95 protein-coding genes and 12 pseudogenes are annotated in these 111,300 nt (G+C 71.8%); 41 read left to right on the top strand and 66 right to left on the bottom strand.

What is annotated here, in order from left to right; all coding sequences use genetic code 11:
* Positions 1-343: pseudogene (locus ABZV31_RS18130) on the bottom strand (D-alanyl-D-alanine carboxypeptidase); the annotation flags it as partial.
* 250 nt (positions 344-593) lie between these two features.
* Between ABZV31_RS18130 and ABZV31_RS18125 the strand changes: the two are divergent.
* From ABZV31_RS18125 to ABZV31_RS18115, 3 genes are all read left to right on the top strand, one after another.
* Positions 594-1,346 (top strand): GPP34 family phosphoprotein, encoded by a 753-nt coding sequence (locus ABZV31_RS18125; protein WP_355894560.1) that lies wholly within the window; start codon positions 594-596, stop codon positions 1,344-1,346.
* Positions 1,347-1,824: 478 nt separating this feature from the next.
* Positions 1,825-2,682: a helix-turn-helix transcriptional regulator gene (locus ABZV31_RS18120; RefSeq protein ID WP_355894557.1), complete on the top strand. Its 858-nt coding sequence runs from the start codon at positions 1,825-1,827 to the stop codon at positions 2,680-2,682.
* 263 nt (positions 2,683-2,945) lie between these two features.
* Positions 2,946-3,137, top strand: coding sequence for a DUF397 domain-containing protein (locus tag ABZV31_RS18115; protein ID WP_355894554.1), 192 nt, complete (start codon positions 2,946-2,948; stop codon positions 3,135-3,137).
* A 130-nt stretch (positions 3,138-3,267) separates the two neighbouring features.
* Here the strand turns inward: ABZV31_RS18115 and ABZV31_RS18110 are convergent, their stop codons facing one another.
* Entirely contained in the window at positions 3,268-4,107 is an 840-nt protein-coding gene (locus ABZV31_RS18110) for a hypothetical protein (RefSeq protein ID WP_355894551.1), read from the bottom strand.
* Positions 4,108-4,205: 98 nt separating this feature from the next.
* On the opposite strand from ABZV31_RS18110, the gene ABZV31_RS18105 reads away from it, so the two are divergent.
* Together ABZV31_RS18105 and ABZV31_RS18100 are read left to right on the top strand one after the other, a co-directional pair.
* Complete coding sequence (locus ABZV31_RS18105) at positions 4,206-4,991, top strand: SDR family oxidoreductase (RefSeq protein ID WP_355894548.1); 786 nt, start codon at positions 4,206-4,208, stop codon at positions 4,989-4,991.
* Between the two features lie 217 nt (positions 4,992-5,208).
* Positions 5,209-6,816: a sodium:solute symporter family protein gene (locus ABZV31_RS18100; protein ID WP_355894546.1), complete on the top strand. Its 1,608-nt coding sequence runs from the start codon at positions 5,209-5,211 to the stop codon at positions 6,814-6,816.
* Positions 6,817-6,846: 30 nt separating this feature from the next.
* On the opposite strand, the gene ABZV31_RS18095 is transcribed toward ABZV31_RS18100, so the two are convergent.
* From ABZV31_RS18095 to ABZV31_RS18080, 4 genes are all read right to left on the bottom strand, one after another.
* On the bottom strand, positions 6,847-7,965 hold the full coding sequence (locus tag ABZV31_RS18095) for an ADP-ribosylglycohydrolase family protein (RefSeq protein WP_355894617.1): 1,119 nt from the start codon (positions 7,963-7,965) through the stop codon (positions 6,847-6,849).
* A gap of 38 nt (positions 7,966-8,003) precedes the next feature.
* Positions 8,004-8,468, bottom strand: coding sequence for a hypothetical protein (locus ABZV31_RS18090; RefSeq protein ID WP_355894543.1), 465 nt, complete (start codon positions 8,466-8,468; stop codon positions 8,004-8,006).
* Between the two features lie 70 nt (positions 8,469-8,538).
* On the bottom strand, positions 8,539-9,339 hold the full coding sequence (locus ABZV31_RS18085) for a helix-turn-helix domain-containing protein (RefSeq protein WP_355894540.1): 801 nt from the start codon (positions 9,337-9,339) through the stop codon (positions 8,539-8,541).
* A gap of 225 nt (positions 9,340-9,564) precedes the next feature.
* Positions 9,565-9,999, bottom strand: coding sequence for an ATP-binding protein (locus ABZV31_RS18080; protein ID WP_355894537.1), 435 nt, complete (start codon positions 9,997-9,999; stop codon positions 9,565-9,567).
* A 198-nt stretch (positions 10,000-10,197) separates the two neighbouring features.
* Between ABZV31_RS18080 and ABZV31_RS18075 the strand changes: the two are divergent.
* Positions 10,198-10,359 (top strand): annotated as a pseudogene (locus ABZV31_RS18075) (DUF2165 family protein); the annotation flags it as partial.
* On the opposite strand, the gene ABZV31_RS18070 reads toward ABZV31_RS18075, so the two are convergent.
* The 3 genes from ABZV31_RS18070 to ABZV31_RS18060 form a co-directional block, all read right to left on the bottom strand.
* Complete coding sequence (locus ABZV31_RS18070; protein WP_355894534.1) at positions 10,352-10,915, bottom strand: hypothetical protein; 564 nt, start codon at positions 10,913-10,915, stop codon at positions 10,352-10,354. The pseudogene ABZV31_RS18075 and the gene ABZV31_RS18070 overlap by 8 nt on opposite strands.
* Positions 10,916-10,999: 84 nt before the next feature.
* Positions 11,000-13,585, bottom strand: coding sequence for a bifunctional FO biosynthesis protein CofGH (locus ABZV31_RS18065; protein ID WP_355894531.1), 2,586 nt, complete (start codon positions 13,583-13,585; stop codon positions 11,000-11,002).
* Positions 13,586-13,653: 68 nt separating this feature from the next.
* Positions 13,654-14,520: an LLM class F420-dependent oxidoreductase gene (locus tag ABZV31_RS18060; protein WP_355894529.1), complete on the bottom strand. Its 867-nt coding sequence runs from the start codon at positions 14,518-14,520 to the stop codon at positions 13,654-13,656.
* A gap of 287 nt (positions 14,521-14,807) precedes the next feature.
* Between ABZV31_RS18060 and ABZV31_RS18055 the strand changes: the two genes are divergently transcribed.
* Positions 14,808-16,328 (top strand): CehA/McbA family metallohydrolase, encoded by a 1,521-nt coding sequence (locus ABZV31_RS18055; protein ID WP_355894526.1) that lies wholly within the window; start codon positions 14,808-14,810, stop codon positions 16,326-16,328.
* Between the two features lie 84 nt (positions 16,329-16,412).
* Here the strand turns inward: ABZV31_RS18055 and ABZV31_RS18050 are convergent, their stop codons facing one another.
* The 4 genes from ABZV31_RS18050 to ABZV31_RS18035 are packed head-to-tail and all read right to left on the bottom strand — an operon-like array spanning position 16,413 to position 19,222.
* A complete protein-coding gene (locus ABZV31_RS18050; protein WP_355894524.1) occupies positions 16,413-16,805 on the bottom strand; it encodes a hypothetical protein in 393 nt (130 codons plus the stop codon).
* A gap of 22 nt (positions 16,806-16,827) precedes the next feature.
* Positions 16,828-17,301: a protease inhibitor I42 family protein gene (locus ABZV31_RS18045; RefSeq protein WP_355894522.1), complete on the bottom strand. Its 474-nt coding sequence runs from the start codon at positions 17,299-17,301 to the stop codon at positions 16,828-16,830.
* Positions 17,273-18,838 (bottom strand): peptidoglycan-binding protein, encoded by a 1,566-nt coding sequence (locus ABZV31_RS18040; protein WP_355894520.1) that lies wholly within the window; start codon positions 18,836-18,838, stop codon positions 17,273-17,275. The genes ABZV31_RS18045 and ABZV31_RS18040 overlap by 29 nt, the downstream gene beginning before the upstream one ends.
* Positions 18,839-18,850: 12 nt before the next feature.
* Positions 18,851-19,222 carry a hypothetical protein gene (locus ABZV31_RS18035; protein ID WP_355894517.1) on the bottom strand — a complete coding sequence of 124 codons (372 nt, stop codon included), beginning with the start codon at positions 19,220-19,222 and terminating at the stop codon, positions 18,851-18,853.
* A gap of 282 nt (positions 19,223-19,504) precedes the next feature.
* Here ABZV31_RS18035 and ABZV31_RS18030 point away from each other — a divergent pair, with 282 nt between their 5' ends.
* Complete coding sequence (locus tag ABZV31_RS18030) at positions 19,505-19,900, top strand: nitroreductase/quinone reductase family protein (protein ID WP_355894514.1); 396 nt, start codon at positions 19,505-19,507, stop codon at positions 19,898-19,900.
* A gap of 23 nt (positions 19,901-19,923) precedes the next feature.
* On the opposite strand, the pseudogene ABZV31_RS18025 reads toward ABZV31_RS18030, so the two are convergent.
* Positions 19,924-21,230 (bottom strand): annotated as a pseudogene (locus ABZV31_RS18025) (aldehyde dehydrogenase family protein); the annotation flags it as partial.
* Between the two features lie 3 nt (positions 21,231-21,233).
* Positions 21,234-21,541: pseudogene (locus tag ABZV31_RS18020) on the bottom strand (amidohydrolase); the annotation flags it as partial.
* Between the two features lie 207 nt (positions 21,542-21,748).
* On the opposite strand from ABZV31_RS18020, the gene ABZV31_RS18015 reads away from it, so the two are divergent.
* The 4 genes from ABZV31_RS18015 to ABZV31_RS18000 all read left to right on the top strand — a co-directional run bounded on the left by ABZV31_RS18015 (position 21,749) and on the right by ABZV31_RS18000 (position 26,435).
* Positions 21,749-24,724, top strand: coding sequence for a BTAD domain-containing putative transcriptional regulator (locus ABZV31_RS18015; protein ID WP_355894511.1), 2,976 nt, complete (start codon positions 21,749-21,751; stop codon positions 24,722-24,724).
* 212 nt (positions 24,725-24,936) lie between these two features.
* Positions 24,937-25,107, top strand: coding sequence for a hypothetical protein (locus ABZV31_RS18010; RefSeq protein WP_355894508.1), 171 nt, complete (start codon positions 24,937-24,939; stop codon positions 25,105-25,107).
* Positions 25,108-25,332: 225 nt separating this feature from the next.
* Positions 25,333-25,659 carry an OB-fold domain-containing protein gene (locus tag ABZV31_RS18005; protein WP_355894505.1) on the top strand — a complete coding sequence of 109 codons (327 nt, stop codon included), beginning with the start codon at positions 25,333-25,335 and terminating at the stop codon, positions 25,657-25,659.
* Entirely contained in the window at positions 25,656-26,435 is a 780-nt protein-coding gene (locus ABZV31_RS18000; protein ID WP_355894503.1) for an enoyl-CoA hydratase/isomerase family protein, read from the top strand. The genes ABZV31_RS18005 and ABZV31_RS18000 overlap by 4 nt, the downstream gene beginning before the upstream one ends.
* A 4-nt stretch (positions 26,436-26,439) precedes the next feature.
* Here ABZV31_RS18000 and ABZV31_RS17995 read toward each other — a convergent pair whose 3' ends face one another.
* The 3 genes from ABZV31_RS17995 to ABZV31_RS17985 all read right to left on the bottom strand — a co-directional run bounded on the left by ABZV31_RS17995 (position 26,440) and on the right by ABZV31_RS17985 (position 30,443).
* Positions 26,440-27,018: a hypothetical protein gene (locus ABZV31_RS17995; RefSeq protein WP_355894500.1), complete on the bottom strand. Its 579-nt coding sequence runs from the start codon at positions 27,016-27,018 to the stop codon at positions 26,440-26,442.
* Between the two features lie 161 nt (positions 27,019-27,179).
* Positions 27,180-29,525 (bottom strand): PQQ-binding-like beta-propeller repeat protein, encoded by a 2,346-nt coding sequence (locus tag ABZV31_RS17990; RefSeq protein ID WP_355894498.1) that lies wholly within the window; start codon positions 29,523-29,525, stop codon positions 27,180-27,182.
* Between the two features lie 189 nt (positions 29,526-29,714).
* On the bottom strand, positions 29,715-30,443 hold the full coding sequence (locus tag ABZV31_RS17985; protein WP_355894495.1) for a VOC family protein: 729 nt from the start codon (positions 30,441-30,443) through the stop codon (positions 29,715-29,717).
* Between the two features lie 134 nt (positions 30,444-30,577).
* Here ABZV31_RS17985 and ABZV31_RS17980 point away from each other — a divergent pair, with 134 nt between their 5' ends.
* Positions 30,578-31,213 (top strand): TetR family transcriptional regulator, encoded by a 636-nt coding sequence (locus ABZV31_RS17980; protein WP_355894614.1) that lies wholly within the window; start codon positions 30,578-30,580, stop codon positions 31,211-31,213.
* Between the two features lie 105 nt (positions 31,214-31,318).
* Here ABZV31_RS17980 and ABZV31_RS17975 read toward each other — a convergent pair whose 3' ends face one another.
* Positions 31,319-31,771, bottom strand: a complete 453-nt coding sequence (locus ABZV31_RS17975) for an Lrp/AsnC family transcriptional regulator (protein WP_355894492.1) — start codon at positions 31,769-31,771, stop codon at positions 31,319-31,321.
* Positions 31,772-31,852: 81 nt separating this feature from the next.
* On the opposite strand from ABZV31_RS17975, the gene ABZV31_RS17970 reads away from it, so the two are divergent.
* Together ABZV31_RS17970 and ABZV31_RS17965 are read left to right on the top strand one after the other, a co-directional pair.
* Positions 31,853-32,209, top strand: a complete 357-nt coding sequence (locus ABZV31_RS17970; protein WP_355894489.1) for a LysE family transporter — start codon at positions 31,853-31,855, stop codon at positions 32,207-32,209.
* 77 nt (positions 32,210-32,286) lie between these two features.
* Positions 32,287-32,418: a hypothetical protein gene (locus tag ABZV31_RS17965; RefSeq protein ID WP_355894487.1), complete on the top strand. Its 132-nt coding sequence runs from the start codon at positions 32,287-32,289 to the stop codon at positions 32,416-32,418.
* A gap of 107 nt (positions 32,419-32,525) precedes the next feature.
* Here the strand turns inward: ABZV31_RS17965 and ABZV31_RS17960 are convergent, their stop codons facing one another.
* Positions 32,526-33,002, bottom strand: coding sequence for a nitroreductase family deazaflavin-dependent oxidoreductase (locus ABZV31_RS17960; RefSeq protein ID WP_355894484.1), 477 nt, complete (start codon positions 33,000-33,002; stop codon positions 32,526-32,528).
* A pseudogene (locus ABZV31_RS17955) lies at positions 33,002-34,239 on the bottom strand (acyl-CoA dehydrogenase family protein). The gene ABZV31_RS17960 and the pseudogene ABZV31_RS17955 overlap by 1 nt, the downstream one beginning before the upstream one ends.
* Positions 34,240-34,346: 107 nt before the next feature.
* Between ABZV31_RS17955 and ABZV31_RS17950 the strand changes: the two are divergent.
* Positions 34,347-35,516 (top strand): acetyl-CoA acetyltransferase, encoded by a 1,170-nt coding sequence (locus tag ABZV31_RS17950; RefSeq protein ID WP_355894482.1) that lies wholly within the window; start codon positions 34,347-34,349, stop codon positions 35,514-35,516.
* Here the strand turns inward: ABZV31_RS17950 and ABZV31_RS17945 are convergent.
* Together ABZV31_RS17945 and ABZV31_RS17940 are read right to left on the bottom strand one after the other, a co-directional pair.
* Positions 35,513-35,698: a DUF397 domain-containing protein gene (locus ABZV31_RS17945; protein WP_355894480.1), complete on the bottom strand. Its 186-nt coding sequence runs from the start codon at positions 35,696-35,698 to the stop codon at positions 35,513-35,515. The two genes, ABZV31_RS17950 and ABZV31_RS17945, sit on opposite strands and share 4 nt — an antisense overlap.
* Positions 35,695-36,510, bottom strand: coding sequence for a helix-turn-helix transcriptional regulator (locus tag ABZV31_RS17940; RefSeq protein WP_355894479.1), 816 nt, complete (start codon positions 36,508-36,510; stop codon positions 35,695-35,697). The genes ABZV31_RS17945 and ABZV31_RS17940 overlap by 4 nt, the downstream gene beginning before the upstream one ends.
* Positions 36,511-36,593: 83 nt before the next feature.
* On the opposite strand from ABZV31_RS17940, the gene ABZV31_RS17935 reads away from it, so the two are divergent.
* Together ABZV31_RS17935 and ABZV31_RS17930 are read left to right on the top strand one after the other, a co-directional pair.
* Positions 36,594-37,001 (top strand): hypothetical protein, encoded by a 408-nt coding sequence (locus ABZV31_RS17935; RefSeq protein WP_355894476.1) that lies wholly within the window; start codon positions 36,594-36,596, stop codon positions 36,999-37,001.
* Between the two features lie 10 nt (positions 37,002-37,011).
* A complete protein-coding gene (locus ABZV31_RS17930) occupies positions 37,012-37,677 on the top strand; it encodes a pyridoxal 5'-phosphate synthase (RefSeq protein WP_355894474.1) in 666 nt (221 codons plus the stop codon).
* 215 nt (positions 37,678-37,892) lie between these two features.
* Here the strand turns inward: ABZV31_RS17930 and ABZV31_RS17925 are convergent.
* From ABZV31_RS17925 to ABZV31_RS17915, 3 genes and pseudogenes are all read right to left on the bottom strand, one after another.
* A pseudogene (locus ABZV31_RS17925) lies at positions 37,893-38,542 on the bottom strand (GNAT family N-acetyltransferase).
* A 31-nt stretch (positions 38,543-38,573) separates the two neighbouring features.
* Positions 38,574-39,011, bottom strand: coding sequence for a Zn-ribbon domain-containing OB-fold protein (locus ABZV31_RS17920; protein WP_355894471.1), 438 nt, complete (start codon positions 39,009-39,011; stop codon positions 38,574-38,576).
* A 46-nt stretch (positions 39,012-39,057) separates the two neighbouring features.
* A pseudogene (locus tag ABZV31_RS17915) lies at positions 39,058-39,511 on the bottom strand (DoxX family protein).
* Between the two features lie 314 nt (positions 39,512-39,825).
* Between ABZV31_RS17915 and ABZV31_RS17910 the strand changes: the two are divergent.
* The 4 genes and pseudogenes from ABZV31_RS17910 to ABZV31_RS17895 all read left to right on the top strand — a co-directional run bounded on the left by ABZV31_RS17910 (position 39,826) and on the right by ABZV31_RS17895 (position 42,612).
* Positions 39,826-41,040, top strand: a complete 1,215-nt coding sequence (locus tag ABZV31_RS17910) for an NAD(P)/FAD-dependent oxidoreductase (RefSeq protein WP_355894468.1) — start codon at positions 39,826-39,828, stop codon at positions 41,038-41,040.
* 362 nt (positions 41,041-41,402) lie between these two features.
* Positions 41,403-41,792 (top strand): annotated as a pseudogene (locus ABZV31_RS17905) (CoA-binding protein); the annotation flags it as partial.
* A 14-nt stretch (positions 41,793-41,806) separates the two neighbouring features.
* Positions 41,807-41,956: pseudogene (locus tag ABZV31_RS17900) on the top strand (enoyl-CoA hydratase/isomerase family protein); the annotation flags it as partial.
* Positions 41,957-41,985: 29 nt separating this feature from the next.
* Positions 41,986-42,612, top strand: coding sequence for a flavin reductase family protein (locus tag ABZV31_RS17895; RefSeq protein ID WP_355894465.1), 627 nt, complete (start codon positions 41,986-41,988; stop codon positions 42,610-42,612).
* A gap of 249 nt (positions 42,613-42,861) precedes the next feature.
* Here the strand turns inward: ABZV31_RS17895 and ABZV31_RS17890 are convergent, their stop codons facing one another.
* Entirely contained in the window at positions 42,862-44,202 is a 1,341-nt protein-coding gene (locus tag ABZV31_RS17890; protein ID WP_355894462.1) for an MFS transporter, read from the bottom strand.
* Positions 44,203-44,273: 71 nt separating this feature from the next.
* Between ABZV31_RS17890 and ABZV31_RS17885 the strand changes: the two genes are divergently transcribed.
* The gene (locus ABZV31_RS17885) at positions 44,274-45,317 is read left to right on the top strand and encodes a helix-turn-helix domain-containing protein (RefSeq protein WP_355894459.1); all 1,044 of its coding nucleotides are present in this window, start codon (positions 44,274-44,276) and stop codon (positions 45,315-45,317) included.
* Between the two features lie 4 nt (positions 45,318-45,321).
* On the opposite strand, the gene ABZV31_RS17880 is transcribed toward ABZV31_RS17885, so the two are convergent.
* Entirely contained in the window at positions 45,322-46,182 is an 861-nt protein-coding gene (locus tag ABZV31_RS17880; RefSeq protein ID WP_355894456.1) for an SDR family NAD(P)-dependent oxidoreductase, read from the bottom strand.
* 86 nt (positions 46,183-46,268) lie between these two features.
* On the opposite strand from ABZV31_RS17880, the gene ABZV31_RS17875 reads away from it, so the two are divergent.
* The gene (locus ABZV31_RS17875; RefSeq protein ID WP_355894454.1) at positions 46,269-47,195 is read left to right on the top strand and encodes a cyclase family protein; all 927 of its coding nucleotides are present in this window, start codon (positions 46,269-46,271) and stop codon (positions 47,193-47,195) included.
* A 401-nt stretch (positions 47,196-47,596) separates the two neighbouring features.
* On the opposite strand, the gene ABZV31_RS17870 is transcribed toward ABZV31_RS17875, so the two are convergent.
* From ABZV31_RS17870 to ABZV31_RS17855, 4 genes are all read right to left on the bottom strand, one after another.
* Complete coding sequence (locus ABZV31_RS17870) at positions 47,597-48,064, bottom strand: ATP-binding protein (RefSeq protein ID WP_355894611.1); 468 nt, start codon at positions 48,062-48,064, stop codon at positions 47,597-47,599.
* A gap of 509 nt (positions 48,065-48,573) precedes the next feature.
* On the bottom strand, positions 48,574-49,446 hold the full coding sequence (locus ABZV31_RS17865; RefSeq protein WP_355894452.1) for an acyl-CoA dehydrogenase family protein: 873 nt from the start codon (positions 49,444-49,446) through the stop codon (positions 48,574-48,576).
* Between the two features lie 8 nt (positions 49,447-49,454).
* A complete protein-coding gene (locus ABZV31_RS17860) occupies positions 49,455-50,609 on the bottom strand; it encodes an acyl-CoA dehydrogenase (protein ID WP_355894449.1) in 1,155 nt (384 codons plus the stop codon).
* 8 nt (positions 50,610-50,617) lie between these two features.
* On the bottom strand, positions 50,618-51,823 hold the full coding sequence (locus tag ABZV31_RS17855) for an amidohydrolase family protein (protein ID WP_355894446.1): 1,206 nt from the start codon (positions 51,821-51,823) through the stop codon (positions 50,618-50,620).
* 146 nt (positions 51,824-51,969) lie between these two features.
* Here ABZV31_RS17855 and ABZV31_RS17850 point away from each other — a divergent pair, with 146 nt between their 5' ends.
* Positions 51,970-53,478 (top strand): AMP-binding protein, encoded by a 1,509-nt coding sequence (locus tag ABZV31_RS17850; RefSeq protein WP_355894443.1) that lies wholly within the window; start codon positions 51,970-51,972, stop codon positions 53,476-53,478.
* On the opposite strand, the gene ABZV31_RS17845 is transcribed toward ABZV31_RS17850, so the two are convergent.
* On the bottom strand, positions 53,457-53,969 hold the full coding sequence (locus ABZV31_RS17845) for an EF-hand domain-containing protein (protein ID WP_355894608.1): 513 nt from the start codon (positions 53,967-53,969) through the stop codon (positions 53,457-53,459). The genes ABZV31_RS17850 and ABZV31_RS17845 overlap by 22 nt on opposite strands.
* Before the next feature lie 197 nt (positions 53,970-54,166).
* Positions 54,167-54,535, bottom strand: a complete 369-nt coding sequence (locus ABZV31_RS17840) for an STAS domain-containing protein (protein ID WP_355894438.1) — start codon at positions 54,533-54,535, stop codon at positions 54,167-54,169.
* A gap of 419 nt (positions 54,536-54,954) precedes the next feature.
* Between ABZV31_RS17840 and ABZV31_RS17835 the strand changes: the two genes are divergently transcribed.
* Together ABZV31_RS17835 and ABZV31_RS17830 are read left to right on the top strand one after the other, a co-directional pair.
* A complete protein-coding gene (locus ABZV31_RS17835; protein WP_355894435.1) occupies positions 54,955-55,536 on the top strand; it encodes a sigma-70 family RNA polymerase sigma factor in 582 nt (193 codons plus the stop codon).
* A 368-nt stretch (positions 55,537-55,904) separates the two neighbouring features.
* Complete coding sequence (locus tag ABZV31_RS17830) at positions 55,905-57,128, top strand: zf-HC2 domain-containing protein (RefSeq protein WP_355894605.1); 1,224 nt, start codon at positions 55,905-55,907, stop codon at positions 57,126-57,128.
* Positions 57,129-57,208: 80 nt separating this feature from the next.
* On the opposite strand, the gene purU is transcribed toward ABZV31_RS17830, so the two are convergent.
* Positions 57,209-58,090, bottom strand: coding sequence for a formyltetrahydrofolate deformylase (gene purU / locus ABZV31_RS17825; protein ID WP_355894432.1), 882 nt, complete (start codon positions 58,088-58,090; stop codon positions 57,209-57,211).
* A gap of 69 nt (positions 58,091-58,159) precedes the next feature.
* Positions 58,160-58,660 carry a hypothetical protein gene (locus ABZV31_RS17820; RefSeq protein ID WP_355894429.1) on the bottom strand — a complete coding sequence of 167 codons (501 nt, stop codon included), beginning with the start codon at positions 58,658-58,660 and terminating at the stop codon, positions 58,160-58,162.
* Positions 58,661-58,777: 117 nt separating this feature from the next.
* Here ABZV31_RS17820 and ABZV31_RS17815 point away from each other — a divergent pair, with 117 nt between their 5' ends.
* Positions 58,778-60,085: an ABC transporter substrate-binding protein gene (locus ABZV31_RS17815; protein ID WP_355894426.1), complete on the top strand. Its 1,308-nt coding sequence runs from the start codon at positions 58,778-58,780 to the stop codon at positions 60,083-60,085.
* A 36-nt stretch (positions 60,086-60,121) separates the two neighbouring features.
* Here the strand turns inward: ABZV31_RS17815 and ABZV31_RS17810 are convergent, their stop codons facing one another.
* Entirely contained in the window at positions 60,122-61,759 is a 1,638-nt protein-coding gene (locus tag ABZV31_RS17810; RefSeq protein ID WP_355894423.1) for a hypothetical protein, read from the bottom strand.
* Positions 61,760-61,960: 201 nt separating this feature from the next.
* A complete protein-coding gene (locus ABZV31_RS17805; protein ID WP_355894421.1) occupies positions 61,961-63,346 on the bottom strand; it encodes a transcriptional regulator in 1,386 nt (461 codons plus the stop codon).
* 315 nt (positions 63,347-63,661) lie between these two features.
* Between ABZV31_RS17805 and ABZV31_RS17800 the strand changes: the two genes are divergently transcribed.
* The 3 genes from ABZV31_RS17800 to ABZV31_RS17790 all read left to right on the top strand — a co-directional run bounded on the left by ABZV31_RS17800 (position 63,662) and on the right by ABZV31_RS17790 (position 66,886).
* Positions 63,662-64,327, top strand: a complete 666-nt coding sequence (locus tag ABZV31_RS17800) for a bifunctional DNA primase/polymerase (RefSeq protein ID WP_355894419.1) — start codon at positions 63,662-63,664, stop codon at positions 64,325-64,327.
* Positions 64,328-64,466: 139 nt separating this feature from the next.
* Positions 64,467-65,258 carry an ABC transporter ATP-binding protein gene (locus ABZV31_RS17795; protein ID WP_355894417.1) on the top strand — a complete coding sequence of 264 codons (792 nt, stop codon included), beginning with the start codon at positions 64,467-64,469 and terminating at the stop codon, positions 65,256-65,258.
* A 23-nt stretch (positions 65,259-65,281) separates the two neighbouring features.
* The gene (locus ABZV31_RS17790) at positions 65,282-66,886 is read left to right on the top strand and encodes a transporter (protein ID WP_355894414.1); all 1,605 of its coding nucleotides are present in this window, start codon (positions 65,282-65,284) and stop codon (positions 66,884-66,886) included.
* Positions 66,887-66,929: 43 nt separating this feature from the next.
* Here ABZV31_RS17790 and ABZV31_RS17785 read toward each other — a convergent pair whose 3' ends face one another.
* From ABZV31_RS17785 to ABZV31_RS17775, 3 genes are all read right to left on the bottom strand, one after another.
* On the bottom strand, positions 66,930-67,082 hold the full coding sequence (locus tag ABZV31_RS17785; RefSeq protein ID WP_355894412.1) for a class I SAM-dependent methyltransferase: 153 nt from the start codon (positions 67,080-67,082) through the stop codon (positions 66,930-66,932).
* Positions 67,083-67,375: 293 nt separating this feature from the next.
* On the bottom strand, positions 67,376-68,326 hold the full coding sequence (locus tag ABZV31_RS17780) for an alpha/beta fold hydrolase (RefSeq protein WP_355894603.1): 951 nt from the start codon (positions 68,324-68,326) through the stop codon (positions 67,376-67,378).
* 628 nt (positions 68,327-68,954) lie between these two features.
* Entirely contained in the window at positions 68,955-69,647 is a 693-nt protein-coding gene (locus ABZV31_RS17775; protein ID WP_355894409.1) for a metal-dependent transcriptional regulator, read from the bottom strand.
* 602 nt (positions 69,648-70,249) lie between these two features.
* On the opposite strand from ABZV31_RS17775, the pseudogene ABZV31_RS17770 reads away from it, so the two are divergent.
* Positions 70,250-70,638 (top strand): annotated as a pseudogene (locus ABZV31_RS17770) (RidA family protein).
* Positions 70,639-70,642: 4 nt separating this feature from the next.
* On the opposite strand, the gene ABZV31_RS17765 reads toward ABZV31_RS17770, so the two are convergent.
* The 4 genes from ABZV31_RS17765 to pdxH form a co-directional block, all read right to left on the bottom strand.
* Positions 70,643-72,106: a PAS domain-containing protein gene (locus ABZV31_RS17765; protein WP_355894407.1), complete on the bottom strand. Its 1,464-nt coding sequence runs from the start codon at positions 72,104-72,106 to the stop codon at positions 70,643-70,645.
* Between the two features lie 145 nt (positions 72,107-72,251).
* Positions 72,252-72,374 carry a hypothetical protein gene (locus ABZV31_RS17760; RefSeq protein ID WP_355894404.1) on the bottom strand — a complete coding sequence of 41 codons (123 nt, stop codon included), beginning with the start codon at positions 72,372-72,374 and terminating at the stop codon, positions 72,252-72,254.
* A 24-nt stretch (positions 72,375-72,398) separates the two neighbouring features.
* Positions 72,399-73,154, bottom strand: coding sequence for an SIS domain-containing protein (locus tag ABZV31_RS17755; protein ID WP_355894401.1), 756 nt, complete (start codon positions 73,152-73,154; stop codon positions 72,399-72,401).
* Positions 73,155-73,534: 380 nt separating this feature from the next.
* Complete coding sequence (pdxH, locus tag ABZV31_RS17750) at positions 73,535-74,164, bottom strand: pyridoxamine 5'-phosphate oxidase (protein ID WP_355894600.1); 630 nt, start codon at positions 74,162-74,164, stop codon at positions 73,535-73,537.
* A gap of 453 nt (positions 74,165-74,617) precedes the next feature.
* Here pdxH and ABZV31_RS17745 point away from each other — a divergent pair, with 453 nt between their 5' ends.
* Positions 74,618-75,718: a citrate synthase 2 gene (locus tag ABZV31_RS17745; protein ID WP_355894399.1), complete on the top strand. Its 1,101-nt coding sequence runs from the start codon at positions 74,618-74,620 to the stop codon at positions 75,716-75,718.
* 22 nt (positions 75,719-75,740) lie between these two features.
* Here ABZV31_RS17745 and ABZV31_RS17740 read toward each other — a convergent pair whose 3' ends face one another.
* From ABZV31_RS17740 to ABZV31_RS17700, 9 genes are all read right to left on the bottom strand, one after another.
* Positions 75,741-76,793: a 2-oxoglutarate and iron-dependent oxygenase domain-containing protein gene (locus tag ABZV31_RS17740; RefSeq protein WP_355894396.1), complete on the bottom strand. Its 1,053-nt coding sequence runs from the start codon at positions 76,791-76,793 to the stop codon at positions 75,741-75,743.
* 242 nt (positions 76,794-77,035) lie between these two features.
* Complete coding sequence (locus ABZV31_RS17735) at positions 77,036-77,644, bottom strand: TetR/AcrR family transcriptional regulator (RefSeq protein WP_355894394.1); 609 nt, start codon at positions 77,642-77,644, stop codon at positions 77,036-77,038.
* Complete coding sequence (locus ABZV31_RS17730; protein ID WP_355894392.1) at positions 77,632-78,366, bottom strand: enoyl-CoA hydratase family protein; 735 nt, start codon at positions 78,364-78,366, stop codon at positions 77,632-77,634. The genes ABZV31_RS17735 and ABZV31_RS17730 overlap by 13 nt, the downstream gene beginning before the upstream one ends.
* Positions 78,363-79,964, bottom strand: a complete 1,602-nt coding sequence (locus ABZV31_RS17725) for a 4-coumarate--CoA ligase family protein (protein WP_355894389.1) — start codon at positions 79,962-79,964, stop codon at positions 78,363-78,365. Before ABZV31_RS17725 ends, ABZV31_RS17730 begins: the two co-directional genes overlap by 4 nt.
* Positions 79,965-80,000: 36 nt before the next feature.
* Positions 80,001-81,161, bottom strand: a complete 1,161-nt coding sequence (locus ABZV31_RS17720; RefSeq protein ID WP_355894387.1) for an acyl-CoA dehydrogenase family protein — start codon at positions 81,159-81,161, stop codon at positions 80,001-80,003.
* Positions 81,162-81,276: 115 nt separating this feature from the next.
* On the bottom strand, positions 81,277-83,133 hold the full coding sequence (locus ABZV31_RS17715) for a biotin carboxylase N-terminal domain-containing protein (RefSeq protein WP_355894385.1): 1,857 nt from the start codon (positions 83,131-83,133) through the stop codon (positions 81,277-81,279).
* A 10-nt stretch (positions 83,134-83,143) separates the two neighbouring features.
* Entirely contained in the window at positions 83,144-84,742 is a 1,599-nt protein-coding gene (locus tag ABZV31_RS17710) for a carboxyl transferase domain-containing protein (RefSeq protein ID WP_355894382.1), read from the bottom strand.
* The gene (locus ABZV31_RS17705; RefSeq protein ID WP_355894379.1) at positions 84,739-86,433 is read right to left on the bottom strand and encodes an acyclic terpene utilization AtuA family protein; all 1,695 of its coding nucleotides are present in this window, start codon (positions 86,431-86,433) and stop codon (positions 84,739-84,741) included. Before ABZV31_RS17705 ends, ABZV31_RS17710 begins: the two co-directional genes overlap by 4 nt.
* Positions 86,430-87,233 (bottom strand): TIGR03084 family metal-binding protein, encoded by an 804-nt coding sequence (locus tag ABZV31_RS17700; RefSeq protein WP_355894376.1) that lies wholly within the window; start codon positions 87,231-87,233, stop codon positions 86,430-86,432. Before ABZV31_RS17700 ends, ABZV31_RS17705 begins: the two co-directional genes overlap by 4 nt.
* A 123-nt stretch (positions 87,234-87,356) precedes the next feature.
* On the opposite strand from ABZV31_RS17700, the gene ABZV31_RS17695 reads away from it, so the two are divergent.
* Positions 87,357-87,575: a hypothetical protein gene (locus ABZV31_RS17695; protein ID WP_355894373.1), complete on the top strand. Its 219-nt coding sequence runs from the start codon at positions 87,357-87,359 to the stop codon at positions 87,573-87,575.
* Between the two features lie 81 nt (positions 87,576-87,656).
* Here the strand turns inward: ABZV31_RS17695 and ABZV31_RS17690 are convergent, their stop codons facing one another.
* From ABZV31_RS17690 to ABZV31_RS17680, 3 genes are all read right to left on the bottom strand, one after another.
* Positions 87,657-88,625, bottom strand: coding sequence for an EamA family transporter (locus ABZV31_RS17690; RefSeq protein WP_355894598.1), 969 nt, complete (start codon positions 88,623-88,625; stop codon positions 87,657-87,659).
* 146 nt (positions 88,626-88,771) lie between these two features.
* Positions 88,772-89,608 carry a metallophosphoesterase family protein gene (locus tag ABZV31_RS17685; protein WP_355894370.1) on the bottom strand — a complete coding sequence of 279 codons (837 nt, stop codon included), beginning with the start codon at positions 89,606-89,608 and terminating at the stop codon, positions 88,772-88,774.
* 64 nt (positions 89,609-89,672) lie between these two features.
* Positions 89,673-92,594: an FAD-binding and (Fe-S)-binding domain-containing protein gene (locus ABZV31_RS17680; RefSeq protein WP_355894367.1), complete on the bottom strand. Its 2,922-nt coding sequence runs from the start codon at positions 92,592-92,594 to the stop codon at positions 89,673-89,675.
* Between the two features lie 152 nt (positions 92,595-92,746).
* Between ABZV31_RS17680 and serC the strand changes: the two genes are divergently transcribed.
* Positions 92,747-93,865 (top strand): phosphoserine transaminase, encoded by a 1,119-nt coding sequence (serC, locus tag ABZV31_RS17675; RefSeq protein WP_355894365.1) that lies wholly within the window; start codon positions 92,747-92,749, stop codon positions 93,863-93,865.
* Positions 93,866-93,933: 68 nt separating this feature from the next.
* Here serC and ABZV31_RS17670 read toward each other — a convergent pair.
* Both ABZV31_RS17670 and ABZV31_RS17665 read right to left on the bottom strand, forming a co-directional pair.
* Positions 93,934-94,160, bottom strand: a pseudogene (locus tag ABZV31_RS17670) (cellulose binding domain-containing protein); the annotation flags it as partial.
* Positions 94,161-94,170: 10 nt separating this feature from the next.
* Entirely contained in the window at positions 94,171-95,145 is a 975-nt protein-coding gene (locus tag ABZV31_RS17665; RefSeq protein ID WP_355894363.1) for a WD40 repeat domain-containing protein, read from the bottom strand.
* 89 nt (positions 95,146-95,234) lie between these two features.
* On the opposite strand from ABZV31_RS17665, the gene ABZV31_RS17660 reads away from it, so the two are divergent.
* From ABZV31_RS17660 to ABZV31_RS17650, 3 genes and pseudogenes are all read left to right on the top strand, one after another.
* Positions 95,235-95,909, top strand: a complete 675-nt coding sequence (locus tag ABZV31_RS17660) for a GDSL-type esterase/lipase family protein (protein ID WP_355894360.1) — start codon at positions 95,235-95,237, stop codon at positions 95,907-95,909.
* Positions 95,910-96,019: 110 nt separating this feature from the next.
* Positions 96,020-96,609, top strand: a pseudogene (locus tag ABZV31_RS17655) (Uma2 family endonuclease).
* Positions 96,610-96,672: 63 nt separating this feature from the next.
* Complete coding sequence (locus ABZV31_RS17650; protein WP_355894358.1) at positions 96,673-97,668, top strand: aldo/keto reductase; 996 nt, start codon at positions 96,673-96,675, stop codon at positions 97,666-97,668.
* Positions 97,669-97,818: 150 nt separating this feature from the next.
* Here the strand turns inward: ABZV31_RS17650 and thpR are convergent, their stop codons facing one another.
* The 3 genes from thpR to ABZV31_RS17635 form a co-directional block, all read right to left on the bottom strand.
* Positions 97,819-98,391 carry an RNA 2',3'-cyclic phosphodiesterase gene (thpR, locus tag ABZV31_RS17645; protein WP_355894355.1) on the bottom strand — a complete coding sequence of 191 codons (573 nt, stop codon included), beginning with the start codon at positions 98,389-98,391 and terminating at the stop codon, positions 97,819-97,821.
* Positions 98,392-98,458: 67 nt separating this feature from the next.
* Complete coding sequence (locus ABZV31_RS17640) at positions 98,459-99,820, bottom strand: MFS transporter (RefSeq protein WP_355894353.1); 1,362 nt, start codon at positions 99,818-99,820, stop codon at positions 98,459-98,461.
* Positions 99,821-99,847: 27 nt separating this feature from the next.
* On the bottom strand, positions 99,848-100,285 hold the full coding sequence (locus tag ABZV31_RS17635) for a MarR family transcriptional regulator (RefSeq protein WP_355894350.1): 438 nt from the start codon (positions 100,283-100,285) through the stop codon (positions 99,848-99,850).
* Between the two features lie 155 nt (positions 100,286-100,440).
* Between ABZV31_RS17635 and ABZV31_RS17630 the strand changes: the two genes are divergently transcribed.
* Positions 100,441-100,623 carry a ribbon-helix-helix protein, CopG family gene (locus ABZV31_RS17630; protein ID WP_355894347.1) on the top strand — a complete coding sequence of 61 codons (183 nt, stop codon included), beginning with the start codon at positions 100,441-100,443 and terminating at the stop codon, positions 100,621-100,623.
* A gap of 16 nt (positions 100,624-100,639) precedes the next feature.
* Here ABZV31_RS17630 and ABZV31_RS17625 read toward each other — a convergent pair whose 3' ends face one another.
* Positions 100,640-102,091, bottom strand: coding sequence for an NCS2 family permease (locus tag ABZV31_RS17625; RefSeq protein ID WP_355894344.1), 1,452 nt, complete (start codon positions 102,089-102,091; stop codon positions 100,640-100,642).
* A 269-nt stretch (positions 102,092-102,360) separates the two neighbouring features.
* On the opposite strand from ABZV31_RS17625, the gene ABZV31_RS17620 reads away from it, so the two are divergent.
* Together ABZV31_RS17620 and ABZV31_RS17615 are read left to right on the top strand one after the other, a co-directional pair.
* Positions 102,361-102,651, top strand: a complete 291-nt coding sequence (locus ABZV31_RS17620; RefSeq protein WP_355894342.1) for a DUF2530 domain-containing protein — start codon at positions 102,361-102,363, stop codon at positions 102,649-102,651.
* A gap of 294 nt (positions 102,652-102,945) precedes the next feature.
* A complete protein-coding gene (locus ABZV31_RS17615) occupies positions 102,946-105,342 on the top strand; it encodes an HAD-IC family P-type ATPase (protein ID WP_355894339.1) in 2,397 nt (798 codons plus the stop codon).
* 333 nt (positions 105,343-105,675) lie between these two features.
* Here the strand turns inward: ABZV31_RS17615 and ABZV31_RS17610 are convergent, their stop codons facing one another.
* The 3 genes from ABZV31_RS17610 to ABZV31_RS17600 all read right to left on the bottom strand — a co-directional run bounded on the left by ABZV31_RS17610 (position 105,676) and on the right by ABZV31_RS17600 (position 110,918).
* The gene (locus ABZV31_RS17610; protein ID WP_355894336.1) at positions 105,676-106,524 is read right to left on the bottom strand and encodes a hypothetical protein; all 849 of its coding nucleotides are present in this window, start codon (positions 106,522-106,524) and stop codon (positions 105,676-105,678) included.
* A gap of 189 nt (positions 106,525-106,713) precedes the next feature.
* Positions 106,714-109,845, bottom strand: a complete 3,132-nt coding sequence (locus ABZV31_RS17605) for a molecular chaperone Hsp90 (protein WP_355894333.1) — start codon at positions 109,843-109,845, stop codon at positions 106,714-106,716.
* A 146-nt stretch (positions 109,846-109,991) separates the two neighbouring features.
* A complete protein-coding gene (locus tag ABZV31_RS17600; protein WP_355894332.1) occupies positions 109,992-110,918 on the bottom strand; it encodes a DUF3027 domain-containing protein in 927 nt (308 codons plus the stop codon).
* Between the last annotated feature and the right edge of the window lie 382 nt (positions 110,919-111,300).

Raw genomic sequence — 111,300 nt, 5'->3', positions numbered from 1 at the left:
ACACGCCCTCCGGATCCTCCGCGTCCTCCGAGCCCGACACGCCCTCCGGATCCTCCGCGTCCTCCGAGCCCGACACGCCCTCCGGATCCTCCGCGTCCTCCGAGCCCGACACGCCCTCCGGATCCTCCGCGTCCCTCTCCTGCGTCCGTACCGAAAGCACCTTCGTCGCTGTGTCGACGCCGCCGCGCCCCGAAGGCGCCCCGGACTCCCCCGCCAGCGCGAGCCGAGGGTCGCGGACCTCGCGCGCCTCGCCCCTGGCCTCGGGAACCGGACCCGCGCTCCCCGACGTCGGTTCTGCCGACGACTCGCGCTGCTTCGACCTGTCGGGGGACTCGCCCGCCACCGATGCCTCCTCCTTGCGCCGCACGCCCCGCGTGCGCCTACCGAACCGTGAACCGAAGCCCGGACGACGCAGCCGGACCACCCGGCCGTACCGCTGTCCGAACCATGTACCAGTGTCCTGTGTGCGGGCTAAACCCAAGCGGTAGACGAGAACGACATACCTACCGGTTCCCTCACGAACCGGTCACGCACTCTCGACAGACCAATGTGAGAGGGGTCACCCTGTCATTCATCCACGCGGGGAGGCATGGATGGGCAGGAACCGCAGAACACTTCCGGAGGAGCTTCTGTTGCTGGCACTGGACCCGACCACGGGTACCACTGCGCAGCCGCAGTCGCTCGACCTCGGTCTGGCCGGAGCACAGCTAGTGGAGCTGGCGCTGGCCGGACGGATAGCCCCAGACGGGGATCGTATCGCCGTGGTTGTACCACGGCCGACAGGAGATCCGACTCTGGACTGCGCGTTGGAGTTGCTGCGAAGGCGTGGCGCTCCCGTACGCGCCGTCCACTGGATCGGCGGGCCGCGTCTCGGGCTCCGCCAGACGTACCTCTCGCATCTGGAGCGGTGCGGCATGGTGCATGCCGTGCCCGGCCAGATGTGCGGGGTGCTGCCGACGACTCGCTACCAGGCGACGGACACCGCCATCAGCCGGGAGATCAAGGGCCGGCTGGATTCCGCGATCCGCACCGGCGTACCGCCGGACCCGCGGACCGCGGCGCTCGCCGCGCTGGCGCACGCGGTCGGCCTCGGCAAGCACCTGTATCCGGGCAACGAGGGGCGTTCGTCCCGTTCCCGGCTGCGGGACCTGATCAGGCACGACCCCATGGGCGGCCTCGTGGCGCACGCCGTGATGGACGTCCAGAACGGCGTGGCGGCCCAGCCGCGCCGCAGCCCGGGTCCGGCCGGCCGCCAGGCCGCCGGAGCCAGGTCGGCAGCGGAACCCGCCCGCGGTGTTCCGATGCAGCCGCGCCGCGGATCCATGGCGCGTGCCGTGGCCCACTGAGCCGCAGCCCCACGGCACGCGGTCGCAGCGCGACGGCAGCCTTCGGCCGACCAGCACCACAGGGCAGCACACCGCACCACAGGGCAGCACACCGCACCACAGGCACTACGCAGTACCACGCACCGAGCACCGAGCACCGAGCACCGAGCACCACCACGCACCGCCACCCACCACTGCACAAAGCAGCACCACCCACCACTGCACAAAGCAGCACCGCGCACCACTGCGCAAGCAGCACCGCGCACCACCCAGCGCCGCACCGAAAGTCCCCACAGACCCGGTACGCTAGCCGCTGAGTCGAGCGGGGCAGCGGGACCGCACGGTTCGGTCCGGCTGCCCCGCCCGGCCGCATGCAGGGCCGAACTGGCCTGTACCCGCCGCATATCCGGCGTTTCCCAGCGGTATGAAGCACCTTGGTGGCAGTCTGCTCAACAGCAGATACGCAAAGTAGAGGCACGCAGCCGGAGGTGCACGTCCCGTGGCGTCCAATGTCAATCCCACCGTCAGGCGGCGCCGGCTGGGCCAGGAGTTGCGCAGGCTCCGCGAGCTCAAGGGCATGACGGCCGAGGAGGTGGCGGAACGACTGCTGGTGTCGCAGTCGAAGATCAGCCGTCTGGAGAACGGCCGGCGCAGCATCAGCCAGCGCGACGTCCGCGATCTGTGCGGGGTCTACGAGGTGGAGGACCACCGGATCGTCGACTCGCTCATGCAGATGGCCAAGGACTCGCGCCAGCAGGGCTGGTGGCACTCGTTCGGTGACATCCCCTACAGCGTCTACATCGGCCTGGAGACGGACGCGGCGAGCCTGAGAGTGTACGACCCCCAGGTCGTCCCCGGCCTGCTGCAGACCCGTCAGTACGCGGAGGCGCTGATCGCCGGCGCCCTGCCGGAGACGGCGCCTGCGGACATCGAGAAGCGCGTCCAGGTCCGGATGCGTCGGCAGGAACGAATCTCCGCCGCCGAGACCCCGCTGCGCCTGTGGACCGTGCTGGACGAGGCCGCCCTGCGCCGGGTCGTCGGCAACCGCTCTCTGATGCGGGACCAGTTGGAGAACCTCGTCGAGCAGTCGCAGCTGCCGCACGTCACCGTGCAGGTCATCCCCTTCGACATGGGCGCGCACCCGGGCCTGAACGGCCAGTACGCCATCCTGGAGTTCCCGGACGCGGCCGATTCCAGCGTCGTCTACATCGAGGGCGTCACCAGCGACCTGTACCTGGAGAAGGCGAACGACGTCCAGAAGTACAGCGTGATGTACGAGCACCTGCGGGCGCAGGCCCTGAACGTGGAGCAGTCGCGCCAGTTCATCGCGGACATCGCGAAGGATTACGCGCGCTGAAAGGCGCGCACGCCGAGGGCCGCCTGAGGGGTACGGACCCGTCCCCGGCGGGAAGGTGCCGCACAGTACACCTTCGCCAGGGCGGGATGGAAGACCCCACTGGAATGTGCCATCCCGTCGAGTGAATAGTCGCTTCCGACACCGATGTTGGCGAGTAGCGTCGATCATGCCAGCGAGCAACAACGTTGGCGCAAACCGCACTGTGGGTTCCAGCCGAACGCATCGTGCGGTGACAGCAACTCAACAACTTGCACGGAGCAGAAATGGCAATTCGTCAGGGCGCCACGCACACGTGGACCAAGTCCTCGTACTCCACGGGCAACGGCGCATGCGTCGAGGTCAAGTCACCGGTGGTCACGGCCATGGCGGTCCGGGACTCCAAGGTCCCCGAGGGCCCGGTGCTGGACTTCCCCGCCGACGCGTGGAACGCCTTCGTGGCATCGGTCAGGGCGTAACGGGGAGGGTCTTCCTGATCCTCTGCCGATGCCACGACCGACAACGGCACCATCGACAACTGCACAAGCAGCACCGCAAGAGCCCTCTCGACCAGCCCGCCGTCCTTGCCGAGGGGGCTCGGCTTGTGCCCTACCGCAACCGGTCGACGTAGGTGTCCGTGCCCGGCACCGTCGGGATGAACGGCGCCACCAGCTCAACCCTCCCCAGCCCCGACTCCGCCACCGCCTCGTCCAGGCCGGTGAAGTATGCCTCCCAGCACTCCCGCGGATCCGCCTGCAGGAACCACAACAGCGTCAGCCTCGTGCCGACGCCCTCGACCTGCTTGACGTACGTCATCCGGTCGCCGGGCAGGGGCGTCGGCCGGAAGACCGTCACCATGGCGGCGGGCGAGCCCGCGAGACGCTTCGGCAGATGCCGGGCGCGCAGCCACTCCAGCAGCTCGGCCCGTTGCTGGGGCGACTCGGCGTCGATCACCTCCAGCACCAGTCCGGCGTACGGGTGGTCGAGGGCGTGGACGTCCCGCGGGCCCGCCGCCCCGTCGCGGTAGACCGTCGCCTCGTGGTCCTGGAACGCAGTGAAGACGTGGGTACGGTCCTGGTGGACGCGGCCGTCGCGGTTGAGGCGCCTGTTGATGGCGACGGTCCACTTCATGTGGTCGTCGTAGCGGCCGTCGGTGATCCAGTACGTGGACAGGTAGCAGCCGGCGGTGACCGGCTGGGCGATCGCCGACTTCTCGGGGTGGCGCAGCAGTTGGAGGTCCCGGGTGGCGACCCAGCGGCGGCCGGCGTACATCCAGGGCATCGCCATCGCGCCGGCGTAGTAGTGGTCGTCCTCGTACCAGCGGTTGTAGGCGTACTCGTGGCCCGGGTGCGGCTCGACCATGGTGATCAGGGCGTGGCCCGGGTGGACGCCGTACGGGCCGACGGCGGCCAGCTCGGCGTACACCTCGCTGCGGGTCTCCTCGGACATGCGCGCTCCCCTTCCCTCCTCCTGCGGTCGCCCATACTCTGACGCTCCGTCAGACAATGCGCCAGAGCGTGGGAGGCGCCGATCCGGGAGGGGTTGGGATGTCACTGCTCCAGGGCAGGACCGTCGTCGTGTCGGGGGTCGGTGCGGGGCTCGGTCACCAGGTCGCGACGGCGGTCGTGTGCGACGGGGGCAACGCCGTGCTGGGGGCGGGCACGGAGGCGAACCTCGCCAAGAGCGCGGCCGGGATCGACCCGGACGGGGCGCACACGGCGTACCGGGCGACCGACATCACCGACGAGGCGCAGTGCCGGGCGCTGGCGGCGCTGGCGCGGGAGCGGTTCGGGCGGATCGACGCCGTGGTCCATGTGGCCGCCTGGGACAGCTGCTTCGGCGGGCTGGAGGACGCCGACTTCGCGACCTGGCAGTCAGTGCTCGATGTGAACCTGCTGGGGACACTGCGGATGACCCGGGGCTGCCTGCCCGCGCTCAAGGTGCGCGGCGGCTCGGTGGTGTTCATCGGGACGCAGTCGGCGGTGGCCGCGCCCTCGCAGGTGAGGCAGGCGGCGTACGCGGCCTCGAAGGGGGCGCTGACCAGCGCGATGTACTCGCTGGCGCGGGAGCTCGGGCCGTACCGGATCCGGGTCAACACCGTGCTGCCGGGCTGGATGTGGGGGCCGCCGGTACAGGCGTACGTGCGGTTCACCGCGCAGACGGAGGGCGTACCGGAGGCCGAGGTGCTGCAGCGGCTCACCGACCGGATGGCGCTGCCTCAGCTGGCGACGGACGGGGATGTGGCGGACGCGGTGGTGTTCCTGGCGTCGGACCGGGCGCGGGCCGTCACCGGGCAGTCGTTGCTGGTCAACGCGGGGGAGCTGATGCGCTGACCACCCTTTTCCAGACACCACCGCTGTTCATGTGCATGAACCAAGGTCAGTGAGCAGAACATTTTTGCTTTCTCTTGACCTTCCGCTCGCTTGTCGTGCCCTCGTAACCACACCCACGATGAGCGGGCACTTCGCGGCCTCCCTCGCCCGTACCCCGCTCAGGCGAAGTGCCAACCAGCTGAGCGGAGTTCACAAGGCGGACCCTGGAAGGGGGCACATGAACAGTCTCGACTGGGCCGTGCTCATCGGCTACTTCGGCGTGATGGTCGCCATCGGCGTCTGGTCGCACAAGCGCGTGGACAACGTCAGCGACTTCTTCACGGCCGGCGGGAAGATGCCCTGGTGGCTCTCCGGCATCTCGCACCACATGTCGGGCTACAGCGCGGTGATGTTCACGGGATACGCGGGCATCGCCTACACCTACGGCGTCACGTCCTTCGTCACCTGGTCGTTCCCCATCGCGCTCGGCATCGCCATCGGGTCGAAGCTGTTCGCGCCGCGGATCAACCGGCTGCGGTCGAGGCTCCACGTGGCGTCCCCACTGGAGTACCTGAAGAACCGCTACAACCTCTCCACCCAGCAGGCCCTCGCCTGGTCCGGCATGCTGCTGAAGATCGTGGACGTCGGCGCCAAGTGGGCCGCGATCGCGACACTGCTGTCCGTCTTCACCGGCGTCTCGCTGAACCAGGGCATCCTCATCACCGGCGCGATCACGGCCATCTACTGCACGATCGGCGGCCTGTGGGCCGACGCGCTGACCGAACTCGGCCAGTTCGTCATCCAGTTGCTGGCCGGCGTCTCGATGTTCGTCGCGGTGGTGCTGAAGCTCGACGACAGGAACATCGGCTTCTTCGGGGCCTGGGACGAGCCGGCCCTGCACGGACACGGCAAGCCCCTGGTCGGGCCGTACGGGACCGTCTTCCTGCTCGCCTTCCTCTTCATCAAGCTCTTCGAGTACAACGGCGGCATGCTCAACCAGGCCCAGCGCTACATGGCGACGGGCAGCGCCCGGGAGGCCGCCCAATCGGCACGTCTGTCGGCGGCACTGTGGCTGGTGTGGCCGGTCGTCCTCTTCTACCCGATGTGGATGTCCCCGCTGCTGGTGCACGCGCAGAAGCCTGACGGCTCCGACTCCTACGGCCTGATGACCGAACAGCTGCTGCCGCACGGCCTGCTGGGCCTGGTCATCGTCGGCTTCTTCTCCCACACCATGGCCATGTGCTCCTCCGACGCCAACGCGATCGCGGCCGTGTTCACGCGGGACGTGGCGCCGGTGCTGTCGGAGCGCGCACGGGCGTGGGGCGAGCGCAGTGGCCTGATCGCGGCCCGGGTGACGACCGTCGTCTTCCTCGGTCTGTCGATGGCGGTGGCCACCCAGGTCAACTCGCCGACGTTCAAGGACATCATCACGGTCGTCATCAAGTGGGTCGCGGGTCTCATGGGCCCGATCGCCATCCCGATGATGCTGGGCCTGCTGCGCCCCTTCCGCCGCTCCGGCCCGACGGCCGCACTCACCAGCTGGGGCGCCGGACTGCTGGCCTTCTGGCTGGTGAACTACCCGATCAACTGGAACGTCGACGGCGGCGTGCCCCTGCAGTACCAGGTGTCGGTGCCGCCGGCCGTGTCGCTGGTGCTGTACATCCTCATCGGCTACCTGAAGCCGGAGGACACCCCGGAGCGGCTCGCGATCATCGAGCGGGTCAACACGGACGGCGACGATTCCGCCGCGGCGGCGATTCCAGCTCCGGCCGGAGCGGGCGACGATGTGGTGGGTACGACGGTGAAGGACCCGGAGCGGGCGACGATGTGGTGGGTACGACGGTGAAGGACTGATCCCCGGTCCGGGGGCGGGCCACTACCCACCCCTCGGATACCTGGCCAGCCAACCCGGCGACGACCCCGCGGGCCCGTGCAGTGCGGGCCCCTGGGTCATCTCCATCGCGAAGTCGTCCGCCAGGACCAGGAGTGTGGGACGGCCCTCCAGCTCGGCCAGCCAGGCCGGCGGGAGGGCCGTTTCGCCGTGCAGGGCGCCCAGGAGGCCACCGGTGAGGGCGCCGGCCGCGCCCGACGGTCCGCTCTGGTTCACCGCGAGGCACAGGCCGTGCCGGACGTCCTCGCTCACCAGCGCGCAGTACACGGAAACGGCCAGCAGCCCCTCCGCCGTACCCGCGCCCGCGAGCTCCTCCACCCGGGCCGGGGTCGGCATGCCCTGCCGTACCGCGCCCAGCGCGTGCTGCAGGGCGTTCGACACCGGCTGGTGCCCGGGACGTACGGCGAGCAGCGCGAGCGCCTTCTGCACGGCGCCGTCGAGGCTGTCGCCGCGGGCGAGGGCGTGCACGATGACGGCGTACGCGCCCGCCGTGAGGTAGGCGGTCGGATGACCGTGGGTCTGCGCCGCGCACTCCACGGCGAGCTGCACGACCAGCTGCGGCTCCCAGCCGACGAGAAGACCGAAGGGGGCGGACCGGACGGCCGCTTCGGGACCCCGCTCGCCGGGGTTCTTGGGCACCTCCAGCGTGCCCATGGTCTCGTCACCGAAGCCGAGCAGCAGCGCCCGCGCCGGATCGCGCCGGGCGTACAGCCACTCCTCGCGGGCCAGCCAGCCGTCGTCCTTGCGGCGCTCGTCGGGCCCCCAGTCCCGTTGGGTGGCCGCCCAGCGCAGATACGCCCGGTGCAGATCGGTCGGCGGATGCCAGGCGCCGGTGTCGCGGCGGACCTGTGCGCGGATCAGACCGTCGACTGAGAACAGGGTGAGCTGCGTGAAGTGGGTGACGGCACCGCGCCGCCCGTACGCCGGGGCGAGATCGACGATCCCCTCGGCGCCGTAGGCCTCCCGGATCCCCGCGAGGTCCAGCCCGTCCACCGGCGCCCCCAGGGCGTCCCCGACGGCCACCCCGAGCAGCGTGCCGCGCACCCGGCTACGGAAGTCCTGCTGTTCGGTACGCCCCCAGACGGCACCGGACGTCGTACCCACCATGACCTCCTCACGGCACCGTCCGTACGTACGACAGCTCAGCACTGTAATCGAACGGGAACGGTCTGTTCAGGGTCAGGATCTGTTCTGGGGGTGTGGCCGAAGTGGTCGGGAGTGGCCTGTTTCCATTCGCGCAAGGTGACATTCACCGGTCCATCACAGGCCGGCCGCAGCCTCGGCCGTCTCCCGGATCGCTCGTATCTCGGCGACGGCCGCGGTGGGGTCCTGTTCTCCTGCGTCCACGATCTGCTCCAGCTGCGAAGCCGCGCGGCGCGTTGCGGATGCCGTTCGATCTCCACGAAGACCGCCCACGAATGCACAAAGGCCCGCAGCGGCGCGAGGCTCTGTGTCTGCTGCGCGTTCGTCGTGGCCTCGAACAGGTGCTGTGTGAGGGCGGGGATCCGGCTCGGCGCGATACGCGTGACCGCGGTCCGCAGCCCGTCCGGGGTCAGTTCGGGCATGGGGATCAGCGGTCCGTACAGGCCGTCGGTCTGGGCGCTCACGGTGACCTCCGGTGCGGGTGCGTCCGTCCTCTATATGCAGCCGCTCCTATGCAGCTATATGCAGCCGCTCCTATGCAGCCGCTCCGGACATGCGGCAGTCGCGGCAGCGGCCCGGTTGCGGTGCCCGGAAGGCCCGATCGCAGCCGTCGCAGGTCTGGAGCGGTTCTGGCCGCAGGGGTGCCGGGTGATGTGTCGGGGCCGGGAGGCGCGGCGGCAGGAGGGCAGTGAGGCGGTGGGCGACGAAGGCTGCCGGATGCCGGATCGGATCCTGGGGCAGGTCGGCCGTCAGGGTTCGCTGTACGGCGGTGGGCGGCACGCCACGCTCCAGCCACGCGGAGACGGCGGGCGCCAGGCGGCGTACGTCCCGTTCGCTGAGCAGCAGGCGGGAATCGTGGGCTCGTAGGCCGGACAGGAGGTCGACGGCTCGGTGGAGCGGCCGGGCGGAGGCGGCAGAAGCCTCCGGGACCGGCATCGGCGTCGGTCGGGGCCCGGGCTCCGCAGCCGCCCGGACCGTCGCGAGCCGTGGTTTGTTGTACGAGATCGTCCGGGTCACGACTCGGCCCGATGGAAGACGCTCCTTGATGCGCGCCAGATACCCGTGCGCCTCCAGCTCCCGCAGCGCGGCAGCGATCCGGATCTCGCCCTCCGGGAATCTGGCAGCCAACGCCTTGATCCCGATCGAAGTTCCGGTGGGCAGCGACTGGATATGGGTCGCCAGGCCGATCGCCGTCAGGGACAGCTCCGGGTGCTGGGCGAGGTGGTTTCCGACCACGGTGAAGTGCTCGCGGTGGCGTTCGGTGACGTGATGGACCCCGGCTCCGGAATGGCCGGACTGTGCGCACGCGGGCGCGCTAGGCTGCTGCTCAGTCATCGGGAAGGGCTCGCTTCCTTGGTGATCAGGCCCTCGCACTGGGATGGCAGTCCCGGCGGGGGCCGAATCATGTCTGCGGTTGTTGCGGCTGACGCTGCGCCACAACAGTCGCTCCGCGCCAGCCGAGTTGGCGATGTTCACTCCGGAGAGTGATCGGCGAGGGCGGTGGGGGTGGGTTCGGTTCTTTTCCCGGTTCTTGGTTATGTGGCGTCGGGCCCGGCCGGGTCATGGCTCCGCGCGTCCCGGTGAGAGTTCGGCCCAGACCGTCTTTCCGTGGGCGGGCGTCTCGTCGACGCCCCAGCGGTCCGCGTACGCCGCCACGAGCCGCAGGCCCCGCCCCGATTCCGCGTCAACGGCCGCCGGTTCCGGGATCCGTGGGAGCCGGTCGCCCCGGGCGTCCGTCACCTCGATGCGCAGCGTGCCGTCGGCGTACAGCCTGAGTGCGAGCCGGAAGTCGCGCCCCTGGACGCGCCCATGAAGAACGGCGTTCGACGCCAGCTCGGCCGTGATCTGCGCCGCGTCCGAGAAGGGCACGTCCCAGTCGTCGAGTTGGCGCTCGGCCAGCAAGCGGGCCAGGCGCGCACCTCTTCGCGTGGCGGACAGCTGAATGGAGAAGTGGGCCGGCGGCTCAGCGATTTGAGTGAGGAATTTCTGACGCATGTCACCCAGCGTGGCCATCCGTCCCTACGCTGAACAGCAACGACCGCAGTACCGAGAGTGACTGTCCGGACGCGGTCCGGCGTCGTACGGCTCGTACGTCGGGAGGGGAAGGCGTGGAGGACGAGGAGGCCGAGCCGTACTCAGGACGGTCGGCCGGCAGATCAAGATGTGGCGGGAGACCGCCGGGATGCTGCTGTCGGCGCCGGGTTCATCGCGATCGGCGGGGAGTGGTTCGTGATGTGGCAGTCGAAGAGCTGGAGCGGGCTGGACGCGGCGACGCGGGTGTTCCTGCTCAGCGGTGTCGTCCTGGTCGTCATCCACCTGCCGTTCGGGCAGTCCGAAGCGTCCTCCGCTACTTGACGACCGTCACCTTCGTCGGCGTCGACGTGAACGTCCACAGCGCCGCCCCGTCGGCCTTCCCCATGCGGATACCGCCGGTCGACGTGCCCGACGCGGGCGGCGGCGAGGAGCCGTCCACGGCGTTGGAGAAGGCGATCGAGTGGCCGGACTTGGCGGCGAAGTACACGATGTGCTCGATCTGCACGCCGTCGGAACCGGTCGTCGACTCCCGCCGCAGGGAGACCGAGTACGTCCCCGGGTCCGGGCTCACCGTGCCCGGCCACACCGTGAAGCTGCGGCCGGCCTTGTCGCTCGCGTCGACCAGCCACACCCGGTGCTGTCCCAGCGAGTACACGATGCGCCGTCCGGCTCCGGAGCCGGTCGGCACCGCCGCCGGCGCGGACCGCTTCGGGGAGGCGGAGGGGTGCGCGCCCGTCGACGCCGAGGCGCTCGGCCGGGCGGCCGTGGCCGTGGGGTGCGGCCCGTGCTCCGCCTGCACGGCCAGCACGGCCACCGCCACCACGGCTCCCGCGGTCAGACCGCTGACCCAGGCCCACGAAGGTATTCGGGCAGGCACGGGCACGCATCTCCTCAGCTACTCAACCCCTCCGCCGGGGGTCGGATCATCGTACTGTGGGCCGTCCATTCCCGGATCGGCCTGTCAGTCCAGCACCGGCAGCAGCTCCGGCAGGTGACCGTCCGACGCGGCCGCCGTCCGCTGCCGTTCCTCCGGGACCTCGCCGTAGACCGTGGTCCGCGGCTTCGCCGGGCGCCCGGCCGCCTCGGCCACCGCGATCAGCTCCTTGACCGACTTGTACGAGCCGTACGACGAGCCCGCCATGCGGGAGATGGTCTCCTCCATGAGCGTGCCGCCAAGGTCGTTCGCGCCGGAGCGGAGCATCTCGGCCGCGCCCTCGGTGCCCAGCTTCACCCAGCTCGTCTGGATGTTGGGGATGTGCGGGTGCAGCAGGAGTCTCGCCATCGCCGTCACCGCGCGGTTGTCCCGCATCGTGGGACCCGGGCGCGCGATCCCCGCCAGGTACACCGGCGCGTTGGTGTGGATGAAGGGGAGGGTGACGAACTCGGTGAAGCCGCCCGTCTGCTGCTGGATGCGGGACAGGGTCCTCAGGTGGCCGAGCCAGTGCCGGGGCTGGTCGACGTGGCCGTACATCATCGTGGAGCTCGACCGGATGCCCAGCTCGTGCGCCGTCGTCACGACCTCGATCCAGGTCGCCGTCGGCAGCTTGCCCTTCGTCAGGACCCAGCGGACCTCGTCGTCGAGGATCTCGGCGGCCGTGCCGGGGATGGTGTCCAGGCCGGCCTCCTTCGCCGCCGTCAACCACTCGCGGATGGACATGCCGGTGCGCGTGGCGCCGTTGACGACCTCCATCGGCGAGAAGGCGTGCACGTGCATGCCGGGGACGCGCTCCTTCACCGCCCGCGCGATGTCGAAGTACGCCGTGCCGGGCAGGTCGGGGTGGATGCCGCCCTGCATGCACACCTCGACGGCGCCCACGTCCCAGGCCTGCTGGGCACGGTCCGCGACCTGCTCCAGCGAGAGTGTGTAGGCGTCGGCGTCGGTGCGGCGCTGGGCGAAGGCGCAGAAGCGGCAGCCGGTGTAGCAGACGTTGGTGAAGTTGATGTTCCTCGTCACGATGTACGTCACGGCGTCGCCGACCGCCGACTTCCGCACGTCGTCCGCGATCCGGCAGACGGCGTCGAGCGCGGAACCGTCGGCGTGCAGGAGCGCCAGGGCCTCCTCGTCCGTCAGCTTCGTCGGGTCGTCGGCTGCCGTGCGCAGGGCTGCCCGGACGTCGGTGTCGATGCGCTCCGGCGCCATGCCGGGCGCGGCCGCCTCGCGCAGGGCGCCCCAGTCGCCGTACACCTCGTCGAAGTCGTCGCGCCGGTCGGACGTGCGACCGTCGGTGTCGATGGTGCGGTGCAGGTCCGTACGGCCGGCGGCGACGAACGCCTCCTCGGGCTCCTGCCAGGGCAGGCCCTTCGGGAGGGCCCCGGGGCGGGCGAGCCCCGTCTCCGGGTCCGCCAGTGCCCGGACGTGCGGCAGCAGCCGCGGGTCCAGCCAGGGCTCGCCGCGCGTGACGAACTCCGGGTAGACGCACAGCCGTTCGCGCAGTTCGAAGCCGGCCGCCCGCGACCGCTCGACGAGCTGGTCGATCTGCGGCCAGGGGCGTTCGGGGTTGACGTGGTCGATGGTGAGCGGCGAGACCCCGCCCCAGTCGTCGATGCCGGCGCCGATGAGCCGTTCGTACTCGGCGTCCACCAGGTTGGGCGGGGCCTGCAGGCAGGCGGACGGGCCCATGATGTGCCGGGCGACGGCGACCGTGGCGACGAGGTCGTCCAGCTCCGCGTCCGGCATGCCCCGCATGGCCGTGTCCGGCTTGGCGCGGAAGTTCTGGATGATCAGCTCCTGGATGCCGTGGTAGGCGCGGGAGATCTTCCGCAGCGCGAACAGCGACTCGGCGCGCTCCTCGTACGTCTCGCCGATGCCGATGAGGATGCCGGAGGTGAAGGGGACGGAGGAGCGGCCGGCGTCCTCCAACACCCGCAGACGTACGGCGGGTTCCTTGTCCGGGGAGCCGTAGTGCGGGCCGCCGGGCTCGGACCAGAGCCTTTCGGCGGTCGTCTCCAGCATCATGCCCATGGACGGGGCGACGGGCTTGAGCCGCTGGAAGTCCGTCCAGGTCATGACGCCCGGGTTGAGGTGGGGCAGCAGCCCGGTCTCCTCCAGGATGCGGATGGAGATGGCCCGGACGTAGGCGATGGTGTCGTCGTAGCCGTGCGCGTCGAGCCACTCGCGCGCCTCCGGCCAGCGGTCCTCGGGCTTGTCACCGAGCGTGATCAGGGCTTCCTTGCAGCCGAGTTCGGCGCCGCGGCGGGCGATGTCGAGGACCTCGTCGGGGGACATGAACATCCCGTGCCCGGCGCGGCGCAGCTTGCCGGGGACGGTGACGAAGGTGCAGTAGTGGCACTTGTCCCGGCACAGCCGGGTCAGCGGGATGAAGACGCTCTTCGAGTAGGTGATGACGCCGGGCCGGCCGGCGGCCTGAAGGCCCGCGTCCCGCACCCGGGCGGCGGAGGCGGCGAGGTCCTCGAGGTGCTCGCCGCGGGCCTGGAGCAGCACCGCCGCCTCGGTGACGTCGAGGGCGACGCCGTCACGGGCGCGTTTGAGTGCGCGACGCATGGCGTTCTCGGTGGGGCCGGTTCCCGAGGTCGCGGAAGTCGTCATCCTTCGAGGATACGGTCGTGGCGATCAGGGCAAACAGGCGTGGCCCGTTTCGTCCCGGCCGCCGGACGTCACACAGTGTCACTGGCGGACGGGAGGTACCTGCCGAGTTCGTCCAGCACCCGCAGCACCTCCGCCTCTCCCTCCGGCGGCAGTTGGACGACGACCTCCTCGATGCCGAGGTCCGCGTAGTGGGCGAGCTTGCCGGGGGTGGGCCGGACGGCGTACGGGACGACGTGGAGGGCGGCCGGGTCGCGCCCGGCGTCGGCCCATGCGGCGCGCAGCACGGGCAGGGACTCCGACAGGCCGCGCCCGCCGATCGGCAGCCATCCGTCGGCGTACTCGCTGATGTGCGCGAACAGCTTCGGGCCGGCCGCCCCGCCGATGAGGGTGCGCGGCCCGACGACCGGCCCCCGCGGCTTCTGCGCCGGCTTGGGGTACGCAAGGCTCGCCCGCACGCTCGCGAAGGTCCCCTCGTAGGCGACCGGCTCTTCGGCCCACAGCGCCCGCATCAGTGCCATCCGGTCCCGGACGAGCTCGCGCCGGGTGCGCCAGTCGACGCCGTGGTCGGCGGCCTCCTCCACGTTCCAGCCGAATCCGAGCCCGAGGGTGAACCGTCCGCCGGACAGGTGATCCAGGGTCGCGATCTGCTTGGCGAGGTCGATCGGGTCGTGCTGGGCGACGAGGGTGATGCCGGTGCCGAGGCCCAGTCGCTCGGTCACCGCGGCGGCCTGGCCGAGGGCGACGAAGGGGTCGAGGGTGCGGCCGTACTCGCGTGGCAGGTCCCCGCCGGCCGGGTAGGGGGTCGTCCGTTCGACGGGGATGTGCGTGTGTTCCGGCAGGTAGAGCCCGGCGAAGCCGCGCTGCTCCAGCTCACGGGCGAGTGTGGCCGGGGTGATGGTCTCGTCGGTGAGGAAGATCGTGACGGCGATGCGCATGGCGGCGGCCTCTCGGTACGCGGCTGATGTCCCTCTTGTAGCGGGAGAAGCCGCCAGAGTCCATACCGACCGGTCGGACTCCGGTCCGGGCGTGCCGCTCGGAGGCTCTCCGGGGTGCCGGGGGCTGTCCGCGTGCGCTCCGCGGGTTGTTCGGGGGCTGTTCGGGGCTGTCCGGAAACTGTCGATTCCCTTTCCCCGAAAGACCCCGATTCCCTTTTCTTACACGGAAGTTCACGCCTCAATACCAGGGTTGCAGGCACCACCCACGACACCCTGGGAGCGGCAGCATGTGCGAGGACGACCACCACCGCGGGCTCCAAAGACGCGCTCTTTTCGTGACGGGGGCCGCCGCGGCGCTTACGTTGGGAAGCGTGACCTTCGCGAGCGGCGCCGAGGCCGCGGACGGCGACCAGGAGACCCGGACGATCCGCGGGACCCTGCCCACCGGCTCACCGGACTTCGTGTACGTCCCCGTCGAAGTCCCGGCGGGAGTACGGGAGATCAAGGTCGCCTACACCTACGACAAGCCGTCCGTCCCGGCCGGCACCCCGGGCAACGCGCTCGACATCGGCATCTTCGACGAGCGCGGCACCGAGCTGGGCGGGCGCGGCTTCCGCGGCTGGTCGGGCGGGGCGCGCTCGGAGTTCTTCATCCGCGCGGACGACGCCACGCCGGGCTACATCCCCGGCCCGGTCGACGCGGGCACCTGGCACATCGCGCTGGGCCCCTACACGGTGGCCCCGCAGGGCCTGTCGTACGAGCTCACGGTCACGCTGACGTACGGCGAGCCGGGCGCGGCCGTACCGCCGGTGTACCCGCCGCAGCGGGCGAAGGGCCGGGGCCGGGCCTGGTACCGGGGCGACTGCCACCTGCACTCCTGGTACTCCGACGGGCGCCGCACCCCCGCGGAGATCGCGGCGCTGGCCCGGGCGGCGGGCCTGGACTTCATCAACACCTCGGACCACAACACCCACTCCTCCCATCCGCACTGGGCGGACCAAGCGGGCGACGACCTGCTGATCATGCTGGGGGAAGAGGTCACCACGAGGAACGGCCACGTCGTGGCCCTGGGCACGGACCCGGGCACCTTCGTCGACTGGCGCTACCGGGCGAGGGACAACCGGTTCGGCAGGTTCGCCCGCCACATCCGCCGCGCCGGGGGTCTGGTGGTACCGGCCCACCCGCACGCCACCTGCATCGGCTGCAACTGGAAGTTCGGCTTCGGCGAGGCGGACGCGGTGGAGGTGTGGAACGGCCCCTTCACGCCCGACGACGAGGTGGCGCTGGCCGACTGGGACAGCATGCTGGTGGCGTCGGTGCGGGAGAACCGTCAGTGGATCCCGGCCATGGGCAACAGCGACGCCCACCGGGACCCGGACGCGGTGGGCCTGCCGCAGACGGTCGTCCTGGCCAACGACCTGACCCGGGAGGCGATCCAGGAGGGCATCAGGGCGGGCCGCTCGTACGTGGCCGAGTCGAAGAACGTGTCACTGACGTTCACCGCGACGGGCGGCAGAGGCGAACACGCGGGCATCGGGGAGCGGTTGCGGGTGGAGAAGGACACCCCGGTGACCGTGCGCCTGGAGGCCTCGGGCGTCCCCCGCTGCACGGTCCGCTTCGTGACCGACCAGGGCGTGCTCCTCACCAGCGACCCGCTCCCGGTCTCCGGCTCCGGAGTGGTCGAGTGGCGCACGACACCGGCGTACGCGGCGTACGTCCGGGCGGAACTGCGGCACGAGACGGCGGTGGGGCCGCTGCCGGGAGTGATGGCGGCGTTCACGAACCCGATCTTCCTGGGCCGGGAGTGACGAAGCCGGGTCACCCCCGGCGTCGACCGTGAGGGTGCGCTCGCCGGGCGGGTGAACGGCGTCGGACCCCGGTTCCCGTCCACGTCAGGTTCTCGTCAGCTGCCGCAGCTCGATGATGGTCGCGACGGCACGAAGCCACCGGGCGGCCGTGTCGTCGGCCTCGATACCGCCCGCGAGTTCGGCGGCGGCCCGCAGCCATGCCCGTACGACCGCCGCGGCCTCGGGACGCGGGAGGGGCGCGGGGAGATCGGCGGCGTGGGCGAGGCCGCCGGCACGGACGGTGTCGGCGAGGAAGGCGACCGAGCGCGGCTGGGTGCCGAGGCGGTCGAGGAGCACGGCGGCGCCCGCGGCGCCGTCGCCGAACAGGGCGGTGCGCCGGGGGCCGGGGGCGGCGGTGAGGCCGTAGCGCAGCAGGACGGAGATGTCGAGCCGGGCCAGTTCGTCGTCGGTGCGGGCCGGGGGGTGCGGGGTGTTCATCGCGGGCCTCGGATGTCTCGTCTCAGCTGACGGTGACGGTGTAGGTGATGCGCTCGGGCTTGTGGGTCGACGAGGAGGGCGCGGTCGTCTGCGGGGCCGGGGAGGCGGTGCTGCCGTTGCATTCGTAGGCCAGGCAGTGCAGCAGCACGATCCGGGTGCGGCCGGCGCCGGTCGCCTCGAAGGTGAAGGTGCGGTGGCCGCCGGTGCCGGGCGACTTGTCGGCGCCCGCGTCGGCCTCGTAGCGCTGGCCGCGGTCGCGGACCACCGAGCCGTCGGGCCGCGGGGTGGCCAGGTACCAGCGCTCGCCGGTGGAGCCGTTCTCGTCGACGGTGAGGGTGAAGCGCTCCCCGACGTCGGCGGTGATGCTGGTGTCCTTCGTGGGGTGGCTGGTGGGCTCGTCGGCGCTCGCCCCGCAGCCCGCGGTGAGGGTGAGGAGCGCCGCCGCCGCGACGGCAGCACCTCCGGTCCTACTGCGGGAGGTACACGCTGTACGCATCGTTGAGTCCACTGTCCGCCGCCTTGCCCATGTTGCCGTTGATGAAGTCGTCTTCGCTGACCCAGGTGGTCGTGCCCCAGGGGTTGTAGACCTGCAGCATGTTGCCCTCCTGGCCGATGATCATCATCGCGTGGGCGCCGCGGTCGCCCTGGACGTCGACCGGGACCGGGTGCCCGTCGGCGACCGCCTTCTCGACGTCGGTGAGGACGTCCCTGCGGTCGTCGGCGCTGCCCAGGTCGTGCCGCTGGTAGTCGTCGCCGGTGGCGCTGCCGAGGGTGGAGTCGGCGATGCGCTCCTGGCCCTCGGGGCCCATGCCGGTCCAGTTGTCGCCGCCGTCGCCTTCTTTGTGCAGCCGGTGCTGCTCGTCGATGAGGCGTCTGCGGAAGGCGTCGGGGTCGTCCTCCTGTCCGCTGGGCCCGCCGGTGAGTTCGAGGGCGTAGACGGGGTCGACCATGGCGCGGGCGTTGACGGTGGACGAGGCCACACAGGTGCCTTGCGAGCCGTCGCCACCCTGCTCCCACTTCTGGCCGTGGAACGCGACGTCGTCCTTGTTGTTGTTGGAGCCGTCCTGGGCCAGGCCCTCGTCGTCCATGCTGTCCTCGGCGGTGACCACCGGCGTGAGGTGCTCGCGCAGCCACTCGGGGCTCTTGCCGTGGATCTTGCCCTGGAACTGCTCGATCTCCTTGACGCTGTGGCCCGCGGCCAGGGCCTTCATCAGGTAGGCCCGCTCCTGCGGCGTGGAGGCCTGCGCCAGCATGCGCTCCATGGCCGCCTCGTCGGCGGCGTTCAGCTGGTCCATGCGGCGGTCGGCGCGCTGCAGGTCGTTGGCGGAGAGGATCTCGTTCCACTTGGCGGGGCCGTCGGGCCCGGCGGTGCCGGCGAGGACGAGCTTGTCCGCGGCGGAGATCTCGTCCGTGTGCATCTGCCCGGCACGGGCCTCGGCGGCCCACTTGTTCAGCTCCCGGGCCGCGGCGCGGGCGGCGTCGTCGGCGGTGACGGCGGCGTCGTGGAGCTCCGTCACGCCGGTCGAGGCGAGGGAGCGGGCCCGCAGGCGGGTGGACTCCTCGTCGTCGTCCTCCCACCAGTCGTCGAAGAAGCCGTCCTTGTCGCCGAGCATGCCGCGCGCCTGGCGCAGCTTGGCGCGGCCGCCGCTGTCCTTGCTCTGGGCGTCCTTGATCGAGTCGGCCAGCCGGAGCAGCGCGTTGCCGCCGACCTGGAAGGCCTCGGACATCCGCTGGGCGTCCCGCGAGGCGGCGGACACCACCTCGGAGGCGCGGACGCTCGTCTCACCGAGCCAGACGTCCGGCAGGCCCTTGCGGGCCACCTTGTCGACCCGGTCATGGATGCCGGCGGCGTCGTCGGCCTGCCCGCGGTAGCGCTTGCCCAGCGTCTCCAGGGTCGCCGGGTCGCCCACCGGGGCGGAGACGGCGAGCGCGTCCTCGATTGCGTCGATCAGGTCGTTCTTGCTGCCGGCCGAGGAGATGCTGTGGCACAGGTCGGCCAGCCGCTTGCGGCGGTCGGTCGTGGATTCGGTCACCGGTCGGGCCCCTCAGTAGCTCGACAGGGCCGAGGGGCGGTCGGCGTGGGCCGGCAGCGTCGTGACGTGGCTGTCACCGGCGGGGACGCTGCGGATCCCGGTGTCGACGAGGCCGTCGCTGCCGCTGTACGCGCCCTTGGAGAGCCGGACCTTGTCGGCGAGTTCGTGCAGCGCCGACTCCAGCGTGCGGGCCTCGGCCTCCCAGGCGGCGGCGTACGCGTTGAACGCCGGCCCGGAGTCGGAGCCGCCCAGGGCGTCCTCCATGTAGCAGAGCGCGGGATCGATGGCCTTGCGTATCTTCCCCGCGTCGTCGCCCGCGCCGTCCAGCTCCTTGGCCTGCCCGGACATGCCGGACCGGACCGTGTAGCCGTCCCCAGCGGCCATCGCCCCTCCCCCGTTTCCCGTCCCGTGGTGCCGGCGCCGTGAACGCGGCCGCCCGGAACGGGCGTTTCACTCGATCTTGACGGCGGGGAGGCTAACACGCGGTCGGCGTGCGACCGACGCGGATCACACGCCTGGCACACGACTCCCACAGCATCCCCGCCCGTTGAGCGCGCCGGTGCCGTCGGCCCGCGCCCGCGTCGGGGACCATGGCGGCAGCACTTGCGCCGCCCGGGTCCGACGCCCGGCACGAGACGCACGAGACACAAGGAGCCCCCCCGGACGATGTCCCGCCTCGCCGATCTCAGGTTTCGCGCCACCACAACCTTCCAGCGCCACGTCGCCAACCCGCTGCTGCGCCGCCTCCCGCTCCAGACGGTCCTGGAGACCACGGGCCGCACCTCCGGCCTGCCCCGCCGGACCCCGGTGGGGGGTCGCCGCGTCGGCGACTCCTTCTGGCTGGTCTCGGAGTTCGGTGAGCGGTCCCAGTACGTCCGCAACATCCGGGTGAATCCCCGGGTGCAGGTGCGGATCAGGGGGCGGTGGCATACGGGCACCGCGCACCTGCTCCCCGACGACGACGCGGTCGCCCGCCTGCGCGCCCTGCCGCGCCTCAACAGCACCGCGGTCAGGGTGCTCGGCACGGATCTGCTGACGGTGCGGGTGGATCTGGCGGACTGAGCAGGGCAGGCACAGGGTCGCCCCTACCCCGGCCAGACGATCGCCTGTGTCTCGCTGTAGGCATGCAGGGCGTAGGAACCGACGTCCCGGCCGACCCCGCTCTTCTTGAAGCCGCCGAACGGGGCCTCCATGTTGCGGCCGACGGTGTTGATCCCGACACCGCCGGCCCTCAGCCGCCGGGCCACCCGGAACGCCCGCGCCACGTCCCCCGACCAGACGTAGTCGATCAGGCCGTAGTCGGAGTCGTTGGCCAGGGCGATGCCCTCTTCCTCCTCGTCGAAGGGGATGACGACCACCACGGGGCCGAAGATCTCCTCACGGGCCACGGGCAGGTCGTTGGTGCAGTCCGCGAGGAGGGTCGGGGCGACGTAGAAGCCGCGGTCGTACGGCGGCCGTTCACCGCCCGCCACCACCACCGCCCCTTCCTTCCTCCCCAGGTCGACGTACGACTCCACCCGCTCCCGGTGCCCCGCCGAGATCACCGGACCGACGACCGTGTCCGGCTCCCTCGGGTCACCCACCCTCAACCGGCCCGCAAGGGCGGCCAGTTGCCCGACCAGGCGGTCGTACACCCCGCGCTGCGCCAGCACCCGCGTCGGCGCCGTGCAGATCTGCCCGCTGTAGAAGGAGAACGTCGTGCCGATGCCGGCCACCGCCGAGCCGATGTCCGCGTCGTCGAAGACGAGCGCCGCGCCCTTTCCGCCCAGCTCCATCAACTGGCGTTTCATGTCCCGCCCGCACGCCTCGGCGATGCGCCGGCCGACCGCCGTGGAGCCGGTGAAGCTCACCATGTCGACGTCCGGTGACTCCACCGCCGCCTCGCCGACCCGGCCGACCGGCCGGAGACGACGTTCACGACGCCCGGCGGGGCCCCCGCCTCCTCCAGCACTTCCGCCATCCGGTAGACGGACAGGGGGTCCTGCGGGGCCGGTTTCACCACCACCGTGTTGCCCATGGCCAGGGCCGGCGCGATCTTGCCCGCCGGATTGGCCCACGGGTTGTTGTACGACGTGATGCAGGTGACGACCCCGACGGGCTGGCGCACCGCCAGCGCGCCCATCACGCCCGCCTTCCCCTCCCCCACTGCCCGGCCGACGTGGGAGGTGCCCCCCTGGCCGGTCTCGTTGATCTGCGGCGGGATCGCCCACTCGGCCGGCTCCACGCGCGCGTACCGGCGGAAGCGGGCCGCGGCGACCCCGACCTGCATCGCCCGCGCCGTCGCCGTCGTCGCGCCGGTCTCCGCCTGGGCGAGCCGGGCGTACGGCACCAGGCGGGCGCGGATCAGTTCCGCCGCCCGCACCAAAACCGCCGCCCGCTCCTCGGGTGCCGTACTCTCGTCCCTGCTGCAGACGGCGGTGTCGAGGCGGGTGAGGGGGCGGTGCAGGTCCTCGTAGACCCACCAGTCGCCGAGCGGGCCATCGTCGCCCGGGGCGCCCATGACGGGCTTGAACCGCCCGCCGAGAAAGGTCATTTCCCTCAGGGGCGCACGGACGATGCGGGGTCCTGTGTCCCGGTACCTGCCCGGGAGGCGGTCCTGCCAGACATGCGGGGCTCCACGGTGTGGTCGTCGACGGAGACGATCAGCGGGAAGGTGCTGTCGGGGGTGTGCCCGGCGGTCGTTGGGGTGGTCTGGGTCTCCATGGCGCTCACGATAGCGCCGATCTGACGACCCGTCAGCTATCGGGACGGGGCGGGTGATGGTGAGGCCTGTGCGGACGTGTGCGGAGACCGTGTGAGGGCCTTGTGGACTCCCGTGCGCCGCCCTGTGATCGGCGTCTCGGGCGGCTGACGCATCCGCCGTGAACAAGGCAAACTGACGTGGTTGGTCGGAATGTCTAGGGGGACGGCATGGACGGTGTACCGCGGTACCTGGACGGCGGACCGCGCGTACCGGAGCAGCGGCGTCCCGGTTCCTCGGCGGAGCGGGACCGGCTGCGCTTCAGCGTGCTCGGTCCGGTGCGCGCCTGGCGTGGGGACGCGCCGCTCAACACCGGTTCCCCCCAGCAACGCGCCCTGCTCGCCGCGCTGCTGCTGCGCGAGGGCCGTACCGCGACCGCCGCCGAGCTGATCGACGCGCTGTGGGGCGAGGAGCCACCGTCGCAGGCGCTGGCGGCGGTACGGACGTACGCCTCCCGGCTGCGCAAGGTGCTGGACGCCGGGGTCCTGGTCAGCGAGTCGGGCGGATACGCCGTGCGAGGCCTGGGCGAGGGCGCGCTGGACCTGGCGGTCGCGCAGGAGCTGACGGCGGAGGCGGAGAAGGCCAGGAACGCCGGGGACCTGGGCCACGCGCGGGAAGTACTGAGGCGCGCGCTGGCGCTGTGGGACGGGGAGGCGCTGGCGGGGGTGCCGGGCCCGTACGCGGAGGCCCAGCGGGTGAGGTTGGAGGAGTGGCGCCTGCAACTGCTTGAGTCCCGCCTGGACATGGACCTGGAGCAGGGCTGCCACGCCAAGGCGGTCTCGGAGCTCACGGCACTGACGGCGGCGCATCCGCTGCGGGAGCGGTTGCGGGAGCTGTTGATGCTCGCGCTCTACCGCAGCGGCCGACAGGCGGAGGCGCTGGCGGTGTACGCGGACACGCGCCGCTTGCTGGCCGACGAACTGGGTGTGGACCCGCGCCCGGAGCTGCGCGAACTCCAGCAGCGGATCCTCCAGGCGGACCCGGCGCTGGCGGAACCGTCGGCGCCGGTGGCCGAACCGTCGGCGGTACCGGTGCGTCCGGCCCAACTCCCGGCAAATGTCCCGGACTTCACCGGGCGGGCGTCCTTCGTCGCGGAACTGAGCGAGGTGCTGGCCTCGGCCGAGGGCCGGGTCATGGCGGTCTCGGCGCTGGCCGGGATCGGGGGCGTCGGCAAGACGACGCTGGCGGTGCACGTGGCCCACCAGGCGCGGTCGGGTTTCCCGGACGGACAGCTGTACGTCGACCTGCAGGGCGCGGGCCCGCGGGCGGCGGAGCCGGAGACGGTCCTGGGCTCCTTCCTGCGCGCGCTGGGCACGGCGGACTCGGCGATCCCGGACTCCCTGGAGGAGCGGGCGGCGCTGTACCGCTCGGTCCTGGACGGCCGGCGGGTGCTTGTGCTGCTGGACAACGCCAGGGATGCGGCCCAGGTGAGGCCGCTGCTGCCGGGCGCGGACGGCTGCGCGGCGCTGGTGACGTCGCGGGCGCGGATGGTCGACCTGGTCGGCGCGCACCTGGTGGACCTCGACGTCATGTCCCCGGACGAGGCGTTGCAGCTGTTCACGAAGATCGTGGGCGAGGAACGGGTGGCGTCCGAGCGGGAGGCGGCCCTGGACGTGGTGGCCGCCTGCGGCTTCCTCCCGCTGGCGATCAGGATCGCGGCGTCGAGGCTGGCAGCCCGCCGCACGTGGACGGTGTCGGTACTGGCGGCGAAGCTCGCGGACGAGCGGCGGCGGCTGGACGAGCTCCAGGCCGGCGACCTGGCCGTCAAGGCCACCTTCGAGCTGGGCTACGGGCAGCTGGAGCCGGCCCAGGCCCGGGCGTTCCGGTTGCTGGGTCTGGCGGACGGCCCGGACATCTCCCTGGCCGCGGCAGCGGCGGTACTGGACCTGCCGGTGGAGGAGACGGAGGACCTGCTGGAGTCCCTCGTCGACACGTCGCTGCTGGAGTCGGCGGCTCCTGGCCGGTACCGGTTCCATGACCTGGTGCGGCTCTACGCGCGTGCGTGCGCGGAGAGGGACGAACAGCCGCCGAGCGAGCGGGATGCGGCGATGTCGCGGTTGCTGGACTTCTACCTGGCGACTGCGGCGGGGGTTTATGCGATCGAGCGGCCCGGGGACCGGCTGGTGGATCACCTGGCATCGACGGAGTATCCGGGGCTCGGTTTTCCGGACCGCGGGGCTGCCCGGGACTGGCTGTACACAGAGGCGGACTGCCTCCTGGCCTTCGCCCGCCAGTCCGCAGGGCGACCGGCCACCCTCCGGCGGGCGATCGACCTGCTCTGGGCCGCGCTCGACATCTCGGAGTCGGGGGCCAACTCCAGGGAGTACGAGGCGACGGCCAGGGCACTGCTGGAAGCTGCACGGCGAGGTGGGGTGGCGCGGGTCGAAGCGCGGGCGCTGATGACGTTGGCCCACGCCCACATCGACGGTGGCCGGTTCGACGTCGCGGATGAGGAATCCGAACAGGTCATACGCCTCGCCCAGAAGGCGGACGACCTCCTGCCCGTGTGCTGGGCGCGCAACGCCCGAGGCGTCATCGCGCTGTACCAGGGCCGCAACGCGGACGGTGAAGAGCACCTGTCCTACGCCATCGAACACTTCCGTGCGCTGGGAGACCGACCGGGCGAAGCCAGCGCCCTGTGCAACCTCTCCCGGATACACCTGGCCACCGGGCGTACGCAGAGCGCCGTGTCGCTGGCACAGCAGGGCATGGAGATCTACGACGCCATGGGCAATTCCATGCGGGGGGCGAACGGTCGCTACGCCCTCGGCATGGCGCTGACCCAGAGAGGACAGCTCGACTTGGCCGCCAACCGGCTCCATGAGGCTCTGGAGGTCTTCCGCGACAGCCGCCAGCGGCTCTGGGAGGGCATGACCCTGTTCCGCCTGGCCGAGGTCGACATCGCCGGGCGGCACTACGCCCAGGCGGCCACGAACGCCGAGATGGCACTGACCGTGCTGCGCGGGATCGGCGGAGAGTGGCGGCGCGGCAACGTCCTCACGGTCCTCGGCCATGCACTCACGGGCATTGGACAGACCGACCGTGCCCAAGTGTGCTGGCGAGAAGCACTGTGCATCTACGAGGAGTTGGCTTCACCGGAGGCCGCCGCGGTGCGCGCACTGCTGAGTCCCGTACGGGCGGCTTGAGGGCCCGTCGCCACGTTCATCATTCGTTTATCGCCTCAGGCCATTCTCGATGCAGTCGATCCGTCGCGTCGGGGGCATACGGGTCGCGGAAAGGGCCATACATCGACGGACTAGGGTGAACGGCCCGGAGGCCCGCCCGGCCACCCTCGGGGGAGTGGCCGGGCGGGTTTCGTCGACCTCAGCACGAACACACCACATCAGGAGCAGCGATCATGAGCGACGAGTCGGTCGTCAAGCCGCAGGACATCCACGCCACTGACGAGCCCCTCCAGGCCGAGGCCGCCGACGGCGGGGTGAGCACGCAGGACATCCACGCCACCGACGAGCCGGTGGAGACCAAGGACATCCACGCCACGTCGGAGCCCCTCAAGCCGACGAAGTAAGCCCGCTCGCACGGGGATCGGCCGCGGCGGCGCGGAGGGGAGCCGCCGCGGCCGCGGTGCACAAGGGGTGGGGTTGGAACGTTGGTGCGGTTGGGGGGAGGGGAAGAAGGGTTATCCACAAGGGGCACGAGGTCGCCGTGGACTCTGCGATCTGACGGCAGTCCGGGCAGAGGGCCCGCCCCCGGCCCCTCACCGGCCGCCCGCCGCAGCGACGCCACGTACGAGGTGCCCAGGAACGTCCCCGTCACGAACAGGACCTTCGCGCCGCTGCGCCGCAGGACGTACGCCGCCTCGCTCCCCTTGAAGCGCGTGTTCAGGGGGACCAGTACCGCGCCGGCCGACGCCGCGCCCAGGGCCGCGGAACAGGCGCCGTACAACGTCGTCGTGGTCGAGCTCGCGGAGGCTCCCCGCATTCGGCTGGTCGGCAACGTCGTCACCGGGCCCGGTGCGCCCCTCGACTCCGTGCCGCCGGAGCGGATCCGGATCAAGGCGCGGGTGCAGGTGGTGTTCGGCCGGGCCGGCCTTCCCCAGTGGGTACTGGAACGCCCATGAGCAGCAGTGTGCGCGTGGCCGTCGACAAGGACACCGGCGTCGCCGTCGTCAGCCTCGACCGGCCCGAGAAGCTCAACGCCATCGATCTGGCCATGGCGGAAGAACTCGCTGCCGTCTGGCGGGCGTTCCGGTTCGACGACTCGGTACGGGCCGTCGTCCTCACCGGCGCCGGGGAGCGGGCGTTCTGCACGGGGATCGACCGGGACGCGGTCGTGCCGCAGCCGCCTTCGCCGTACATGGTGGACGATCCGCTGCTGCGCGTCGGGCCGAAGGCGAACGACCTGTGGAAGCCGGTCGTCGCCGCCGTGCAGGGGTTGGCCTGCGGGGGTGCCTTCTACCTGCTGGGCGAGAGCGAGTTCGTCGTGGCCGACACCACCGCCGCCTTCTTCGATCCGCACACCCCGTACGGGATGGTCAGCGCGTACGAGTCCGTCCTCATGGCGCACCGGATGCCGTACGGGGAGGTCGCGCGGATGATGCTGATGGGCACGGCGGAGCGGATCTCGGCGCGGCGGGCGCACGAGATCGGGCTCGTGTCGGAACTCACCGCGCCCGGCGAGGCGTTGGGCGCCGCGCTGCACTGTGCCGCCGTCATCGCCGGGTATCCGGCGCAGGGCGTCCAGGGGACCGTGCGGGCGCTGTGGGCGGCCAAGGAGGCCGGCCGTGCCCCGGCGTTCGCGCAGGCGCCGCACCTCATCGCGCTGGGCAACCTGCCGGCGGAGCGGCAGGCGGAGCTGTTCGCGGCGCGGCGGCCCGGCGCGTTCCGGGTGCGGTGAGCCGTCAGCTCGCGAGGGAGGCGTTCGGTTCGACCTCGCAGTGGTCGAGCTCGTCGATGTAGGTCTCGTCGAACGTCACCTTGACGGTCTTGCGGCCCTTGGCGGGCACCGAGACCTCCTCGCTGCCGTCGTCGACGGCGACGGTGGCCTCGTCCATGAAGTAGACCGTGACCGAGAAGGTGGCCTTGCGGTCGTTCGGGTTCCTGACCTCGACCGTCGCGTACGGCTTCTTCTTGGTCGCGCAGCTCACCAGCCTCGCCGTGCCGTCCTCCAGCCCCTTGCCCTCGCCGGTGCCGCTGGAGGCAGTGGGAGTCGAGCGGTAGGTGGGCCGCCGGTTGTAGGTGCCTCCACTGCTGTAGGGGTCGTCGTAGGAGTCGTCGTCGCTCGACCCGGAGTCGTACGAGCCGCCCGACGTCGACGACGAACTGTCGTGGTCCTGGCGGGAACTGCTGCACCCGCCTCCGCCGCCTCCGCCACCCCCGTGCCTGCTGTGGCCGTGGTGGCCCCGTGAGAAGCCCGTCAGCGTGAGTACCACGATCGCCAGTACTGCCGTGAACCTGAGTCTGCGCCCCCGAATTTTCATGCGATCACCCTATCGACGCCGTCGGCGTCGCGTGGCGGGGGTTGCGTACGGGGAGTAGCGTCGCGTGTGAGAGCGGTGACAAAAGGGCCGCTCACCAGGACCGACGGCCGCCGTCCGAAGCCCTTCCGTGTATCCGGTACGGCGGCCGTCACCCAGCACCATCAGGACGTACGGGCCGTCCCCGTGCCCTTCTCCGCGTCCAGGGCGTACACGCAGCGGTCCTTGCTGCACGCGTACACGACCCCGTCCTTGACCACCGGGGAGCCGGTGATCTCGCCGCCGGTCGCGAGCTTCCAGCGCAGGCGGCCGTCGTCGGCCTTGAGGGTGTACAGGAGATGGTCGGTGGAGCCGAAGTGGATACGGCCCTCGGCGACCGCAGGGGAGCCGACGATCTCGCCGCCCGCCTGGAAGCGCCACTTGGGCGTGCCCGTCACGGCATCCAGGGTGTACAGGCCCTTGCCGCTGCCGACGTGGACATGGCCCGCGGCGACCAGGACCGGGTCGATCGAGGCGCGGGACTCGGTCGCGATGCGCCAGCGGTCGCGGCCGTCGGTGGCGTCCAGGGCGTAGACCGTGCCGAGGTAGTCGGCGAGGTACACGCCGCCGCCGGTCACCGCCGGGCCAGGCACGAAGGCCGGCGGGCAGAGGAAGACCGCCGGGGCTTCGAAGTGCCAGCGGACGTGGCCGGTCGCCACGTCGAGGGCGAGGACGCGCGTGCCGGCCGAGACGTACACGTAGCCGTCCGGCGCCGGGGTGCACCGTACCGGCACGCCGCCGCAGGTGGCCGCGTCGCCGATGGGGTAGGACCAGCGCTCGTCGCCCGTGCGGGCCTCCAGGGCGCGCAGCCGGGCGTCCTGCCAGACGTACACCGTGCCGTCGTGGACGGCGGGACCCGCCTCCGGGGACTCGAAGTCGGTCTGGGCGCCGGTGATCTCCCACAGCTTCTGGCCGTTGGAGGCATCCCAGGCCTGGACGCCGCCGCCGCGGGTGCCGGTGACGACCGTGCCCCGGTCGGCCTTGAGCGAGTACACCCAGGCGTCCGTCTGCAGCCGCCACAGGTCGACGCCCTCGCGGGCGTCCAGGGCGAACAGCGTGGGCCCGTCGGAGGCGTGGACACGGCCGTCGGCGACCGCCATCGACCACGCCACGTCCCGCGTCTTGAAGCGGCGGCGGCCGGTGGCCACGTCCAGGGCGTGCACCTCGAAGGAGGTGACGTAGACCAGGTCGTCGACGACGGACGGGGTGCCCCACACGTCGTTCGACATGCGGAAGCGCCACGGGCGCCAGCCGGACGCGGTCCCCGGGGGCGCGGGCGGCGCGGCCGGTACGGCGGGGTCGGCGCCGTTGACACCGGGGCGGGGCTTGGACCAGGAAGCGGCCAGGCCGGCCTCCGGAGGGGGTGCCTTGACGGCGGCGGCGCGGGCGTCGGCAACGCGCGGACCGGGGCCGATCGGGACCTGGGCGCCGGCCAGCCGCACGGGGCCGAAGTCGGGGGCGCCGACCGGGGCGGGCACGGGCGGCGCCGGGACGACGGGGTCGTGCGACGGCGGGGGCGGTACGGTGCCCCGGCCGCCGCTGCGGTGGCCGGAGGAGGCGGGCTGCGCGGCCGGGCGGCCGCCGCGGCGCGACTCGATGAGGGCGACCGCCTTCTCGGGCAGCCAGGCCGAGGCCGTCCCGCTGTCGTCGGAGCCGGAGCCGAACAGGTGGGGGGCCAGCTGGGCCTGGAGGTCGGCCGGCGTGGGGCGGGCCGAGGCCTCCATCTGCATGCAGGACTCGATCAGCGGGCGCAGCTCGTCGGGGAGGCCTTCGAGGTCGGGGCCCTCCCGCAGGAGCATGAAGACCGTCTCGACCGGGTTGGCCCCGTGGAATGGCGCATGGCCGGTGGCCGCGAAGACGAGCGTCGAGCCGAGCGAGAAGACGTCGCTCGCGCCCGTCACGCTGCGGGAGTCCTTGGCCTGTTCGGGGGACATGTAGGCGGGCGTGCCGACGGCGACGTTCGTCATCGTCAAACGCGTGTTCGAGACGCCGGAGGCGATACCGAAGTCGATCACCCGGGGGCCGTCCTCGACGACGAGGACGTTGGAGGGCTTCAGGTCCCGGTGCACCAGCCCGGCCCCGTGGATCGACTGCAGCGCCTCGGCGACGCCGGCGGCGAGCCAGCGCACCGCCTGGGCCGGGAGGGGCCCGCACTCGTTCACTATCTCCTCGAGGGAGGGCGCGGGGACATAGGCGGTGGCCAGCCACGGCACGGCGGCGCGCGGGTCGGCGTCGACGACCGCGGCCGTGTAGAAGCCGGAGACCGCCCGCGCGGCCTCGACCTCACGCGTGAAACGGACGCGGAACAGCTGGTCCTCGGCCAGTTCCGTGCGCACCGTCTTGATCGCCACGCGCCGGCCGGACGCCGAGCGCGCGAGATAGACCAGCCCCATGCCGCCGGCACCCAGCCGTCCCAGCACCTCGAACGGCCCGATCCGCCGCGGATCGTGCTGCGTCAGCTGATCCACCACTTGCCTGCCACCTCCCCGTACGAGCCGCGTCACCCACATATGTACGCGACCCCGTGCAGCGTCTCACCACAGCACCGCCGTGGCGGCACGCACCCTGATTCTTCCTGTCCGGGGCACTGGTTGCGAACCCGGCGACAAATCGGGATGCCCTGCCGCAAATCCCCCTCTTTCCCATCAGGGGGACGGCTTTCACCTCTGGAGCACGGCGAAGGACGCCCCTTGATTGTCGAGGACGACGGCCACGTTTCCGTAGGACGTCTCGAAGGGTGGCACCTGCACCCGCCCGCCGAGCCGGCCGACGGTGCCGAGGGCGGCCTCGCAGTCCTCGACCCGGAAGTGGACGAGGAAATGGGGCGGCATCTCGGGCGGGAAGACGTCGGAGACGGGGGCGCGGCCGAAGTCGGGCTCGGCGTCCGGACCGAAGAGGGCGTCGTGGAAGAGGCCGCCGTAGAAGGCGTTGGCGGCATCGGTGTCGCGGGCGTACAGCTCGGCCCAGACGAAGGTGCCCACCGCATGGCGCCGGCCGAAACCCGTGTGGCTGCCCGGCTGCCACAGACCGAAGACGGCGCCCTCGGCATCGGCGGCGAGGCCGATCGTGCCCAGGCCGTCGACCGGCATGGGCGCCGTGACGACCTGCCCACCGTGCGCCCGGATCCGCTCGGCCAGCGCCTCGGCGTCCGGGGTGGCGAAGTACACGGTCCAGACGGTGGGCATCCGGCCGTCCGTCTTGGGTGCGAGCGCGGCGACGGGCTCGCCGTCCAGCCGCGCCCATACGGAGCTGCCGTATGCCGGCTGCTCGTCGAAGGACCACCCGAAGAGCTCACCGTAGAAACGCTTGCCCGCCTCGACGTCGGGAAGCTGCGCGTCCACCCAGCAGCAGACGCCCTCTGTGTACGCGGATGCCCTGTTTTCGGCCATGCCGTCAAAGTAACCGGGTCTCGTGCGGCCCGCAGACCAGGCACACCAGCCCCTCAGCCCCCGTGCACCCCATTTGCAGTCGGCCGAATCGCGCTCCCATCACCCCTCGGTAAGCTGACGACATGACAGGACAAGTGCGTACCGTCGACGGCCGCGTGGCCGGCCGACGTGGGCAGGCGACCCGGCAGAAGCTGCTCGACTGCCTCAGCGAGATGCTCAGCTCCTCCCCGTACCGGGACGTCAAAGTCATCGATGTCGCTCGGAAGGCGGGCACTTCGCCCGCGACCTTCTACCAGTACTTCCCGGACGTCGAGGGCGCCGTCCTGGAGATTGCCGAGCAAATGGCCGCCGAGGGCGCCGGGTTGACCGAGCTGCTCGAGGGTCGGTCGTGGGTCGGCAAGGCCGGCTGGCAGACGGCGCAGGAACTCGTGGACGGGTTCTTGGAGTTCTGGCGCAAGCATGACGCGATCCTGCGCGTGGTCGACCTCGGGGCGGCCGAGGGCGACAAACGCTTCTACAAGATCCGGATGAAGATCCTTAACTCGGTGAACAACTCCCTGGCGGACGCGGTCGCCGAACTCCAGTCCAAGGGAAGGGTCGACAAGGACGTGAATCCCGCCGCGATCGCCGGTTCGCTGGTCGCGATGCTCGCGGCGGTCGCCTCGCACCAGAAGGGCTTCACCTCCTACGGTGTGAAGCAGGCCGAACTCAAGCCGAACCTGGCATTGTTGGTGTACCTGGGCATCACCGGCAGGAAGCCGACGAGATAGCCCGCACCTCGGCTCCCCAGCCCTTTTCGAGGCCCCAAGTCCTGTCAGGCAGGCGGCGGTCCACCCGAGTGGACCGCCGCCTGCTGCGCTGTGCGGCTCCGTCTGCTAGGCGGGCAGCGGCCGGTCCTTGACGACATGCTTCATCACCAGTGTGGACGTCAGCCGCTGCACACCCGGCAGGGTGGCGAGCCGCTCGTCGTAGAGCCGCTGGAAGGCGGCGAGGTCGGCGGTGGCGACCCGCAGCAGATAGTCCGGGTCCCCGAAGAGCCGCTGCGCCTCCAGTACGTGCTCCACCTCGCTGACCGCCCGCTCGAACTCGGCGACCGTGTCCCGGTCCTCCTGCCGCATGGAGACGAAGACCAGGACCTCGAAGGTCAGCCCCACGGCGGCCGGGTCCACCACGGCCCGGTATCCCCGCACGGCCCCCGACCGCTCCAGCTCCCGCAGCCGCCGATGACACGGCGAGACGCTGAGCCGCACCCGCCCGGCCAGCTCGGTCACGGTCAGCCGCCCGTCCTGCTGCAGCTCGGCAAGAATCTTCCTGTCCACGTCGTCCACGAAGAAGATTCTCCCCCCGAAACAGCGATCACGGGCAAACTTAAGGAAGCTTTGGCGGCAATCGCGCTTAATGTTCCCACCATGCACTCCGGAACGCTCATTTCCTTTCTCGCCGTCGACTTCCTGCTGATCTGCGTGCCGGGCGCCGACTGGGCGTACGCGATCGCGGCCGGACTGCGGGAGCGCTCGGTGACGGTGGCGGTGGCGGGCCTGGTCGCCGGCTACGCGCTGCGCACGCTGCTGGCGGTCGCCGGACTGGCGGTCCTGGTCGCCGGCACGCCGCAGCTGCTCACGGCACTGACGGTGACGGGCGCCGGATACCTGGCGTGGCTGGGCTGGGGAGTGCTGCGCAGGCCGGCCACACCGGGGACGACCGACGAGCCGCTCGCCGCCACGGGCCCCGCGTCTTTCTCCGCGGCGCCACGATCAGCGGCCTGAACCCCAAGGGCCTCCTGCTCCACCTGTCGGTCCTCCCCCAGTTCCTGACCACGCGGGGCGCGCCCGCCCTCGTGCCCGTGCAGACAGCCACCCTCGGCCAGCTGCACATGGCGTGCCGCGCGGCCGTCCACCTCACGGTCGGCACGCCGGCCCGCGCGGTCCTGCGCGCCCTCCCCCAAGCTCACGGCCAAGCTCTCGGCTTCGCTTGAGCAGGGGGACCCCCTGGCGGCGCCCCGGGCGGTCACGAGCACGTCGGGGGCGGCGTTGCTGGGCGTAGGCGCGTTCCTGCCGGCAGAACGCCTGGCGACCCCTGTAGTCACCTCCACACGATCCGGAAGAGCCGGATCTCCCGCTCCACCCGCGCCTGATAGGTGGCATACGGCGGCCAGAAGGCGAGCACGGCCTTCCAGGCGGCCGCCCGCTCCTCACCCTCCAGCAGCCGAGCCCGCACGGGAATGTCCTCGCCCTTCCAGCTGATCCCGGCGTCGGGACGGGCGAGGAGGTTGTGGGTCCAGGCGGGGTGACCGGTCCGCCCGAAGTTGGATCCGACCAGGACCCAGCTCCGCCCGCCGTCCTCCGGCATGCAGGCAAGCGGCGTACGCCGGGGCAGCCCGCTCCGGGCCCCGGTGGACGTGAGGATCACGCCCGGCAGCATCTGGGCGCTGATCAGCACCTTCCCGCGCGTGAGCCGATGGACGGCACGGTCCAGCGCGGGAACCACGTGCGGGGCCACGCGGGCGAAGGCCCGCGTGGAGGACACCTTCTGCACCGCCCGCACACCGAGGCCCGCCATCACACCCCCACCTCCCGCCGCTCGATGCTCCCGGCCACGTCCGCCGCATACGCCCGCAACCGGTGCACGGGCCCGAACAGCAACTCGTCCCCCGCGGCCCGCTTGAAGTACAGGTGAGCTTCGTGTTCCCAGGTGAACCCGATCCCACCGTGCAGCTGAATCGCCTCGCCCGCGGCGACCCGCAACGCCTCCAGAGCCTGCGCGAGGGCGAGCCCCCCGACCCTCCCGCCCGTCTCCCGCCACCACCCTTCCAGCGAGGCGCTACCCGCCACACCTCCCGATTCATGGGCCGTGGCCCAGGCGGCGTAGTAGGCGGCCGAGCGGGCGGCCTGCACCTGGACGTAGACGTCGGCCAGCCGGTGCTTGACGGCCTGGAAGGACCCGACGGCCCGCCCGAACTGCTCCCGCTGCTTGACGTACTCGACCGTCCGCTCCAGCACCCGGTCGGCGGCCCCCACGGCCTCACAGGCCAGAACGGCGGCGGCAGCATCACCGGCACCGGCAAGAGCACCGAGCACGTCCACGCTTTCCTCGCCCAGCAACTCGGCCCGCACGTCCCGGAGTTGCACCCGCCCCTGGGCCCGGGTCGCATCAAGGGAGGTCTGCCGCACCCGCACCATCCCGGCCGCATCCCCCGGTACGAGGAAGAGCAACGTGTGCGACCGGGCGAACCCACCGGGATGGGCGGCGACGACGAGCAGCTCCGCCCGATGCCCGTCAAACACCTGATCGACCTGCCCGTACAACCGCCAGCCATCTTCGTCCCGCCGCGCCTGCACCCCGCCCGCACGGCCACCCCCGGCCCAGTCGCCGTCATTGCCGCAGGTCAGGCCAGCGCGGTAGCGAGCGCGGAGCCGGGCACGGCAAGGGCGGCGGTGAGCGTCCCGGCGGCGATGCGGGGCAGCAGCTCGGCGCGCTGAACGGCGATGCCGAGGGCCAGGAGCAGCGGCCCGGCGAGAACCGAGGTCGCGAGCAGCGGCGAGGGAACCAGCGCCCGCCCCGTCTCCTCACAGGCGAGGGCGAGCTCGGTGACCGAGCACCCCACACCGCCGTACGCCTCGGGGAGGGCGAGCCCGGGCAGGCCGAGCTGTTTGGCGAGGGCGGTCCAGAGGGCGGGGTCGCACCCGGCGGGGGTGTCGACGGCGGCGCGCACCTCCTCCACCCCGCAGCGCTTGTGCAGCAGCTCGCGCAGGGTGCGTCGGATCTCGTCCTGCTCGGCGGTGAAGCGGGCGTCCATGGCTCTCCCTCCGGATCTGACGGGCCGTCATGTTAGGGGGAGCAGGCCCGAATGCCCAGAGCGCAAGCCCTGCCACCCTTCTCCATATCTGATGTACCGTCAGATTCATGACGACTGGGAGCCGGAAGGTGGCCGTGGTCGGCGTGTCCCTCTCCGACTGCGGCCGCGTGGACGACGCGACCCCGTACACCCTGCACGCCCAGGCCGCCCGCCGCGCCCTGGCGGACGCGGGCCTGGACCGCACCCACGTGGACGGCCTGGCCTCGGCGGGCCTGGGCACCCTGGCCCCCGCCGAGGTGGCCGAATACCTGGGCCTTCGCCCCACCTGGGTCGACTCCACGTCGGTGGGCGGCTCGACCTGGGAGGTCATGGCAGCCCACGCAACGGACGCGATAGCGGCCGGCCACGCGAACGCGGTACTCCTCGTCTACGGCTCCACAGCTCGCGCGGACATCAAGGCGGGCCGCCGCACGGGCACCCTCTCCTTCGGCAACCGCGGCCCGCTCCAGTTCGAGGCGCCCTACGGTCACACGCTGATCGCCAAGTACGCGATGGCGGCCCGCCGCCACATGCACGAACACGGCACCACACTGGAACAGCTGGCGCAGGTGGCGGTCCAGGCCCGGGCGAACGCGGCGCTGAACCCCGGGGCGATGTTCCGCTCCCCGATCACGGTCGACGACGTCCTGTCCGGCCCGATGATCGCGGACCCCTTCACCAAGCTCCACTGCTGCATTCGCTCCGACGGCGGCGCGGCGGTCCTGCTGGCCGCCGAGGAGTACGTACGGGACTGCCGCACGGCGCCGGTGTGGGTGCTCGGGACGGGGGAGCACGTATCGCACACCACCATGTCCGAGTGGCCGGACTTAACGGTCTCACCGGCGGCGGTGAGCGGTCGGCTGGCGTTCGAGCGGGCCGGCGTACAGCCGCAGGAGATCGACCTCGCGGAGATCTACGACACCTTCACGTACATGACCCTGGTGACCCTCGAAGACCTCGGCTTCTCCGGAAAGGGCGAGGGCGGAGCGTTCATGGGAAAGGGGCGGTTGCTGGTGCGGGGCGGCGAACTCCCCGTGAACACCGACGGTGAGGGGCTGTCGGCCCAGCACCCGGGCATGCGAGGCCTGTTCCTGCTGGTGGAGGCCGTACGGCAACTGCGCGGCGAGGCCGGCGAACGCCAGGTCCACCGCCCCGACGGCTCCCTCCCCCAGCTGGCGGTGGCCTCCGGGACGGGGGGCTGGTTCTGCTCGTCCGGAACGGTGGTGCTGGGCCGCTAACGGACGGTACGGAGGAAGGCGGCCCAGGTGGTGGGGGTGACGGCGAGGGTGGGCGCGTCGGCTCGGAGGTCTTTGGAGTCGCGAATGTGGATGACTTCGGGGGTGGTGGCTATCTCGAGGCAGGCCTCGCCTTCGTTGTTGCTGTAGCTCGACTTGAACCAGGCCAGTTCGGTCGTGTTCACAGCTGTTCCACCTTTCTTTCGATGAGTGCTGCAGACTCCTCGGGTGTGAGCGCCTGCGCCCGCAGCATGCCGAAGAGGTCGAACAAACCGCTCACCTGCTCCGGCTTGTGGATCAACTTACTGCCGCCCTGGGCTTCCACGAACACCAGATTGCGCCCCTCCTCGGTGCTCATGAGCTGCATCGGCCCGTTCAGCCCCGCGTGCGTATGCCGCACAGTAGGCATCACCTGGACCGTCAGGTGCTTCATTCTCCGGATGGATTCCAGCAAGTGCTGCAACTGCTCCTTCAGCACTCCCAAACTGCCGAGCGCCCGTGCCAGCACGGACTCCTCGATGACATACCCGGCGTACGGCGGCGAGTTGCGCCTCAGCACCGACTGCCGCTCCAAGCGAGCCTGGACGTGCCGTTCCACCTCCTCCTCAGTGAAGGCAGGTCGTCGCGCTTCATACAAGGCCCGCGCATACGCCTCCGTCTGGAGCAGCCCAGGAACGAGCATCGTCTCGTACGCGTTGATCACGAGCGCGTTCCGCTCCATCCGTACCCAGCTCAGGAAGCTGGGCGGGTACTTCTCCTCCTCCATCATCTCGATGCACGCGAGGAACGCACCCCGCCCATCGAGCGCCTCGTCCGCGTCCCTCAGGAACTCCATCGGCGGGATCCGCTCACCGCGCTCGTACGAGCCGAAACACGACTCGGACACGTGCAGCCGGTCTCCTGCCTCCTTCTGCGTGAGATCGAGCCTCACTCGATGGATGCGCAGCAGGTCCCCCACCACTCGCCGCCCCACGGAAATCTCCGCCTTCGCCCCCACAACGACCACCTTCCTCCCCGCAACCGGCAATGTGGACCGTGTCCGTCTGGTCACGCTACGCAGTCACAGTCACGCTCGTAGTCATGACGGAGAAACTCACCCCGAATTGGGTCCCCAGAGCCGGTCTCCAACTCCGCCTGGCAGGAGTCCACTTCGATGCGATCCGGGTGTGCGGCGTAGGCGGGGAAGCCGTGCTGCACCACCTCTCCTCGCTCACCGACGGCCGCCCCGGTCCCGTCGTACGTGAGGTGAAGGGGTGCCGGTGGACGTACTTCCTCCTGGCACCCGGCGAGAGCGCGGAGCACGACTGGCCACCCGGGGCGCGCCGGTTCGGGAGGTCGACGCGGGACGCGTACATCGGCGTACCGGCGCCGGAGGGAAACACCTACCCGCTGAGCTGGCGATCGGGCCCGCCGGAGGTCGGGGAGTTCGTGGACGCGGAACTGCTGCACGGCGTCCTGCTGGCGCAGCTCTGCCGCCACGTCGAGTGATACTCGGGTCATGGAGACGGATCTTCACGAGCTGCTGAGGTCACTGCGGGTGTGGGACCCGGAGGTCACCGACCTGCCCCCACTGGACCCCGCCACCGCACCCACGGCCCCCCTCCCCCTCTTCACGACGTGGTTCGCGGAGGCGGTGGCGGCCGGCCAGACGGAACCGCACACCATGTCCCTCGCGACGACGGACGAGGAGAACCACCCGGACGTCCGGATCGTGATGCTGCACGGCGCCGACGCGACCGGCTGGTCCTTCGCCACGCACTCCGGCAGCCGCAAGGGCCGCCACCTCGCCGCCCACCCGTATGCGGCCCTCGGCTTCTACTGGCCGGTCCAGGGCCGTCAGGTGCGAGTCCGCGGCCCGGTCACGGTCGCTCCGCCCGAGCAGGCCCAGTCAGACCTGCACGCCCGCTCGGCGGGCGCCCTGGCCGCCGCCCTCACCGGCCACCAGAGCGAAGTCCTCGCCTCCCTCGACGAGTTGGCGCAGGCCTCCGGGGCAGCCTGGGAGCAGGCGCAGCGCGAGCCGGACACCGAGGTGCCCTCCTGGACCCTTTACCGCCTCCAGCCGGAGGAGGTCGAGTTCTTCCAGGGCGACGCCCGCCGCCGCCACGTACGCCTTCTCTACCGCCGTACGGCCGACGGCTGGACCCGCGAACTCCTCTGGCCCTGACGGCCGACGCTGACGGCTATGGGCAGATCCGGGCCAACCGAACCCACAGAAACGCAGGACATGACGCCCCTGCCTGGCCCAAATCTGCCACTAGCGCCGGATCACCCCCCCCCACCGTCCGCACCCCACCGTCCGCAACCGCAAACCGCCAGCCCACCCGGCGTGGCCGCCGGCCGCGAGCGTGCCCGTCGGCGCAGGCCCACCGCGCACCGACCTCACCGCCACCCGAGTGAGGGACCCGTTCCCTTCCGGCCGCCCGCACGCTTCTCTCCCGTGCTGGAGCGGGCCGGGTCAGGGGGCGGCCGCAGGCGATCGCCGCAGGCGACGCGGCCGGAGGGAGCGCCCTTGACGCGGCCCGCGGAAGCACGACGATCGCCGAGCAGCAGGCGGCCCGACGGCACCCCCAGATCGCACCTCTCCGCCACCCGGCAGGAGACCTCGTGCCCGACGGCGTGGTCCAACTCCAGCCGGTGCAGCCCCAGTTCCGTAAGCCCCAGCGCGCAACCAGCCCCAGAGCCCGAGTGGCCACCCCCCGCCCGCGGGCCTCGGGCAGCACCCAGTACCCGATCCGCGCGACGGCCAGGTACGGCCTGATCTCGTTGACGCCGATGTGCCCGAGGTTCGTACCGCTCTCCGCGTCCGCGATCAGGAACGACGCCCCCGAGCCCTCCAGTGCACGCGCCGCCCGCACCCGGAGCGCGTCGCGGGCGCCGGCCCTGTCCGTGATCGGGGTGATCGGTGTGTTCCACCGCCGGAACTCCGGATCGGTGTTCCCGCGCAGCCACGCCTCGACGTCGGCATCGGACTCCGGGTCCCAGGTGCGCTGACGCAGCCCCTGCCCTTCTATCCGCGCCGACGAAAGGATCTTGGGGTCACGGAGGTTGGCAGTCACCGACTCATTGAACACCGCACCTATGACCGGGGGCCCCCGAATACGGCCGGAAGACCGGCACCACGAACTCCCCGGCCTCTCGAAAAGCCACCTCCAGATCCATCCCCACCCGAAGCTCCCCCGCCCCGTCCCCCCGCACGACCTCCGTCATCATCCGAGGCCCCTCCGCGAGCTCGACCACGGCAGCGACGTACGGCGTCCGCTCCCCGAAGGGCGGGAGGTCGTTCCGGTGGACGACGGACCAGGTGTACAGGGTCGCCCGCCCGCTCACGGCCTCCCAGGTCACGTCCTCGCTCCAGCAGTGGGGGCAGAACTCCCGCGGATAGTGGTGCGCTTGCCCGCACGCCCCGCAGCGCCGCACCAGCAGGCGCCCCTCAGCCGCAGCGTCCCAGTACGTCCTGGTGAAGGCATCGGCCTCCGGCAGATCGAAGCGGGCCGTCACCGGAGGCGTCACCACCCGAACCACCCACCGGAACCACCCGCGCCCATCACCCGAACCACCCCACCGCACTGTCCACCGACCACGCCTGCCACGACATCCCGAACCAGACCCACCACCGAGATCAAGGCCATCATCGAGTTCTGCCCCTGCTCGGCCCAGTCGTGGATCATGAGGGTGAAGTACAGGAGGTTGAGCAGCAGGCCCCCGACCAGCGCGACCGGTGTCAGGAAGCCCAGCACCAATGCCAGTGTCAGCGCGAGCTCCGTGTACACCACCACGTACGCCATCGTCCGCGGCCGAGGTGCGACGACCACGTCGAAGCCGGACCGGACGGCGTTCCAGCGGTGCTTGGTGGCGACGTCCGCCGACCACGCGATCCCGGTGCCGCGTTCGAACCAGACCTTCTTGTCCTTGTGCCGCCAACTCTCCAGCCACCACAGCCCGAGCCCGATGCGCAGCACGGCCAGCCACTGCGCACCGGTGAGCCAGATCGTGTCCATGGACTCTCCTGCCACCACCGGGATCTGACGGTACGTCAGTTTCGTGGCAGCCCTACGCCTCGCGCAAGACGGCGGCGCCCCGACCCCTGCATCGGACGCCGCCCACCCTCCCCCAAGTTCTCGCCTCCGCCCGAACAGGGGGACGCCCGTCGCCGGACCCCCGCGCATCCGGGCCCGGCCTCGCGGCGTTTCTGCACATCCGGGCTCCCTGCGCCACCGATCCCACCTACTCCTCCCACAGCCGTGATCAATCCGCAACCAATTCCGGTCTTGACCGAGACCCATCAACCGGGTGTGTGATTACGCTCCCGCTCATGGCCGACTCCTCAGCACCCGCACCCCCCGACGCTCCGAACCCCACCGACCGCCCCGTCTACGTCATCGGCGGCGGCCCGGGCGGGCTTTCCGCGGCGTACGCGCTGCGCGCGCGGGGGATACGTGCCGTCGTGCTGGAGAAGTCGGACCGGGTCGGAGCGTCCTGGCGGCGCCACTACGACCGGCTGCACCTGCACACCACCCGGCGTCTGTCGGGCCTGCCGGGGCTGCCGATGCCGCGGCGGTTCGGGCGGTGGGTGTCGCGGGACGACGTGGTCCGGTACCTGGAGAAGTACGCCGAGCACCACGAGCTGGAGATCGTGACCGGCGTCGAGGTCTCCCGTATCGAGCGCACACCCGACGGCACCGGCTGGCTGCTGCACGCCACCGGCGGGCGGGAGTTGACCGGTGGCGCGGTCGTCGTCGCCACCGGCTACAACCACACGCCCCACGTGCCCGACTGGCCGGGCCGCGGGACCTACACGGGCGAACTGTTGCACGCGTCCGCATACCGCAACCCCCAGCCCTACGCGGGCCGTGACGTCCTCGTCGTCGGTGTCGGCAACACCGGTGCCGAGATCGCCGTCGACCTGGTGGAGGGCGGGGCCTCACGGGTACGGCTGTCCGTGCGCACCGCCCCGCACATCGTGCGGCGGTCGACGGCCGGCTGGGCCGCGCAGTACACGGGCGTGCTCGTACGGCGGCTGCCGGTCGGGCTCGTCGACCGGCTCGCCAAGCCACTGGCGAAGCTGAGCGTGCCGGACCTGTCGGCGCACGGCCTGCCGCGCCCCGACACCGGCCTGTACTCGCGGGTCAACGAGGGCTCGATCCCCGTCCAGGACGTCGGCCTCATCGACGCCGTGCGCAACGGCAGGGTCGAGGTCGTGGCCGCCGTCGACGGCTTCGATGACGGCAAGGTCGTCCTCGCCGACGGCAGCCGGATCGAGCCGGACGCCGTCATCGCCGCCACCGGCTATGTCCGCGCCCTGGAGGGCCTGGTCGGTCACCTCGGCGTGCTGGACGCCCGCGGCAAGCCAGTCGTCCACGGCGCCCGCACCCCGGACAACGCGCCCGGCCTGTACTTCACCGGCTTCACCAACCCCATCAGCGGCATGTTCCGCGAGCTGGCGATCGACGCGGAGAAGATCGCGAAGGCCGTCGCGAAGGCGAACGCGAGGGACGCCGACCGCCAGGTGTCCCGCCTGCCGGCCTGAGCACGAGGGAAACCGACCGTCAGGTGTCCCACCTGCCGGCCTGAGGGCGCGGCCCGGCCGACCGGCCCCCGACCGACGGGCCCCGGACCGACCGGCCCCCGATCGACCGGCCCCCGACCGACCGGCCCCGCCCGCCCAGCGCGCAACTTTGCCTGCCCAGCCGTTCCTGACGTCGCGTCAGTTCATTAATCTGACAGTGCGTCAGTTACTTGGCTGTCACGACAGGAGCGGGCGGACGATGCTTGGATCAACCCACGGCACCCTCACCACCGACTCCCGCCGGGCCCGGGTCATCGCGTGCGGGGAGGGGCGGACCGGGCCCGCCGTCCACGGCCGGGCGGCCGACGTGGGCGAACTGGATTGGCGTCATCCGGGTCGACGGACTCGACGAGCTTCAGGACACCGCTGCCCTGTTGGCGCGCGCCAGGCCCCCTCGCGCCGACGGGGTCGTCGTCTGTTCGATCTCGGGCGGCACGGGCGCGCACGTCGCCGACCTGGCCGCCGCGGCGGGGCTCAGGCTGCCGGTCCTGTCCGAGGCCAGGCAGGCCGAGCTGCACCAGTGGATACCGGAGTACCTGAGCGTCGCCGACCCCGTCGACAACGGCGGCCATCCGGTCGGGGACTGGCGTGGCCGGAAGATCATCGATGCCATCCTCGGGGGCCCGGAGGTCGGGGTGCTGATCTGTCCTGTCACCGGGCCGTTCCCGCCGCTGAGCGACAAGCTCGTGCAGGACTTGGTGGACGCGGCGGAGCACACTCCGCGAGTTGGGCCGCGCGCCTCGCCGCCGGTCCGACCCGCGCCCTCGCGCTCACCAAGCAGCTCGTGAACGCCTCCCTCGACACCGACCGTGCCACCGCCTTCGCCGCCGAGGCCGCCGCGCAGGAGATCAACATGACGACGGCGCTTCCTATCTGACGCACCGTCAGCTTCGATGGGGGGGCGTGATGGGACAGGCAGGGACGGCGGAGGCCGCCGTCCGCTACCTCAGGTCGGCCGGGACCGCTCCGCTCGGGCAGCCCGTCCAGGCGCTGCCGCGCCCGGAGTTGCGGTGCGTGCGGGAGGACGAGCGGGCCCCCGTCGAACAGGGGGAGTTCCGGCGGGTCCTGGGGAACTTCGCGACCGGCGTGACCGTTGTCACGGCACCGCCCGCCGACCGGGAGGGCTCCCCCGTCGGCTTCGCCTGCCAGTCCTTCACCTCCCTCTCCCTCGACCCACCCCTCGTCGCCTTCATGGTCGGCCGTACGTCGACGACGTGGCCGCGCATCGCCCGCGTCGGCGTCTGCTGCATCAACGTCCTGGCCGAAGGCCAGGGCTCCCTGTGCCGCGCCTTCGCGGTGAGCGGCGCGGACAAATTCGCTGGGGTCGCGTACGACCGGGCACCGGTGTCCGGGGCCCCGCGCCTCGCGGACGCCGTCGCCTGGATCGACTGCACGATCCACGCCGTCCACACCGGCGGCGACCACCTCATCGTCGTGGGCCGGGTGGGCGCGCTCGGCACCGGCGACGGCGACGGCAGCCCGCTGGTCTTCCACCGGGGGCGGTTCACCCGGCTCGGCGACGACCAAGACTGAGGCTCAAACCTCCGGGCCTCCGGGCCTCCTGGCCTCCTGGCCTCCAGATCTCCTGGCCTCCTGGCCTCCTGGCCTCCAGATCTCCTGGCCTCCAGATCTCCTGGCCTCCTGGCCTCCTGGCCTCCAGATCTCCTGGCCTTCAGATCCCCAGACCTCCGGGCCCCCAGGCTCCCAGGCCTCCACGCCGGTCAGGCTCGTCAGCCCCCTCAGGCCCGAGGCCCCTCAACCCCCTCAACCCCCTCAGCTCCCTCAGCCCCTCACCCCCCTCAAGCCAAGGCCACCCGCAGGCCGCCGCCGGATGACCAGCGCTATCAGGGCCGCCGCCGCGCACAGGGCGCCGGAGGCGTACCAGACCATGTCGTACGAGCCGAAGACGTCGCGGGCGACCCCGCCGAGGTAGGCGACGAGCGCGGCGCCGACCTGGTGGGAGGCGAGCACCCAGCCGAAGACGATCGCGCTGTCGTCGCCGTACTGCTCCCGGCACAGGGCGAGGGTGGGCGGGACGGTGGCCACCCAGTCGAGGCCGTAGAAGACGATGAAGAAGATCATCGGCGGATGGACGCTCGGCGCCAGCAGCATCGGCAGGAACAGCAGCGAGATGCCGCGCAGCGCGTAGTACACCGCGAGCAGGCGGCGCGGTTCGAGGCGGTCGGTGAACCAGCCGGACGCCACCGTGCCGGCCACGTCGAACACGCCGATCACCGCGAGCAGCGAGGCCGCCGCCGTGATGGGCATGCCGTGGTCGTGGGCGGCGGGCACGAAGTGGGTCTGGATCAGGCCGTTGGTGGAGGCGCCGCAGATCGCGAAGGTGCCGGCCAGCAGCCAGAAGGGGCCGGTGCGCACCGCCGAGAACAGCACGGTGAGCGCGCGGCGGGCGGCGCCGGGTATCGGCTCGGGCTTCGGTACGAACTGCTGTGCACCGTACGGTTTCAGGCCCACGTCCGCCGGGTGGTCGCGCAGCAGCAGCCACACGAAGGGGACGACGGCGAGGGCCGCCAGCGCCACCGTGACCGCCGCCGGGCGCCAGCCGTGCGACTCGACCGTCCAGGACAGGATCGGCAGGAAGATCAGCTGGCCGGAGGCGGAGGCGGCGGTGAGGATGCCGCTGACCAGGCCGCGCCGCTCGGTGAACCAGCGGTTGGTCACCGTCGCCGCGAAGGCCAGCGCCATCGAGCCGGAGCCGAGGCCGACCAGCAGACCCCAGCACAGCCAGAGCTGCCAGGCCGCCGTCATCCACACGGTCAGGCCCGAGCCCGCCGCGATCACGGTCAGCGCGACGGCGACCACGCGGCGGATGCCGAAGCGGTCCATCAGCGCGGCGGCGAAGGGGGCGGTGAGCCCGTACAGCGCAAGGTTGAGCGAGACCGCGGCGCCGATCGTGCCGCGTGACCAGCCGAACTCCTGGTGCAGGGGGTCGATGAGCAGACCCGGCAGGGAGCGGAAGGCTGCGGCGCCGATGATCGTCACGAAGGTGACGGCGGCGACGAACCAGGCGCGGTGCAGTGACGTCATGCGGCTCCGCCGCGGGCGGGTCGGGCGGGTGGGCTCGGTTTCCCCTGGGGTCGTGGCGGCTTCGGTTGTCTGGGTCACGCCATAGAGCTTCCGGCCGGCGATCTCTTCGATCGAGTGGCCCGAAGGACAGCATTCGTTAGGATCGGGCCATGCATACGGCCACGGGTTTCCGCCCACACCGCGTCGTCGTGCTCGCCCTCGACGGGCTGCTCCCCTTCGAGCTGGGCATCCCGCACCGCATCTTCGGGCGCCCCAGGGACGCCCAGCGGCGGCACCTGTACGAGGTCGTCACCTGTTCCGTCCGGCCGCCGGGGCCGGTCGAGACGGACGCCGACTTCTCGATCCACGTCGCGCACGGGCCGGAGGCCCTGGCCACCGCCGACACCGTGATCGTCCCGGCGTCGTACGAACTCGGTCCGCTCTACGAGGAGGGCAGGCTGACCGAGGAGCTGGCCGCCGCGCTCGCGCACATCCGGCCCGGCACGCGGCTCGCGTCCATCTGCACCGGCGTGTACGTGCTGGCCGCCGCCGGGTATCTCGACGGACGGCCGGCCACCACGCACTGGGCCGACGCCGAGCACTTCCAGCGGCTGTTTCCGCAGATCAAGGTCGACGCGGACGTGCTGTTCATCGACGACGGGGACGTGCTGACCTCGGCGGGGGTCGCGGCCGGGATCGACCTGTGCCTGCACATCGTGCGGCGCGACCACGGGACCGCGGTCGCCAACGAAGTGGCGCGGCGGACCGTCGTACCGCCGCACCGGGACGGTGGACAGGCGCAGTACATCCACCGGCCGGTGCCGGATCCGCAGCAGGCGACCACGACCGGGGCGCGGGCGTGGGCCCTGGGACGGCTCCACGAGCCGATCCAGCTGCGCGACATGGCCGCGCAGGAGTCCATGTCCGTACGGACCTTCACCCGGCGGTTCCGCGAGGAGGTCGGGGTCAGCCCCGGCCAGTGGCTCACCCAGCAGCGGGTGGAGCGGGCGCGGCACCTGCTGGAGTCCACCGACCTCTCCGTCGACCAGGTGGCCCGTGACGCCGGCTTCGGTACGGCCCAGTCGATGCGACAGCACCTGCAGGCGGCGCTCGGGGTGACCCCGACGGCGTACCGCCGGACGTTCCGGGCCGGAAGCAGCGTCAGGGAACCGGAAGCAGCGTCCAGGAAGCAGGCCCTGGGAAGCAGGGCCTAGAAGGTCAGCACCCCGCGCGCGACCCGGCCCGCCTCCCCGTCCGCCCTCGCCTTCTCGAAGTCCTCGACGGGGTAGGTCTCGGTGACCAGCTCGTCGGGGAGGAGCCGGCCCGTGCGGTACAGCTCGGCGTACAGGGCGATGTCCCGCTGCGGGCGGGAGGAGCCGTAGCGGCAGCCCAGGATGGCCTTGTCGAGGTACATCGAGGAGACGAGGAAGGACGCCTCGGCCGTGGCCGGGGGAACGCCGAGGAGGACGGCCTGGCCGACATGTGCGTACGGGCCACCGGGGCCACCGCGTTCGCGGTCACGCCGTACTTGTGCAGGCTGAGCGCGGCGCTGCGGACGAGGGAGATGATCCCGCCCTTCGCCGCGCTGTAGTTGGCCTGGGAGACCGAGCCCTGGTGGTTGCCGCTGGTGAAACCGATCAGGGTGCCCGAGCGCTGCTGCCGCATCACCGCGGAGGCGGCGCGGAACACGGTGAACGTGCCCTTGAGGTGGGTGGCGACCACCGGGTCCCACTCCTCCTCGGACATGTTGAACAGCATCCGTTCGCGCAGGATCCCGGCGACGCACACCGCACCGTCCAGCCGTCCGTACGACGACAGGGCCGCGTCGACCACGCGCTGCCCGCCCGCCATGGCCGAAACGTCGTCGGCCACCGCGACCGCGTCCCCGCCGGCCGCCTCGATCTCCTTGACCACGGCCTCGGCGACCTCGCCGGCCGGGGAGGCGCCGTCGACCGACACGCCGTAGTCGTTGACGACCACGCGCGCACCCTCGGCCGCCGCGGCCAGCGCGACCGCCCGTCCGATCCCCCGCCCCGCGCCCGTCACGGCGACGACCTTGCCTGCCAAGAAGTTCCCCACGCCCGGCCCCTTCCCGTGGTTTCTGACGGACCGTTAGATTCTATGTCCGGCCGGACAGCCGGAGACAAGCCCCGGGGAGGACCGAGATGTCACTGCCGGACGAGTTCCACGACATCGCCAAGCGCGTGAACAACTGGGGCCGTTGGGGAGCCGACGACGAGATCGGAACCCTGAACCTGATCACCGACGAGGTCGTCCGGGAGGCGGCGGCGTGCGTGCGGACCGGGCGGCGCGTGCCGCTCGCCCTCCCCCTGAAGCAGGACGGCGTGCAGACCGACATGATTCCGGGGCGGGTCAATCCGCTGCACGTGATGGTGCAGATCAATCAGGAGATCTTCGGCCCGGGGACGGTCGCGTGCAGCGACGACGCCGTGACCATGGGGCTCCAGGCGGTCACGCACTGGGATGCGCTGACCCACGTCTCGCACTCGGGAAAGCTCTACAACGGCCGACCCGCCGGCACGATCACCCCGCACGGCGGCACCGAGTTCTCCGACATCGACAAGGCGCGGCACATCGTCTCGCGCGGGGTGCTGCTCGACGTCGCACGCGCGCGGGGCGTCGACCGGCTCGACGGCGGCCACGCGGTCACCCCCGAGGACCTGGAGGCCGCCGAGGAACTCGCCGGCACACGCGTGCGCGCCGGGGACATCGTGCCGGTGAGGACCGGCCAGGTGCAGGTGTATCTCGCGGGCGACACGCACGGGTACGGGTATCCGTCGCCGGGCCTGTCCGTCCGCACCCCGGAGTGGTTCCACGCGCGCGATGTCGCGGCCGTCGCCAACGACACGCTCACCTTTGAGATATTTCCGCCCGAGATAGAGGATTTGTGGCTGCCCGTGCATGCTCTCGACCTGGTGGAGATGGGGATGCTTCAGGGCCAGAACTGGAACCTCGAGAAGTTGTCCACAGCCTGTGGAGAAGAGGGGCGCTACACGTTCCTGCTGTCGGCGATGCCTGAGCCCTTCGTCGGCGCGACGGGGACACCGGTCGCTCCGGTGGCCGTCCTGTAGAGCGACGGGGAGAGTCCGGCTGACGGCGCGCCCTTGCCCGCCCCGAGCACGGCACCGCGCGCCGCCATCCGGCTCCGGCGTACCGGCCCGAGCCCCCCTCGACCCTGAAGGGACCGGCCGACGCCACATGCACGACTCACACTCGTCGAGGGCCTCCGTCACCCGAGCCCTCGTCGTCCCCTCACGGCGAATCGCTGACCACAAGCGTGATCAAACGGACACGCCACGTCAACACCACCACGGTGATTTACCTGTTATGCCTGATTCACAGTGGGCGCGCACGGAAGCATGGCCCGGCGCACTGCCTCCTGGCGGCCGGGTGGTGACAGCGCTTTCTGCAACCGTGCACCGGCGTCGGCAACCATCCGGCGAGAGTTGGCGGCGGTAATCCCGTGGCGCCCCTACACCGCCTCGTACGCCAGCCCCTTGTACGCCGATGCCTCACTACCGCAGGCCGCCGGTGCCGCCGCCTCCCCGGACGGTGCGCAGCGGTCCAGTTCGCACCAGATCCGCTTGCCCGTCCCCTCACGGCTCCAGCCCCAGCGGTCGGCGAGACCGTCGACGAGAGCAAGGCCGCGGCCACCCGTGGCGTCGCCGTCCGGACAGCGGGGCACCGGGGCCCGGGTGCTGGTGTCGGCGACCTCGAGGCGCACGGTGGTCGTCTCCGCCGCTCCCCCGGACAGGGACAGCCGCAGCACGGCCGGACAGCCGGTGTGCACCACGGCGTTGGTCACCAGTTCGGAGACGAGCAGGATCAGCGTCTCTGCGAGCGGCTCGTCGGCCTGTATCCCCGACCCGGCGAGCCGCGAGCGGGCCCACCTCCGGGCCCGCCCCACCTCCGCGGGGTCGGGCCGGATCTCCAGCTGCACATGAAGCACCTGCACCGCTCACACCATCCGAACCGGCGGACACATAGCCTCGCGCCACACGAGGGCCACGATCGTAGCCATTTTCTGCATGGCCAGAACAACGGCCAGAGCAAGGGTCACGGAACGTGACTCCCTTGCCAGACAGCATGGTTGACGTACTGTCACCCCAACAAGCGCTTCGGGCATATTCCCGCGGGAAGGAGTACCCGTGCGGCATACTGTGCGACGCTCGTCGCGGGGAGTCGAACAGGCGGGCAGCGACGGCCGCCCGGCCTTGCGAGCAGCGGCGCGCACCGCCAAAACCGGGGCCGCCCCAGGGGCAACGCCGGGATGGCTCGTGCTCGGAACCACTCGCATCCCACACAAGGTACCCGAGCGGGACGGCGACTCCAGGACGTGACGAGTCACGCGTAGGACACAACCCGATATCAACGCTCGGTAATTTCGGTATGCCACGATCCGTGACATCCAGATCTGTCTCGTCCGGGTCGGCGCAGCCCAGAGGCCTGTTACCCCGCCCCGGCCACCAGATCGCCCGCGAGCAACTCCTCACTGTCCGTAACTCCCCCGCCACGGCGCACCCGAACCCACGTCCGCTTCAGATGCAGGTGCACCTCGGACTCCCAGGTGAAGCCCATGCCGCCGTGCACCTGAAGGCAGTCGCGGGCGCCCCGCAACGCGGCCTCGTCGGCGAGCAGCCGGGCCGCGGCGATGTCGACGGGGTCGGCCGTGACGGCGGCCGCGTACACCGCGGCGCGAGCCGTCTCCGCCCGGACCAGCATGTCCGCGCACGTGTGCTGCACCGCCTGGAAGGCTCCGATCGGCCTGCCGAACTGCTCGCGAGTCCGGGCGTGTTGCACAGCCAGTTCGCACACGCGCGCGGCGGTGCCGAGCTGCTCGGAAGCGGTGAGGAGGACGGCGACAGAATCGGGCTCCGCCCGCTCGGGTACCCGGTGCAGGGGCGTCAACGGGTCCACCGACCGCAGCGGCGTGGCCCCTGCCACCTCCCCGAGCACCACATCCGCCTCCGCCAGCCACTCCACCTGCCCGCCGTCCACGACGGCCACGACCGCCTCCCCGGTGGCGGCCCCGGCCACGGTCCCCGCCGCGAGATGCGTGGCCACCAGCGGGCCGGTCAGCAGCGCCCGGCCGGCCTCCTCGAACGCCAACACCGCCTCCGGCAGTCCGAGTCCGACCCCGCCGTCCGTCTCCGGCAGCCGCAGGACGAAGAACCCGGCCTCCCCCAGCTGCCGCCACACGGCCCGGTCCAGCCCCGGCGCGTCCAGGGCGGCCCGCAGTGTCTCCGGCCCGAAGCGCCGCGCCAGCAGCTGCCGTACGCCGTCCCGCAGCGCCCGCTGGTCGTCGGTCAGTTGGAACCGCATACGGCAGGTCACCGTCCCTTCGGCAGTCCGAGGATCCGCTCGGCCACGATGGTGCGCTGGATCTGAAAAGTGCCGGCCGCGATGGTGTACGACAGCGAGGACAGCCGGTCGAGCACCCACGGCCGGTCGAGGTCGAGGGCCCCCACGCCCAGGACGTCGGCCGCGGTGTCGTACAGCTCCTGCCGCGCGTGCGAGTACCGCAGTTTGAAGACCGAGCCGCCGACCCCGGGCACCCCGCCGTTCCGCTCGGCCTCGCTGACGTTCCACTGTGTCAGCCGCCACAGCGCCCGGAACTCGGCGTTCAGCCGGCCCAGCCGCCGCCGGAGCACCGGGTCGTCCCAGCGGCCGTTCTTCCGTGCCTCGCGGGCGAGTTCGCCGAGCACGCGGCGGCAGGCCACCACCTCGCCGACGAAGGCCGTGCCGCGCTCGAAGGACAGCGTCACCATGGTCACGCGCCAGCCGTCGTTCTCGTCCCCGACCCGGTTGCCCACCGGCACCCGCACCTCGTCGAGGAACACCTCGGCGAACTCCGCGGACCCGGCGAGCGTCCGCAGCGGCCGTACGGTGATGCCCGGCGCGTCCATGGGCAGGGCGAGCCAGGTGATGCCCCGGTGCCTGGGCGCCTCCGGATCGGTGCGCACCAGCAGCTCGCACCAGTCGGCGACTTCGGCGTGCGACGTCCAGATCTTGGACCCGCTCACCACGTAGTCGTCGCCGTCCCGCCACGCGCGCGTGCGCAGCGATGCCAGGTCGGAGCCCGCGTCCGGTTCACTGAAGCCCTGGCACCACACCTCGTCACCGCGCAGGATGGGCGGCAGCCAGCGCGCCCGCTGCTCGGCCGTGCCCTCGGCGGCGATCGTCGGCCCCGCGTGCAGCAGTCCGACGAAGTTCGCTCCCACGTAGGGCGCGCCCGCCTTCTCCGTCTCCTCCAGGAAGATCAGGTGCTGGGTGGGGGTGGCCCCCTGGCCGCCCGCGTCCACGGGCCAGTGCAGCCCCGCGTACCCGGCGTCGTGCAGCATCCGCTGCCAGCCGAGGTCGTAGGCCCTGCGTCCCGGCCAGTCGTCGGGGGACGGCTTCGGCGGGAGGGTCGGGAGCACCTTGGCGAGCCACTCCCGCAGCCGGGCCCTGAAGTCCTCTTCCTCCGGGGTGCAGGAGAGATCCATGGGCGGGGCTACTTGTCGAAGTCCAGGTCCAGCATGCGGATCGCGTTGCCCCGCATCAGCTTGTAGACCGTCTCGTCGTCGAGGCCCTTCACATGGTCGAGGGCGATTTCCTTGGTGTGCGGGAAGGTCGAGTCGACGTGCGGGTAGTCGGTCTCGAAGGTGGCGTTGTCGCGGCCGACGACGTCCAGCGAGGCGACGCCGTGCTTGTCACGGAAGAAGCAGCAGAAGATCTGGCGGTAGTAGTACGTCGACGGCGGCTGAGGGATCAGATCGCGGACGCCGCCCCAGGCGCGGTGCTCCTGCCAGACGTCGTCGGCGCGCTCCAGGGCATACGGGATCCAGCCCATCTGGCCCTCGGAGTAGGCGAGTTCGAGCCGCGGGAACTTCACCAGCACCCCGCTGAAGAGGAAGTCCATCATCGAGGCCATGGCGTTGTTGAAGGACAGCGAGGCCTGGACGGCGGGCGGGGCGTCCGGGGAGGCGGCCGGCATCTGCGACGACGAGCCGATGTGCATGTTGACGACCGTGCCGGTCTCCTGGCAGACCGCGAAGAAGGGGTCCCAGTGGCCAGAGTGGATGGACGGCAGGCCCAGGTAGGTCGGGATCTCCGAGAAGGTCACCGCCCGCACCCCGCGGGCCGCGTTCCGCCTGATCTCCTCGACCGCGAGCCCGACGTCCCACAGCGGGATCAGGCACAGCGGGATGAGCCTGCCGCCGCTGTCGCCGCACCACTCCTCGACCATCCAGTCGTTGTAGGCGCGCACGCAGGCCAGCGCGACCTCCTTGTCGTGCGCCTCGGCGAAGGTCTGGCCGCAGAAGCGCGGGAAGGTCGGGAAGCACAGGGAGGCCTCGACGTGGTTGAGGTCCATGTCCTTCAGCCGCTCGGCCGGGTCCCAGCAGCCGCGCAGCATCTCCTCGCGGGTGATGCCCTCCAGGGTCATCTCGTCGCGGTCGAAGCCGACGGCGGCGATGTTGCGCTTGTACGGGAACTTCAGGTCCTCGTAGATCCACCAGTCGGTGGGCGGGCCGTCCGGGTCCATCGTGATCCGGTACTTGCCGCCGACGTGGGCGAGTTCGCCGATGCCCGCGGTGAGCGGCTTCGGACCGCGGTCGCGGTACTTCTTCGGCAGCCAGGTCTCGAAGAGGTGCGCGGGCTCGATCACGTGGTCGTCGACGCTGATGATGCGGGGCAGTTCCGTCGCACTCGTCGTCATGGGTCCCCTCCGCCGGACTGCTGAATATCTGATGGGTCGTCAGATTCAGTTCACAAGCAGGCTAGCCCCGTGCCCCTGGACCGACAAGGCGATGAGCCCTACGCTCTGCGCACAATCTGACCGTCCGTCAGTTACTGGGGGCCGCCGTGAACGACACCGCACACGCCCTGGGTTCCGCACCGACGCTCTGGGAGCTGGTGCGGCGCCGCGCCGAGCTCACCCCCGGCCGTCGCGTCTTCCTCCAGGACGACCGAGCGCTGACCTTCGGCGAGCTGCACGACCGCGCCGAGCGGGTGGCGGCCGGACTGTACGGCCTGGGCGTACGCCCCGGCACGGTCGTCGCCTGGCAGCTGCCCACCCGGATCGAGACGGCGCTGCTGTCGTTCGCGCTGGCCCGCCTGGGCGCCGTACAGACCCCGGTCATCCCCTTCTACCGGGACCGCGAGGTGGGCTTCGCGCTGCGTCAGGCGCGGGCCGAGTACTTCGCCGTGCCCGGTCGGTGGCGCGGCTTCGACCACACGGCGATGGCACGGCGGCTGGGCGCGAAGGGGATCTTCGAGGCGTACGACGGTCTTCCGGACGGCGACCCGGACGTCCTGCCTCCCCCGCCCGCCGAGGGCACCTCCGTCCGCTGGATCTACTGGACCTCGGGGCCGACCTCCGACCCCAAAGGCGTGCTGCACACGGACCGTTCGCTGATCGCGGGCGGGGCGTGCCTCGCGCACGCGCTGCGTCCGACGGCCGGCGACGTGGGCTCGATCGCCTTCCCGTACGCGCACATCGGCGGGCCCGACTACGCGGTGATGCTGCTGCTCTACGGCTTCCCGGCGGTGCTGTTCGAGCAGTTCGCGCTGCCCGGAGCCCTGGAGGGCTACCGCAGGCACGGGGTGACGATCGCCGGCGGGTCGACCGCGTTCTACTCGATGTTCCTCGCCGAGCAGCGCAAGCAGCCGGGGGCGAGGCTCATCCCGACGCTGCGGCTGCTGGCGGGCGGCGGGGCGCCCAAGCCGCCGGAGGTCCACCACGCCGTCGTGCGAGAGATGGGGGTGCAGCTCACCCACGGCTACGGCATGACCGAGGTGCCGATGATCACCATGAGGGCGCCCGACGACACGGAGGAGAACCTGGCGACGACGGAGGGGCGGCCGCCGGAGGGGATGGAGATACGGATCGTGGAGGGGGAGGTGCGGCTGCGCGGGGAGGCCGTCTGCAAGGGGTATCTGGACCCGGGGCAGACGGCGGAGGCCTTCGACGAGGACGGGTTCCTGCGCACCGGCGACCTCGGGTGTCTGACCGGCACCGGGCACCTGGTGCTCACCGGCCGCCGCAAGGACGTCATCATCCGCAAGGGCGAGAACATCTCCGCGAAGGAGATCGAGGACCTGCTGCACCGGCACCCGGCGGTCGGGGACGTCGCCGTGATCGGGCTGCCGGATCCGGAGCGCGGGGAGCGGGTGTGCGCGGTGGTGGAACAGCCGTCGGGGGCACAGGAGTTGACGCTGGCGGCGGTCACCTCGTATCTGCGCGCGGAAGGGCTGTCGGTGCACAAGCTGCCGGAGCAGCTGGAAGTGGTGGACGCCCTTCCGCGGGGCGAGACGCTGCGGAAGGTACTCAAGTACAAGCTGCGCGAACGCTACTCGGGCACGGTGAAGTAGCGGGCGAACGCGGGCACGATCTCCGCCTCCCCCACCTTGCCGTCCCCGTCGGCGTCGATCCCGGCGGCAACCGCCTCGGCGACGCCCTCCGGTACGCCGAGGACCCTGAGCACGCGCACGGTGTCCGCGACGGTGACGGCCCCGTCGCCGTCGGCGTCCGCGACCACCAGGGCTGCGTGCAGGAAGGGGCGGGCGATCTCGGCGAACCGGTCGGGGTTGGCGCGCAGGCGCTTGACCGCGCCGGTGACGAACTCCTCCCGGGTGATGCGCTGGTCGCCGTCCCGGTCCGCGATCCCAGCCATGCCCTGCCAGAAGGCCTCGGCGCCGGCGTACAGGGCCTGTCCCTTGTCGGACCGGGCGGCCGTACCGAACTCCGCGAGCAGCGACTTGGCCGCCACGTTGAAGTCCTCGCGGTCGATGTAGCCGTTGCCGTCCTGGTCGAAGGTGCCGAACCGGGCCGCGATCCTGCGCTCGTACTCGCTGCTGACCATCTCTTCTCGGGCCGCCTTACGTGTGGGGTGCATCTGGCAGGGAGCGTACGACGCCGAGGGCCGTCCACGGACGGGAAAACGACGGTTGTGCCAAGACCGGGGAAATTCCGGGACAACGGTGTGGCACGGGCAGGGTGCGGTCTGACACCGGCCACGGGTCGGCCCGTCAACGCCGGGCAGCCCGGCCGGCGAACGGCTCACGCGGACAGCGGCTCCTCGTCCACCGCCGCCGCGAGATCCGGATAGACATCGAACAGGCGGCGGACGCCGAGGGCGCCAAGGACACGGTTGACGTGGGAGCCGTCGACGGCGCCGCGGGCCGGGAGGATCAGGCGCAAGTGCCCCTGGCAGGAGCGGATGAGGCGCCGGGCGGCGATGAGGACGCCGACGCCGCTGGAGTCGCAGAAGAAGACCTCGGAGAGGTCGAGGACGAGGTGGTGACGGCCCTGGGCCACCGCCTCGTGCACCTGCTGCCGCAGCACCGGCGAGGTCACCAGATCCAGTTCGCCCGAGACCCGGAGCACGTTCCACTCGCCCTGTTCGTCGCCGGTCACCTTGAACGCCACGGCCTGCCCTCCGCTCGCCGGATCTTCCCCGGAACCGCCCGGAAACGGAAGCAGTTCCTACGCTTCTTTCCGCGCGGCTGCCCAGCGGCCGTTCCCTGAAACACCGCACGACAAACCGAGACCGATCAACCAGGGGCTTGTTTCAGTCACCTTCGGTCGTGTTCGATCGATCCGGATCAGAAAGTGAACTGGATCAGCGAGTGAACGGGTAGGCGGGACGGACGGCACAAGCCGTCCAGCACGCGGCACATCGCCACATGCGCCCACTACCACCTGCGGCTCGTCAGGGGCGCACATTGCCACAAAGGGGCGTGCGCTGTCAGACGTGCCGACTACATTCGAGGAGACCATGGATTCACGCTGGACACAGGGACGGACCGGGACACAAGCACGGCACGACCGCGCGTAGAGGGGGCCGTATGGCGAAGAAGGACGCACCGCCCCGCTGGGACCGCAAGATGCAACAGCGGCTCGCACGCGGAGAGGCGGCCGCCCTCGGTGAGTTCTACGACCGCTTCGCGTCACTCGTGCACGGCCTCGCCCACCGCGTGCTCGGAGACGAGCGGGCCGCCGACGGCGTCACCCGCGAGGTCTTCGCCCACGTCTGGGAGCACCCCGACGCCTACGACCCCAAGCAGGGCCCCCTGCGCTCCTGGGTCGCGGGGCTGACCCACCGGCTCGCCGTGCAGCGGCTGCGCACCACCGAGACCGCCGCACTGGCCCGCGGCGGCCCGGGCTCCGCCGAGGAGCTGGAGGGCAGGGTGCGCCGCGCCTCGGTCGCCGCCCGCGCCGACTACATCGTCCACTCGATGCCCGCCCCGCTGCGCGCCGCCCTGGAACTGGCCTACTTCCAGCGCCGCGACTACCGCCAGACCGCCGCCGACCTCGGCGTCACCGAGGACGAGGCCCGCCGCCGGCTCCGCCTCGGCCTCCAGTTGCTGTCCACCGCCCACGACGCCGGAGCCCCCGGGGCGCCGCCCGAATACGGGGGTGCGGCGTGAGCGGAGCGGGCCGGTTCGCGGCGTACGACGAGCACGGCGGCCGGGAAGGTCACGAGGAGAACGACGGGTACGAGGGGTACGGCGAGCACGAAGGGTACGGCGAGCACGAAGGGTACGGCGAGCACGAAGGGGACGACGGGCAGGGCGGGGACGAGGACGCCAAGCGAGCCGAGGACGAGCGGGCGTGGGAACACGGCGGCCATGGCGACACCGCCGGGGACTCCGGAGCATCGCGCCCGGCCGGATCGGCCGGTCCCGACAGTCCCCACGGACCCCACGGCCCCAACGGCCCCAACGGCCCCGAGGGACCTCACGGACCCCACGGTCCGCAGGGCCGTGGCGGCCACGACCCGGGCCGGCCGCCCCGCATACCAATGCCCCGCGCCTCCGTCGAGGGCAGCGGACGGCCGCTGCCCCGGCTGGCGGACCTGGAGAAGCCGGACGATCAGCCGGCGCCGCAGGCAGGACGGCCCGCGCCGCTGATGCTGGAGCACCACGTCCTGAAGTCGCTCCTCGGCGCGTGGGCACTGGCCGCCTGCTCGCCGGAGGAGACGGCGGCCGTCGAGGAGCACCTCGGCGAGTGCGGCGGCTGCGCGGAGGAGGCGCTGCGGCTGCGGGAGGCGGTCGGTCTGCTGCACCCGCCCGAGAGCCTCGACCTGGATCCGGGCCTGCGCACCCGCGTGCTGGAGAGCTGCCTCGAACGTCGGCCGCCGCGCATCCCGGTGCCCGAGTGGGCGGCTCCCTACGACGCCGAGACCGCGCGCCTCGACGCGCTGCTTCAGGACATAGGGGACGCCGAGTGGCACGCGCCGGTGCGGCTGCGGTGGTTCGCGGGCGACGACACGGCGAGCCGTCGTACGACCGTCGCCGGGGTGATCGCCCACCTGCTGAGCGTCGACGGACTGGTCGCGGTCGCGCGCGGGCTCGACGATCCGCTGGGCGACGTCACCGCCGACGGGCCGACCCCGGCGGCGCGCACCGAGGCGTACTGGCGGGCCTCCCACTTCCCGCCCACCCGGTCCGTCCGGCCGCCGTGGCGGGAGCAGACGCACGCCATCGTGCGGACGGTGTCCTTCACCGGCGGTACCTCCGGGAAGCTGGGGGTGCCGTACGGCGACTTCGAGCTGCCGCTGCACGACGCGATGCTCGACCGGGCCTTCGAGTGCTGGGTGCACGCGGAGGACATCGCCGAGGCGGTGGACTACCCGTACGAGCCGCCGGCCCCACGGCATCTGCACGGGATGATCGACCTCGCGGCCCGGATGCTGCCGTCCGCGCTGGCCGCACGGCGGCGGGCCGGACTCGCCTCGCCCGGCCGGACCCGGCACCTCGTCCCGGCGGGCGAGCCCGGGCGGAGCCTGCGGCTGGAGATCGAGGGGCTGGGCGGGGGCGAGTGGCTCATCCCGCTGGACTCACCCGGCGCGGTGGGCTCCGCGGAGCACGAGGTCGCCCACGTGGCGCTGGACGGGGTGGAGTTCTGCCGGTTGGCCGCGGGTCATGTCTCGCCGCGGGACGCCGCCGCGGGGCAGGTGGGCGACCGGGACGCGATCAAGGACGTGCTGTATGCGGCGGCGTCGTTGAGCCGGATGTAGGTTGCCGTCGCTCGTCGGATTGTCCCCGGGCCGTCAGGGCACTGGGAGAGGCACGACTGCCCGCTGCCGCGCGGACACGCCTACGCGAAAACGACCGTCCGCCGCCCGTTGAGCAGAATCCGGCGCTCCGCGTGCCACTTCACCGCCCGTGCCAGCGCCTGGCACTCCACGTCCCGTCCGATCGCGACCAGCTGGTCCGGCGTGACGTTGTGGCTGACGCGCTCGACCTCCTGCTCGATGATCGGCCCCTCGTCGAGGTCGGCGGTCACGTAGTGAGCCGTCGCGCCGATCAGCTTCACGCCCCGCGCATGGGCCTGGTGGTACGGCTTCGCGCCCTTGAAGCTCGGCAGGAAGGAGTGGTGGATGTTGATGATCCGGCCGCTGAGCTGCTTGCACAGGTCGTCCGACAGCACCTGCATGTAGCGGGCGAGGACGACCAGTTCGACGTTCTCCTCGCGCACGATCTCCAGCAGCCGCGCCTCGGCCTCGGGCTTGGTGTCCTTGGTCACCGGGATGTGGTGGAAGGGAATGTCGTACGACGCCACCAGCTCGGCGAAGTCCGTGTGGTTGGACACCACTGCCGCGATCTCCACCGGCAGTGCCCCGATCCGGGCGCGGAAGAGCAGGTCGTTCAGGCAGTGCCCGAACTTGCTGACCATCAGCACGATGCGCATCTTCTCGTCGGCCCGGTGGATCTGCCAGTCCATGTGGAAGGAGTCACCGATCGCCGCGAAGCTGGCGCGCAGCTTGTCCACCGTCACCGGCGCCTCCGCCGAGAAGTGGACGCGCATGAAGAACAGTCCCGTGTCGTGGTCGCCGAACTGCTGGCTGTCCTCGATGTTGCAGCCGGTCATGAACAAGTAGCTCGACACCGCGTGCACGATGCCCTGCTTGTCGGGGCACGCGATGGTGAGGACGTACTGTTCGGCCTTGGCCGCGGCTCGGGTGGACTGCTCGTTCATGCAGGACAGGGTCTCATGTCCGCCGCCGTCCCGCGGAGGGCCGTCCGCAACGCGGACCGGCGCCCCGGGCTACGCGGACCGCGTGAGTATCCGCAGCACCTCGAGGCTGCGCGGCGGCGCGTCCGGGTCCTCCCCGTCGCTCACCGCCATCCGGACGTGCGCGTCGCGCGCCGCCCGTACCGCCTCCGGCCAGCCGTGGTGTTCGAGGTATGCGGCCACCGGCGCGTCCGGCCCCACCTGGTGCATGATCCGCAGCACCCGCAGGACCGCCGTGTCGACGAGCGCCGCCTCCTGGGAGTCCCGGAAGATCGTGCCGACGTACTTCTCGGCGGACCAGTTGTCCAGCCAGGTGTCCTCGACGAGGCGGTAGACGGCGTCGGTGACGTCGCCGTACCCGTCCACGCCGGCCAGCCAGACGTCCCGCTGGAACACCGGATCGGAGAGCATGTGCAGCGCGGAGCGCACATTGCTGCGCCAGCGCCACCACGGCATGTCATTCAGTGGCATGCCGCCCATGGTGGATGAGCGACGGCCGCGACGGGAAGAGTTCTCCGAACCTTGCACGGTCACCGATCGTACGTTCTCCGTCCCAGTAGCCTCACCGGCCCCTCTAATTCACCTTTACGTCACCTTTCGTTGACCATGGGTCACTCCTGGGTTAGCAATGTGGCGGAATCGTGCGTGTGCATGACCGGCAGGCGACGCACGCGCAGCACATTCCTTCCCCCCTTCACCCGGCCCGTCAGAAGAAGGACCGCCCTGGCCGCGGGCGCTCTGATGGCGTGTGCGTCACTCGCCGCCGGATGCGGTGTCATCCCCGGCGCCACGGGCTCCGGGGACGACACCGTCACCGTGATGACCTGGGCGCCGGAGAACACGAGGGCGACCAACAAGCCCGGCATGCCCGCCATGGCGAAGGCGTACGCCCGCTGGATCAACGCCCACGGCGGCATCGACGGCCGCAAGCTCAACGTCCTGACCTGCAACGAAAGCAACGACAGCGTGGCCGCCGCGAAGTGCGCCCGGCGCGCCGTCAAGGAGAACGTGGTCGCCGTCGTCGGCTCCTACAGCCAGTACAGCGACTCCTTCTTCCCCCCACTGGAAGGGGCGGGCATCCCGTACATCGGCGGCTACGGCGTCACCACCGCCGAGTTCACCCGGGCCCTGTCCTACCCCGTCAACGGCGGCCAGCCCGCCCTCCTGGCCGGCCTCGGCAAGGAACTCGCCTCGAACTGCGGTCCCGTCGCGCTCGTCCGTCCCGACACCATCGCCGGCGACGAACTGCCCGGCCTGCTGAACGCCGGTCTGAAGGCCGGTGGCCACGCGCCCGCGCACGACCAGCGGGCGGCCGAGGACGCCACCGAGTACTCGCGCCAGTCGGACCGGGCGCTGCGGCAGGCGACCGCCCAGCCGGCGCAGAAGGGCTGCGTGATACCCGCCCTCGGGGAGCGCACGACCATCTTCATGGACTCCTTCCGCCGCGACCGCGAGAACTACCCGGCGGTGCGGACCGCCGCCGTACTCGGCAGCGTCGACCAGACGGTGATCGACGCCGGCGGCGGGCAGTCGGGGCCGTACGAGGGGTCATACATCACCGGCTGGTACCCGGTGGCGAGCGACCCGCGCTGGGACGAGATGAAGAAGGTGATCAACGAGGAGGCCTTCGGCGACAACCGCATCGACCCCGCGGACCCCGGAGTGCAGACCACGTGGATCGCCTACACGGTGCTGAAGGCCGTCCTGGAGAAGATCGGCGGCGGGGAGGTGAGCGCCGACACCGTACGGCGCACCCTCGACGACGGGCTCAGGGTCGACACGGGCGGCCTGACCCCGCCACTGCAGTGGCGCTTCCAGGACCTGCTCGCCTCCGTCGGCTTCGCCCGCCTGGTCAACGCCGACGTGACCCTCCAGGTCGTACGGCAGGGCCAGCTGGTGTCGGCCACGAAGGGCTTCGTGGACGTGACGAAGACGCTGGAGGACGCAGACGTCGACTAGCGTCGGGCGTCCGGCGTCCGCGTCCTCCGGGGCCGGTCACAGCTGGGTCGGCTGGCGCTGGGTGAGGCCGTACGTCTTCGCGATCGCGTTCCACAGCTGCGCGGCCTTGACCTTCTGGGCGCTGGCGACGCCGCTCGCGCGGTTGCCTTCCTGGGTCTGACCGGTGGTGCGGGCATGACCCTTCTTGCAGCCCTTCTTGCCGCCGACCTGGTCGGCCCACGCCGCGTAGTGGTTGTCGGCCGACGCGGACGCCTTCCAGGCGCTGGTGAGGGCGGTGGTCAGCTCGGCGTGGTTCGGCAGCTTGTCGACGGACAGCTGTGCCAGGCGGGTCACCAGCTCGCCCCGCTGCTTGGCCGCGTCGCGCAGGTCGGAGGCTGCCTGGCCGAGGTTGTCGCAGCGCTTGACGTCGGCCACCGCCTTGATCACGGAGGCGCGACTGCTGCCGCTGTCGGCGAGCAGCTTGTCCAGCTCGACCGCCTGCTGCCGGACCGGGTCGGCGGGCGCGGAGGCGGAGCCGTCGGTGGCGGGAGCGGTGGCGGAGACAGTCTTGTTCTTGTCGCTGCTCTGGCTGTCGCCACCGCCGCCGCTGAGCAGCGCGCCGGCGCCCACGCCGAGCACGGCGATGCCGACGCCGACCGCGGCGATCAGCGGCAGGCGCGAGCCGGTGCGCTTGCCCCGGCCGCCGTCGCCGTCCTGACCGCCGGGCGGGGCGTAGCCGGGCCGGGCGGCGGCCTGCGGCTGCTGGAAGCGGGGCAGCTGTTGCGTGGCCGCAGCCGGGGCCTCGCCGCCCGGCTCGCTGCGGAAGAGGTTCTCGAACTCGGCGGGCGTCTGCCGTCCGCCGTACGGCGGCGCCCCGGCGGCCTGCGCGTCCACGGGCGCGAGGTATTGCGTGGCCTCGGCATCGGGATTGCCGCCGGGCCCGCCCTGCGGCACACGGCCCAGGAACCGGGTCGCCTGGTCGCCCGACGCCTCGGGCGGCAGCGCCCCCGGCGTCACCGGCGGGATGTACTGCGTCGCCCCTTCGTCCGCCGATGCGGCCGCGACGGGCGGCAGGTACTGGGTCGCGCCCTCGTCGGCGGGCGGCAGCAGGGCGCCGGGCCCGCCCTGCGGGTGCGAGGCGCCGGGCGTGGGTGAGGTGCCGTGGCCGGCGGAGGCGGGCAGGCCGGCCTGCCCGGCCGGAGAGCCGTACGGGTCGGCGCCGGCCGGGGGCAGCGGGGCCGCCGGGTGGCCGTTCGCCGGGGGCAGCGGCTGGGCCGCGTGGCTCTGCGTGCCGTGGGCCGCAGCCGGGGCGCCTTCGGGGGGCAGGGGGCCGGCGCCGGGCTGCGGGGTTCCGGACGGGGGTTGCGGGGTGCCCTGCTCCTGCGTGCCCCACGGAGCCGGTGCCTGCGACTGGTACGGCTCGGGAGAGCCCCAGGGCTGGGCGGGCGGCGCCTGCCAGCCCTGACCGGGCGGCGGGGGCGGGGTCTGGTACTGGTCGGGACCCCACGGCTGGCCCCAGGCCTGGCCGCCGGCCGGGCTCGAGGCCGGGACCTGGCCGGTCGGCTGCGCGGGCGGCCGACCGCCCGGTCCGCCCGTCATGCCCGGCAGCAGGGGCTCACCACCGTCTGAGGGCAGCACGATGCCTTCGCGCGCGGGGCGCGCCGAGGGCTCCTCGCCCTGTCCACTCTGCGTCACCGGGACTCCTACGAATGGGGGACCTTCGGAATCGTCGGCTCACGCTACCGGGTCCCCGGAGCCCCGTGCCACGCAGCACAGGACGTGACCTCCTTCCCTGTGACCGCTGTAACAAAACCGGCCCGCGGTGCGCTGTATATGCCTCCCCCCGCGCAACCCAAGGCCGTTTGCCACAGGTTCACGCAACGGAGGGGCCCGCGTTCACGCCGCCGCCTGCACCTCCAGCCGCGCCCCGAACTCCCGTACCACCGGCTCGTCCCGGTAGGGGTCCAGACGCTGCTGGAAGTCCTCCAGGTACTCGGCGCCCCGATTGGACCGCAGCGACTCCAGCAGCTCCACGGCCTTCAGCCCCGTACTGCAGGCCTGTTCGATCTCGCGCTGCTGCACCTGCGCGGTGGCGAGCAGCACGTAACCGATCGCCCGCCGGCGCGCCCGCGACTCGGGATGGCCGGCCAGCGACTCCTCCGCGCGCCGCGCCGCCGCCTCCGCCTGTCCCAGATCCCGGTGGCAGTGCGCCAACTCGTCGGCGAGGTAAGCCTCGTCGAAGTGCGCGATCCACGCCGGGTCGTCCCCGGAGTCGGGGTCGGCGGCCTCCAGCGCGCTCACCGCCCGCCCGGACGCCAGCTGGGCCGCCTGCGCGTCACCCATGAGCGCGTGCCCGCGTGCCTCGGCCGCGTGGAACATCGCCTCCGCGCGCGGTGTCACGTGCCCGCGCGCCCCCTCCTGCGCCGCCCGCGCCAACTGCGCGATCTCGCGCGGGCTTCCGAGCTGCGCGGCGAGGTGGCTCATGGACGCGGCCAGGACGTAGCCGCCGTATCCGCGGTCGCCCGCCGCCTGGGCGAGCCGCAGCGCCTGGATGTAGTACCGCTGGGCGAGGCCCGGCTGCCCGGTGTCGACGGCCATGTACCCGGCGAGCTCGGTCAACCGCGCCACGGCGGCGAAGAGTTCACGGCCCACCCCCTCGCGGTAGGACCCCGCCAGCAGCCCGGAGACCACGCTGTTGAGGTAGTGCACGACGACCGGGCGCACATGCCCGCTGCCGTACTGGTGGTCGAGGTCCACCAGCGCCTGCGTCATCGCGCGCACGGCCGCCACGTCGGACTGCCCCACCCGGGGCCCCGCCGAGCGTGCCACCTGCGCGTCCGGCGTGGAGATCAGCCAGTCGCGACTCGGCTCGACCAGCGCGGACGCGGCGACGGACGAGCCCGACAGGAAGTCCCGGCGCCCGACGTCGCTGCGCCACAGCTCGCAGACCTGCTCGATGGCCCCCAGTACCGTCGGCGAGAACTGGAGACCGACGCCGGAGGCGAGGTTCTTGCCGTTGGCCATGCCGATCTCGTCGATCGTGACCGTACGGCCGAGCTTGCGGCCGAGCGCCTCGGCGATGATCGCCGGGGCGCGCCCGCGTGGCTGCTGCCCGCGCAGCCAGCGGGCCACGGACGTCTTGTCGTACCGCAGGTCGAGGCCGTGCTCGGCGCCGCACATGTTGACCCGGCGGGCGAGCCCTGCGTTCGAGCAACCCGCTTCCTGGATGAGCGCCTGCAACCGTTCGTTCGGCTGCCGCGCGACGAGAGGCCTTGCGGCCATGGCGTACCCCCTGTGGCTGCGGTGCCTGCCCACGCACCGAGTTGACGTGTCTTCTGCGGCCCGAGCCCGTCGCGTCCCGGCGAAAGATTCCGGCCGTGAAGATCAATGCCCCGCCGACATACCGAAAATGCGAGGCATATGAGGATTGCCGGGGTAAAAGCGGATGCCACCCCACACGGGACTACCCACTACCCGCCGTCGATCCTCCCGCGCGCCCCCACCCATGCCTCCATGCGCCCCAGGTGCGGAATCGATGCTCCTCCCCCGCGCGCGCTACGCCCGTAACTCCAGGTGGATGCGGGAGTTGAGTGGGGCGTGGAAAAGACGATCCCGGGTACTGAAGCCGCACAGATTGCCGGTCAGATTCCGAAGCAGCGCGGGGAATCGCTGCTGGAGACCGCCGTTCGCTACGCCGAGGAGCGCCACTGGGACGTGTTCCCCGGCACCTGGCTGGAAGCCGTCGACGGGGTGCAGCGCTGCTCCTGCGGCGACGCCGCGTGCGCCGCACCCGGCGCGCACCCGGCGCGCGAGGACTGGGCAACCCTGGCGACGGGCAGTGCGACCGCCGCACGCCGGATGTGGCTGAAGCAGCCGACGGCGTCGATCCTGCTGCCCACCGGCCGTACGTTCGACGCGATCGACGTTCCCGAGACCGCGGGGTTCCTCGCGTTGGCGCGCATGGAGCGGATGGAGCTGACGCTGGGGCCGGTGACGCTGACGCCGGACCGGCGGATGCAGTTCTTCGTGCTGCCGGGGGCCTCGGTGAAGGTGCCGGATCTGGTGCGGAAGCTGGGGTGGTCGCCGGTGTCTCTCGACCTGGTCGCGCTCGGCGAGGGGGCGTACGTGGCCGCGCCGCCCACGCGGTACGGGTCGCGGGGGGCCGTGCAGTGGGCGTGCCGGCCCACGCCGGCGAATCGGTGGCTGCCGGATGCGGAGGAGCTGATCTCGCCGTTGGCCTATGCGTGCGGGCGGGATCGGTAGTCGGCACCCACTGTCCTGGCTGGTCCGTGGTGGCCGGCGGCTGCGATTTGTCCGTGGTGCTCGCACCCACGCGGCGGAGCCGCACGTCAGCACGGTCCCGCCCCGCTTACCGGCGTTCCTCCCCCCGTAGGGTTCTCATATGACGGAGGGAGCAGTGGTGGGTGCAGCCGCCGTACGTGTGCAAGGACTCTGGAAGCGGTTCGGGCAGCAGGTCGCCGTGGCCGGGATTGATCTGGAGCTGCCTGCGGGGAAGTTCATCGGGCTGGTCGGGCCCAACGGGGCCGGCAAGACCACCACGCTTTCCATGGTGACCGGGCTGCTGCGGCCCGATCAGGGATCCGTCGAGGTCGTCGGACACGACGTGTGGCGGGATCCGGTGGCGGTGAAGGCGCGGATCGGGGTGCTGCCGGAGGGGCTCAGGCTCTTCGAGCGGCTGTCGGGGCGGGAGTTGCTCTCCTACTCGGGGCGGTTGCGCGGTCTGCCCGGTGCCGAGGTGGACCGGCGGGCGACCCAGCTCCTCGACGTGCTCGACCTGGCCGGTGCCCAGCACAAGCTCGTCGTCGACTACTCGACCGGCATGCGCAAGAAGATCGGGCTCGCGGCCGCTCTCCTCCACAACCCCGAGATCCTCTTCCTTGACGAGCCCTTCGAGGGCGTCGACCCGGTGTCCGCCCAGACCATCCGGGGCGTCCTCGAGCGGTTCACGGCCTCCGGCGCCACCGTCGTGTTCTCCTCGCACGTCATGGAGCTGGTCGAGTCGCTGTGCGACTGGGTGGCCGTCATGGCCGCGGGCCGCATCCGCGCCCACGGCTCCCTCGCCGAGGTGCGCGGCGAGGCCCCCACCCTCCAGCGGGCCTTCCTCGAACTCGTCGGCGCGCAGGGCCGGGACGCCGGTTCCGACCTCGACTGGCTGGGCGGCGGGTCCCGATGAGCGCCGGTGCGGAAGCGACCCCGATGAGCGCCGGGCCCGAATCGGCCTCGATCACCCCCGTCGTCGTACGCCTGAAGCTGTCGCTGCTGCGCAACGGGCTGAGGCAGTCGGGAGGGCGGCGGGCCGCATACGTCGCGTCGGCCGTCCTCGCCCTGCTGTTCGCGGCGCTGCAACTGCTCGGCCTGATCGCGCTGCGCGGCCATGCGCACATCGCCTCCGTCGCCGTGCTGGGCACGGCCGTGCTGGCGCTGGGCTGGGCGGTGATGCCGCTGTTCTTCCCCAGCGGTGACGAGACCCTCGACCCGACCCGTCTGGTGATGCTGCCGCTGCGGCCCCGTCCCCTCGTACGGGCGCTGCTGGTGGCCTCCCTGGTCGGTATCGGGCCGCTGTTCACAGTCCTGCTGCTCGTCGGCTGCGTGATCTCCGTGGCGCACGGGACGGCCGCGTACGTCGTCTCGGTCGTCGCCCTCGTCCTCGCGCTGCTGGTCTGCGTGGCCCTGGCGCGTGCCGTGGCCGCCGCCAACATCCGGCTGCTGACCAGCCGCAAGGGGCGGGACCTGGCGGTGCTGAGCGGCCTGGTCATCGCGATCGGGGTGCAGCTGGTCAACTTCGGTCTGCAGCGTCTGGGTTCGTCGGGGCTGGCCCAGCTCGACCCGCCGGCGGACGTGCTGCGGTGGGTGCCGCCCGCGTCGGCGGTCGGGGCGGTGGACTCGGCGAGCAAGGGGTCGTACGGCGTCGCGGCCGCCCAACTGGCCCTGTCCGCCGTCGCCCTGGCGGCCCTGCTGGGGCTGTGGGCACGCAGCCTGACCCGGCTGATGACCTCCCCCGACGCGTCGACGCTCCAGGCCGCCGAGCCCGCCGCGCGCGAGCGGACCTCGACGGGGCCGGCGCGGCTGCTGCCGGCCGGCCGCACCGGCACGGTCATGGAACGCAGCCTCCGTTACGTGTGGCGCGACCCCAAGACCAAGGCGGCCTGGGTGACCTCGCTGGCCATCGGCCTGATCGTGCCGGTGTTCAACGCGCTGCAGGGCACCGGCTCGCCCTACTTCGCCTGCTTCGCCGCCGGGATGCTCGGCATCCAGATGTACAACCAGTTCGGGCAGGACACGTCCGCGTTCTGGATGGTCGCGCTGACCATCTCCACCCCGCGGGACGCGTACGTCGAGCTGCGCGGGCGGGCGCTGGCCCTGCTGGTGATCACCCTGCCCTACGCCACGCTCGTGACGGTCGTGACGACGGCACTGCTCGGCGACTGGCCCCGGCTGCCCGAAGTGCTGGGCATGTCCTTCGCGCTGCTCGGCGCGATGCTGGCGACCGGCGCGTGGACATCGGCCCGCTTCCCCTACTCGGTCCCGCAGGCGGGCTACAAGAACGTGGTCCCCGGCCAGGCCGGCCTCGCCTGGATCTCCATCTTCGGCGGCATGGTCGCGGCGGCCCTGCTGTGCTCCCCCGTCATCGCCCTCACCATCTGGGCGAACGTCAGCGCGACCGGCGACGAGTGGAACTGGCTCCTGCTGCCGACGGGCGCGGTGTACGGCGCCGCACTCACCCTCCTCGGCCTCCGCCTCGCGGCCCCGCGCACGGCGGCCCGGCTGCCGGAGATCCTGGCGGCGGTGAGCAAGGGGTGAGCGACCGGGGCTTCGGTCCTGGTCGCGCCGGGCCGTCCGCCCGTCATTCCGTCGGCGCCGGGCGGCGCCGGGCCAGGGCCGGCGACTCGCCCGACAGGTCCACTCCGGCGAGTCGTCGGCCCTCGGTGCGGGCCAGCAGATCCAGCCTCAGGCCGTCGCCGCAGCCGAGGTCCAGGACCCGTCGGCTGCCGGCCACCCGGTCGCACAGGATCTCGTAGCTTTACCGCCCGTCCGGAGTTCGGTGGTGGGCGGGCCACCACCGAACGCGTCCCCCGTCACCGCCGGGTGCTCGGCGTGGAAGGCCTTCAGGAACGCCCCTTGCGCTGCCGTCGTCGTCATCAGCCAGACGTATGACGGCGGCCCGCCCGGGCTGAGTCGTTTTTGCCGAGGCTGAGTCGTTTTTTCGGGACAGAGTCGTTTTTTCGGGGCTGAGTCGTTTATGCCGGGGCGGGGCGGCGCGCCGCGCTCAAGGGATCGTCGGCCGCTCGCTCAGCCCGTGAGCACCGCGTCCAGGAAGGGTTCGATGGCCGCTCGCCAGGCCTCCGGCTGGTCGTAGTGGACGAGGTGGCCTGCCTCGGCCACCTCCGCGTACTCGCCGCGGGGCAGGACGCGGACCATCTCCTGGGCCTCGGCGCGGCCGAGTCCGCCGTCGAGGCCGCGGACGACGAGGGCGGGGCACCGGACCTGGGTGAGCTCCTCCCAGTGCGCGTCGTACACCCAGGTCTCGCGGGACTTGAGCATCTGCTCCGGTTCGAAGACGGGCCGCCAGCCGTCCTGGCACTCGTGCATGACCTCGGCGTAGAACTCGCCGCGGGCCGGGTTCGGGCGTTCCACCCAGGGGTCGTCCCAGCCGAACCACTTGCGGACGTCGGCGAGGGTGGCGAAGGGGACGGGCCAGGCCTTGAACCAGTCCTCCCACTCTCGTTGCGAGGCGGCGCCGAGCGCGGAGGCCCGCATGTCACAGATGATCAGGCCGCGCACCAGATCCGGGCGTTTGGCGGCGAGCTGCCAGGCGGTCAGCGCGCCCATGGCGTGGCCGACGACGACGGCCGGGGCGAGGCCGAGCTGTTCCACAGCGGCCTCGGCGTCCTCGACGTAGGCTCCGCGGGTGTAGGCCGCCTGCGGGGGCTTCTCGCTCTGGCCGTGGCCGCGCTGGTCCAGGGCGACGGCACGGTGCCGCTCGGAGAGCCAGCGGGCGGTGGAGGCCCAGTGCGAGGCGCGGCCCATGAGGCCGTGCAGTAACAGCACGCCGGGAGTTCGCTCGATCTCGCCGTCGGGCGGCTCGGCCTGCTCCGGTACGACCGGTCGGCCGTGTCCTGATGCGGCCGGTCCCGCCTGTTCCGGTACTGCCTTCGCCGGGTCGGTCTTCGGAGGATCAGCGAACTCCCAGGCCGCAAGGCGTACGCCACCTGCCCCGGTCACGTCGATGCGCCGCGCCATTGGTCCTGGCACCCCCTAGCTCCGCTCGGACCGCTCGCTCCCGCTCGAGCCGGCCGGTCCTGTGAACCGCGTCCTGCCTGCCGTCGTACCGCTGCACATTCCTGTAGCGCATGTCCCGCGTGCCCCGTCACCCACAGGCTATCGAATGTCTATTCGAAAACGCCGTCTCCCCGTCAACACCCCTCTTTCGAGTGACCCCCCGCGAGGAATGATCGCCGCCACCGAGGGGAGATCTTCAACGGGAGGCGGACCGCTCGGGGAAAACCGGTCCGAGGGGGATGACCCTGAGAGCTCGGGGCTCCGGGTCAGCACAGGGGAGGACAGGCCCCGGCGCCGCACGGCGCCGGGGCCCTCCACACGTCTGCGGCACATCCCCTCCCGCCCCCTTCAGGTCATATGCCTCTCGCGACAGCCTGGCACGCGAAACGTCCGAGCGCTGCGATTCGACGCACTGAATCTTGGATTCGACTCGATCGACGACAACGCCACAACTGCCTCTGTGGTCACGGAAGTTGACCGAATTTACGCAAGCTTCCCCAAGAGAGTGACGCTGCGTCACGACCCGGGGGGACGGCACCAGCGACGGCACCACCCGACCACCGCGGGAGCGGGGCCGTGACGGCACCGGTCAGCGCTTGGCGACGAAGACGTGCGAGGCGACGTCCGCCGCCAGCTCGGCCGCCTCGCCACCACTGCCGACCAGCACACCGCCCGCCGACTCCGTGACGCTCACCACCGAACCGGGCTGCACGCCCGCGCGACGCAGCGTGTACATCAGCTGCGCGTCCGTCTGGATCGGCTCGCCGATACGGCGGACGACGACCGTCTTGCCGTCGGAGCCCGGGTCCAGATCGGCCAGCGACACCATGCCCTCGTCCAGGAACGGGTCCGCGCCGTCCTTCTCGCCCAGTTCCTCCAGGCCCGGGATCGGGTTGCCGTACGGCGACTCGGTCGGGTGGCGCAGCAGCTCCAGCACGCGGCGCTCGACGGCCTCGCTCATCACATGCTCCCAGCGGCAGGCCTCGGCGTGCACCTGCTCCCACTCCAGGCCGATCACGTCGACGAGCAGACACTCCGCGAGCCGGTGCTTGCGCATCACGCGCGTGGCCAGTCGGCGGCCCTCGTCCGTGAGCTCCAGGTGGCGGTCCGGGGCTACCGAGACGAGACCGTCGCGCTCCATCCGCGCGACCGTCTGGCTGACCGTCGGCCCGCTCTGATCGAGCCGCTCGGCGATGCGGGCGCGCATGGGGACGACGCCTTCCTCCTCCAGTTCGAGGATGGTGCGGAGATACATCTCCGTGGTGTCGATCAGTCCGGACATACGTGCCCCTCGATTACCTCTGCCGGAGGCTCGAAGGCTCCCCGGCGCGTGCGCTGGCCCTGGATTCAATTCTGACGCATACCACTGACAACCGGAGCGCTCCGCCGAAACGCCGAGCTCCAGAAGCCGCGCGATTCTGCTACCGCAGCCGCATCAGGCCTCGACCGGCGACGCCGCCCAGCCGCACACAGCCATGCCGTCAGCGCGCGCAGCCGCGTGCTCGCCCAGCCGCGAACCCTGCGTACACCCCCTACACCCCCGTACACCCCCTACACCCCCGTACACCCCCGTACACGCAGACGACCCGCGAGCTCGGGTCCCTCCGCCTCGCGGCGGAGAAGCCGGCCGGACGTACCGGCAGCTCGCGGGTCGGGTGACTGCTTGGGATTGGGCCGGCTGCACGCGTCTCTCACGTGCTGGTCCGGCACCGCACTGAGTGTGGTGGCGAGCCGCTAGCCCGCAGCCACCTCCGACGTCCGGTGTGCATACATGCTCCGAACCACCTCCTCTCCTCGGTGCCCCACACCCTAAGAAAGGGCCGGCCACCGCTCAACCGCTTTTTCGGGCTGACGCGTCCGTCCAGGTCACCTACTGTTCCGGGCATGACAGAGCGGCGTGCGGTTCTCAGTGGTTCGGTGTTCGAGGAGCAGATCGGTTACGCACGCGCCGTGGTCGACGGCGACTGGGTGCACGTGTCGGGGACGACCGGGTACGACTACGCCACCATGACGATCTCCGACGACGTGTGGAGCAGGCCGAGCAGTGTCTGCGGAACATCGGGGCCGCGCTGGCGGAGGCGGGGTGCGGCTTCGCCGACGTCGTACGGGTGCGCTACCTGCTGCCCGACCGGGGCGACTTCGAGCCGTGCTGTCCGGTGCTGCGCCGGATCTTCGGTGAGGTGCGGCCCGCGGCGACGATGATGGTGTGCGGGCTGGCGGATCCCCGTATGAAGATCGAGATCGAGGTGTACGCCAGGAGGCACGCCGCCTGACGGCTCAGGGCTGCCTGCCCTCCAGCAGCCCGGCCAGGTCCAGGGCCGTCGCGATGCGTACGGCCACGTCCTCGGCGTAGGCCGCGTCGGACCGCTCGAAGGGGCTGCGTCCGGAGCCGCGCAGAAACGTCACGACGCCCAGCGTCCGGCCCCGGCTGCGCAGCACCGCGCACAGGGCGTGCACGGCGTCCCCCGGCCACTGCCGGGCCAGGGCCCACTCGCGTGCCTGTTCGGCCGGTACGGTGCCGACGGTGGCCCGTACGGACCCGATCCGCTCGACGCACTGCAGGGCGGGATGGCCCTCGCCGTACCGGACGGGCAGCCCGGCCTGCCCGCTGAGCTGGCTCGGCCCGGGGCCGCCGCCGGAGGGCGTGGCGGCGACCCGCACCAGCCGTACCGGTGCCGACGTCTCGCCGTCCGTCTCGCCGTCGGCCAGGGCGCCGCCCGCCACGCGGTCGATCAGCGCGTGGTCGGCGAAGCCGGCGAGCGCGAAGTCGAGGTACACCGTGGCGGCCTCCGCCGGGTTTTCGCACTCCGCCGCGGCCCGGGCCGCCCGGTGCAGCTGGTTGGTGCGGAACCGCAGCATTGAGGCCTCCTGCTCGCCCTGCTTGGCCTCGGTGACGTCCTGGAAGAGCCAGGCGACGCCGAGCGGCACCGGTTCCTCCGCGAGCGGCGAGGCCAGCCGGACGAACCCGCTGCGCCAGCAGCGCCGCTTCTCGCCCTCCGGGGTCCGCACGCTCACCCAGATCTCGGCGGGCGCGGGCGGCGCGCCCTCCGCCAGGACGTGCGTGAGCGCGCTCTCCAGCTCCTCCACGCCCTGGGAGAGCAGCTCGCCGAGCGGCCGCCCGAGCGCGACCGTGCGTCCCGTGCCGAGGGCCCGCGCCGCGTGCGCGTTGACGACGGCGGGCCGCAGGTCGGCGTCTACGAGGACGACACCCCAGGACGCGTCTTCCAGCAGCGCCTCGCTCAGCGCGATGGACCGCTCGAGGTCCATCTGCGCGTGCACCTCGCTGAAGGCGCAGTACACGCCCGCGGGCTTGCCGTCGGGTCCGCGCACGGCCGCGGACTGTGTCCGCACGAGCACGCGGCCCCCGTCCTTGGTGAGCAGCGCGAACTCCTGCACCTGGCGTCCGGGTGCACGCATGGCGGACATCAGCCGCCCTTCGACCTCCTCGGCGTCCGCACTGCGCAGGGCCCATCCGGCGAGCCCGTGCCGCCCGACCGCCTCGGCCGAGGTCCAGCCCAGGATGCGCTCCGCCTCGCGGTTCCAGTGGGTCACGACGCCGTTCGCGTCGAAGGCGCACAGGGCCGCGTCCATCCCGTCCAGCAGCGCGGCGAGCAGGTCGGAGCCGTCGGGGCCGTCGGGGCCGTCGGGGCCGTCGGGGCCGTCGGGGCCCTCCGGACCGTCCCGCTCGGGCTCGTCCGGCCCCAGCTCGTCGGTGGTCCCACTACGCCGGGAAGCACTCACCTGGACCCCCTGCAGGCTGCGTCCGCACGTAAAGCGCGTCGGTTCGCTCACTGGAATCATTCAACTCGAACGTGACGCAGCACACATCGAGTTCCCACAAGATTGAAGGAATCGTTGTACGGGGAAATTCCCCGTGGGCCGGGATCTACACGGCCATGGCCGTCATCCGCCTCGTCAGCCACAGGTCGCACTCCCCGGGCAGCACGTACCGCTCCACCTCGGTGAACCCGTGCGCCTCAGTGAACCCGTGCGCCTCGGCGAACCGCATTGGGCCCCCGGCCACGTCCGCCGGTCAGCGTCGGTAGAAGATCCGGTCCGCGTACTGCTCGAAGATCCGGCCGTTCCACTCGTGGCCGCCGTCGACGTTGCCGGAGCGCAGCAGCGGGGGCTCGATGCCGCGGTCGGCCAGGACGCCGGCGGTGGTGGCCATGACCGCCTGGAGGAGGGCCGTGGTGACGACCGTGGAGGCGGGCGCGAAGGGCGCCGGGACGGTGTCGAGGGTGAGCTCCGCGTCGCCGGTCGCGATCTTGGAGTCGAGGACGACGTCGCAGTGGTCCCTCAGGTACGTCCCCGAGACGTGCCGGGACTTCGTCTCCGCGGCGTACGCCACCGACGTCACGCCGATGACCTTCACGCCGAGCGCGCGTGCGTTCATGGCCATCTCGACGGGGAGGGCGTTGCGGCCCGACAGCGAGATGATCACCAGGGCGTCGCCGGAGCGGAGGGGGGAGCTGTCCAGGACGGCGGCGGCGAGGCCGTCGACGCGTTCCAGGGCGGAGCCGAGGGTGGCCGGCATGACGTCGACGCCGACGACGCCGGGGACGGCGAGCAGGTTCATCAGGGCGAGGCCGCCGGCGCGGTAGACGACGTCCTGGGCGGCGAGGGAGGAGTGGCCGGCGCCGAACGCGAACAGGCGGCCGCCGGAGGCCACCGTGTCGGCGAGCAGCGTGCCGGCGGCCGTGATCGACTCGGCCTCCTCCTCGCGGACCCGCTGGAGCAGGCCGATGGCCGCGTCGAAGAACTGGCCGGCCAGCGTGCGGTCGCTCATACGGGGTCCCTTCGAGGCGCCTGTGTCGCGGATCACGGTGCGGTCTGGACCAGAGCCGTGTCAATACGGCCGCCTCCGGAACCGATGGTTGTCCGAACCTCGAACCTCACCCAAGCTCTCGAGCAGGGGTACCCCGAGCCACAGCCAGCCATCAGGGCCTTCAGGGGCTCAGGCACTCAGGGCCTCCGGGCCTCCGGGCCTCCGGGCCTCCGGGCCTCAGGGCCTCCGGGCCTCAGGGCCTCAGGGCCTCCGGGCCTCCGGGCCTCCGGGCCTCAGGGCCTCAGGGCCTCAGGGCCTCCGGGCCTCCGGGCCTCAGGGCCTCCGGGCCTCAGGGCCTCCGGGCCTCCGGGCTCATTACAGGACCATCCCTTCTGCAGCCCTCACGGGCTCAGCCGCTCCACTCGCCAGCTGCCGTCCGCCTCCGCCACGTACCGCAGACGGTCGTGGAGGCGGTTCTCGCGGCCCTGCCAGAACTCCACCGTCTGCGGGGCGACCCGGAAGCCGCCCCAGTGCGGCGGGACCGGGACCTGCTCCCCCTCCGGGTAGCGGGCGGCCAGCTCGGCGTAGGCGGCGTCGAGGTCCGCGCGCGAGGCGATCACCGAGGACTGGGCGCTGGCCCAGGCGCCGAGCTGGGAGCCGTGCGGGCGGGTGCGGAAGTACGCGGCGGTCTCGTCCCGGCCGGTGCGGCGGGCGACGCCCTGGACGATGACCTGGCGGGCCATCGGGTGCCACGGGAAGAGCAGGGAGACGTACGGGTTCTGGGCCAGGTCGCGGCCCTTGCGGGAGTCGTAGTTGGTGTAGAAGACGAAGCCCTGCTCGTCGAACGCCTTCAGCAGCACCGTGCGGGAGCTGGGGCGGCCCTCGGCGTCCGCCGTGGAGACGACCATGGCGTTGGGCTCGAACAGCCCGCCCTCCGTCGCGGCCTGCTGGAACCAGCGCGCGAACTGGGCCACGGGGGTCTCGGCCAGGTCGGCCTCGGACAGGCCCTCGGCCCGGTAGTGCTTGCGCATGGAGGCGAGGTCGAAGGGGGCGGCTTCTCCGGCTTCTCGGTGGGTCACGCGGTCATCTTGCCGTATGGGTGGTCCCGGCCCGGAGGGTGTCCTTCGTCCCGCCCTGGAGGGTGTCCTTCGCCCCGCACGGCCGGGTGTCCTCCGCCCTTCCCGGAAGGTGACCTTCGCCCGTCCCGGAAGGTGACCTTCGCCCGTCCCGGAAGGTGTCCTTCGTCACTGCCTGGCACTGAGTGCCGAGCGTTCTCCCCAACGTTGACACTCGGGGATATCGTGCTGCTGCCGTCCCGGTTGGGTGACCGCCGACCGCATGGGGCATCACACGGGTGACCCGCCCCCAACCGCGCTCCGTACGCGACCGCGGATCCGCACGACGTACGCCCACTTCTGACATCCGACACATGGTCGTCGTCCCCCACCACACCATCTGTCGCACAGACCACGAGGAGCCGCCTGATGTCCGACTTCGTACCCGGACTCGAGGGAGTCGTCGCGTTCGAGACGGAGATCGCCGAACCGGACAAGGAGGGCGGCGCCCTCCGGTACCGGGGCGTCGACATCGAGGACCTGGTGGGTCACGTCTCGTTCGGCAACGTCTGGGGCCTGCTCGTCGACGGCGCCTTCAACCCCGGTCTGCCGCCCGCCGAGCCCTTCCCCATCCCCGTGCACTCCGGCGACATCCGCGTGGACGTGCAGTCGGCGCTGGCGATGCTCGCGCCCGTGTGGGGCCTGAAACCGCTCCTCGACATCGACGCCGAGCAGGCCCGCGAGGACCTGGCCCGGGCCGCCGTCATGGCCCTGTCGTACGTCGCCCAGTCGGCCCGCGGCCAGGGCCTGCCGATGGTGCCGCAAAGCGAGATCGACAAGGCGCACTCCGTGGTGGAGCGCTTCATGATCCGCTGGCGGGGCGAGCCGGACCCCAAGCACGTGGCAGCCGTCGACGCCTACTGGACGTCCGCCGCCGAGCACGGCATGAACGCCTCCACCTTCACCGCCCGCGTGATCGCCTCCACCGGCGCCGACGTGGCGGCCGCCCTGTCGGGCGCGGTGGGCGCCATGTCCGGCCCGCTGCACGGCGGCGCCCCCTCCCGCGTCCTCGGGATGATCGAGGAGATCGAGCGGACCGGGGACGCCGAGGGGTACGTCAAGCAGGCGCTGGACCGGGGCGAGCGCCTCATGGGCTTCGGGCACCGGGTGTACCGCGCCGAGGACCCGCGCGCGCGGGTGCTGCGCCGGACCGCCCGGGAGCTCGGCGCCCCGCGCTACGAGGTCGCCGAGGCCCTGGAGAAGGCGGCCCTGGAGGAGCTGCACAACCGCCGGCCCGACCGGGTCCTGGCCACCAATGTCGAGTTCTGGGCGGCGATCGTCCTGGACTTCGCCGAGGTGCCGGCGCACATGTTCACGTCCATGTTCACCTGCGCCCGTACGGCGGGCTGGTCGGCGCACATCCTGGAGCAGAAGCGCACCGGCCGCCTGGTCCGCCCGTCCGCCCGCTATGTCGGCCCCGGCCCGCGGAACCCGCGGGAGATCGAGGGCTACGAGGACATCGTGCGCTGACTCGCCGTCCGTCCAACGGGCATCACGCGGGGCTGAGCAGCTCCGCGTGATGCCGTTCGGCCACCAGCGGGTGGGCCCGCAGCTTGCCCTTCAGCTCGTTGAAGCCGTACTCCGCGAACAGCGGGTTGTCCGGGTCGTCGGTGACACCGGGCGCGGTGGAGGCGTGCGGGAACGGCAGCGGTTCGACGCGGGCGTCCAGGCGCGGGTTGTAGAAGAACGGCACGGAGAAGCGCTCGGTGGCGCCGGGCGGGCTGACGACCCGGTGGTTGGTGGCCATGAGGTAGCCGTTGGTGGCCACCTCCAGCAGCTCGCCGAGGTTGACGACGAACGCGCCCGGTATCGGCGGCACGTCGTGGAACCGCCCGTCCTCGCGCTGCACCTGGAGCCCGCCGACCTCGTCCTGGAGCAGCAGCGTCAGGAAGCCGTAGTCCTTGTGGGCGCCCACGCCCTGGTCGGTGCCGTCGGCCGGGCTGCCCGGGTAGCGGACGAGCTTGAGGTGCGGGTGGGCGTGCTCGCCGAAGATCGGGTCGTAGAAGTCTGCGGGCGCGCCGATGGCGGCCAGCAGCTCGTGCAGCAGCTTCTCGGCGACCTGGCTGAGCCGGTCGATCCAGCTCAGGGCTGCGGTGCGCAGCTCGGGCAGGGCGGCCGGCCACTGGTTGGGGCCCTGGAGCCACCAGTAGGCGGGCTCGCCCGGCCCGGGGACGCGGGCGGGCCGCTCCGCACCGATGTCGAGCTGGTCGCGCCAGTCGCGGGCGCCGCCGGTGCGCTCGTCGCCGGTGCGCGTGTAGCCGCGGAAGTGGGGCGAGTTGACGTTGTCGAGGGCGAGGCGGTCGGCCTCGGGCAGCCGGAAGAAGGCGTGCATGGCGCCGAGCAGCGCGTCGGTCTCGGCCTGGGTGACGCCGTGCCCGACGAGCTGGAAGAAGCCCACGTCGTGGGCGGCGCTGTGCAGCTGCGCGTGCAGCACCGCACGGGCCTGGGGGCCGCGGTCGGCCGCGGAGAGGTCGATGATCGGGAGCTGGTCGTACGACGGGTTCGTCGTCGGGTTCGTCGTCGGGTTCGTGACCGGGTTCGTCATGAGTGCGTCCGCAGGGTGTACGGGGGCCCGGGCCGCCGCCATGGGTGAGCGCGGCCGCAGGTGCCGAAAGGAAACGGGAGAGGGGGCTGGGTCAGGCAGAACGCCGACAGCCCATGCTCGTGACGCGCGCGTAGTCCACGTGACGGCGTCGCACGAGCATCGGAAGCATGCGCACAGGGTACTGCGGGGCGCGGGATACGGATGTGGCCCGGTTCACGGCCCTTGAGAAGCGGCCCGAGGGCTCAGCCCAGCGCCTCCTCCAGCAGGGCCGCCCACTGGGCCACGACCCGCTCGCGTCGGGCGCGGTCGTCGGTGAGCAGGTTGGCGAGGCCCAGGCCACGGGCCATGTCGAGCAGGCCCTGCACCGTCTCCCGTACGCCCGGCCGGGTCTCGTCGGCGCCGAGCAGCTCGACCGCGATCCGGTGGGTCTCGCGGCCGACGCGGGCCTCCAGTTCGGTCACGCGGGGCCGCAGCTGCTCCTCGTTGGAGGCGGCGACCCACAGGTGCAGGGCGGCGCGGAAGAGGGGGCCGGTGTAGAGGTCGACGAGGGCGGACACCACGGCCCGCCGGTCTCCCGCGGCGCCCTGCGGGAACAGCGCGCGCAGGGCGGTCGAGCGTTCCTCGGCGACGTACTCGACGGCCGCCGTGAAGAGGTCCTCGCGGGTCGGGAAGTGGTGCTGGGCGGCGCCGCGGGAGACGCCGGCGCGTTCGGAGACGACGGAGACCGTGGAGCCCGCCCAGCCGTGCTCGGCGAGGCAGGCGACGGCGGCTTCCAGGAGCCGCTGCCGGGTGGCCCGGCTGCGGTCCTGCTTGGGGACGCGGTCGCGTTCGACTGTGCTCACACCTCCCATGCGGGGTCCCGTCGTTCGAGGAAGGCCGTCATGCCCTCGCGCGCCTGCGCGGAGGAGAACAGCCGGGCCGAGAGCGCGGTCAGGTCGGCCGCGTCCCGGTCGAAGGCTTCCAGCACCCTAGCCGTGAGCAGCCGTTTCGTCTCGGCCAGGCCCTGGGGGGAGGAGCGGCGCAGGCCGTTCAGCACCGGCGCCAGTACAGCGTCGACGTCGTCCCCGGCCGCCGTCACGAGGCCGATCCGCGCCGCCTCGGCCGCGTCGAAGCGCTCACCGGTGAGGTAGTAGCGGGCGAGGGCGCGCGGGTCGGTGCGGGGCAGGAGCGGCAGCGAGATGACCGCGGGCGCCACCCCGATCCGCACCTCCGTGAAGGCGAAGGTGGCGGCGGTGGACGCGGCCGCGATGTCGCAGGCCGCCAGCAGGCCGAGGCCGCCCGCGCGGACGTGTCCGGTGACGCGGGCGACGACCGGTTTGCGCAGCTCGACGATCTGCCGCAGCAGGCCGACCAACGCGTCCGGGTGGGGCGGGTCGCGCAGGTCCGCGCCCGCGCAGAACGTGTTGCCGGTGTGGGTGAGGACGACCGCGCGGACGTCGCCGTCCTTGGCGCATCCGGTCAGCGCGTCCGCCAGCTCGCCGACGAGCGCCGCCGACAGGGCGTTGCGGTTGTGCGGCGAGTCCAGGCTGAGCGTCTCGACGGCACGCGCGCGCGTGCGTCCGATCAACGTCACGACTGCTCCTTGAGTTCCCGCTGCTGCTGTTCCCGCAGGTTCCGCAGCGCCCGCCGCAGGATCTTCCCGGAGGCGGCGCGGGGCACCGCGTCGATGAAGGTGACCTGCCGGACCCGCTTGTAGGGGGCGACGCGCTCGGCGACGTACATCATGACCTCTCCTTCGGAGAGGTCATGCGCGGTCGGCTGGCGCACCACGTGGGCGTGCGGGACCTCGTTGCCGTCGTCGTTGTAGACGCCGATGACGGCGGCGTCGGCGATGCCGGGGTGGGTGAGCAGGAGGGCCTCCAGTTCGGCGGGCGCCACCTGGAAGCCCTTGTACTTGATGAGTTCCTTGACCCGGTCGACGACGAACAGCCAGCCGCCCGCGTCCACGTGGCCCACGTCCCCGGTGTGCAGCCAGCCGTCGGCGTCGATCATCGCGGCGGTGGCGTCGGGGCGGCCCAGGTAGCCCTTCATGACCTGGGGTCCGCGGATGAGGATCTCGCCGACCTCGCCGACGCCGAGGTCCTTGTCGGGGTCGGCGAGGGAGACGATCCGCATCTCGGTGCCGGCGATGAGCTTGCCGACCGCGCCGGGGGGTGCCTCACGCATGGCGTCCAGGGGGACGACGTGCGTCCCCGGCGACAGTTCCGTCATGCCGTAGGCCTGGCCGACGGGCGGCAGGTTCAGGCGCTGCGAGCAGGCCGCGGCGAGCTCCGCGTCCAGAGGTGCGGCGGCGCTGATGACGTACTTCAGGGACGACAGGTCGTACCGCGCCACGGCCGGGTGCTTGGCGAGGGCCAGCACGATCGGCGGGGCCACGTACAGGCCGGTGATGCGGTGGTTCTGGATGGCCGCGAGGAAGGTCTCCAGCTCGAAGCGGGGCAGCACGACGACGGTGGCGCCCTTCCGCAGGGGCGCGTTCATCAGGGCCGTCAGACCGTAGATGTGGAAGAAGGGCAGCACGGCGAGGATCCGGTCGCCGGGGCCCGCCGAGATCGCCGGTTCGAGTTGGGCGAGGTTGGTGGCGATCTGACGGTGCGTGAGCATCACGCCCTTGGGTATGCCGGTGGTGCCCGACGAGTACGGCAGGGCCGCGACGTCCTCGGCCGGGTCGATGCCGACGGACGGGTCCGGCGCGGCCGAGGCGAGCATGTCGATCAGGGAGCGGTGTCCGGGCGCGCTGTCGCAGACGAAGATCTCCCGCACCCCGCCCGCGAGTTCGGCGGCCCGGCGCGCCGCCTCCAGCAGGGGCGACACGGTGACGATCCAGCGCGCCGCCGAGTCACGCAGCTGCTTGGCGAACTCCTCGGGCGTGGCGAGCGGGTGCACGGTCGTGACGGAGGCACCCGCGCGCGTGGCGGCGTAGAAGGCGATAGGGAAGGAGACGGTGTTCGGGCTGTGCAGGGCAAGGACGTCGCCCTTGCGCACGCCGGCCTCGGCGAGCGCGGCGGCGATCCGCCGGTGGAACCGGTCCACCTGGTCGTACGTGAGGGTGGTGCCGTCCGTGCCGTCGATCAGCGCGGGTGCGTCACCGAACTCGGTGGCTCGGCCCAGCACGGCCTCGTGGATGGGAAGGTCGACGGCCGGGACGTCTGCGTACTCGCTGCGGAACACGGTTCCTCCTCGCACGACGGTGTGCGCCAATACGGCCTAGTACGACTTGGGCAGGCCCAGGGTCTGGTGGGAGACGTAGTTGAGAATCATCTCCCGGCTCACCGGAGCAATACGAGCCACGCGTGCGGCGGTTATCAACGAAGCGAGCCCGAATTCCCGCGTGAGGCCGTTGCCGCCGAGGGTGTGCACGGCCTGGTCGACGGCCTTCACGCAGGCCTCGGCGGCCGCGTACTTGGCCATGTTGGCGGCCTCCCCGGCGCCCACGTCGTCGCCGGCGTCGTACAGGTGGGCCGCCTTCTGCATCATCAGGCGGGCGAGTTCGAGGTCGATGTGCGCCTGGGCGAGCGGGTGGGCGATGGCCTGGTGGGCGCCGATGGGCGCCTTCCAGACGGTACGGTCGCGGGCGTACTCGACCGCCCGGGACAGCGCGTACCGCCCCATGCCGATCGCGAAGGCGGCCGTCATGATCCGCTCGGGGTTGAGCCCGGCGAACAACTGCAGCAGGCCCGCGTCCTCGTCGCCGACGAGCGCGTCGGCGGGCAGCCGTACGTCGTCCAGGACCAGCTCGAACTGCTTCTCGGCGGCCTTGAGCTCCATGTCGATCGGCCGCCGCTCGAAGCCCTCGGTGTCGCGCGGGACGATGAACAGGCACGGCTTGAGACGTCCGGTGCGGGCGTCCTCGGTGCGGCCGACGATCAGGGTGGCGTCGGCGATGTCGACACCGGAGACGAACACCTTGCGGCCGGTCAGCAGCCAGTCGGCGCCGTCCCGGCGGGCGGTGGTGGTGATCCGGTGGGAGTTGGAACCGGCGTCGGGCTCGGTGATGCCGAACGCCATGGTGCGGGTGCCGTCGGCGATCCCCGGGAGCCAGGCCTGTTTCTGCGCCTCGGTGCCGAAGCGGGCGATGACGGTGCCGCAGATCGCCGGGGAGACGACCAGCATGAGGAGGGGGCAGCCGGCCGCGCCCAGCTCTTCGAGGACGATCGACAGTTCGGCGATGCCGCCGCCACCTCCGCCGTATGCCTCCGGCAGGTTGACGCCGAGATAACCGAGCTTGGCTGCGTCTGACCACAGCTCGGTGGGGTGGCCGCCTTCTTCGACGGCACGGGTGATGTACTCGCGGCCGTAGCGCTTGCCCAGGGCGGCTACGGCGGATCGGAGGGCCTTGTGTTCTTCGGATTCGATGACCGGGGACATGGGAGCTCCTAGGAGAGGGGGCAGCAGGCCGTCTGGAGGGTGCGAGTCGCTGGCGGGTGCGAGTCGCTGGAGGGTGCGAGTCGTTCGTGGCTGGTCGCGCGGTTCTCCGCGCCCCTTACTCGGCGTTGCTGTGGACGATTGCCAGGAGGGTGCCGAGCTCCACCTGCTGGCCCGGGCTCGCGTGCAGGGCCGCGAGCGTGCCGGTGACCGGCGCCGAGATCTTGTGCTCCATCTTCATCGCCTCCAGCCACAGCAGGGGTTCTCCGGCCCGTACGGCGGCTCCTACGGCCAGACCGTCGGCGACGCGCACGACCGTGCCCGGCATGGGCGCGAGCAGGGACCCGGGGGCGCGCTGGGCGGCCGGGTCGGGGAAGCGGGGCAGGGCGGTGAGGGCGGTGGCGTTGACGTACACCTGGTCGCCGTAGCGGGCCACCTCGAACTTCCGCTGCACGCCGTCCACTTCGAGGACGACGAGCTGCGCGTCCGCGTGCACGACCCGCACCCCGTCGGCGGCGAGGCCCTCCCGCGTGTGCCGGTAGCGGACCTCGTGCTCCTCGCCCGCCATGGCGTACCGCTTGACCTGCGGCTGCGAGGGCAGGTTGCGCCAGCCGCCGAACCGTGAGCGGCCGTGGGCGTCGGCGAGCGCGGCGGCCAGCGGGGCGTACGGGTCGGGGTCGGGCTCGGTGAGTTCGGCGAGGTGGCGGTCGTAGAAGCCGGTGTCCGTACGAGCGCTCGTGAACTCCTCGTGCCGCAGCGAGCGGACGAGGAGGTCCCGGTTGGTGACCGGGCCGTGGATCACCGCCCGCTCCAGGGCGCCGGCGAGCCTGCGGACCGCCTCCGCGCGCGTGGGGGCGTGGGCGACCACCTTGGCGAGCATGGGGTCGTAGTGGACGCCGATCGCGTCGCCGTCGGTGTAGCCGGTGTCCAGGCGGACGCCGTCCGGTACGGCGAGGCGGTGCAGGGTGCCGGTCTGCGGGGCCCATTCGCGGGCCGGGTCCTCGGCGTAGAGGCGGGCCTCGATCGCGTGGCCATGCGCGCGTGGCGGCTCGGCCGGGAGGGTGTGCCCCTCGGCGATGCGGATCTGCAGGGCGACCAGGTCGATGCCGAACACGGCCTCCGTGACGGGGTGTTCGACCTGGAGGCGGGTGTTCATCTCAAGGAAGTGGGCCCGGCCGTCGGCCACCAGGAACTCGACGGTGCCGGCGCCGACGTAGTCGACGGCACGGGCGGCCCGTACGGCCATCTCGTGCAGCTCCTGCGCGAGCTCCTCGGAGAGCCCGGGCGCCGGCGCCTCCTCGATCACCTTCTGGTGGCGCCGCTGGAGGGAGCAGTCGCGGGTGCCGAGCGCCCACACGGTGCCGTGGGTGTCGGCGATGATCTGCACCTCGACGTGCCGGCCGCCCGCGTCGCCCCCCAGGTATGGCTCGACGAAGACCTCGCCGTCGCCGAAGGCGCTCGCCGCCTCCGCGCGGGCGGCCGCCAGCTCGGCGTCCAGGTCCGCGAGACTCCGTACGACCCGCATCCCGCGCCCGCCGCCGCCGGCGGCCGCCTTCACCAGGACGGGCAGGTCGGCCTCCGTGACGTGCCGGAGGGGCTGGAGGCCCATCAGCTCCTTGGCCCGCGTCTTCGACGCCATCGCCTCGATGGCCTCCGGCGGCGGCCCGATCCAGACCAGGCCCGCGTCGAGCACGGCGCGCGCGAAGCCGGCGTTCTCGGAGAGGAAGCCGTACCCCGGGTGCACGGCGTCCGCGCCCGCCGCGACCGCCGCCTTCACGATCAGGTCGCCGCGCAGATACGTCTCGGCGGGCACCGCCCCCGGCAGCCGTACCGCCGCGTCGGCCACGCGCGCGTGCAGCGCGTTCTCGTCGGCGTCCGAGTGCACGGCCACCGTCCGGATTCCCGCCTCGCGGCAGGTACGGAAGACGCGGCAGGCGATCTCGCCCCGGTTCGCGACGAGCACAGAAGTGATCACTGATGATCCCTCACATCCGGAAGACGCCGAAGCCACCGCGCGCCCCCTCGTAGGGCGCCGTGTGGATGGCCGACAGGCACAGGCCGAGGACGGTGCGGGTGTCGCGCGGGTCGATGACGCCGTCGTCGTACAGCCGCCCGGACAGGAACATCGGCAGCGACTCGGACTCGATCTGCTGCTCCACCATCGCCCGCAGCGCCGCGTCCGCCTCCTCGTCGTACGGCTGCCCCTTCGCGGCCGCCGACTGCCGGGCCACGATGGACAGGACGCCCGCGAGCTGCTGCGGGCCCATGACGGCGGACTTGGCGCTCGGCCAGGCGAACAGGAACCGCGGGTCGTACGCCCGCCCGCACATGCCGTAGTGCCCGGCGCCGTAGGACGCCCCCATGAGGACGGAAAGGTGCGGCACCGTCGAATTGGAGACGGCGTTGATCATCATCGCGCCGTGCTTGATGATGCCGCCCTGCTCGTACTCCCTGCCGACCATGTAGCCGGTGGTGTTGTGCAGGAACAGCAGCGGGATGTCGCGCTGGTTGGCGAGCTGGATGAACTGGGCGGCCTTCTGCGACTCCTCGCTGAACAGCACGCCCTGCGCATTGGCCAGGATGCCGACGGGATAGCCGTGCAGGGTCGCCCAGCCGGTGGCGAGGCTCGTCCCGTACAGCGGCTTGAACTCGTCGAAGTCGGAGGCGTCGACGATCCGGGCGATGACCTCGCGCGGGTCGAAGGGGGTCTTCAGGTCGCCCGGGACGATGCCCAGGAGCTCCTCCTGGTCGTACTTGGGAGGGGCCGCCGGCCCCGGATCGGGATACGCCTTGCGGTGGTTGAGGCGGGCGACCACGCGGCGCGCCTGCCGGAGGGCGTCCTGCTCGTCGACGGCGAAGTAGTCGGCGAGACCCGACACGCGCGCGTGCATCTCGGCGCCGCCGAGGGACTCGTCGTCGCTCTCCTCGCCGGTCGCCATCTTCACCAGCGGCGGCCCACCGAGGAACACCTTCGCCCGCTCCTTGACCATGATCACGTGGTCGGACATGCCGGGGATGTAGGCGCCCCCGGCGGTGGAGTTGCCGAAGACGACGGCGACGGTCGGGATCCCGGCGGCCGACAGCCTGGTCAGGTCGCGGAAGATGGCGCCCCCGGGGATGAAGATCTCCTTCTGGGCGGGCAGGTCGGCGCCTCCGGACTCCACGAGACTGATGCACGGCAGCCGGTTGGCGAGCGCGATGTCGTTCGCGCGCAGCGCCTTCTTCAGGCTCCACGGATTGCTGGCGCCGCCGCGCACGGTCGGGTCGTTCGCGGTGATCAGGCACTCCACGCCCTCGACGACCCCGATCCCGGTGACCAGCGAGGCGCCGACGGTGTAGTCGCTGCCCCAGGCGGCGAGCGGCGACAGCTCCAGGAAGGGCGTGTCCGGGTCGAGGAGCAACTCGATGCGCTCGCGGGCGAGCAGCTTGCCGCGCCTGCGGTGCCGCTCGACGTACTTGGCGCCGCCGCCCGCGAGCGCCTTGGCGTGCTCGGCGTCGAGGTCGGCGAGTTTGGCGAGCATGGCCTCGCGGTGGGCGCGGTAGTCGGGGCCGGTGGTGTCCAGCGCGGAGGGAAGGACCGTCACAGAAGGACCTCCGGGATGTCCAGGTGGCGGGAGCGCAGCCATTCGCCGAGGGCCTTGGCCTGCGGGTCGAACCGGTGCTGGGCGGCGACGCCGGCGCCGAGGATGCCCTCGACGACGAAGTTGAGGGCACGGAGGTTGGGCAGGAGGTGCCGGACGACGGTCAGCTGACGACTTTCAGGAATCAGCTGCTGAAATCTGTCGGCCGTCAGTTCGTGGGCGAGCCACCGCCAGGCGTCCTCCGTCCGCGCCCAGACGCCCACGTTCGCGTTTTTGCCCTTGTCCCCACTGCGGGCCCCGGCGACGAGCCCGAGCGGGGCGCGCCGGGTGGGCCCCGGTGGCAGGGGTTCCGGCAGCGGCGGCTCCGGCACGTCGTCGAGTACGAGCGTGTCCTGGGCCGGGGACACAGGGATACGGCGGCCGTCGTGGAGCACGGCCACGTGGTCGACGGCGTCCTGAGGGACGTACGCGGCCTCGAAGACCCCATAGGGTGCCCCCTTTCCGGGAGGCGCCGACACATGGAAGCCGGGGTAGCTGGCCAGCGCCAGCTCCACGGCGGCCGCGCTCAGGGCCCGCCCCACGGCCTCCTGGTCCCGGTCCCGTACGACTAGCCGGAGCAGGGCGCTCGCCGTCTCCTCGGTGCCTGCGTCGGGCCGGTCGGTGCGGACGAGGTCCCAGCGCACCTCGGAGGGGCGGGACTTCGCGGCGCTCAGGGCGTCCTCCATCTGCTGCCGCACGAGGCCGGCCTTGCGCTCGATGTCGAGTCCGGTGAGGACGAAGGTGACCTCGTTGCGGAAGCCGCCCAGGCGGTTGAGGCCTACCTTGAGGGTGGGCGGCGGTGCCTCTCCGCGCACTCCCTCGATGCGGACCCGGTCGGGCCCGTCCTGGCGCAGTCGTACGGTGTCCAGCCGCGCCGTGACGTCGGGCCCGGCGTACCGGGCACCCCCGGTCTCGTACAGCAGCTGGGCCGTCACCGTGCCGACGTCCACGACGCCGCCGGTGCCGGGGTGCTTGGTGATGACCGAGGTGCCGTCCTCGTGGAGCTCGGCGAGCGGGAAGCCGGGGTGGCGCAGCCGCTCGGGGGCGTGGTCGGTGAAGAAGGCGTAGTTGCCGCCGGTGGCCTGGGTGCCGCACTCCAGGACGTGCCCGGCGACGAGGGCGCCCGCGAGACGGTCGTACTCCCCCGGCTCCCAGCCGAAGTGGGCGGCGGCGGGCCCGGTGACCAGGGCCGCGTCCGTCACGCGCCCGGTGACGACGACATCGGCGCTCTCGCGCAGACAGGCGGCGATGCCGAAGCCGCCGAGGTAGGCGTGGGCGGCGAGGCTGTCCGGGTACCGGGCCCTGAGGTCGTCGCCCTCGACATGGGCGACGCGCACGGGGATGCCGAGCCGATCGGCCAACTCCCTTACCGCGTCGGCGAGTCCGGCGGGGTTGAGCCCGCCGGCGTTCGTCACGATCCTGACGGACCGCTCGTGGGCGAGGCCGAGGCACTCCTCCAGTTGCCGCAGGAAGGTGCGGGCGTATCCGGCCGTGGGGTCCTTCAGCCGGTCCCGCCCCAGGATGAGCATGGTCAGCTCGGCGAGGTAGTCGCCGGTGAGGACGTCCAGTTCACCGCCGGTGAGCATCTCGCGCAGGGCGTCGAACCGGTCGCCGTAGAAGCCGGAGGCGTTGCCTGTGCGGAGGGGAGCGGTCACGGCCGGGCTCCCCCGGCGTTCCTGGGTTCGCGCCCGGCGCCGGACGGGCCCGCGAAGGCCTGGGCGATGTCGAGCCAGCGGTCGGCGTCGGGGCCTACGGCACGGAGGGCGAGGTCGGCGCGGTGGGCGCGCTGGGTGACCAGGAGACAGAAGTCGAGGGCGGGGCCGGTGACGCGCTGGGGGGCGTCCTCGGGGCCGTACGTCCACAAGTCGCCGGAGGGGGAGAGGAGTTCGACGCGGAAGTCGTCGGCGGGGGCCGGGAGTCCATGGACGCCGTGGGCGAAGTCGCGGGTCCGCACCCCGAGCCATGCCACATGCCTGATCCGGTCGGTGGGGGCGCGCACCGCACCGAGCGCGTCCGCCACGTCCTGTCCGTGCGCCCAGGTCTCCATCAGGCGGGCGGTGGCCATGGAGGCGGCGGACATGGGCGGGCCGTACCACGGGAACCGGGCGCCGGGAGCCGCCTCGCGCAGCGCCTTGTCGAGGGCGGTACGCCCTTCCCGCCACTGCGCCAGCAGTTCGGCGGGCGGGAGCTGGGCCGCTTCTTCAGCCCCCTGGTCGACGAAGGACTCGGGCGCCGCGAGCGCCTTCTCCACCAGCGCGCGGAACCCGTCCTCGTCCGTGAGGGCGAGGAGGGCCGAGCGGTCCGTCCAGGTGAGGTGCGCGATCTGGTGGGCGATGGTCCAGCGGGGCGCAGGGGTCGCGAGCGCCCACTGCTCCCTGCTCAACTCGGCCACGAGCCGGTCGAGTTCCTCGCTCTCCTCGCGCAGGTCGTCGACCACGGGCGTCGGATCGGACACGGTGACGCTCCCCTCGGGGCACGGCGGTGTGCGGGGCGGTGTGGTGAGGAGCATGGCAGCGGGGTCAGAAACAATCAAGCATGCTTGCATTAATTGGTTTCACGCGCCCCGCTCCCCAGTCAGGTGGGCAAGAGGCTGCCCGACGCGATCGGTGCCTCCGTCGCAGCGCACTACGGGTACGCCCTGAGTGACGCGACGGGCCGCGCGCGCACGATCGACCAGGCCGCGCCGGAGCGGTGGAAGGTCTGCTTCCAGAAGCGCGGCGAACTGCCCAACTCGGTGATCCTCGGCGTCGTCCGCACGGAGGAGACCTGTCCGGCGCGCTGGATCGACGAGACGTAGTGATCCGGACGGGGCGACCACGATGAAGCGATACCGCTCCCCGGCGGCAGCCCTGAAACAGCCCTCGCCCCGCAGGCCGGCTCACCCGCCTGCGCGTTCCCCTCTCCTCCGGCCCACCTGCGTCCGGACCGCGCCCATGCTCGCCGCGATGACGAGCGCGATGGCCACCGCCTCCGTCGCGGAGAGGGACTGGCCCAGGACGAGGAAGCCGGCCGTTGCGGCGATGGCCGGTTCCAGGCTCATGAGGATGGCGAAGGTGGAGGCGGGCAGGCGGCGCAGGGCGAGGAGTTCGAGGGTGTAGGGGAGGACGGAGGACAGCAGCGCCACCGCCGCACCCAGCGCGAACGTCGTCGGGACGACGAGCTTCGCGCCCGACTCCGCGATCCCCAACGGCAGGAACAGCACCGCGCCGACCGCCATCGCCAGGGCCAGCCCGTCGGCTTGTGGGAAGCGTCGGCCCGTACGGGCACTGAAGACGATGTACGCCGCCCACATGGCGCCCGCGCCCAGCGCGAAGGCGACACCGACGGGGTCGAGGTCGCTGAAGCCTCCGCCGCCGAGAAGGAAGACCCCGGCCAAAGCGAGGCCCGCCCATACGACGTTGATCGCGCGACGCGAGGCCAGGACCGACAGCGCGAGCGGGCCGAGGACTTCCAGAGTGACGGCCGGGCCCAGCGGGATACGGGCGACCGCCTGGTAGAAGAGGCCGTTCATCGCGGCCATCGTGATGCCGAAGACGACAACCGTCGCCCAGTCGGTGCGCGAGTGCCCCCGCAGCCGGGGCCGGCAGACCAGCAGCAGCACGATCGCGGCCACCAGCAACCGCAGCGCCACGACGCCGAGCGCACCGGCCCGCGGCATCAGCGTCACGGCCAGCGCCCCGCCGAACTGCACCGAGACACCCCCGGCCAGGACCAGACCGACAGGGCCGAGGGAGCCGAAACGGCGCGGGGCACCAGTCGGCGCGGGTGCGCGGTCCGATGCGGAGCGGTTCGGTGAGGAGGTGACCGGGCTCGACGGGGACGGGTTGGCGGCGCTGGGGGTGCTCACGGGGCGGTCCAGGGACTGGGCTCGGGGTTCGTTCATCGCGATGTACTACCGAGTCCAGGGTAGTGGACTCCGTCAGGCGTGTGAACCCTTCACGCAACTGTCCCGGATGCCTCAGATGCTGCCGCTCCAGGGCTCCTCGTCATGCCTCAGATGCTGCCGCTCCAGGGCTCCTCGTCGCGGAAGAGGGGGCGGCCGTCGGGGCGGGTAGCCGACTGTCGGGAAGCCGTGGCCGTCTCCCTGCCGTCCCGGGGCCCGAAGATCTCCAGTGCCTCCGTGTCCGTCGCGCGGGCGCCGAGGAAGTAGTCGGCCCATGCGGCGATGTCCTCGTAGGCGCACTCCGCGGTGAGGCGGGCGACGGCCGCCGGGACGTCGTACGGGGTGACGCGGAGGTCGGTGCCGGGGCCCAGGAGGCACCAGTGGGCGCCGGGGCGGCCGTAGGGCATGCCGACACTGCCGGGGTTGACGACCTGGCGGCCGTGGGCAAGGCGGACGTAGGGCATGTGGGTGTGGCCGCAGACCACCGTGCGGACGTCGTCGAGGCGGGCGAAGACCTCCGTCCAGTGGGCCGGGCGCGAGTCGACGAGGACGACCTCCTCGTCGTCGCGGGGGGTGGCGTGGCAGAACAGGACCTTGCCGAGGCCGCGGACGGAGAGCGTCAGCGTCCTGGGGAGGGCGGCCAGGAAGTCGACCTGGTCGTCGCGGAGCGCGGATGCGACGAACGGGCCGATCGGGTCGGGGATGTCGTCGCGTTCACCGCGGCGGTACTCGACCAGTTCGCGGTCCGCGTTGCCCGCCACCCACAGCACCTTCTCGCCCTGGGCGCGCAGGAGGTCCAGGACGTCCGCCGGCTGCGGTCCCGCCGCGATGTCACCGGTGAGCACGATGCGGTCGGCGGTGGCCACCTCCGGTTCGGCGAGCACCGCTTCCAGGGCGGGGAGGACTCCGTGGATGTCGGACAGGACGGCGACACCAATCAGCAGCATGGCCCCCATCGTCCGGGGACGATCCCCTTCACGGCTGTGTGTTCGCCCGGCGCGTAGGTCCCTCTCAACTCCCCGTTCCTTCCCGCGTCTCCAGCGCCTCCGCCAGCACCTCCGCCAGGTGCCGTCCCCGCACTCCCGCCAGTTGCTCCAGCTGCGTGCGGCAGGAGAAGCCGTCCGCCAGGACCACCGCCCGGTCCGGGGCCCGCCGTACCGACGGCAGGAGCTGTTCCTCCGCGCAGGCCGTCGACACCTCCCAGTGGCCCTTCTCGAAGCCGAAGTTGCCGGCCAGTCCGCAGCAGCCGCCGGACAGCTCGCCGGTCAGGCCCGCGGCCGTGCGCAGACGGCGGTCGGCCGCGTCGCCGAGGACCGCGTGCTGGTGGCAGTGGGTCTGTCCGGTGACCGGGCGGTCCAGCCGGGGCGGGGTCCAGCCGGGGGCGTGGCGCTCCAGGGTTTCCGCGAAGGTCAGGACGCGGTCGGCCAGGCGCCGGGCGCGCGGGTCGTCGGGGAGCAGGTCCGGCAGGTCGGTGCGGAGGGCGGCGGCGCAGCTCGGTTCCAGGACGACGACGGGGGCGGCGGTCTCCAGCACCGGTTCCATCAGGTCGAGGGTGCGGCGCAGCACCGCGCGGGCACGGTCCAGTTGGCCCGTCGACACGTACGTCAGCCCGCAGCAGACCCGGCCCCGGCCCCGGAGTACCGCCACGGGATCGAGGAGCGCCGACCTGCCGTCGCCCACCGGAGGTCTGCGCAGGCGCAGGGTCGGCGGGAGCGCCACCCTCAGCCCGGCCGCCTCCAGCACGCGGACGGCCGCCTTCCCCACGGACGGCGAGAGGTGCTCGGTGAAGGTGTCCGGCCACAGGACGACCAGATCGCCGGCGCCTTCGGCCGCCTGCCGCCGGCGTCTCCGCCACCACCGGCTGAACGGCTCCGCCGCCAGCCGCGGAATCCCCCGCTCGGGTGCGATGCCGCCAAGCCGTTTCGCCGCCGACGCCAGCGGCCGCAGGGAGGCGAGCGCGTTCACGACCGGCGCCGTGCGCGTACGGGCCGCCCAGCGCAGCCACACCGGGAGCCACCCCATGGAGTAGTGGGCGGCGGGGCGGCGCCGCCGGGCGTAGTGGTGGTGCAGGAACTCCGCCTTGTAGGTGGCCATGTCGACCCCGACCGGGCAGTCGGACCGGCACCCCTTGCACGACAGGCACAGATCGAGCGCGTCCCGGACCTCCGGCGACCGCCAGCCGTCGGTCACCAGCTCGCCCGCGAGCATCTCGTGCAGGAGCCGGGCCCGCCCGCGCGTGGAGTGCTCCTCCTCGCCGGTCGCCCGGAACGACGGGCACATCACCGCGGGGCCGGACACCGCGGTCGTACGGCACTTCGCGACCCCGACGCACCGGCGCACCGCCGCCGAGAAGTCCCCGCCGTCGGCCGGGTAGCCGAAGGCCACGTCCACGGGCCCGCGCGGCAGCACCGAGAAGCGCAGGTTCGTGTCCAGCGGCGCCGGGCGGACCAGCATCCCGGGGTTGAGCAGGTCGTCGGGGTCCCAGACACCCTTGGCCCGCTCGAAGAGGGCGACCATCTCCTCGCCGTACATCACCGGCAGCAGCTCCGCCCGCGCCTGGCCGTCCCCGTGCTCCCCGGACAGTGAGCCGCCGTGGGCCACCACCAGCTCGGCGAGCTCCTCGGAGAACCGCCGGAAACGGCCGACGCCCCGCTCGGTCAGCAGGTCGAAGTCGATGCGGACGTGGATGCAGCCTTCCCCGAAGTGCCCGTACGGCGTGCCGCGCAGCCCGTGGGCGGCCAGCAGCCCCCGGAACTCCCGCAGATACGCGCCCAGCCGGGCCGGCGGCACCGCGCAGTCCTCCCACCCCGGCCACGCCTCTCCCCCAAGCTCTCGGCTTCGCTCGAGCAGGGAGGTGCCCCCACCGCCCGGCATGCGGGTCGCCGTACCGCTCGCGTCCTCCCGGATCCGCCACAGCGCGCGCTGCCCGGCCGCGTCCGTCACCACCAGGGCGTCCACGACCTCGGCCGCCCGCACGATCGCCTCCGCACGCGCGCGTGCCTCCCCCGCCGACTCCCCGCCGGTCTCCACGAACAGCCAGGCATTTCCCCGGGGCAGCTCGGTCGCGGACGGCACCAGGTCCCGCGCCATCCCCTCCACGGTCAGCGGCCCGTACGGCAGCAGCCCGGCCGCGGCCTCGGCGGCGGCGCTCTCGTCGGCGTACCCCATCACGGCCAGGGCCCGCGCGCGGGGCGCCCGCACCAGCCGTACGACCGCCTCGGTCAGCACACCCAGCGTGCCCTCCGAGCCGCAGAACGACCGGGCGACGTCCGCGCCCCTCTCGGGCAGCAGGGCGTCCAGGGCATACCCGGAGATACGGCGGGGCAGCTGCGGAAACCCGGTCCGCAGCCGTGCCAGCTCCCCCTCGACCAACTCCCGCAGTCCGTCCGGCGCCCCCGCCCATTCCTGCCCGAGCCGCAGCCGCTCCCCGCGCGCGGTGATCACCGACAGCTCCCGCACGCTGTCCGCGGTCGTCCCCCACGCCACCGAGTGCGAGCCGCACGAGTTGTTGCCGATCATTCCGCCGAGCGTGCACCGGCTGTGCGTGGAGGGGTCGGGCCCGAAGCGCAGCCCGTGCGGGGCGGCGGCCTCCTGCAGCCGGTCGAGCACGAGCCCCGGCTGGACGACGGCCGTCCGCGTCCCGGGGTCGATCTCCAGCAGCCGGTTCATGTACCGGGTGAAGTCCAGGACCACCCCCGTCCCCGTCGCCTGCCCGGCGATCGACGTCCCCCCGCCCCGCGCCACCACCGGCACCCCGCGCGCCCGGCACACCTCCAGCACGGCCGCCACGTCGTCGGCGTCCCGCGGCGCCACCACGCCCAACGGGACGCGCCGGTAGTTGGACGCGTCCATGGTGACCAGCGCCCGGTCCGTCACACCGAACGCCACCTCACCCCGGACAACCGCACGCAGCTCCGCCTCGAGATCCGTCATGCTTCCAGGATGCACGCGACCACTGACAGTGACGGGCTGCACCCGGGACGTCGTGGACGTCGTAGATCTTCACAAGTCCGCGGACCGACGGAGCCGTCTCATCGAACGGACACGTTTCCGTCCGGTTTCGCCGAAGAGATACCCTCCGCCTCGTGGCTGAGATCCAGATTCCTGCTGACATCAAGCCCGCGGACGGTCGGTTCGGCGCGGGTCCCTCCAAGGTGCGGGTGGAGGCGCTGGACGCGCTGGCCGCCACCGGTACGTCCCTCCTGGGCACCTCCCACCGCCAGGCCCCGGTCAAGAACCTGGTCGGCAGGGTCCGCGAGGGCATCCGCGAGCTGTTCCAGCTCCCCGACGGCTACGAGGTCGTTCTTGGCAACGGCGGCTCCACCGCGTTCTGGGACATCGCAACCCACGGCCTGATCGAGAACAAGTCGCAGCACCTGAGCTTCGGCGAGTTCTCCTCCAAGTTCGCCAAGGCCGCCAAGCTCGCCCCCTGGCTCGCCGAGCCCACCGTCATCTCCACCGAGCCGGGCACGCACCCCGAGCCCGAGGCCGAGGCGGGCGTCGACGTCTACGCCTTCACGCACAACGAGACCTCCACCGGTGTCGCCATGCCCATCAAGCGCGTGGCCGGTGCAGACGAGGGCGCCCTCGTCCTGGTCGACGCCACCTCCGGCGCCGGCGGCCTCCCGGTCGACGTCGCCGAGACCGACGTCTACTACTTCGCGCCGCAGAAGTCCTTCGCCTCCGACGGCGGCCTGTGGATCGGCGTGTTCTCCCCGGCCGCGATCGAGCGCGCCGAGCGCATCCACGCGAGCGGGCGTCACGTCCCGGAGTTCTTCAGCCTGCCGACGGCGATCGACAACTCCCGCAAGAACCAGACGTACAACACCCCGGCCCTCGCCACCCTGTTCCTCCTGGGCGAGCAGCTGGAGTGGATCAACGGCCAGGGCGGCCTGGACTGGGCGGTCCGCCGCACCGCCACCTCCGCGCGCACGCTGTACGGCTGGGCCGAGGACATCAAGTACGCGAACCCGTTCGTCGCCGACCCGGCCAAGCGCTCCCAGGTCATCGGCACGATCGACTTCTCGGACGAGATCGACGCCGCCGCCGTCGCCAAGGTCCTGCGCGCCAACGGCATCGTCGACACCGAGCCCTACCGCAAGCTCGGCCGCAACCAACTGCGCATCGCGATGTTCCCGGCGATCGACCCGGCGGACATCGAGGCGCTGACGAAGTGCATTGACTACGTGATCGAGAAGCTCTGACCGTCTTCGTACGTCGATGAGGGCGCCCGGTGACCCCACCGGGCGCCCTTCTCCTGCGTGCGCAGCTCTCACGTCGCCGTACAGCTCACACTCGGCACACCCCCGCCCCCGGGCGCTCCCCCGAACCCGAATCGCGGTCGTCCCCCGTGTTGGTCACGATCACCTGGGCGTTGAAGCCACTGCCCCAGTCGCTGCTGACGGCGTAGGCGGCGCTGCAGGCGGCCGCGTTCCCGCCGCCACCGCCACCGTCACCGACTCCTCCCCCGCTGCCCGGGAACCCTGGCGCCTTGATGGAACAGCCCGGCTCACCGGCGTCGCAGCAGCCGCCCCAGCCCGAACACGGCGGCCGCCGCGACAACGACGGCGGCGATGGCGCTGGCCTTGAGCCCGCCGCTCCCGCCGAGGCCCGAGCCGTCGAAGGCCGAACCTCCCTGCGCGGAGGGCGACCTGGGCGCCCCGTCGGCACCCGGCGCGCTCTCCGCCTGCACGGGGCTGCCCGCGCCCTCGCTGCCGTACAGGAGCTCGGTGCCGTCGGCGCTGTACGTGATCGACTCCCCCTGCCCCTGCAGCGGAACGTCGAGCCGCCCCTCCCGCTTGATCCTCCCGTCGTTCCAGGCGTAGGCGATCCCGCCGAAGTAGCCGCGCACGGCGAGCTGCCTGCCGTCGGGCGAGTAGGCGGCGTCGGTGGCCCACAGGTCGACGGCGGCGACGGGCCGGAAGACGTTGGTCCCGGAGGAGGAGAGCCGGGCGGGTCCCTCGTACAGGTGACCGCCGTCCTCCTTCTTGTCGATGATGTAGACGCGGCCCGTCCTGGGGTGCACGACCAGCGACTCGGCGTCCCGGGCCCCGTCCGAGTACTTCACGACGTACTGCGTGGCCCGGACCGTCTGGTCCTTGAGGACCTTCGGCTCGCGCAGTTTGTAGATCCACACGGAAGGCCACTTGCCGCCGTGGTTGTCGCCGATGTCGCCCACGTAGATCTGGTTGCCGGGGCCGATGGAGATGGCCTCGACGTCGCGCGGCGAGCCGACGCCGCTGAGCGTGACGGTGGCGACGGTCTTCCCGGTCCTGCTGTCCACGGCGTAGATGTAGGGGCCGTCGTTGCTGTCGTTGTGGGTCCAGTAGATGCCGGGATGCAGATGCGAGGCCGCAAGCCCGCTGGACTCCGTGATCCGGGGATCCTTGATCGTGAACCCGTGGTCGCCGTCGGCGGCGGAGGCGGGCACGGCGAAGGCACCCACGAGGAGGGCCCCGGCGAGGAGGGCGAACGGTCGGCGCATGCCCTCAAGCCTGCCATCCCGGGCTTTGGTTCACAGTGCGTGGTGGGCCTCACACCCCACCCGCGCCCTTGATCGTCCATCATGAGCGGATGCGCAGGTTCATGCCCGTCGGTGACTCCATGACGATCGGAAGCGCGGGCGAACACACATGGCGCTACCGGCTGTGGCAGCACCTGTGCGCCACGTACGGCGGCCCGTTCACACTCGTCGGCCCGCGCGAGACGCTGTACGACAAGGCGGCCGAGGCACCGACGTCGTACGCGTACGCCGACCCGGACTTCCCCCGGGCCCACCTGGCCGGCTGGGGCGAGGGCTGGCTGCACATGGCCCCGCTGATCGGCGTAGCGGTACGCGACTGCCGAGCGGATGCGCTGCTGGTGTCGCTGGGCCTGATCGACCTGGGCTTCTACACGAACGCGGACCAGACCGCGGCGAACGTACGGGCCTTCGTCACCGCCGCCCGCGCGGCGAACGCGCGCATCCGCATGGTCATGCTCCCGGTGATCCCCAACATCCGCGCCGCGTCGGACGCGCCCTTCGCCGCGCAGGTCGCCCGGTTCAACACGCTGCTGGCGAAGACCGTGGCCGACCTGGACGAACCCCACTCCCCGCTGCTGCTGGCGTCCCCTCCGCCGTCGTACGACCTGCACACCGACACCTACGACGGCACCCACCCGAACGCGAACGGCGAGCACAAACTGGCGGCGGCCTTCGCGGAGGCGATGCACCAGGCGTGGGGGTGGGGCGGGGAGTACGAGGGCTGAGCTGCGGGCCGGTGGCCTGGCATATGCGCCGCTCCCCGTGTCCCGGTCACCGTGCGTATCGTTGTACTGCGCGGCTGCGCTTGTGGGGGCAGCCGGGGAGGAGCGCCACGATGACCGTCCTGGAAGACAGGATCGAGATGGCCGAAGCCGACGGCGCACTCACGCTCGACACCTTGTTCGAGTGGCTTGAGAAGATGCCCACCCCCGAGGGACACAAGTCGAGATCGTCGGGGGGAACATCTTCATGACGCCTCAGCGGGACGTCCACTGGCACATCATCCGCAGGATCGTACGAGCGCTGGAGGACACGTTCGGCATGCATGTTCAGGTGCTCTCGGACGTCCGCATCGACTTCCCCGGCCACCTGAACGGGTTCGCCCCGGATGTTGCACGGCTGCGCAACGGGGCAATCAAGACACCCGATGGACGCTGGTGTCATGAGGACGTCGAGTTCATCGCCGAGGGCATCTCCCGGAACACGGCCGCCAACGACTATGGCCCCAAGAAGCTTGCCTGCGCGCAAGCCGAAGTGCCGGTCTATCTCATCGCCGACCCATACCAGGGCAAGTGCGCCGTCCATACCCGCCCGAAGGACGGCGACTACGAACGTGAGACGAAGATCCGCTTTGGCAGCGACGTGAACCTCACGGGTTCCGTGGTCGGCCTCACCCTGAGAACCGACGAGTTCCCCCGCGACTGACCGGCACGGGCACTCCCAAGTCCCCTTGCTTCGAGCGCACTCCAAGACGTTGGCTTGGGGACCATGAAGTACACACAGCTCGGACGCACGGGACTCAAGGTCAGCCGACTGGTCCTCGGCACGATGAACTTCGGTCCGCAGACCGACGAGGCGGACAGTCACGCGATCATGGACGCGGCGCTGGACGCGGGGATCAACTTCTTCGACACCGCCAACGTGTACGGCTGGGGCGAGAACAAGGGACGTACCGAATCCATCATCGGGAACTGGTTCGCCAAGGGCGGCGACCGGCGCGACAAGGTCGTCCTCGCCACCAAGGTGTACGGGAACATGGCCCCGGACGGCTCCGCCGTCTGGCCCAACCACGACAAGCTCTCCGCCCTCAACATCCGGCGGGCGGTCGACGCCAGCCTCAAGCGGCTGCAGACCGACTACATCGATCTCTACCAGTTCCACCACATCGACCGCGCCACTCCCTTCGAGGAGATCTGGCAGGCCATCGACGTGCTCGTGCAGCAGGGAAAGATCCTCTACGTCGGCTCCTCCAACTTCCCCGGCTACAAGATCGCCCAGGCCAACGAGCTCGCCGCCCGCCGCCACGGCACCATCGGCCTCGTCAGTGAGCAGTGCCTGTACAACCTCGCCGAGCGCCGCGCCGAGATGGAGGTCATCCCGGCCGCCCAGGACTACGGGCTGGGAGTCATTCCCTGGTCGCCCCTGCACGGGGGTCTGCTGGGCGGCGTGATCAAGAAGGAGGTCCAGGGCGGCCGACGCGCCTCCGGGCGGTCCGCCGACGCCCTGGCCAACCCCACCGTACGCGCCCAGATCCAGGCGTACGAGGACCTGCTCGACAAGCACGGCCTCCAGCCGGGCGAGGTCGCGCTGGCCTGGCTGCTCACCCGGCCCGGCGTGACCGGCCCGATCGTCGGGCCCCGCACCGCCGAGCAGCTTCAGTCCGCGCTGCGGGCCGTCGAGCTGGAGCTGCCGAAGGAGTTGCCGGCCCAGCTGGACGAGATCTTCCCGGGCCCGGGGCCCTCCCCGGAGGCCTTCGCCTGGTGACAGTCCCTACGGCCACCCGCTGACCCACGGCACCGCGGGCGCGTTCGGCGTCACTTGCCGAGCGCGGCCGCCAGGGCGACGACGGCGAACATCAGCACGAGCGCACCGGCCATGATCCGGTTCCGAGTTTTCGGGTCCACGTATGCGAGACTAACCGGCCCCGCCGAGCGGCCAGCGGGCGACCGTCTCGTACCGGGGCTGTTCGCCGGGCACCCCGGACTTCGGCAGGTGGCTGCGGACCAGCACCACCTCGTCCACCGTCCACGTACGGCTCCCGAAGGCGCCCAGGGCCTCCACGTACGGCCGTACGTCCACCGCCTCGCGGCTGCGCGCCACCGTCAGGTGGGCCTTGTAGCGGCGGTGCTCACCCGTCGGCACGCCTGCCCGCCGCGCCGCGGCCTCCGAGCGGTCGGCCAGCTGCCGCAGGGACCGCAGGTCGCCCTCCGCTCCCGTCCACAGCGCCCGGCCGCGCCCGAACTGTCCGCCGCCCCGCAGCGCGAGCGGGAAGGGCGGCGTACGGCCGGCCGCGCGCTCCAGGCGGGCCGACAGGTCCGGTATGACCTCCTCGTCGACCTCGCCGTAGAAGGCGAGGGTGAAGTGCCAGCCCGGGCGGCCGGTCCAGCGCAGCCCGTCCGCGCCGGGCAGCTTCTTCAACTCCGCGACCTCATGGGCGAGTTCGCGGATGACGTCCTCCGGGGGCGGTACCGCGGCGAAGAGTCTCATGCCCTCACCTTCCCAGACCCGCGCCGGCCCGCGCCCAGCACGAGGCGGGGAAGATCAGGGCCCGGAATCACGCCGCCGTCGCCAGCTCCTCGCACCGCTTGTGCGGGACGAAGCGGACGTGCGGGTGGCCGTGGTTCCAGCCGACCGACAGGCGCAGGCCGCCGACGCGGGCCAGGACCAGGCCGACGGTGACGGCTGCAGCTGCCGAGACGACGCCGCCGAGGGCGAAGCCGATCCGGGGGCCGTACGCGTCGGTGATCCAGCCGACGAGCGGCGCGCCCAGCGGCGTACCGCCCATGAAGACCATCATGAACAGGGCCATCACCCGGCCGCGCATGGCCGGGTCGGTGGCCATCTGGACCGCGGTGTTCGCCGTGACGTTGACCGTCAGGCCGAAGATCCCTATCGGGGTCATCAGCAGCGCGAACAGCCAGTACGACGGGGCCAGCGCGGCCACGATCTCCAGCGTGCCGAAGGCCGCGGCGGCCGCGATCAGCACGCGCAGCCGGGCCGTGCCGCGCCGGGCGGCGAGCAGGGCGCCGACCAGGGAGCCGACCGCCATCAGCGTGTTGAAGAAGCTGTAGGCGCCGGCACCGGCGTGGAAGACGCCGTTGGCGTAGGCCGACAGCCAGACCGGGAAGTTGAAGCCGAAGGTGCCGATGAAGCCGACGAGGACGATCGGCCAGATCAGGTCGGGGCGGCCGGCGACGTAGCGCAGTCCCTCGCGGAGCTGGCCCTTTCCGCGCGGGGCGCGCTCGACGACGTGCAGCTCGCGGGCGCGCATCAGCAGCAGGCCGGCGATGGGGGCGACGAAGGACAGGCCGTTGAAGAGGAAGGCCCAGCCGGTGCCGACGCCGGTGATCATGACGCCTGCGACGGCGGGGCCGATCAGGCGGGCCGACTGGAAGTTCGCCGAGTTCAGGCTGACCGCGTTCTGCAGCTGCTGGGGGCCGACCATCTCGGAGACGAAGGACTGGCGGGCCGGGTTGTCGACGACCGTGGCGAGGCCGACGGCGAAGGCGGCGAGATAGACGTGCCAGACCTGGACGTGGCCGGTGAGGGTGAGCGCGGCGAGCGCGAGGCCGGTGACGGCCATCGACGCCTGCGTGACGAGCAGGGTGGGGCGCTTGGGCAGGCGGTCGACGAGGACACCGCCGTAGAGGCCGAAGAGCAGCATCGGCAGGAACTGCAGGGCTGTCGTGATGCCGACGGCGGCCGAGGAGCCGGTGAGGCTGAGCACCAGCCAGTCCTGGGCGATGCGCTGCATCCAGGTTCCGGTGTTGGAGACGACCTGGCCGATGAAGAAGAGGCGGTAGTTCCTGATCTTCAGCGAACTGAACATCGAGGACTTGCGAGGGGTGTCGGGAGCGGTCTGGGAGTCGTGGGTGGTCGGTGCGGGGGCGGAAGCTGCTCCGGATCCCGTACTCAAAAGGGTTCGCCTCCTTGTGTGACGTGCTTACAGATGTGCGAGCTTCTCCAGCACGGGGGCGGCGGCGCGGAGTTTCGCCCACTCGTCCTCGTCGAGACCTTCGATCAGGCCGGCCAGGAAGGCGTTCCGCTTGCGGCGGCTCTCCTCGAGCACGACCTCGGCCTGCTCGGTCTTCGTGACGACCTTCTGGCGCCGGTCCTCGGGGTGCGGCTCCAGACGGACCAGTCCCTTGGCTTCGAGCAGCGCCACGATGCGGGTCATCGACGGCGGCTGCACGTGCTCCTTGCGGGCGAGCTCGCCCGGCGTGGCGCTACCACAGTTGGACAGGGTGCCCAGCACCGACATCTCGGTGGGGCTCAGCGACTCGTCGACGCGCTGGTGCTTCAGTCGACGGGACAACCGCATCACGGCGGATCGCAGGGAGTTCACGGCGGCAGCGTCGTCGCCATGGGTAAGGTCCGGCATGTTCTTTAGAGTAACTCATTACTCTCCCTAAAGACCACCGTTGACACGCATGCCGGTCCGTGACACTGGCCACTGCACCGCCACATCACTCATATGGGTGATCTACGTGCGGAACGTAACACGTCGCACGGAAGCGTCCGGCGACCCTCGTCTCCATGGGGACCAGCGTGCTCAGCCTGCGGATGGACCACGACCTGCTCGAACGGGTCCGGCACCACGCCGCGAAAAGGGGAATGAGCGTCCAGGACTATGTCGTCCGGGCGCTCATTCGGGATGACTTCGACGAGCGGTTCCAGGCCGCCGTCGAGGAGACGGAGAGGTTCTACGGGGTGACGTGACCCCGCGGGGAGCCGGTCAGGTCAGACCGAGGGCCGGCATCAGGTAGTAGAAGGCGAAGACCCCCGCCACCACGTACATCGCCGCCGGGATCTCGCGGCCGCGGCCGGCCGCCAGGCGCAGCAGCACGAAGGTGATGAAGCCCATGCCGATGCCGTTGGTGATCGAGTAGGTGAACGGCATCATCACCATCGTCACGAACGCCGGAATGGCGATCGTGTAGTCCGCCCAGTCGATCTCCTTCACCGAGCCGGCCAGGATCAGGAAGCCGACCGCGAGCAGGGCCGGGGTGGCGGCCTGGGACGGGACCATCGTGGCGACGGGCGTCAGGAAGAGAGCCACGGCGAAGAGCGCGCCGGTGACGAGGTTGGCGAAGCCGGTACGGGCCCCCTCGCCGACACCCGCCGTCGACTCGACGAAGCAGGTGGTGGCCGAGGAGGAACTGGCGCCGCCCGCGGCGACGGCGATGCCGTCGACGAAGAGGACCTTGTTGATGCCGGGCATCTGCCCCTGCGCATCCGTGAGCTTGGCCTCGTCGCCGATGCCCATGATCGTGCCCATCGCGTCGAAGAAGCACGACAGCAGCACGGTGAAGACGAAGAGGATGCCGGTCAGCACGCCGACCTTGGAGAAGCCGCCGAAGAGGCTGACCTTGCCGAGGAGGCCGAAGTCGGGGGTGGAGACGGGGTTGCCGGGCCACTTCGGGACGGTCAGACCCCAGGTGGGCACCTTGGCGACGGCGTTGATGATCACCGCGAGGACGGTCATGGCGACGATCGAGATGAGGATCGCGCCGGGCACCTTGCGCACGATGAGCGCGAGCGTGAGCAGGGCGCCCAGGACGAAGACGAGGACCGGCCAGCCGTTGAGGTGACCGTCGGCGCCCAGCTGGAGCGGGACGGTGGTGTGGGCGGCGTCCGGGATGCGGGAGACGAACCCGGAGTCGACCAGGCCGATCAGCATGATGAACAGGCCGATGCCGATGGAGATGCCCTTGCGCAGGCCGAGCGGGACGGCGTTCATGACGCGCTCGCGCAGGCCGGTGGCGACGAGCAGCATCACGACGAAGCCGGCGAGGACGACCATGCCCATGGCGTCGGGCCACGACATCCGCGGGGCGAGCTGGAGGGCGACGACGGTGTTCACGCCGAGGCCGGCGGCCAGCGCGATGGGGACGTTGCCGACGACGCCCATGAGGAGCGTGGTGAACGCGGCGGTGAGGGCGGTGGCGGTGACCAGCTGGCCGTTGTCCAGCTGGTGTCCGTACATGTCCTTCGCGCTGCCGAGGATGATCGGGTTCAGCACGATGATGTAGGCCATCGCGAAGAAGGTGGCGAGACCGCCGCGGATCTCCCGGGACAGGGTGCTGCCCCGTTCGGAGATCTTGAAGTAGCGGTCGAGGGCGCCGTACGCGGGCGGCGTTCCCGGTCGCTCGGGGGCGGGAATCTTGGCGGGGGCCGAGGTGGGCATGCGGGTGACCTCAGGGGTGCGGGGGGGTACGGGAGTACCGGGCCTGGAACATGATCGAGTCTCGCCCTCTTCGCGTCACCAACAGGTTTCCCCCCTGTTTCTGTTGGTGTTTCGTACGAACAGAAGTGGCCAGACTCGGGACCGTTTCAGTATGAACATATGAAGCCCGAAAGGCTATCTCCGCGCGTAGACCCTTGGTGTGCAAGGGGCGTCGATGGGCCACCGATGGCCCCGGAGAATCACCGGCCCGGGGACGTAAGCTGAGGGCCATGGCGAAGTGGACCCCCAAGCACGAGGCGCCGGAGCCCCTGGAGGGCCCCGTGGTCGCCACCATCACCGGCGGCACGATCGTCTGGTTCGTCCTCTTCCTGGTACAGCTCCCCTTCTACGGCTGGTTCGACGCCCACGGCCACACCTGGTGGCTCTGGACCTGCCTCGCAGGCGCCGGCCTCGGCCTCATCGGCATCTGGTACGTCCGCAAGCGCGACGCGGCCATCAAGCGGGCCGCTGCGCGCGAGGTGACGCCGCCGCCGACGGAACGGGCAACGTCGACGGAATGACCCCCGGCGCCGCCGCCGACCCGCCGGCAGGACGGGGTTGATCCCTACCGACCGGCACTGAAAGATCCATACCGACCGGCACTGAAAGAAGGGCCCGGTGCGAAGCCCTCGCGGGGTGTGCGCCGGGGCGAAGCCCGCACGGGAGTGCAGGGCGAAGGCCCCGCCTCAGTCGGCCGAGACGGGCGGGGCGGCTCGGCGAGCGCGTACAACCGCCGCACGACCCCGCTCCTTCCCAGGTCGGATCTTCCCTCCCTCGGCGGGTGAAGCCGCAAATCCGCACGTACCGTCGAATGCATGACGCACATCGACGCGGGCGCCGAGCTCGATCCTGTGCACCCCGTTCCGCTTCCGGGCCGGCGGGCGACCGGACTCACCACCGCCCAGGTCACGGAACGCATCGCGCGGGGGCAGGTCAACGACGTGCCGGTGCGCAGCAGCCGGTCCTTGGCCGAGATCGTCCGCGCGAACGTCTTCACCCGGTTCAACGCGATCATCGGCGTGCTCTGGCTGGTCATGCTGTTCGTCGCGCCGATCCAGGACAGCCTCTTCGGCTTCGTGATCCTCGCCAACACCGGCATCGGCATCATCCAGGAGTGGCGGGCGAAGAAGACCCTCGACTCGCTGGCCGTGATCGGCGAGGTCCGCCCCACCGTGCGAAGGGACGGCACGACCGCCGAGATCGGCACCTCCGAGATCGTGCTCGACGACCTCCTCGAGATCGGCCCAGGGGACAAGGTCGTCGTCGACGGCGTCTGCGTCGAGGCCGACGGGCTGGAGATCGACGAGTCGCTCCTGACCGGGGAAGCCGATCCCGTCGTCAAACGGCCCGGCGACCACGTCATGTCCGGCAGTTTCGTCGTCGCCGGCGGCGGCGCCTTCAAGGCGACCAAGGTCGGCCGCGAGGCCTACGCCGCCCAGCTCGCCGAGGAGGCCTCCCGCTTCACGCTCGTCCACTCCGAGCTGCGCACCGGTATCTCCACCATCCTCAAGTACGTGACGTGGATGATGGTCCCGACCGCGATCGGCCTGGTCATCAGCCAGCTCGTCGTCAAGCAGCACGGTTTCAAGGACTCGATCGCCCGGACCGTGGGCGGCATCGTGCCCATGGTCCCGGAGGGGCTGGTGCTCCTCACCTCTGTCGCCTTCGCCATCGGTGTCATCCGGCTCGGCCGCAAGCAGTGCCTCGTCCAGGAGCTGCCCGCCATCGAGGGCCTCGCCCGCGTCGACACCGTCTGCCTGGACAAGACCGGCACCCTCACCGAGGGCGGCATGGACGTCACCGGGCTCAGGACCCTCGACGGCTACGACGAGACGTACGTCCGCAAGGTCCTCGGCGCCCTCGGCGAGTCCGACCCGCGCCCGAACGCCTCCCTGCAGGCGATCATCGACGCCTACCCGGACAGCGACGAGTGGCGCTGCGTGGAGTCGCTGCCCTTCTCCTCCGCCCGCAAGTACAGCGGCGCCACCTTCAGCGAGGGCAACGGCGAAACCAGTACGTGGCTCCTCGGCGCCCCCGACGTGCTCCTGCCCGCCGACGCCCCCGCCCTCGCCGAGACCGGGCAGCTCAACGAACGAGGCCTGCGCGTGCTGCTGCTCGCCCGCGCCGCCGGCGACCTCGACGATCCCGACGTCGCCCGGGCCGTCACCCCCGCCGCCCTCGTCGTACTGGAGCAGCGGCTGCGGCCCGACGCCGCCGACACCCTGCGCTACTTCACCGCGCAGAACGTCCGCGCCAAGGTCATCTCCGGCGACAACGCGGTGTCCGTCGGCACGGTCGCCGCCAAGGTCGGCCTCAACGGCACCACGGTCGACGCCCGCCGGCTGCCCGCCGAGCAGGAGGGCATGGCGCGTGCCCTCGAGGAGGGCACCGTGTTCGGGCGGGTCACCCCGCAGCAGAAGCGGGACATGGTGGGCGCGCTGCAGTCGCGCGGGCACACGGTCGCGATGACCGGCGACGGCGTGAACGACGTCCTCGCCCTGAAGGACGCCGACATAGGGGTGTCGATGGGCTCGGGCTCGGAGGCCACCCGAGCCGTGGCGCAGATCGTGCTGATGAACAACAGTTTCGCCGGCCTGCCCTCGGTGGTCGCCGAGGGACGGCAGGTCATCGGCAACATCACCCGGGTCGCGACCCTGTTCCTGGTGAAGACCGTCTATTCGGTACTACTGGCCGTGCTGGTGGTGTGCTGGCAGGTGGAGTACCCGTTCCTGCCGCGGCACCTGACCCTGCTGTCCACCCTCACCATAGGCGTCCCAGCCTTCTTCCTGGCCCTCGCCCCCAACAAGGAGCGGGCCCGCCCCCACTTCGTACAGCGGGTCATGCGGTACTCGGTGCCGGGCGGGGCGGTGACCGCCGTGGCGACCTTCGTCGTGTATCTGGTCGCCCGTCACCACTACACCGGACCCGGCTCACTGGACGCGGAGACCAGCGCCGCGACGCTGACGCTCTTCCTGATCTCGATGTGGGTGCTGGCGATCATCGCCCGCCCCTACACCTGGTGGCGGATCGCGCTGGTGGCCGCGATGGGCGTCGCGTTCCTGTTCGTGCTGGTGGTGCCGGGGTTGCAGCACTTCTTCGCGCTGAAGCTGGTGGGGGCGGCGATGCCGTGGACCGCGGTGGGCGTCGCCGTGGTGGCGGCGGTCGTCCTGACCTTCCTGTGGAAGTGGATCGACCGCCGCTTTGCCGCCTAGAGCCTGCGACACCGCGCATGCTCAATTCAGGCTCAGATTCCGGTCATGCTCAGATTCCGGTCATGCTCAGATTCCGGCCTCAAGGGTTGCTCGACCCCTCCTCGTCTGCGAATGTCATGGTCATGCGCAATCGCCGGGACCTATTGACAGCGCGCCGGGGCGATTGAGGAAAAAGAGCTGCGTCACAACGGCAGTCTTCTGCGCCCTTGCGGTCGGTTCGGTCTGGCTGCTCATTCGGCGCTGAGACCACCCTGCCCGCACCACCAGGATTCCCCGCATGGATACGCCCTTCGATGGCCGTATCCATGCGGCCCGGTCAGAAAGCTCCCGGAATTACTGCACGTCGACGTAGTCACCCGTGGCGTTGACCGCCGGGGTGGTCGAGGTGCCGGCGAAGCTGTAGCGGAAGTAGCCGTCGGCGGAGGCGGTGACCGTGGTCCTGAGGCTGCCGGTCGAGTCCGTCGTGACGGTCTTCAGCGTGGTGTAGGTGCTGGTGCCCGCCTTGCGGAACTGCAGCTTCACCGGCTGGCCGGTGTAGCCGTGGTAGGCGTTGTCCTCCCAGTTGGCCCGGGACAGCTTGCCGGTGACCGTGATGGTCTTGCCCTTCTTCACCGGCTCCGGCGAGGCGTCGACGGTGAGCTTGGAGTACCGCTGCACCAGCGTGGTGCCGAGGCCGTCCTGGTCCTTGTAGCCGACCTTGCTCAGGTCCGGGTTGTTCGGGTCCTGGCCATTGAAGGCGGTGGCCTCGGCGGAGGCCTTCCAGCTGCCGGCGTCCACGTTCTTCAAGTCGCCGTCGGCCGGGTAGATGTCGATGGTCCCCTTGCAGCTGGCGGTGGTCGACGAGGTGGCGGTGCAGGTCGCGAAGTCGTCGCCGTAGAGCTCCTTGTCGGGGGCGTCGAAGGAGCCGCGGTAGAGGAACGGGTCGGTGTAGAAGTCCTTCGCGGTGATGTCCACGTCGGACCCGTGGGTCAGCGTGTAGGTGACCGTGGTGGTGACCTTGTTGGTGGTGCCGACCTTGATCGCCGAGACGATCTTGAAGTCGGAGAAGCCGACGTTCAGGGTGTACGGCGTGCCGTCCGTCGCGGTGGCCGGGGCGGAGCCGGCGGCCTGAGCCGCCGGCACGGCGAAGGCGGTGAGCGCCAGGGCGCCGGTGACGGCGGCCACGGTGGCTCGTATGCGCATTGCGTTCCCCAGGTGGAGAAAGGGGCCCCGGCGCCGGTCGTTCCTCACGGCTCGTCGTCGGCACCGGGCCCAAGTGATCGTGGAGTCTGTTGACTCACGGGGATCAGATCCGTTGTTCCTGGGAATGGTTGTACGGAAGTTGAAGATTTTGTGCACGGATTGCCAAGATCACCGACGGCCCTCCAGGCCTCAGTCGAACCAGCGGTCCCGCGCCAGTTCCTCCGTCCGCGACGGGTCCTCCAGCAGCGCCGCGACCTCGAAGCGGCGCGGCCACTGCCCCGCCGCCCAGGCGAGCCCGGCGGCCACCCCCTCCAGGGTCGACGCGTGCAGGACGCCGTCCGACGTCAGGCGCCAGTCCAGCTCGACCCCGTCGACGACGAGTTCCTCGTGCTCGACGTACGTCTCGGGCGTCCGCGGCCCGAGCAGCACCCGTACGGACTCCGGTACGTCGTGCTCGGTGCCCTCGGAGTCCACCTCGCCGGTGACGGACTCGCTCAGCCGCCGCACCTGGAACAGCTCCGCCAACTCGGCGGCCCGCGACGGCCGTACGGGCAGCAGCGGGACGCCCCCGGTGAACGGCAGCAGGTCGGGCGAGTCGCACACCACGGCGTCGGCCGCGTCCACGACCTCGACCCGTCCGTCGACCACGGCCCGCAGCTCGTCCGGCAGCGTCACCTGCTCCGGGTCCAGCTCGGCCAACGCGCCGTACAGGGCGTGCAGTTGGGCAGCCGTGACCGGGCGCTCGGGGTCGGCGAGCCGGTCGAGCAGCTCGGCGGCGCCGCCGGGCTCGTCGAGCAGGGCGGCCACGCTCGTCCGGACGCCCAACGCCCGCAGCACCTGCTCGTCGTCGAAGCCCGTCGCGTCGGCCTCGTCGTACAGGCCCCGCAGCAGCGGGTCTCCGCCCGCGGCGCGCAGACCGGCCGGGCGCCGCCGTCCGAGCACCGGGTGCCCGCGGAGCCACCAGGCGGTGTAGGGCCGTACGACCTCGTGGGTGCCGTCCGGCAGCAGGATCCGCACCGGCTGGGTGATCGCGTCACGCAAGGGGGGTTGCGACAGCAGGGCAAGGGCCTGCGACCATTTGTCGTCGTCGACCAGGTCCAGGTCGCGCACGGCGACGATCTCGGTGGCGACCGGCGGCACGGGGGTGTCCGGGAACCGGTCGAGGAGGTCCTCGCACCACACGTCGACCGCGTCCAGCAGACCGGGGTCGTCGGGCTCGGGGAAGTCCGCTTCGCGGGGCTCCAGTTCGTCGGGGTCGAGGACGACATCCGTGGCTCGCACGAGGGCGAAGTTCACCAGCACGCCGCAGGCCGCGAGCGGTTGTTCGCCCCACTTCTCGGCCAACTCGGCGTCCACCGTGGCGAGTTCCCCCTCGCGCATGACCCGCGCGAACGGGCCGCCGGGGAAGACCAGTTCGCCGGCCGGGGCCAGTTCGCCGTCCTCGTCGGGCAGGGCGAGGGCGCCCAGCCAGGGCTCGTCGCCGGGCTCCAGGCCCGCGTCCCGTACGAGGGTGAGCACGGTGTCCGCGAGCTCCTCGGCGTCCGGGGTGTCCTCGTCCCACGCGCCGCCCTCCTCATCGAGGGAGGCGGCGACCGCGGCCCGCACCTGCGGTGTGGTGAGCACGGCACGCGGGGTCGCGGGCAGGGCGCCGAGCTTCTCCAGGATCGGATGGGCTGCGTCCGGGTGGGCGACCTTCAGACCAAGCCGGGTCAGCACCTCCGGGTCGACCCGGGCGGCGTCCGGGGCGGGCAGCAGGACCTGCCGGGGCCCGATGGTCGTACGCCCGTCGGCAAGCGGCACGGGCAGACCCGACAGCCGGTCGGGATCGACGCCCGCCAGGCTGTCGTACAGCCGTCGCCACCAGCCCGGCTCCTTCTCCAGCCCGGCCAGCCGGTCGATCGCGTCGGTCAGCGGGACCCGGGCCACGCCCAGCGTCCGCAGCTCCACGCGCCGTTCCAGCCCGGCGGGCAGCAGCGTCGGCAGCACCTCGGCGAGGACCCGTACGGTGTCGGCGCCCGCGCCCTCCACCACCTCCGCGTCCCGCGGCCGCAGGGACTCGGGCAGGTCGGATTCGTGGTCCTTCGGCTCGACGGCAGGGGGCAGGAAGGAGGTCCTCGGGAGCCGTTCGAGAATCGCCTGCCGCAGGGCCCCGTCCAGTTCGCCCTTGCCGAGCGGGCCGGGCACGAGGTCGATGGTGCCCTCGGTCACCGGCCGCCAGTCGGCGAGGAGTTCGGCGTACGCGTCCGCCGCGCGCTGCACCAGGAAGTCGGTGAGCGGGCCGGGCGCGGCGTGCCGCCGGGTGCTGTCCAGCGGGAAGGACGCGATGAGCAGGGCCGGGACGCCGAGGGGCTCGTCGCTCGGGGTCGGGGCGTGGACGACGGGGCTGGTACGGGGGCGGACCGGGTTGCCGTAGGCGTCGACGGGCACGGCCCACATGACGGACCAGTGCGGGCGGAGCCGCTCCTCGACCGGGCGGTCGGCGAGGAGGTCGGGCGTGAGGGGGCCGTGGGCGGAGGAGGTGCGCCAGTGGGTGATGCCGTTGCTGGAGTCCTCCACGATGGTGAAGGGACCGTCGGTGCGGCGGCGCAGGATTCGGGGGCCCTCGTCGCCGATCTCCACCACGACCTCCTCCAGCCCGGGGAGGGCGAGGAGCAGGGCGTCGTCGACGGCGTGCAGGAGACGTTCGGCGAGGTCGGCGGCGGCCGCGTCGCGCAGGGGCAGGATCACGACCGTGTCGTACGGGTCGGGGGCGGTGCCCTCGGCGGCGAACGGGAGCCGCAGCAGCGGTACGTGCCCGTCGCGGCGGCGGATCTCGTCGCCCAGGCCGGGGCTGTGCCGGGCGGTCTCCTCGGCGAGGTCACGGGCCTCGGCCAGCGACCAGCGCACACCGCCGTGCCGGCCCACGACCGCGGGCTCGTCGGTGACGGCGAGGACGGCGGCGAAACCGACGCCGAAGCGGCCGACCGACGGGGTGTCCCGCTTCGCGGAGGCACGCAGCGTGGACAGCGACTCCACACCGGCCGCGTCGAGCGGGGCGCCGGTGTTGGCGGCGACGAGGACATCGTCGCGGAGGGTGAGACGCAGCCGGCCGGGAACACCTGCGCGGGCGGCGGCGTCGGCGGCGTTCTGCGCCAGTTCGACGACGAGCCGGTCCCGGTACCCGCCGAGGACCAGATCCTCCTCGGCATTGGCGTCCTCACGGAACCGGGCCGGGCTGGTCGCCCAGGCGTCCAAAACGCCGCGCCGCAGACGCACGGTTCCGAACGGGTCCGCACCCTCACCGGCCGGCTGCACCAACATGCTCACGTTCACTCTCCTCATCGGCGTGCCCCGAAGGTACCGCGAGGAAGCCACCCAGCCCGTCCGGCGTTTGCGGACGATGCCGTTCAGGCCGAAGGGGCTCAGGGGGCGCAGCACCCAGGGACACCGGCCGCGACGCACCCGCAGACGGACGACGTGCCCGCAGGCTACGAATGCCCCAGCTCGGCGGTGTCGTCATCCCCCGTCACCGGCACCGACCCGGAATCCCGCGCCGGCCGCAGCGGGAAGGGATCCACCCGCGTCTCGTCGACCACCGGCGGAGCCGGCTGCGGCGGCTTCGGCATGACCGCGGCCTCGGAGTGCCCGCCGCACCCGTACGCCAAGGACACCACACGGCCGTCGGCCGGGGAGAACTCGTTCGCGCACACCCCGAAGGCCTGCCCCAGCGAACCACCGAGCGGCACCAGGAAACCGCAGCTCACACAGGTCGCCGGTGCGGCCTGCGCCATCGGCGTCTTCGGGCCGAACGCCTCCTCCCAGCGGTCGGCGGCCACGTGCAGGCCGTACCGCGACAGGACCCGGGCGCGGCGCATGCCCAGTTCCTCGGCGACCGCCGCGATCGAGCCGCGCGACGGCGCCATCGGGAGGTTCCGCGGCGGGCCCGCCGTGACCTCGGCGTCCTCCGCCTCCACCAGCTCGGCCATCTCCTCGGAGACCGCGGAGTTCGGCGGCGGCCCGTCCTCGCCGGAGTAACCGGGCTCCAGCCGGAGGTCCTCGGCGTCGGTGGGCAGCAGGTCGCCGGGGCCCAAGTCTCCGGGGCGCAGGCGCTCGCTCCACGGCACCCACTCCGGCGCGAGCAGCGCGTCCGGGCCGGGCAGCAGTACGACCTCGTCCAGCGTGACGATCTTCGCGCGCGACGCGCGGGCCACCGTCACCGCCCAGCGCCAGCCGCGGTACCCGAGCTCCTTGCACTCGAAGAAGTGCGTGACGACGCGGTCACCCTCGGACACCAGCCCCACGTGCTCGCCGACGACGCCGGGTGCGGCCGCCTCCTCGGCTGCGCCACGGGCGAGGTCGACGGCCTCGGCGCACAGGCGGTCGGGGGTGCGGCTTCGCGTGGTCGCTGCGCTCACAGGTATCGCTTCTCTCCTACGCCGTCTCTCGGGTGCGCCGGCCTGAGGGCGGCGGGGCGGACGGAGCGGACCCGGGGACCGCGTCGACGTCCGCGCCCGATCGCGCTCGGGCGCACCTACGTCATCCATTCTGCGGTATGCGCGTAAGGCGCGCGGCCGAGAACGTTCGCCACGGCGCGCTACGCACGCTACCTTCTCGCCGGCGCTTGGCCTACACCGACGGGATGCTTCGCCGCTCCGCTTGGTGTTTCCGGCCCACCCACCCGACTCAGCCGGTTGCAAGAGTGCCGACTCGGGCGGTCGCGGAGCCTGCCGACTCGGGCGGTCGCGGAGCCTGCCGACTCGGGCGGTCGCGGAGCCTGCCGACTCGGGCGGTCGCGGT

This window comes from Streptomyces sp. NPDC005202 (genome assembly GCF_040608235.1).
GTDB lineage: Bacteria > Actinomycetota > Actinomycetes > Streptomycetales > Streptomycetaceae > Streptomyces.
This window is presented reverse-complemented; position numbering and strand designations above follow the sequence as displayed.

Coding starts and splice junctions, on each gene's coding strand:
- ABZV31_RS17620 (WP_355894342.1), top strand. CDS start 102,361: ATGGCGAAGTGGACCCCCAAGCACGAGGCGCCGGAGCCCCTGGAGGGC.
- ABZV31_RS17635 (WP_355894350.1), bottom strand. CDS start 100,285: ATGCCGGACCTTACCCATGGCGACGACGCTGCCGCCGTGAACTCCCTG.
- ABZV31_RS17885 (WP_355894459.1), top strand. CDS start 44,274: ATGCATACGGCCACGGGTTTCCGCCCACACCGCGTCGTCGTGCTCGCC.
- ABZV31_RS17735 (WP_355894394.1), bottom strand. CDS start 77,644: ATGGGAGGTGTGAGCACAGTCGAACGCGACCGCGTCCCCAAGCAGGAC.
- ABZV31_RS17740 (WP_355894396.1), bottom strand. CDS start 76,793: ATGACGAACCCGGTCACGAACCCGACGACGAACCCGACGACGAACCCG.
- ABZV31_RS17720 (WP_355894387.1), bottom strand. CDS start 81,161: ATGTCCCCGGTCATCGAATCCGAAGAACACAAGGCCCTCCGATCCGCC.
- ABZV31_RS18125 (WP_355894560.1), top strand. CDS start 594: ATGGGCAGGAACCGCAGAACACTTCCGGAGGAGCTTCTGTTGCTGGCA.
- ABZV31_RS18060 (WP_355894529.1), bottom strand. CDS start 14,520: ATGCGCATCGCCGTCACGATCTTCCTCACCGACGAGACCATCACCCCG.
- thpR (WP_355894355.1), bottom strand. CDS start 98,391: ATGAGACTCTTCGCCGCGGTACCGCCCCCGGAGGACGTCATCCGCGAA.
- ABZV31_RS17995 (WP_355894500.1), bottom strand. CDS start 27,018: ATGAAAATTCGGGGGCGCAGACTCAGGTTCACGGCAGTACTGGCGATC.
- ABZV31_RS17680 (WP_355894367.1), bottom strand. CDS start 92,594: ATGACGGATCTCGAGGCGGAGCTGCGTGCGGTTGTCCGGGGTGAGGTG.
- ABZV31_RS17835 (WP_355894435.1), top strand. CDS start 54,955: ATGGCGAAGAAGGACGCACCGCCCCGCTGGGACCGCAAGATGCAACAG.
- ABZV31_RS17790 (WP_355894414.1), top strand. CDS start 65,282: ATGAGCGCCGGGCCCGAATCGGCCTCGATCACCCCCGTCGTCGTACGC.
- ABZV31_RS17760 (WP_355894404.1), bottom strand. CDS start 72,374: ATGCGGTTCGCCGAGGCGCACGGGTTCACTGAGGCGCACGGGTTCACC.
- ABZV31_RS17865 (WP_355894452.1), bottom strand. CDS start 49,446: ATGCGGTTCCAACTGACCGACGACCAGCGGGCGCTGCGGGACGGCGTA.
- ABZV31_RS17910 (WP_355894468.1), top strand. CDS start 39,826: ATGGCCGACTCCTCAGCACCCGCACCCCCCGACGCTCCGAACCCCACC.
- ABZV31_RS18085 (WP_355894540.1), bottom strand. CDS start 9,339: ATGACTGAGCAGCAGCCTAGCGCGCCCGCGTGCGCACAGTCCGGCCAT.
- ABZV31_RS17775 (WP_355894409.1), bottom strand. CDS start 69,647: ATGTCCGGACTGATCGACACCACGGAGATGTATCTCCGCACCATCCTC.
- ABZV31_RS17855 (WP_355894446.1), bottom strand. CDS start 51,823: ATGACGACGAGTGCGACGGAACTGCCCCGCATCATCAGCGTCGACGAC.
- ABZV31_RS17665 (WP_355894363.1), bottom strand. CDS start 95,145: ATGCGCCGACCGTTCGCCCTCCTCGCCGGGGCCCTCCTCGTGGGTGCC.
- ABZV31_RS17630 (WP_355894347.1), top strand. CDS start 100,441: ATGGGGACCAGCGTGCTCAGCCTGCGGATGGACCACGACCTGCTCGAA.
- ABZV31_RS17815 (WP_355894426.1), top strand. CDS start 58,778: ATGACCGGCAGGCGACGCACGCGCAGCACATTCCTTCCCCCCTTCACC.
- ABZV31_RS17605 (WP_355894333.1), bottom strand. CDS start 109,845: ATGAGGAGAGTGAACGTGAGCATGTTGGTGCAGCCGGCCGGTGAGGGT.
- ABZV31_RS18045 (WP_355894522.1), bottom strand. CDS start 17,301: ATGCGTACAGCGTGTACCTCCCGCAGTAGGACCGGAGGTGCTGCCGTC.
- ABZV31_RS18055 (WP_355894526.1), top strand. CDS start 14,808: ATGTGCGAGGACGACCACCACCGCGGGCTCCAAAGACGCGCTCTTTTC.
- ABZV31_RS17610 (WP_355894336.1), bottom strand. CDS start 106,524: ATGCGCATACGAGCCACCGTGGCCGCCGTCACCGGCGCCCTGGCGCTC.
- ABZV31_RS17745 (WP_355894399.1), top strand. CDS start 74,618: ATGTCCGACTTCGTACCCGGACTCGAGGGAGTCGTCGCGTTCGAGACG.
- ABZV31_RS17615 (WP_355894339.1), top strand. CDS start 102,946: ATGACGCACATCGACGCGGGCGCCGAGCTCGATCCTGTGCACCCCGTT.
- ABZV31_RS18105 (WP_355894548.1), top strand. CDS start 4,206: ATGTCACTGCTCCAGGGCAGGACCGTCGTCGTGTCGGGGGTCGGTGCG.
- ABZV31_RS18100 (WP_355894546.1), top strand. CDS start 5,209: ATGAACAGTCTCGACTGGGCCGTGCTCATCGGCTACTTCGGCGTGATG.
- pdxH (WP_355894600.1), bottom strand. CDS start 74,164: ATGCGCAAGCACTACCGGGCCGAGGGCCTGTCCGAGGCCGACCTGGCC.
- ABZV31_RS17805 (WP_355894421.1), bottom strand. CDS start 63,346: ATGGCCGCAAGGCCTCTCGTCGCGCGGCAGCCGAACGAACGGTTGCAG.
- ABZV31_RS17755 (WP_355894401.1), bottom strand. CDS start 73,154: ATGAGCGACCGCACGCTGGCCGGCCAGTTCTTCGACGCGGCCATCGGC.
- purU (WP_355894432.1), bottom strand. CDS start 58,090: ATGAACGAGCAGTCCACCCGAGCCGCGGCCAAGGCCGAACAGTACGTC.
- ABZV31_RS17960 (WP_355894484.1), bottom strand. CDS start 33,002: ATGGCGGGCCTCGGTGTGCGGGCGGTGCAGAAGGTGTCCTCCACGCGG.
- ABZV31_RS18065 (WP_355894531.1), bottom strand. CDS start 13,585: ATGACGACTTCCGCGACCTCGGGAACCGGCCCCACCGAGAACGCCATG.
- ABZV31_RS18115 (WP_355894554.1), top strand. CDS start 2,946: ATGGCAATTCGTCAGGGCGCCACGCACACGTGGACCAAGTCCTCGTAC.
- ABZV31_RS17845 (WP_355894608.1), bottom strand. CDS start 53,969: ATGGTCAGCAGCGAGTACGAGCGCAGGATCGCGGCCCGGTTCGGCACC.
- ABZV31_RS17660 (WP_355894360.1), top strand. CDS start 95,235: ATGCGCAGGTTCATGCCCGTCGGTGACTCCATGACGATCGGAAGCGCG.
- ABZV31_RS18110 (WP_355894551.1), bottom strand. CDS start 4,107: ATGTCCGAGGAGACCCGCAGCGAGGTGTACGCCGAGCTGGCCGCCGTC.
- ABZV31_RS17970 (WP_355894489.1), top strand. CDS start 31,853: ATGCACTCCGGAACGCTCATTTCCTTTCTCGCCGTCGACTTCCTGCTG.
- ABZV31_RS17685 (WP_355894370.1), bottom strand. CDS start 89,608: ATGCTGCTGATTGGTGTCGCCGTCCTGTCCGACATCCACGGAGTCCTC.
- ABZV31_RS17625 (WP_355894344.1), bottom strand. CDS start 102,091: ATGCCCACCTCGGCCCCCGCCAAGATTCCCGCCCCCGAGCGACCGGGA.
- ABZV31_RS17650 (WP_355894358.1), top strand. CDS start 96,673: ATGAAGTACACACAGCTCGGACGCACGGGACTCAAGGTCAGCCGACTG.
- ABZV31_RS17875 (WP_355894454.1), top strand. CDS start 46,269: ATGTCACTGCCGGACGAGTTCCACGACATCGCCAAGCGCGTGAACAAC.
- ABZV31_RS17895 (WP_355894465.1), top strand. CDS start 41,986: ATGGGACAGGCAGGGACGGCGGAGGCCGCCGTCCGCTACCTCAGGTCG.
- ABZV31_RS18015 (WP_355894511.1), top strand. CDS start 21,749: ATGGACGGTGTACCGCGGTACCTGGACGGCGGACCGCGCGTACCGGAG.
- ABZV31_RS17950 (WP_355894482.1), top strand. CDS start 34,347: ATGACGACTGGGAGCCGGAAGGTGGCCGTGGTCGGCGTGTCCCTCTCC.
- ABZV31_RS17935 (WP_355894476.1), top strand. CDS start 36,594: ATGACGGAGAAACTCACCCCGAATTGGGTCCCCAGAGCCGGTCTCCAA.
- ABZV31_RS18030 (WP_355894514.1), top strand. CDS start 19,505: ATGTCCCGCCTCGCCGATCTCAGGTTTCGCGCCACCACAACCTTCCAG.
- ABZV31_RS18080 (WP_355894537.1), bottom strand. CDS start 9,999: ATGCGTCAGAAATTCCTCACTCAAATCGCTGAGCCGCCGGCCCACTTC.
- ABZV31_RS17780 (WP_355894603.1), bottom strand. CDS start 68,326: ATGGCGCGGCGCATCGACGTGACCGGGGCAGGTGGCGTACGCCTTGCG.
- ABZV31_RS18010 (WP_355894508.1), top strand. CDS start 24,937: ATGAGCGACGAGTCGGTCGTCAAGCCGCAGGACATCCACGCCACTGAC.
- ABZV31_RS17985 (WP_355894495.1), bottom strand. CDS start 30,443: ATGGCCGAAAACAGGGCATCCGCGTACACAGAGGGCGTCTGCTGCTGG.
- ABZV31_RS18000 (WP_355894503.1), top strand. CDS start 25,656: ATGAGCAGCAGTGTGCGCGTGGCCGTCGACAAGGACACCGGCGTCGCC.
- ABZV31_RS18050 (WP_355894524.1), bottom strand. CDS start 16,805: ATGAACACCCCGCACCCCCCGGCCCGCACCGACGACGAACTGGCCCGG.
- ABZV31_RS18035 (WP_355894517.1), bottom strand. CDS start 19,222: ATGGCCGCTGGGGACGGCTACACGGTCCGGTCCGGCATGTCCGGGCAG.
- ABZV31_RS17860 (WP_355894449.1), bottom strand. CDS start 50,609: ATGGATCTCTCCTGCACCCCGGAGGAAGAGGACTTCAGGGCCCGGCTG.
- ABZV31_RS17795 (WP_355894417.1), top strand. CDS start 64,467: ATGACGGAGGGAGCAGTGGTGGGTGCAGCCGCCGTACGTGTGCAAGGA.
- ABZV31_RS17930 (WP_355894474.1), top strand. CDS start 37,012: ATGGAGACGGATCTTCACGAGCTGCTGAGGTCACTGCGGGTGTGGGAC.